The following is a 115,343-nucleotide window of genomic DNA, read 5'->3' on the forward strand; positions in this document are numbered from 1 at the left end:
GGCTGTTAACCAAAATAGTGGTCGGTGAAGAGGGATTCGATGGGACTTGCCGTCAAGCCCCCGACCCTCTGGTCCGCTTTTCATCAAAAGATGGATGCGCTACCAACCTGCACTATTCACACCGCTTACTGAATTAACAGAGGTGGATGTCTACCAAAATAAGTGGTCGGTGAAGAGGGATTCGAACCCCCGACCCTCTGGTCCCAAACCAGATGCGCTACCAAGCTGCGCTATTCACCGATCGTTTTGTGTTTCTTCGGAATACTTTCCGAGGGTCACCCTCTGGTCCGCTATTCCCAAGAGCCGGATGCGCCACAAACTTCGCTATTCACCGACAATGCCCGCTGCGCTGTGCGCTGCGGAGGTGGCTTATATTACTCATCCTCAGCGTAGACTCAAGTGTTTTATCACGTTTTTCATGCGTTACGGACTGATCGCTTAAAGGATCACCAAATACGGACAAATTGCGACCTTGGACACAGTTGATTTATCACGTTGCGATAACACGCCGTTCACTTGATCTGGATCATCGATGAATCCTTCACCAGTTGGCAACCTAGTATTAACTTTCATAGACATAGGAATCACAAAAATGGACTTCTGGTTAGACCTACTTTTCGGAAACGCAATTGGCCTCTCCTCAATGATCGTCATTTTTGTTGCTGTTGGCATGATCATGTTCATGGGTGGTTTCTTTGTATATAAAGCGCTTCAAGCACCAGGAACACAGTAAGTTACCCTCTCTTTTGAAGTTATTACGCCAGAGTCTTCTACCTGCTCTGGCTTTTTTTATTTCTCCCCACCTTTGTGCCATTTTCCGCCATCAGGTTTTTCTGATTTTATGTTCTACGAGACCTAATCAAAAATTCCAATTATACTGCAGCAATGCTTCACCAATCCGTAACGGCTATGAACGGTAATAATGAGTCCGATATTTTTCGGGAAATGATGGCTGATGTCTCTCCTATCGACCACGATACGGTCGAAAGAACCAGCCACCCACACAAACCTTCTGACGCACAGTTGGCCCGTCAACTTGCCGCTCAGAAGCTGTCTGATGGCGATCCGCAGTACCTATCCCTTGATTACGCTAAGATGCTTAAGCCCGATGATGTCGTTGCTTATAAACGTGCAGGTGTTCAAGATGGCGTGTTCAGAAAGCTTCGTCTCGGTAAGTACGACATCCAAGCTCGTCTAGATCTGCACAAATTCACGCTAAAAGATGCGCGTGAAGAAATTCTAAAGTTCTTAAAGCAATGCCAAAGAATGGACATTCGTACTGTGATCATCGTGCATGGGAAAGGCGAGCGATCAACCCCACAAGCGCAGATGAAAAGCTATGTCTGTCAGTGGCTTGAGCAGATCAGTGATGTTCAGTGTTTCCACTCAGCATTGCGCCATCAAGGCGGTGCAGGTGCGGTTTATGTGCTGATTAAAAAGAGTCAGGAAAAGAAACTCGAAACACGCGAACGACATCTCCATCGTCGCGGTTAATGGGTTTTGCATTCAACAACGCATAAAAAAAGGAGCGACTTTCGCTCCTTTTCTCTTTCATTCCATCGCTACTCTCGCACTGTATTCACGCGCGCACGGTATTCACACCGCTTATTGCATAAATACCACACGTGCAGCCAGCCCGATCAACACCAATCCACAAAGCCTATCGATCAACAATGCATTGTTTTTGAGCTTGTCTAGCATGCGGCTAGATGAAAGCACAAGAGCCACTATCGTGTACCACAAGCCATCAATCACAAATGGGGTTGCGACGATGATCGAGCGGCTGAGAGTATCAGTGCCAATCGACACAAATTGACTGAACAAGGCGAGAAAAAACAGCGCAAGCTTTGGATTAAGAACCGAGATCATTGCCCCGTCTCTTGCTGCTTCAAGCAAGGTGGTTTTTTCGCCTTTCTCCAATTTAGCGGCAACCCCACCCTTTGCTCGTAACGACTTGACCCCAAGCCATGCAAGATAAGCAGCTCCCGCATACGTGATAAAGGAAAATAAGGTAGGAGACTCTTTGAGCACAACGGCAAGCCCTAACAAAGTCAGCACCGCATAAAACCCCACGCCTAACGCATGCGCCCAAGCAGCAACGATTCCGTGTAAGCGACCACCAGCAAGACTATGACGAACCATAACCACTAAACTAGGCCCGGGAGACATAGCGCCTAACATGCACACCAACACTAAACTCAGCCACACCGATACACTCACTGTGCATTCTCCTTAATACCCATCACGTCGTTCAACCTACCAACTTGTTCTTGCGTCAATTCAATCATGCAACTGAGATACCCTTGACCACTTCCAGACCCTGATGCATAGCTGGCTTCCACCATTTTACATTGCGCCTCTCGCCACACGTTAAAACGAGTCACCATAAATTCCGCAGATTTAACGGCGCTTGATATTGATGAAATTTCATCCAACTTGGTAAAATGTGCGTTCAATAACGTCACGGTTTTATCCAATTGCTTTTGAGCCAGTTGCCAATGATTATCAAGACATGCTGTCACTTGAACATGATTCTCACTGGTTTTATGGCACGTCATAATAACGGAATCAGATGGCTGTGCCGTGGATGAAAAAGGTAAACACGCCAGCATGAATAAAGGCAGCCTATTAACCATCACTTCCCCTCTTTTCCGATAGCCGCCATTTTTCCTTGTGTTAACGCCAGTAAATTCGATGGCGATAATTCAATTTCTAGCCCGCGTCGACCTGCACTCACGTAAATTGTGTCGAATTGCTGCGCACTCGTATCCAATAACGTTGGAAGCTTTTTTTTCTGCCCTAGAGGGCTGATACCACCCACCACATAACCCGTGGTTTTTTCTGCTATCTCTGGATTGGCCATTTCTGCTTTTTTTGCTCCTGCTGCTTTGGCGGCTGCTTTGAGGTCAAGCTGACCCGCAACGGGAACAATGGCGACGCCTAATTTCTTTGGATCACCATTCATGGCAAATAACAGTGTTTTAAACACGCGAGCAGGGTCTTGCCCTAGTACAGAAGCCGCTTCAAGTCCGAAGTGAGTGTTGCTCGGATCATGCTCATAACTATGAACATTAAATGGAATACCTGATTTTTCAGCAAGGGTGATAGCCGGTGTCATACTCATTTCTCTCAAGCATGGCTATGCAGCGTCATATATTGGGGGAGACGGCAAAGCCTTATCAATATCGTGTTGATAATGACATAAAAAAAGGCACTGTCACCAGTGCCTTTTGATTTAGCGCGTGCTTGTTCTAGCGAAGGTTTTCGCTACAACTCACATGTCTTTAGTTATAAACAATATCGCCATTTGGCTCATACTTGTTCACATCAATCGGTGAGTTCTTCTCAAGGAAGTCTTTCAGCACTTCTGCATCAACAAAACCGGTATTGACGTTGCCAGGGTGGTCAGCGATTTTTGGATAGCCGTCACCGCCGGCGGCGTTATAGCTTGGCACAGTGAAACGGTACATCTTGCTAGAATCAAGTGGCTCACCACCAATGACGACATCGCTGACGCCTTCAGGCGTCACTGTCATAGCAATACCGTAAAACTGTGCGTAAGCGCCAGAATCTACAGGCTTCGTTGCTACCACATTCAAGTAATCAAGCACTTCAGCACCGGTCATGTCGGTGTAAGTCAGCATGTTCGCAAACGGCTGCACAGTCAGAACATCTTTATACGTTACGTCACCCGCTTCGATGGAATCACGTACGCCACCCGAGTTCATTACCGCAAAATCCGCCTTCGCACGTTCTTTGTGCGCAGCAGCGATCATGCGGCCAAGGTTAGTTTGTTGGAAACGAACCACGTTGCGATCGCCTTCCAGCTTGCCGTTAGTCTCAGCAATCTTAACGCTTAGCTTATCCTGACCTTTCTCTTGGTAAGGTTTCAGGAAGTCGTAAATCTCTTTATCTTTTGGAATTTCACTTTGGATAAAGACGCGTTTCTTCTCTCCGTTAACTTTGATTTTCTTCTTCAAGTTAACAGGGATAAGGTCATAAGAAACTAGGTTCAATTCGCCGTTACGGAATTCGAAATCCGCCTTACCGACGTATTTACCCCACTCATGCGCCTGAACAATCCAAGTGCCATTTTGGCTATCTGGCTTACACTCATCGCCCGGCTTGAACGATTTGCTGTACATGTTTGGACCTTCCATGCACACAGGTTCTTGTGAGTGACCACCCACAATCATGTCCAGTGAGCCATTATCGAGGTAACGAGCCAACGCCACATCACCCGGCGCATTCACACCGCGGTTACCATCTTCATAGTGACCCATGTGAGTCGTTGCAATGATGATGTCAGGCTTTTCGGTGGCTTCAAGCTCCGCAATCAGCTTCTTCGCTTCTGCTTTCGGGTCACGGAAATCCAACTCACCGATAAACTCTGGGTTACCGATTTTCGCGGTGTCTTCGGTGGTTAAGCCAATAACAGCAATACGTAGACCGTTCTTTTCGAAAATCTCATACGCTTGGTATTTACGCTCGCCAGTGGCTTTGTCGTAGATGTTCGCCGACAGCATAGGGAAATCAGCCCATTGCATTTGCTTTTCTAGCACGTCTAGCGAGTTATCAAATTCGTGGTTGCCCAGTGCCATTGCGTCATAACCAATCATGGTCATGCCTTTGAAATCTGGTTCTGCATCAAGCAAATCTGACTCTGGAACACCGGTGTTGATATCGCCACCAGAAAGAAGAAGTACAGATGAGCCTTGCGCTTCAGCTTCAGTACGCAGGTTATCGATCAGGGTTTTACGCGCCGCCATACCATATTCGCCATGGCGGTTATGCCAGAAACGACCATGGTTGTCGTTAGTGTGAAGAATGGTGACGTTATAGGTGGTATCTGGTTGCCAACCCGGTACAACTTCCGTTGTTTCTGTGGTGGTTGAACAGCCAGCCAGAGAGGCCAGCAGTGCAGCGCTAATTGCTGCCTTGAGAGAAAGGCGATCCTTCATGGGTGTTACCTATATTTATTGAGAACGAGGAAGTTGGCGCTAAGTCCAGCTTCTATGATGATTGAATTAGACTTTTTTCATCTTCACGAAACAGTCTAAATATATCCATCCACCATCACATTCTTCTTTCAATAAACTGCCGCCCAGATCACTGAAAAACACCCCATTGGTAGACATCTTGTACCGATAATGGGGTGTTTTAGGCGGTTATTTCACCGAGTGTTGCCCCTGCGATCTCGCAATCGCAAACGCTGCGGCTATCGCAAGAAGGAAGCAGTAATATGACTGGCCCACCACTGACAACGGTGACAATTCGAAAATAGAGCCCAGCAGCAGTGCTTGTGCACCGTAAGGCAATACGCCTTGAACGACACAAGAGAAAATATCCAACAAGCTGGCACTACGCTTGGGTGCAACATCATGCTGTGTTGACAGTTCTTTAGCCACGCCACCTGCCACAATGATGGCGACCGTATTGTTTGCCGTGCAAAGGTTGGTCAAGCTGACAAGCAATGCAATACCTGCTTCGCTGGCACGTGGAGACCCTTTTTCCGCCGCTTTGTCTGCTCGCGACATGATCAGCTTGCTGAGTTTTTCGGTGACAAAAGCAAGGCCACCCTGCTGGCGCATTAGCTCGGCCAAACCACCAATGAGTAACGACAACAGGAATATTTCCTGCATGTTGCCGAAACCTGCGTATATGTCCTGACTAAAGGTCATCACGCTGTAGCCTTCCGTTTGTGCCAAACCCACAATACCCGCGAATACGATGCCAATCGTCAGTACCACGAACACATTAACGCCATAAACCGCCAACGCCAAAATCGTCAGATACGGTAATACCGCCAACCAATCAATGCTGCCCGACACTGGTGCTTGGGTGACTTCATTAGCAAAGAAGAAGATAACCAATGCCACCATGGCTGCAGGAACCGCAATTTTCACGTTCTCGCGGAATTTATCTTTCATCTGACACCCTTGCGAGCGGGTCGCGGCAATGGTGGTATCAGAAATGATCGAAAGGTTGTCGCCAAACATAGCGCCACTCAACACCACACCCGCCATCAAGGCTGCATCCATACCTGTGCTGTCGGCGATACCGAGTGCCACAGGCGCTACCGCAGCAATGGTGCCCATTGACGTACCCATCGATGTCGCGATAAATGCCGAAATCAAAAACAGGCCCGGCAAAATGAAGCTTGAAGGGAGTACCGCTAGGCCAAGGTTAACCGTTGCATCCACGCCGCCCGTCGCTTTAGCGACTGCAGAGAAAGCACCAGCCAAGAGATAAATCAGACACATTGCCGTGATATCACGGTGTGATACGCCTTCAATGAACTGGCCAATCGCAGTGTTTAACTTATCTTTGCTCATCAATACCGCCAGCATAATTGCTGGTAGTACGGCAATTGGCGCTGGAAGTTGGTAAAAAGCGAATTCGATATTTTGGGTAGAAAAGTATACGCCAGTGCCAATAAACAGGCACAAGAACAGTCCGAGTGGCAACAATGCCAACGCTGAAGGAGTAATGTCTGATTGCTTCTGTGTCATGTCAGGTTGCATATTTTTTGTGAGATTGAACGCAGAGTAAAAGGAAACGTCCACTCCGTCAACAAATAGACGTCTAAACGTCTAAGCATTTGTATTTTCCCTTCATCCGCTCGGTCCCGCCAGTAGTGTTTTTATCGATACATTAACAATTCATCTTTATTTGAAACAAAATCAAATAATCACTTCTTTCACCTAAAGCATATCCCCTGCCAGTCGATACAGTATTCCATACCGACAATAAGAAGATTGAAAGGCCATTTGCCTTTTACTTGATTTCCCGATCGCGCTGCAAGGAACAAAACAAGATGACACTTACGCTCAAGCAAAAACTCACAGGCACCTGCCTCATAGCCGTGGTTGCTATGGCAACCATACTGTCAATATTGGCGGGTAATCAGCTATCGACTCAAACGCAACAAAGCCTTGAGTATCGTGTTAAAAGCATGTCAGAAGTGGCTAAAGTCGGATTTTCTGACTGGCTCGATGCGCACGCTACAGCCATGCAGGGCTATGTTCAAACCATGCCACATGGTGATGAGGTCAACGCGTTAGAAATGCTGCAAGTATCGGGTAAATTCGCAATGACCTTCTACGCGAAAACCGATGGCACACTGGCGCTATCGAACGGCGCAAGTGTAGACATTGACCCTCGCCAACGCCCTTGGTTTATTAAAGCGATCAAAGAAAACAAAACGATCAGCACCGAACCTTATCGTGATGCACTTACTGGCGAAACCATGGTAACCATTGCGATGCCAACTTACGTTAATGGCGAGCTTGATGGTGTGCTAGGCGGCGATATAAGTCTTCGCAAAGTGGTCAACGATTTGTCTCAATTCCATTTCGGAAAGAATGCATTTGGTATGTTGTTTAGCGATCAAGGGACGCTCATTGCACATAAGAACCCATCGTTGAACGGACAACCTGTTACCCAATACAACTCTGCACTTAACCTTCCAACGGTACGCCAAGCATTCCAAGACAGTGACCTCGTATTCTCTTCACTCAATGGCAGCGAAAAAGCCTACTTCTTTACTCAGTTACCGTCCGCGAAGTGGTTTATTGGTATTGAGTTAGACATGGACACTGAACTGGCAGCGCATGATAGCGCGGTAGCAACACTCATTATGACGAGTCTTGCCGTTGCATTAGTGGTGCTCGCTCTGTCGGTATGGCTGGTCAATGTGTTGTTCCGAGACCTAAGCCGAGTGGCTGATGCAATGGCTGAAATTGCCAGTGGTGATGCCGACTTAACACAGCGTTTGACCCCTCACAGTAACGATGAAGTTGGCCAACTTGCCCTCAACTTCAATACATTTGTGGCCAACATGCACAACATGGTTTCTCAGCTAAAAAGCGTGGGTGAAGCATTGTCGGAACAAGCCAATCATGCCGCTGATCAAGCGGGTGTCCGCAGTGCGCGCATTCGCACCCAGCAAGATGAGATCAATATGGTCGCCACGGCAATCAACCAGATGGTGGCAGCAACACAAGAAATCGCGGGTAGCGCTGAAAATACGGCCAAGCTTTCGCAAGATGCCGTTGGTTCATCAGAATCTGGTGCTTCTCAGGTGGAACAAAGCCAACAATCAATCGGCAATTTATCCGTCGAAGTTGAATCTGCGACCTCTGTGATTGCAGAGCTTCAATCTCACACGCAAAGTATCAACTCTATCTTGTCGACCATTCAGGACATTGCTGAGCAAACCAATTTGCTGGCGCTGAATGCTGCCATTGAAGCAGCACGAGCGGGTGAGCAAGGGCGAGGCTTTGCTGTTGTAGCAGATGAAGTTCGTGTACTGAGCCAGCGCACACATGATTCAACGCGTGAAATTCAATCCACCATTGAAACGCTACAAAACACCACGCGATCAGCGGTCACTATTATGGAAGGCAGCCGTCATCTCGCGACCACCAGCGTGGAAGATGCAAACAATGCAACTGATAGCTTGTCGCAAATCACTGCGTCGGTTTCTACCATCAGTGACATGGCGACACAAATCGCCTCAGCAGCAGAAGAGCAGTCACTTGTTACGCTAGAAATCACGCGCAATACTGAAGCGGTGCGCAATGCGTCTGATGAACTGGCGCAAGAAGCCAACGATGCATCACAGCAAGCCAGTGAGCTCTCGCACCTATCTAAACAGCTAAATACTGAGATCTCTCGCTTCCAGCTCTAAGACCTGCTAGAAATCGGTTAGATAACAAAAAGCCGGCATCAGCCGGCTTTTTCATTTCTTCGTTTCACCTTATTATTGCTAACAAAGCTAATTGCTAACAAGGCGTCACCGTTTTGCTTAGCGAATATCTAAATCATCAAAGCTTTTCACCAGATCATCCAGCGCTTTCATTTGCTTCAAGAACGGCTCTAGCTTGTCTAACGGCAATGCAGATGGACCATCACAACGTGCGTTATCTGGGTCTGGGTGCGCTTCAATGAATAGGCCTGCGATCTTGGTACCTAAACCTGCACGCGCCAAATCAACCGTTTGTGAACGACGACCGCCAGATGCTGCGCCTAGTGGATCACGGCACTGGAGAGAGTGGGTCACGTCAAAGATGATTGGGCTACCGTTACTCGCCTTCTTCATCACATCGAAGCCAAGCATATCAACAACCAAGTTGTCGTAACCCATGCATGAACCACGCTCACACAGGATGATCTGGTCGTTGCCACATTCAGCAAATTTGTCGACGATGTTACCCACTTGGCCCGGACTCATGAACTGAGGTTTTTTCACGTTGATAACCGAATTGGTTTTTGCAAACGCTTCAACCAAGTCAGTTTGGCGAGCAAGGAATGCTGGCAATTGGATAACATCAACCACTTCAGAAACAGGCTGTGCTTGCCAGATTTCATGCACGTCAGTGATCAATTTGACGCCAAAGGTATCTTTCAATTCTTGGAAGATTTTCATGCCTTCATCGAGGCCTGGACCACGGTAAGAATGCACCGATGAACGGTTAGCTTTATCGAACGATGCTTTAAATACGTAAGGGATACCCAGCTTTTGGGTCACTTCCGCATAATGCTCACAGATCTGCATTGCCAGATCGCGAGACTCTAAAACATTCATTCCGGCAAAAAGAACAAATGGCTTATCGTTAGCAACTTGAATATCGCCAATCTGAACTGTTTTTTGTGCTGTCATGCTACATTCCTGATTAATGGAAAATAGGGGCTTCTGCCGTCAATACTTTGACCTGCAGTTTCAATAACTCAGCGGCCGGATCATGGGGGCACTGAGCGATAAAGTATTCGTAGTCTTCCGCGGCGACCCAGTCACATTTTAACTGCTGGAAGATATAGCCGCGGTCTCGAATTTCGTAAGGGTCGTCAGGGCTGAAGGTTAACGCCAGCTCACTGCAGCGCAATGCCATCGAGTAGTTCTCTTCACGAAGCAATGCACTTTTGATCACGGCAAGCCAGCGACCAATCAGTGTCGGATTGTCACTGCCTTCAAGGTGCTCAGGCAAAAGTTGAGCGGTTGAGCCTTCTTTGCCTACCAGCCAACCGCGCAGTATACGCGGTGACAAGAACTCACCATCGAATGGGTTGATATACTGCGGCTCACGGTCAAACCAGTCAACTTTCAAAATCAACTGCGTCGGGAAGCCCACAGGCTCTAGCGGCAAATCTAAGCGGTCCGCAAAGAACAGGAAAATCGCCCCTAAACTCACAGGGATCCCTTTACGACGCTTAAGCACTTTCTCTACGAACGTATTATCGGAAGAGAAATATTGTTCGAAGTCGCCTTTGAAACCCCAGTCTTTGTAGAACAAACGAATCAAGCCTTCAAGACGAAGCTCATCGTTGGTTTCACTCGCCAACAAATGCTCGGCATCTTTGGCTAATTGCTCAAGTTCTGCTCTCACCCAATGCATGGATGTTGCAGGGTCAACAGCGGCATTCAGCGCCAGTGCGCCTTCAACCATTGTTAAAGCATCTAGTTCCTGATCTGTAAACGCGATCATTATTACCCCAACAGCTGCGGTGTTTTGCTGATAGCTAAGTTAGCGGCAGCAAAGACCCAACCTAAAGCGCCAAAGAAGGCAAACAATCTAAATAGTGTGCCTTGGCTGTAGTGAAGAGCCACATAGCCCAACGCGATATACGCTAGCACACAGGTCAGTTTTTCAGTCATCCACACCGCACTTGGCGTGAATGGAATAAAGCCAGTGATCACGATAAGCGCGACACCTGTTGCCAACAAACCTGTATCAATAATGTGAGGAACAACTTTCACCCATTTCTTTTGCAACATTTTGCTGCCCATCATGAGCCAGACAAAACGCAGGATGAATAGACTGACGCTCAAGGCGATGAACAAAAAATGGGAGTGCTTCAATGCAGCGTACATAATCCGTAATTCTCTTTTCGTTATTGATAGTGGTTTATCGATAAGTTGCCCTATCGATAATGTGTTGAGTTATGTAAGGGCAGCATCTGTAGTCAACGCTGACTACGCGATACGGCCTAAGGTCACACGATCGAGGCCAGCATAATCTTGCACGGTTTCTACGTCGCAAAATTCTGCGCCTAAAAACAGCGCTCTCACTGCTTCCCCTTGATCGTAACCATGTTCAATCATTAGCCAACCATCTTGTGCGAGATAGCGCGGGCTGTGTTGGCATATATGGCGAATATCCGCCAAGCCGTGATCGTCGGCAATCAATGCCGTTTTTGGCTCAAAACGAACATCACCTTGAGCAAGGTGAGGATCCTCTGGGTCAATATATGGCGGATTGCTGACAATCATGGTAAATGCTTGCGTTGGCACAGTGTCAAACCAACTGCTTTGCAGAAACTGGGCATTACTGATGCCATTTTCTTGCTGATTACGCTGAGCCAATGCGACCGCTTCTGGACGCAAATCAACACCGGTAACCTGAAGGTCATGACGCTCACTCGCAATCGACAGTGCAATGGCACCCGTTCCGGTTCCTAAGTCCAGAACGCTGCCTTCACCTTTCGGCAAACGCTCAAGCGCTAGCTCGACCAAACGTTCAGTATCAGGACGAGGGATCAAGGTGCTCGGCTCTACGTTTAGTCGCAGCGACCAAAAATCACGATAACCAATGATATACGCAACTGGCTCACCCAGCTGTCGACGCGCTATCAACTCATTGAACGCAGCAATTTCTTCGTCAGACAATAATTTATCTGACCACGTATACAAATAACTGCTTGGTTTATCGAGTACGTGGCACAGCAACACCGAGGCATCAATCCTCGGTGACGGACTTTGGTGTTCGGCAAGTAAATGCGCTGCTTCTCGCAGCACATTTTCAATGGTGGTTGGCATTAGTGTTGATCTGCCAACGCTGCCAGTTGGTCCGCTTGGAACTCTTGCATGATTGGATCAACCAAACAGCCCAAATCCCCTTCCATCACGTCATCCAAACGGTAAACCGTTAACGTAATACGGTGGTCTGATACACGGCCTTGCGGGTAGTTGTAGGTACGAATACGGTCAGAACGATCACCAGAACCCAACAGGTTGCGGCGTGTGCTTGCTTGCTCAGCAGCGCGTTTTTCTTCTTCCGCTTTAATCAATCGCGCAGCCAGCACTGACATCGCCTTGGCTTTGTTCTTATGCTGCGAACGCTCATCCTGACATTCCACCACAGTACCGGTTGGTAAGTGGGTAATACGAATAGCAGAATCGGTGGTGTTGACGTGCTGACCACCGGCACCTGATGAACGGAAGGTATCGATCTTCAAATCAGACGGATTGATGTCTGGGATTTCCGCTTCTGGGATCTCTGGCAAAATAGCAACGGTACACGCTGAAGTGTGAACACGGCCTTGAGATTCAGTCGCTGGTACACGTTGAACACGGTGACCGCCAGACTCAAACTTCAGGACACCGTAAGCGCCGTCACCAGAGACTCTAGCAACCATCTCTTTGTAACCGCCCTGCTCAGAGTTGTTGGCATTGATCACTTCTACACGCCAGCCTTTAGATTCTGCAAATCGGCTGTACATACGGAATAAGTCACCCGCAAAAATACCCGCTTCATCACCACCAGCACCGGCGCGAATTTCAACGAAACAGTTACGCTCGTCATTCGGATCTTTAGGGATAAGTAGCACTTGAAGCTCGTCAGTTAGGCGCTCCATTTCCACTTTGGCCGCTTTCACTTCTTCTTGGGCCATTTCACGCATTTCAGCGTCGTCTTCTTGTGCCATTTCTAGCGCTGCATCCAGATCGTCAGCAGCTTGCTTATATTGACCAAAGCACTGCGTGACCTCTTCTAGCTGGCTGTATTCTTTTGATAGCGAACGGAATCTGTCTTGATCTCCGATAATGCCAGGATCACCCAGTAAGTGTTGTACTTCTTCATAACGCTCAGCGAGCGATTCTAATTTGGCGAGAATTGATGGTTTCATAGTAAGTTTTACAACTATTTCAGGGGATCCAAACCTAAGCTCTGACGCAGCGTCTCGAGTGTACGCTCATCGCCATTTCTGGCAGCTTCCTGCATGGCCTGAGTCGGCGCATGGATCAATTTATTGGTCAGTTTATTGCTCAGCTCAGCCAGCACTTTTTGTGGGTCAGCCCCGCTAGCCAGTGCTTGTAAGCTTTTGTTGAGCAATTCATTTTTTAGTGCTTCTGAATCCGCACGGTATTGTTTAATGCTGTCCACGGCATCGCGTGAACGCATCCAGGTCATAAACCCATGGCTTTCTTCATCAACGATCGCTTCCGCTTGAACCGCAGCAGCTTTGCGCTGCTCCATGTTGCGTTCCACAATCGATTGTAAATCGTCAACCGTATACAAATAGGCGTCATTTAGATCGCCCACTTCTTCTTCGATATCTCTTGGTACCGCAATGTCGATCAGCAGCATGGGCTGATGACGGCGTGCTTTCAAGGCTTTTTCGACCATGCCTTTACCAATAATGGGCAACGGCGCGGCAGTCGAGCTGATCACAATGTCGGCTTTATGCATGTGATCGGGAATTTCTTCCAAGGATATAACTTGCGCGCCAAAAGCGTCTTCAAACGGTTTCGCCCGCTCTCTGGTTCGGTTGGCAACAATAATATTTTTGCAATCGTGCTCATACAGATGCTTGGCAACCAGTTCGATGGTTTCGCCCGCGCCAACCAATAATGCTGTCGATGTTTCTAATGATTCAAAGATCTGACGCGCCAAAGAGCATGCCGCGAATGCGACTGAAACAGCATTGCCACCAATATCCGTTTCCGTACGAACACGCTTTGCTACGGTAAACGTCTTGTGAAACAAACGCTCCAGCGGCCCGTTAATCGCATCAAACTCGACTGATTCGGCATAGGCTTGTTTGACTTGGCCAAGGATCTGAGGCTCACCCAACACTAAGGAGTCTAATCCACTCGCCACACGCATTAGGTGTTGCGCTGCAGCTTGATCGTGGTGGGTATATAAGCAAGAAAGCAGAGCTTCGCTATCAAGATGATGAAAATCACGAAGCCAATCCACCACGACGCCAGGGCTTGGCTGCTCTAACTCACAATAGATCTCAGTTCGGTTACAGGTAGACACAATCACTCCACTCTGCACAACCTGCTTTTCTTTCAGCTGGTGAAGTGCATCACGAAGTTGTTGCGGAGAAAAAGAGACCTTCTCACGCAAATCGACCGTAGCGGTCTTATGATTTATTCCGAGAACTAGCAAGCTCATTAAGCAGGGTTACCGACAGCACCAAGTGAAATCCGAGCCGTGGATTTTACGTTATGGGCTCGTCGAATAAAAGATAACATTAGTTTCCTCATCTCGCTAACAACCAGAAGTGTGACTATTTCACACCCAAATCAGTTTTTTCGTCCATTTTTTCAACAGGTAATCGACATTTAATTTTCAACGACCTTGGCACAGATAACTTTTCAAATCATGGATAACTATATTTTGATAGCCTGTCGCGGATAAGCCACTGATGATTGCAAAGAATTATCTGTATAATCGATGGCGACTGCCAAATACACGGAGTTTCACTATGTCTCGTTCCATAAGGTTTACACTAACCTTTCTGCTGGGCTTTCTGGCGCTATCAGGCTGTACGTCGATCCCTGCGCCAACCACTGAGTGGGATAACCATCAAGCCGCGCTCGAAGACATCAATAACTTTACCGCGAAGGGCAAAGTCGCCTTTATCAGTCCAGAACAGCGTGTTTCTGCCAATTTCCTTTGGAAACAGCAAGACGATGAGTTATCACTAAGACTCACCAATTTTCTCGGTACGACATTACTTACTTTAGATACCACACCCAACATGGCGGTATTAGTTGATGGTGAAGGCCAACGTTATGTCGACCGAAATGCATCAACACTGTTGCGTAACTTGACGGGCGTGGCATTGCCTGTCGACGAGATGACGCAATGGATCAAAGGCTTGCCTACAGAAAAGAACGATATCACCTTGGGAGGGGATAATCGTTTAGCGTTTCTCAGCGAAAATAACGCTGACACCAATCAACCCGGGTGGCAAGTCGAATACAGTGCGTATGACGCCAGCACAGGCAGCTTGCTTCCATCAAAAATTAAAATGAATCAGAACACTCAAAAAGTAAATTTAGTGATTTCAGAATGGATCTACCCGCAATGACTTTACCCACGAGTAACTGGCCGTCTCCCGCCAAGCTAAATCTTTTTCTGTACATCACTGGACAGCGTGAGAACGGCTACCACGATTTACAAACTTTGTTTCAATTTCTCGATTTTGGTGACACGCTCCAGATCACGCCCAATGATTCAGGCAAAATCACCTTATCGCCAGACATCGATGGCGTCACCGTCGAAGAAAACCTGATTTACCGAGCCGCTATCGCGCTTCAGTCGGCATCAGGATCAACACTCGGTGCGCACATACACGTTGAAAAGATTTTACCCATGGGCGGTGGTCTTGGTGGTGGTTCGTCGAATGCAGCCACTACGCTTGTTGCCCTCAACCACCTTTGGAATACCGAATTATCAACTGATGAATTAACACAGTTGGGGCTGGCATTAGGTGCCGACGTTCCCGTGTTTGTTCGTGGCGTCACAGCCTTCGCAGAAGGGGTAGGCGAAGTGCTTACGCCAGCCTATGCTGAAGAAAAATGGTATCTGGTCGCAAAACCCGATGTTAGTATCGCCACAGCAAAAATATTTAGTCATCCTAACCTGACGCGAAATACGCCAAAACGCGCATTAAATGCGCTATTAGCGGGAAATTACGAAAACGATTGCGAAAAGATAGTCAGAGAGTTGTTTCCAAAGGTTGATAAGGCTATTTCGTGGCTGCTAGAATACGCGCCGTCAAGACTGACTGGAACAGGTGCCTGTATTTTCGCGGAGTTCGAAAATGAGGATGACGCCCGTTTAACATTAAACAATTTGCCCGACTGGCTCACTGGTTTTGTAGCTCGTGGTGTGAACACCTCACCGCTCTTAACCACGCTAAAAGCGCAGAAACAATGAGACAGACAACACTCAATGGATACAACCCCGAGGTTTTCCACCGTGCCTGATATGAAGCTGTTTGCTGGTAATGCAACGCCTGTACTCGCCCAACGCATTGCGAATCGCCTATATATGTCACTAGGTGACGCTACCGTTAGCCGTTTTTCTGACGGCGAAGTGTGTGTACAGATCAATGAAAACGTACGGGGTAGCGACGTATTCGTTATCCAGTCAACGTGTGCACCAACCAATGACAACCTGATGGAATTGGTTGTAATGATCGATGCACTGCGTCGCGCATCTGCTGGCCGAATCACTGCAGTTATTCCTTACTTTGGTTACGCTCGCCAAGACCGCCGTGTGCGTTCAGCGCGTGTACCTATCACCGCGAAAGTTATTGCAGACTTCTTGTCTAACGTTGGTGTTGACCGCGTTTTGACTGTTGACCTGCACGCAGAGCAGATTCAAGGCTTCTTCGATGTACCTGTAGATAACATCTTCGGTACACCTGTGTTGCTAGAAGATATGCTGGCGAAGAAACTGGAAGATCCTGTCGTTGTTTCTCCAGACATCGGTGGCGTTGTACGTGCTCGTGCAACCGCTAAACTGCTGGACGACACTGATATCGCAATCATCGACAAGCGCCGCCCACGTGCAAACGTGTCTCAGGTTATGCACCTGATTGGTGACGTCGAAGGTCGTGACTGCATCATTGTTGATGACATGATTGATACCGGTGGTACTCTGTGTAAAGCAGCAGAAGCACTGAAAAACCGTGGCGCTAAGCGTGTATTCGCATACGCAACCCACGCAGTATTCTCTGGCAATGCACCACAAAACATCAAAGAATCAGTGATTGACGAAGTGATCGTTACTGACTCAATTCCGCTAAGCGCGGAAATGCAAGCAACCGGTAAAGTGTCTCAACTGACCCTGTCTGGCATGCTAGCTGAAGCGATTCGTCGCATCAGCAACGAAGAATCAATCTCAGCAATGTTCGATTCTTAATCGACACCTTGTGAGAGAAAACGCCTCGCTCTTGCGGGGCGTTTTGTTTTGTGCAGCACACTGGTGAGCGAACTCTTTGCGGCATCATTTTGAGGTCGCTCACGTATAGTGTTAGGATATGCCGCCTTTGGCGTTGGTCCTATGACCAAATCTGTTATTCAGCGCCTAACCAATGACAACAATAACAACGAGAATCTCACCGTGAGCGACCAAATTCGTCTTTTAGTGGGTCTGGCGAATCCTGGACCAGAATACGCAAAAACCCGTCACAATGCGGGGGCTTGGGTCGTTGAAGAGTTGGCACGTATTCATAACGTGTCGCTAAAGGAAGACAAAAAATATTTTGGTTTGACGGCAAGAATCAGTGTGGGTGGTGAAGATCTTCGTTTGTTGATCCCGACCACATTCATGAATCTATCCGGCAAATCTGTGGCTGCATTGGCGAACTTCTTCCAAATTAAACCGGAAGAAATCATGGTGGCTCACGATGAGCTCGACTTGCCGCCAGGTGTTGCCAAGTTCAAGAAAGGTGGTGGTCACGGTGGACACAATGGTCTGCGTGACATCATCAGCAAGATGGGCAACAACAAAGAGTTTTATCGTCTTCGCATCGGGATCGGACACCCTGGTCACAAAGACAAAGTAGCGGGTTTTGTATTAACAAAAGCCCCTGCGAACGAACAAAGTCAAATCGAGCAAGCCGCCGATGAAGCTGTACGCTGCATCGACATTCTGCTGAAAGATGATTTGGCCAAGGCGCAGAACCGCCTTCATACATTCAAGGCGCAATAATATTTTTAACGAAAGGTTACCATCTCATGGGTTTTAAATGCGGTATCGTTGGCCTGCCAAACGTAGGTAAATCAACACTGTTCAACGCTCTGACAAAAGCCGGTATCGAAGCGGCAAACTTCCCGTTCTGTACTATCGAGCCAAACACGGGTGTGGTACCTGTGCCTGATTTGCGTCTGGATGCGCTTGCGAAAATCGTTAACCCACAACGCATTTTGCCAACCACGATGGAATTCGTAGATATCGCTGGCTTGGTTGCTGGTGCGTCTAAAGGTGAAGGTCTAGGTAACAAATTCCTAGCAAACATCCGTGAAACCGATGCAATCGGCCACGTGGTTCGTTGTTTCGAGAACGACAATATCATCCACGTTGCGGGTAAAGTAGACCCTGCTGACGATATCGATGTTATCAACACCGAGCTTGCGCTATCTGATCTTGAAGCATGTGAACGTGCTATTCAACGTCAGGCGAAGAAAGCGAAAGGCGGCGATCGCGACGCGAAAATCGAAATCGCTGTACTTGAAAAGCTGCTTCCTGTTTTGGAAGAGGGCAACATGTTGCGTTCAGTAGCACTGACCAAAGAAGAAAAAGCAGCGGTTGATTACCTGAACTTCTTGACCATGAAGCCAACCATGTACATCGCGAACGTGAACGATGACGGTTTCGAAAACAACCCTTACCTTGACATTGTTAACGCAATCGCTGAGAAAGAAGGCGCAACCGTTGTTGCTGTTTGTGCTGAAATCGAAGGCGAACTTTCTGAGCTAGAAGCAGACGAAGCAGCCGTATTCCTTGAGGAAATGGGCCTAGAAGAACCTGGTCTTAACCGCGTAATTCGTGCGGGCTACGATCTTCTAACACTGCAAACTTACTTCACCGCTGGCGTGAAAGAAGTCCGTGCTTGGACAATCCCTGTCGGCGCAACCGCGCCACAAGCAGCGGGTAAAATCCACACTGACTTTGAAAAAGGCTTCATCCGCGCTGAAATCATTGGTTACGATGACTTCATCACCAACAATGGCGAAGCTGGCGCGAAAGTGGCGGGGAAATGGCGTTTGGAAGGCAAAGAGTACATTGTTAAAGACGGCGATGTTATTCACTTCCGCTTTAACGTTTAATTCCAATCGTTAACTCGATTTGAAAAGCTGGCTTTTGCCAGCTTTTTTCGTTTTAGATCTCCCTAGTTTCGCCATTTGCAGCCCAACTGAATAAGAAAACACCTCCTCCTGCTCAAAATCACAGCGAAGTCACCGATATGATAAAAAAAGCATGGAAAAAAGGTTGACGACAACCAAGGTTCTTCGCATAATGCGCCCCGCACTCAGGGCATGACCCTGAACGAAAAAGATGGCTACGTAGCTCAGTTGGTTAGAGCACATCACTCATAATGATGGGGTCACAGGTTCGAATCCCGTCGTAGCCACCATTCTTTTTCAACGTGCAACGCTTTCTTTAGAAAGCAACAATATGCGGAAGTGGCGAAATTGGTAGACGCACCAGATTTAGGTTCTGGCGCCGCAAGGTGTGAGAGTTCAAGTCTCTCCTTCCGCACCATATTGAAGACATCATGCTTGATAGCGTGATAGTCATTGGGATATCGCCAAGCGGTAAGGCAGCGGCTTTTGATGCCGCCATTCCCTGGTTCGAATCCAGGTATCCCAGCCATATTTTGGCATGGCTACGTAGCTCAGTTGGTTAGAGCACATCACTCATAATGATGGGGTCACAGGTTCGAATCCCGTCGTAGCCACCATTTGATTCGAAAGCCTTTGGCTTTCAAACAGACTGACACTGCCACGTGTTATAAAGCGCTAGCTTTAGTCTGAAAGATTTGCGGAAGTGGCGAAATTGGTAGACGCACCAGATTTAGGTTCTGGCGCCGCAAGGTGTGAGAGTTCAAGTCTCTCCTTCCGCACCATATATCTTGTTTCTCTTATCGTTTAACGACGAAGAGAAGGTTTCAGACAAGACTAAAAAACTGAAACAACTAGGATTGCGGAAGTGGCGAAATTGGTAGACGCACCAGATTTAGGTTCTGGCGCCGCAAGGTGTGAGAGTTCAAGTCTCTCCTTCCGCACCAATCCTCTTGCTCTTTATGCCTGCCTTCTGGCAGAATAAGGAAATCAGGCAAGTAAAAACTCTGATAACAATGCGGAAGTGGCGAAATTGGTAGACGCACCAGATTTAGGTTCTGGCGCCGCAAGGTGTGAGAGTTCAAGTCTCTCCTTCCGCACCATATTTAAAGAGTCATGCTTAATTGCGTGAGTTCTGTTGGGGTATCGCCAAGCGGTAAGGCAGCGGCTTTTGATGCCGCCATTCCCTGGTTCGAATCCAGGTACCCCAGCCACAACATTTAAAAGCTCACCCTCGGGTGGGCTTTTTTTGTTTCTACTCCGCTGATTCTCTCCTGCTCCCATTTCCCCACTACGTCTATGTGGTTGAATTGGTCTTTAATCCCTGTAGGCTTATTCTCATAGTAGTTGATCGAATCATCTTCGATCTCACGTGCAGCCATATGTACGACAGGGACGCAGCCAGAATGAACACACCTAACAACAAAGTCGATAACCCTATCCAGCATCAAGTTTATCTCTCTTTACCTGACGGCCTTTACAGTGAAGTGCCTCCCGTTCGCGTCGAGCAACCTAGCCTGCTTGCACTCAATCATGATTTGCTCGCGCACTACGGCCTATCCCCTGAGTGGTTCGAAAGCGCCGATGGCATTCACTTTCTTACTGGGAATCATGATTATGCCTCGCAGCACCCTATCGCGATGGGATACGCTGGCCATCAGTTTGGGCATTACTCGCCACAACTGGGTGATGGGCGAGCGCATATGCTGGGTCAGCTAAAAACCGGTGATGGCCAGTTTATCGATGTGCAATTAAAAGGATCTGGTCGCACCCCCTATTCGCGTGGCGGTGATGGACGAGCCACACTCGGCGCGGTGATCAGGGAATATTTGATTAGCGAGGCCATGGCGGGATTGAAGATCCCCACAACGCGAACCCTCGCCATGATGTCGACGGGCGATAGCGTGATGCGAGACTACCAGATGGTACCCGGTGCCATTCAGGTGCGTACAGCCACCAGCCATATTCGTGTTGGGTCTTTTCAATATGCCTATGCCAAGTTAGGCAAAAGCGGCGTTCAAGCGTTAGCAGACTTTCTTATCACCCAGCACTATCCCGATGTTGACGTTGATGGACGCGATAGCTGTGACAACGAAAACAAATATGTCGCTTTGTTTGAGGCCATTTGTGTTCGTCAGGCTAACTTGATTGCACAGTGGATGTTAGTGGGCTTTATTCACGGCGTGATGAACACAGACAACATGTCGCTCGTCGGAGAAAGTATCGACTTCGGCCCCTGTGCGTTTATGGACGAATTTAAGGCCAACAAAGTATTTAGCTCGATTGACCGAGAAAGCCGCTACGCATGGGATCAGCAAGCCAACATTGGCTATTGGAACTTGCAGCGCCTCGCTGAGACTTTCTTGCCCTTGTTTGATGATAAGTTTGATGAAGACTCAGACAACGCCATAGAAATGGCTCAGGCGCCGCTCTCAGCCTATATAACTGTATTCCAACAAGCGTTTCAAGATGGGTTAAAACAAAAACTCGGTGTGACAGCATCAACGCAAGATGCAGATGACTTCATAAACGAAGCACTGCCAACGGTCGCGGCCGAAAGCATGGACTTCACTCAGTTCTTTGATGCGCTTACGCGTGTTGCTCAAGGCGATGAAGATGACACACCGCTGCTCTCGCTGTTTTCAAACCAAGAAAAAGGCGAACAGTGGATAGCACGTTGGCACTCATTGAGAGACTCATCGTCAGAGAGCGTTAAGGCCATGCGCGCCGCAAACCCCGCTCTTATCGCAAGAAACCACCAAGTAGAACAAGCGATTGAAGATGCGATGGAACGTGACGACTTTGCACTGTTCAATCGTTTGAGCCAGGCTTTGAAGAACCCTTATAGCGTCAGCGATGATAATCGCGATTTACAAGCGGCTCCCATGCCTGAACAACGAGTATTGCGAACCTTCTGTGGAACCTAAGAGTCAATTAGGTCAAACACTGAATACAAAAATGGGGCTTTCAAGCCCCATTTTTCATTCGATTTCAGTCGTCTCATGACAAAAGCTATAGCCCCATGGCGTACTTCAACACTTGGGTTTTAATCGGTCCGCTATTTTCAGCCAACTTTAAGCCGACATTGCGAAGGAACTTCAACGGCGCAATCTCATTACTAAATCCGCCATAAAACACGTCCATTCCCGCCTGCATGATCAAGTTGTCAGGTTTACGCTTTCGCTCGTAGGCCGCTAAAACATCGTCACTGATCCATTCAACACCCGCATCCGCGACAACGTCTAGCAGAGCATCAACGTCTTTAAAGCCAAGATTCACGCCTTGCCCAGCTAGTGGGTTGATCGTGTGCGCAGCATCGCCAAGGATCACCACGCCATTACGCGAATAGGATTGCGCGTGACGACGGGTTAACGGAAAGGCGCCAGACTGAACAACGTCAATGTCACCCAACTCTTTAGGAAAATGCGTCAGTACCTCTTGCTTCAAAGCCTCTGGCGACATGGCACACAGCTGTTTAATGCGTGTCGGGCTGTCATACCAAACCAAGGAGCCTTGATGCCCAGATAACGGTAAGAAAGAGCGCGGGCCATCAGGCGTAAACCACTGCCAAGTGATATCTTGCTGCGGTAATGCTGTCTTCACGTTGATGAGCATACAATGCTGGCGATAATCCCACGCCGTGACACCAATGTTGGCATAGTCGCGCACTCGGGAATTGGCACCGTCAGCACCCACTAACCAACGACCATGCAGCACATCCCCATTTTCCAACGTGACAGCGTGACCATTATCATCTGCTTGCATCGAGACAATATTGGCAGGACACAGCATCTCGAGATTATCCTGCGCTTCACACGCTTGCCAAAGCGCGAGTTGAAGAATGCGGTTTTCAACAATAAAACCAAGTTCGGATAAATCCATCTCTTGCGCATTGAAGCGGATACGGCATTCAGGGTGCTCCCATGTTTCAAGACGACGATAAGGGCACAGGCGCATAGCCAGTACGGCATCCCACACTTTGAGCGCTTTCAACAAAGAAACTGATGCAGGTGAAATCGCAGATACGCGCAAATCCATCGGCTGTTCAGGCGAAAATGATTGAGGCGCAATACGCTCAATCATCGCAACACGTTTTCCTTGTTTCGCGAGGCCCAGCGCAGTGGCAGCCCCTACCATACCGCCGCCCACGACGATAATATCGAATTGTTTCATAACAGATTCTCTTTAAGTCCTTGCGGCATTTTACCTGTCATGCCACCAATTGCGACAGCCTCTTGGCGATAGCCTCATTAAATCCTGCAAAAAAATTGGGGAGAACGTGATCTGGTCACAGTTTAGCTAAAGCAGTACAATACGCCCCCTATGCCCAAAACACGTTGAGATACTCACGGGTTGGCGACAAACTGGACAATGCTTTTCGGCTGAGGTTGCAGTTATAACATAGCGTTACCACACATCACCTTTCAGCCGAAACACGTAAAACATTACTATGAGCAATAAGTTACATGGCTAAAAAACTTTTGATCAAAACCTGGGGCTGCCAGATGAATGAATACGATTCGTCTAAGATGGCGGATCTGCTCAATGCAGCTGGTGGCTACGAGCTAACCGAAGAGCCTGAAGAAGCGGATGTATTGCTTCTTAACACCTGTTCTATTCGCGAAAAAGCTCAGGAGAAGGTGTTCCACCAACTGGGACGCTGGAAAAACTTGAAAGATCAGAAGCCAGACCTTGTGATTGGTGTTGGTGGCTGTGTCGCGACTCAAGAAGGCGATCACATTCGTGAACGTGCGCCGTATGTGGATGTCATTTTTGGCCCACAAACACTGCACCGCCTGCCTCAAATGATTAATCAATCACGTGAAGACCACGGCCCAGTGATGGACATCTCTTTCCCAGAAATTGAGAAGTTCGATAACTTGCCAGAGCCACGTGCTGAAGGCCCAACCGCATTTGTCTCCATCATGGAAGGCTGCTCGAAATACTGCACCTTCTGCGTCGTGCCATATACGCGCGGTGAAGAAGTTAGCCGTCCGTTGGATGATGTGCTTTACGAAATCGCACAACTTGCCGAGCAAGGCGTACGTGAAGTCAACCTGCTGGGTCAAAACGTAAACGCATACCGCGGCGAAATGCATGATGGCGAGATCTGCACGTTTGCTGAGTTGCTACGTTACGTGGCAGCGATTGACGGTATCGACCGTATTCGCTACACCACCAGCCACCCGATTGAGTTCACTGATGACATCATCGATGTTTACAGTGATACGCCAGAGCTTGTTAGCCACTTGCATTTGCCAGTTCAAAGCGGTTCAGATCGTATTCTGACCATGATGAAGCGTCCGCACACGGCTATCGAATACAAATCGAAAATCCGCAAACTGCGTCAGGTACGCCCTGATATCGCCATGAGTTCTGACTTCATTGTCGGCTTCCCTGGCGAAACAGATGCGGATTTCCAAGCGACAATGAAACTGATCCGTGACATCAATTTCGACATGAGCTTCAGCTTTGTGTATTCACCGCGCCCGGGTACACCAGCGGCAGACATGCCCGATGACACCCCAGAGCAAGTGAAGAAAGATCGTCTGTCAGAGCTTCAGCAACAGATCAACGCACAAACCATGATCTTTGCGCGTCAAATGCTAGAAACTGAGCAGCGTATTCTTGTTGAAGGCCCATCACGTAAGAGCTTGATGGAATTGCGCGGTCGCACCGAAAATAACCGTGTGGTTAACTTTGCAGGCTCCATGGATTTGATTGGTCAGTTCGTTGACGTCAAAATCACTGACGTGCACGCGAACTCACTACGTGGCGAACTGGTTCGCACAGAGAAAGAAATGAACCTTCGCATCGCAGTGTCGCCTGCCGAAATGATCGCAAAAACACGCAAAGAAGATGATCTTGGCGTAGGCGTGTATACTCCGTAATAGCACGGAGGCCATATTGCCTTACCAAGCCCGTTAGCGAACGGGAGCATTCATACGTTACCGGTGCACAGAACACGCACCGGTAATATTTCCGAGGACAGGTTTGCGAGGACAGTATTGAACAAGATAATCACCTTAGAAGTATCACTGGAACCAGCTGATAACTCACGCCTAGCCAGCCTATGCGGCCCTTTCGATGACAACATCAAACAACTCGAACGCCGTTTGGGAGTGGAAATCAACCACCGAAGCCACCTCTTCTCTGTCGTGGGTAAACCACACACCGCCACTGCGGCGATAGAGATTCTCAAAACACTCTACGTTGAAACTGCGCCGGTCAAAAATCAGTATCCCGATATCGATCCTGAAGATATTCACTTAGCCATTAAAGAAAGTGGTGTGCTCGAGCAAGCTGTCGAGTCGTCGATTCCTTATGGCAAAGAAATCCACATCAAAACCAAAAAAGGTGTCATCAAACCGCGTACACCCAACCAAGCGCAATATATTGCGAACATGGTGACGCATGACATTACCTTTGGTATTGGCCCCGCAGGTACAGGTAAAACGTATCTTGCTGTCGCCGCTGCGGTTGACGCACTTGAGCGACAAGAGATTCGCCGAATTTTGCTAACACGCCCTGCGGTTGAAGCAGGCGAAAAACTGGGTTTCTTACCGGGTGACTTGAGCCAAAAAGTCGACCCGTATTTACGCCCACTTTACGATGCCCTGTTTGAAATGCTGGGTTTCGAGCGTGTTGAAAAACTCATCGAACGTAACGTCATTGAAGTCGCGCCACTTGCCTATATGCGTGGACGCACACTCAATGATGCATTCATCATTTTGGATGAAAGCCAAAACACCACTGTCGAGCAGATGAAAATGTTCCTGACCCGTATCGGATTTAACAGCCGAGCGGTGATCACCGGTGATGTTACGCAAATCGATTTACCGCGAAACGCAAAATCTGGCCTTCGTCATGCCATTGAAGTGTTAGCGGATGTAAATGAAATTAGCTTTAACTTCTTCCAAGCAGACGACGTTGTTCGCCACCCTGTGGTTGCACGTATTGTCCTTGCTTATGAAGCATGGGAAGCAGAAGACGCCAAAGCACGTAAACATGCCGAAGAGCGTCGTCGCCTCGAGCGTGAAGCAGCCCTTGCTGCGGTGCAGCCATCAGAAGAGAACCATCAGTAAAATGCAGTATTTCGTCGATCTTCAAATCGCGACACAAAACACCGACAACCTGCCAAGCGAAGAGCAGCTTCAACTCTGGTTTGAGCAAGCAGTAAAATCATTTTGCGCACAAGCAGAAGCGACCATCCGTATCGTGGATGAATTTGAAAGCCAAAGCCTGAACCGTGATTATCGCGGCAAGGACAAGCCGACAAATGTATTGTCGTTTCCGTTTGAGGCGCCGCCTGGTGTAGAGTTAGATCTGCTAGGTGACTTGATTATTTGTCGACAAGTCGTCGAAAAAGAAGCCGAAGAACAGAATAAAGAACTATTCGCCCACTGGGCACACATGGTTGTACATGGCAGTCTCCATCTGCTAGGTTATGACCATATTGATGATGAAGAAGCAGAAGAAATGGAATCTCTCGAGATTTCTATCATGAATGCATTAGGGTATGAAAACCCGTATGCCGCAGACTTCATCTAAATTAACGTTGTAAATATTGAGACAATGAACGAAGACAACTCACAAAGCTCTGAAGGTCCGAGTAGAAAGACCTTCTTCGAACGTTTAGGACAGATCTTTCAGGGTGAACCTAAAGACCGTCAGGAACTGGTAGATGTATTCCGTGATTCGGAACAGAACGATCTGATCGATCACGATACACGGGATATGCTCGAAGGCGTTATGCAGATTTCTGAAATGCGCATTCGAGACATCATGATTCCGCGTTCGCAGATGGTAACCATCGAACGCTCACAACCTCTCGAACAAATCATCACCGTTATCAACGACGCCCAGCACTCTCGCTATCCGGTGATCAGTGATGACAAAGACCATGTTGAAGGCATTCTGCTAGCAAAAGACTTGCTACGCTACCTGATGGCCAACAGCGAACCGTTTAACATTGATGAAGTGATCCGCCCTGCTGTGGTAGTGCCGGAAAGCAAACGTGTTGACCGATTGCTGAAAGAGTTTCAGGAAGAACGCTATCACATGGCGATCGTTGTCGATGAATTCGGCGGCGTATCAGGCGTGGTGACAATCGAAGATATTCTCGAAGAAATCGTTGGCGATATTGAAGACGAATACGACGATGAAGAAGAGCAGGAAATCCGCCAGCTCAGCAAGCACACCTTTGCGGTGAAAGCGCTGACAACACTGGAAGATTTTAACGAGAAATTTGGTTCTCAGTTCAATGATGACGATATCGATACTATCGGTGGATTGGTCATGACCAGCTTTGGTCACCTACCAACCCGCGGCGAAGAAGTAGACATTGAAAACTTCCATTTCAAAGTCACCGCAGCCGACAGTCGACGTGTTATCCAATTGCAGGTTACTATTCCAGATACTACTGCAGAGGAAACGGCATAATCGTCAAATGCTAAATATTAAAACTTTAAAGCGGCCCCAAGTATTCATGCGGATCTTCGGGGCCGCTTTTTCTGGTGCGCTCGCCACATTGGCTTTTGCCCCCTATTCTATCTGGCCAGCCATGCTGGTCTCTTTGTTCGCCCTTCTTTTACTCATCCACGAGCAATCTCCCAAACGCGCCGCGTTAATCGGTTTCAGTTGGGGTCTAGGCCAATTTGGTACCGGCGTTGGTTGGGTGTATGTCGTCATTGAGAAATTTGGTGGATTACCCACCGCCATTGGCTTACTCCTAATTGGTCTGCTTGTGATGTATTTGGCGTTCTATCCTGCGCTATTTGCATTCATTCTAAGACGCGTTCAACTGCCCCTGGCGTTATCTTACTTACTGTTCGCGCCATCCCTTTGGCTAGTGATCGACTGGTTCCGAGGTTGGTTCCTCACTGGGTTTCCTTGGCTATGGCCGGGCTACAGCCAGATCGAAGGCCCACTGTCAGGTTTCGCCCCCTTAATTGGTGTGCAAGGTATCACCCTCGCGCTGCTGATTATTTCGGGTTCCATCGCACTTGCTGCCATTACGCGTAAGTTATCGGCATTGACTCCAGCCTTAGTGGCCGCCATTGTTGCCACCGTGTCAGGCTATGTACCTTGGGTGCAAGAAACAGGAGAAAGTGTTGATGTTGCTATGGTGCAAGGCAATGTCCCTCAGGAGCTAAAATGGCTACCTAGCCAACGTTGGCCGACACTTCTGAGCTATCAAGATATGACGCGCCAGAACTGGGATGCGGACATTGTGATATGGCCAGAAGCCGCGATTCCAGCACTCGAGCGTGATGTGCCGGATTTCCTTGCGCGTCTCGATGCCGCCGCCATAAACAATAACACCGCGATCATTACTGGTGTGCTGGATCAAAACGATGACGGCCAATTCTATAACAACGTGATCACCCTCGGTGACAACGGCATGCAGGGATACAATTACCCTGCGCAAGAAAGCTACAGCAAACACCACTTACTCGTGTTCGGGGAGTTTGTGCCGTTTGCGGACATTCTGCGCCCATTAGCGCCGCTGTTTAATTTACCAATGTCTTCGTTCAGTCGCGGTGATTACACGCAGCCTAACATTGGCGCTAAAGGTCACCAGCTTGCTCCAGCGATTTGCTACGAAATTGCGTTTAGCGATCAAGTGCGAAAAAGTCTAACGCCTGAATCTGATTTTATTCTCACGCTATCTAACGATACGTGGTTTGGCACATCCATCGGGCCACACCAGCATCTTGAAATCGCACGTATGCGAGCGCTTGAGAATGGCAAACCTGTGCTTCGTTCGACCAATACCGGCCTCACGGCGGCCATTGGTTACCAAGGTGACCTGATTGCTCAAGTTCCGCAATTTGAAACCGTGGTTCTACGCGCAGACGTGCCCACGACTCGCGGACAAACGCCGTATACGCAATTCGGTGATTGGCCGTTGTATATCTGGATTGTGTTGTCTGGGGCGGCGTTATTTTGGCTTACGCGCGGTCAAACCACTTCGCAAGCTAAAGACGATCAGTCGCAATAATAAGAGCGAACATTCGCTCTCTCGCTAGGTCATAAATAAGGCTAAGGATTTTCCTTAGCCTTATTTTTTTCGATACCTTTTTCCATATATCAATGGATCAAAGTATCGATGTATCAATGTATCAAAGCTCGATGTATAAAAGCTTCGATAACCTTAGGGAGATCTTCATGCGCGCCTTGTTTCGACGACTTTTACTGATCCCATTACTTATCTCGGCGCTTTTTGTCGCGCCTGCTTCAGCAGAACCAGACGCAGAACTGTTTGCTGACACCCGAGCGGCGCTGGCGAACTTTCATCGCTTTGATGAAGTAAAACCCTTTTTCGATAAAGCCTATGGATATGCGGTGTTTCCTTCGGTGGGCAAAGGCGGATTCTGGATTGGCGGAGCCTACGGCAATGGTTTGGTTTACCAAGGCAACCAAACACTGGCGCAAGCAGAATTGATTCAAGTCTCGATAGGGTTAACCTTCGGTGGGCAAGCGTTCAGTGAAATACTGTTTTTTGAAGACAAACACACTTTCGATAGTTTTATGTCGGGAAGCTTTGAGCTTGGCGCTCAAGCATCCGCCACCGCGCTGACGGAAGGCGCTGCAGCGCACGTAGGAACAACGGGTACATCTGCCAGCGCTGGAAACGCCCAATCCAAAGCGTATTACATCAATGGCACAGCCATTTTCACCCAAGCCAAGGGTGGTTTAATGGTAGAAGCCGCGCTCGCAGGGCAGAAGTTTAATATTGAGCGTTTTTAGTGAATAAGCGCGGTCCTAGACGGATTTTTGGTAAATCCAAGAGGCCGTCAAGCTTTTCGACCTTCCTAGGATCTAGGGCCTGCTTTTCCTCTATACCCTGCTCTAGACCTACGCCGGATAAGCCTTACGACTAAACTGCGAGTTACCGCACTTAGTGCAAGGGATCAACACACCGACATGGCTATGTTCGGTCTGATTCCCGCAAGTCTCACAAACCAAAATGCCAAGCCCAACAACTTCTCCCGCAGAGTAGACTCCGTGGTGTTGAATGTCTTTTAACACCTCATGCCATTCCAGCTGGGTTTTATCCGTTATTTCAGCCAGTTGCTCCCAAAGCGTATTGGCAATGAGGCTTTTGAACAGCTCACCATCATCAGCGCGGCCTTCAGACTCGTTATATTGTTCACTGAACGCTTGAACATCGCGTTTGAAGTACGCTTCAATCAAGGCCAATTCGTCCTTGGTCATGTCTGATGCGGCATCGAAATACCGTTCAGACAATTCCAGCCAGCGTTTTAGCTCTTCAGGGCTGTGTTTTAAAGCGTCACTAATCCGCTGAGCGAGTAACTTATACTCCGTTTTTTGCTCTGTCATAGGTCACCTCTGCATTCAACTGTTGTTGCGCCATCTACCTTTGGTTATTCTATGTCGATTATTTTGGTTCATTTCAAACCTATCTCACAAATTCCCGGATGTCATCGATGCAAGAACAATACCGTCCTCAGGACATAGAGCCTAAAGTTCAGGCTGATTGGGACAACAAAAAAACCTTCGTGGTTCAAGAAGACCCGAACAAGGAAAAGTTCTACTGCCTATCCATGTTCCCGTACCCAAGCGGCCGACTGCACATGGGTCACGTGCGTAACTACACCATCGGTGATGTGATCTCTCGCTACCAACGCCTACAAGGCAAAAATGTTATGCAGCCAATCGGCTGGGATGCATTTGGTCTGCCTGCAGAAAATGCGGCTGTGAAAAACAAAACAGCACCTGCACCTTGGACGTACGAGAATATTGAGTATATGAAGAACCAGCTAAAATTGCTGGGCTTCGGTTACGATTGGGATCGCGAATTCGCGACCTGTACCCCTGAATACTACCGCTGGGAACAAGAATTCTTCACCAAGCTTTACGAAAAAGGCTTGGTATACAAGAAGACTTCTTCCGTTAACTGGTGTCCGAACGACCAAACCGTTCTTGCGAACGAACAGGTTGAAGACGGCTGCTGCTGGCGTTGTGACACCCCAGTAGAGCAAAAAGAAATTCCACAGTGGTTCATTAAAATCACTGCCTACGCGCAAGAGTTACTTGACGACCTAGACACCCTAGAAGGTTGGCCTGACATGGTGAAAACCATGCAGCGCAACTGGATCGGTCGTTCAGAAGGCGTTGAGTTGTCATTCAAAGTGGCTGGCAACCCAGATCTAGAAGTTTACACCACACGTCCTGACACCCTAATGGGTGTGACTTACGTGGGCATTGCTGCGGGTCACCCTCTTGCTGCACAAGCTGCAGAGACGAATCCTGCACTTGCAGCGTTTATCGATGAATGCCGTAACACCAAGGTTGCTGAAGCTGAGCTTGCGACCATGGAGAAAAAAGGCATGGATACTGGCCTGAAGGCTATCCATCCTCTAAACGGCCGTGAAGTGCCTGTGTACGTTGCTAACTTCGTACTGATGCATTACGGAACAGGTGCTGTAATGGCCGTTCCTGGTCACGACCAGCGCGATTTTGAATTCGCGACCAAGTACGGTCTGGACATCGCGCCAGTGATCTTGGCAGAAGACGGTAACGCACCGGATATTTCTGAAGCAGCACACACTGAAAAAGGTGTTCTGTTCAACTCTGGCGAATTCGACGGTTTGGCGTTCGAAGAAGCATTTGACGCAATTGCGTCAAAACTTGAGTCAGAAGGCAAAGGCCACAAGACGGTTAACTTCCGTCTGCGTGACTGGGGCGTTTCTCGTCAACGTTACTGGGGTTCTCCAATCCCAATGGTGACCACTGAAGATGGCCAAGTACACCCAGTACCTGCTGACCAACTGCCAGTGATCTTGCCAGAAGACGTTGTGATGGACGGCGTGACCAGTCCAATCAAAGCAGACAAAACGTGGGCAGAAACGACGTTCAACGGTCAACCAGCACTGCGTGAAACCGACACCTTCGACACCTTCATGGAGTCTTCTTGGTACTACGCGCGTTACTGTTCACCAAAAGCTGACCAAATGCTGGATTCAGATGCAGCTAACTACTGGTTGCCTGTTGACCAATACGTTGGCGGTATCGAGCACGCGGTAATGCACCTGTTGTACTCTCGCTTCTTCCACAAGCTACTGCGTGACGCAGGCATGGTTGAAAGTGACGAGCCGTTCAAGCAACTACTTTGCCAAGGCATGGTTTTGGCAGACGCGTATTACTACAACAACGAGAAAGGCGCGAAAGTGTGGGTTTCTCCAACGGAAGTAACCGTTGAGCGTGACGAAAAAGGTCGCATCACCAGCGCTGTTGATACCGAAGGCAACAACCTTGTTCACTCAGGCATGACCAAAATGTCTAAGTCGAAAAACAACGGTATCGACCCGCAAGAGATGGTTGATAAGTACGGTGCAGACACCGTTCGCTTGTTCATGATGTTCGCTTCACCGGCTGACATGACTCTTGAATGGCAAGAATCAGGCGTAGAAGGTGCTAACCGCTTCCTGAAACGTATCTGGAAATTGGTGTTCGACCACACGTCAAAAGGCGCAGTAGCAACACTGGATGCATCTTCACTGAATGCAGATCAGAAAACGCTACGCCGTGAAGTACACAAGACCATTGCTAAAGTGAGCGATGATATTGGCCGTCGTCAAACTTTCAACACCGCTATCGCAGCCGTGATGGAACTGATGAACCGTCTGTCAAAAGCACCACAAGAGACTGACACTGACCGCGCTATTCTTGATGAAGCGTTGAAAGCCGTTGTTGTGATGCTCTACCCAATCACTCCACACATCAGCAACGAGTTGTGGACAGCACTGGGCGAAACTGACGCAGACCACGCTGCGTGGCCTGAAGCAGACAACGACGCCATGGTCGAAGATGAAAAACTGATCATCGTTCAGGTTAACGGCAAGCTTCGTGCAAAAATCACTGTTGCAGCTGATGCAGCAAAAGATGACGTTGAAGCCATGGCGCAAAACGACGAGCACGTTGTGAAGTTCACTGAAGGGAAAACCGTTCGTAAAGTGATCTACGTACCGGGCAAACTGGTTAACATCGTTGCGAACTGATCGCATTGTTAACCCCCTTGATAAATAAAACAGGGAGAATTCGGTGACATCGATTTTTCGCTCTCTCCGAACCCTGCTTGTCGTGGTGGCCGCTCTGGCCACCGCGTCTTGCGGATTCCAGCTCCGCGGCAGCTACAACCTGCCCGAGGAGATCCAACAGCTTTCTATCACGAGTTTTGACCAATATGGCAAACTGACCCGTGAAATGAAGTCACAAGTTCGTCTCTACGACATTGACCTCGTCCAGCCTGCTGAAAACATCTCAAACCTTCGTTTGAATGGCGAAAGCTATGGCGAAAGCACACTGTCCCTTTACCAAAACAGCCGTGTGGCGGAGAAGCAATTTGCTTACACCGTCAGCTATTCGGTGACAGTGCCGGGCAAAGGTAACTATGGTTTCTCCACATCACTGAGCCGCACCTACCTTGATAACCCACTGACCGCACTAGCGAAATCTGTGGAAGAAGAGATGTTGGCACAAGAGATGCGTGTTGAGGCAACCAAGCAAATCATGCGACAGCTTGCGCGATTGAATGCCCACATCGAAGCCTTTGAACGCAAAGAAGCCGAAGAAAAAGCATTGCGTGAGCTTTACCAGGGTGTCGATGACACAACGCCAACATTGACCATTGAAACCCGTTTCGATGGCAAAGAAGAAGAGCCACGCGGCAAACCGCTCTCCAGTTATAACCTTGATGGCGAAGACGTCGAATGAGGGTCTACCCAGAACAACTGACACAGCGCCTTTCCCAAGGCTTGTGTCAGACTTACTTGCTGTTTGGCAACGAGCCACTCCTTAAGCAAGAAGCGCAACAGAGCATCATCACAGAAGCCGCCAAACAAGGCTTTGATGAAAAGTACCGCTTTAGCGTAGATAACCAGCTCAACTGGCAAGACATCTATGACACCTGCCAAGCACTCAGCCTATTTGCGAGTCGTCAGGTCATCATTCTCACCCTGCCTGAAAATGCGCTAACGGCGGCACAAGCGAATGCGCTGAAAGAACTTGCTCCAATGCTCCATCAAGATCTTGTTCTTATTCTCGAAGGCCCTCGCCTCAACAAGAAACAAGAATCGGCCAAGTGGTTCACCTTATTTCAAAGTAACGGCCTCTACGTGCCAAGCAATACACCAGACGCAAGACAGCTTCCTCGTTTTGTTGAAAATCGTTGTCATGCACTCGGCCTAAAGCCCGACCATGAGTCAGTGTTATTGCTTGCTCAATGGCATGAGGGCAACCTTCTCGCGCTGTCGCAAAGCTTGATGAAGCTGCAATTGCTCTACCCCGATGGCGAACTCACCTTGCCACGATTGCAAGATGCGCTGTCGAGAAATAACCATTACACGCCTTTTCAACTCACCGATGCGTTGATAGAAGGGAAAGCAAAACGTGCCGTGCGCATTGTGCGTCAACTCGAAGCCGAAGGCGTTGAGATCACGATACTGCTGCGTGTGATTCAAAAAGAACTAATACAACTTTACAAAATGCAGGAATATGGCGCGTCAGGCATGACGCTAAACAAGATCTTTGACCACTACCGTGTATGGCAAGCCCGTCGCGCACCGCTTACCTCTGCGTTGCACCGTTTGACGCTGCCTAAATTGATGGGTCTTGTACAAAGCCTTGCTGAGATCGAAATCATGGTCAAAACCGATTTTGACAGCCAGCCATGGCCAGCCTTATCTGCTTTTTGTCTCGATATGTGTGGCCACCCAGTTGAACTTCAGCCCCTTGGCTGACTCGCTCGCCTTGCCACCGTATTCTAATCCCAACAGCCAGTGTTATAATTTTATTTCACTGGCAACTTGTCACCATTAAGGGGAAAACATTGCTTCCTGAACAACTTCAACATTTCGTTGTCGATAAAGCCGATGATATGAAAGCCGCAGACATCGTCACTCTCGATGTTCGAGACAAAAGCAGCATCACAGATTTCATGGTGCTATGCACCGGTAACTCCAAACGTCATGTTTCATCTATTGCCGCACACGTCGCTGACGAAGCACTTGCTGCCAACGTGCGTTCATTAGGCATGGAAGGACAGACTGAAGGTGAATGGGTCGTTCTCGATCTTGGCGATGTCATGCTGCATATCATGCAAGATGAACAACGTGAGTTGTACCAGCTAGAAAAGCTGTGGAATTGATTCGATGAAATTACAACTGATCGCGGTTGGCACAAAGATGCCGAAATGGGTTGAAGAAGGCTACAAAGAATATAGCCGTCGCTTCCCTAAAGATATGCCACTGGAACTGGTTGAAATCACTGCAGGTAAACGCGGAAAGAATGCGGACATCGCACGCATACTGCAAAAAGAAGGTGAAGCCATGCTGGCTGCCGTTCCAAAGGGAAACCGCATCGTGACTTTGGACATCCCAGGTAAGCGCTGGGACACCGAACAACTGGCAGAACAACTTGAAAGTTGGAAGCTAGACGCTCGCGACGTGTCCATCTTGATTGGTGGCCCAGAAGGTCTTTCTCCTGCATGTAAAGCCGCTGCGGATCAAAGTTGGTCACTCTCTCCTTTGACGCTTCCTCACCCGCTGGTTAGGGTTGTAATGGCAGAAAGTTTATATCGCGCCTGGAGCATTACGGCGAACCACCCTTACCACCGAGAATAATTCATGAGATACAAGCGTAGCCCCATACGCGATCATCAGGCCGAATCTTCTTTATTCTTCCGCCGAGCCGTCGTGGCTTTCGGCGGCATTGTCGTTTTAGTCGGCCTTCTTCTGGCTAACCTGTATACCATTCAGGTTAGCGACCATGATGATTACATTACTCGTTCTAACGACAATCGCATCAAAGTCGTGCCGGTTGCGCCCAATCGCGGCCTAATTTACGACAGAACCGGAAAAATCTTAGCGGAAAACCGCCCTGTTTATGCGCTGGAAATCACGCCAGAGCAAGTCAAAGACATTCCGGGAACCATTACACGTTTACAATCACTGATTGAAATTTCTGATAGAAACATCGCCAACTTTGAGCGTGATAAAAAACGTACTCGACGTTTCAATTCTGTGGCACTGAAAAATCAGCTTTCTGAAGAAGAAGTCGCGGTATTTTCGGCCAATCAGCACAAATTCCCCGGCGTTGAAATTAAAGGCTACCTCAAACGTTACTACCCTTATGGTGATGCGCTGACGCACGTCATGGGTTACGTTGCCAAAATCAACGACAAAGACCTCGCACGCCTCGAACGCGAAGAACGAAGCTCCAATTACAAAGCCACTCGCGATATCGGTAAGCTGGGTATTGAACGTTACTACGAAGAAACGCTTCATGGCACCGCAGGCTACCAAGAAGTCGAAGTGAACAGCCGTGGTCGTATCATTCGAACGCTAAAATACGTACCACCAGAGCCGGGGAAAGATCTCGTGCTCAATTTGGATGTCGACTTGCAGCTCTATATTCGCGGGATAATGGGCGAACGCCGCGGTGCCGTGGTTGTGCTAGATCCAAAAGATTCATCGGTGCTAGCCATGGTGTCATCCCCAAGTTATGACCCGAATTTGTTCGTACATGGTATTTCAGGCCCAGCCTATCGCGGGCTACTGAATGACAAAAACCGTCCACTGGTGAACCGAGCCACCCTCGGCATTTATCCACCAGCCTCCACCATCAAACCGTTTATCGCCGTTGCGGCACTCGAAGAGAAAGTGGTGACCACGAAAACCACCCGAAACGATCCGGGCTATTGGCACTTACCTAACTCCACTTCCCGTCCATTTCGTGATTGGCTAGCTTGGGGGCACGGTCGAGTGAACATCGTGCAGTCTATCGAGGAATCGGTGGATACATTCTTCTACCAAATCGCTTACGATTTGGGGATCGATAAGCTTTCCACGTGGATGAGTAAGTTTGGCTTTGGTGACTACACCGGCATCGATATTCATGAAGAAAGTAAGGCCAACATGCCGACGCGAGAGTGGAAGATGTCACGCTATCGCCAACCTTGGTACAAAGGCGACACGATTCCCGTCGGTATCGGCCAAGGTTACTGGACTGCCACACCGATGCAGATCGCAAAGGCCACGACAGTATTGGTCAACAGAGGAGAAGTCCACCCTCCTCACCTACTGATGCGCACAGAATCAGAAGGCATTGAAGAACTCGCCCCGATTGAACCGTACCCACCTATCGAAAATGTTGACGATAAGTACTGGGATGCAGCGCTTGAAGGCATGCGGTTGGTTAACCATGGTAAGAAAGGCACCGCGCGACGTGCATTCACCAAGGCCCCATATATGACAGGCGGAAAGTCAGGTACTGCACAAGTATTTGGCCTTGCTGAAGACGAAGAGTACAACGCAGACGAACTTGCAGAACACCTTCGCGACCATGCCTTGTATACGGGTTTTGCGCCATTTGACGATCCGCAGGTCGTTGTCTCTATGGTATTAGAAAATGCAGGCGGTGGTTCAACCAACGGTGCGCCAATTGCCCGAAGAATATTTGACCATATGTTGCTCGAAAAAGAGAAAGACGACGAGGAACGCGTTCAATGAGTATGTTTGCATCCGCAGGTCAAAAGAAGACCATTTTTGAACGACTGCACCTAGACGCACCTTTGCTATTTGGCATTATCGCGTTAATGGGATTTGGCCTTCTCGTCATTTGGAGTGCCAGCGGCCAAAACGTTGCCATGATGGAGCGTCAAGTTTTCCGTATGCTGCTCGCACTCGGCGTCATGTTTGTATTGGCGCAGTTTTCCCCGCGCCACTACGAGTTCTGGGCGCCCTATATGTATGTCACTGGCATCATCATGCTGATTGCCGTGCTATTGGTCGGTGAAACGGCCAAAGGGGCACAACGTTGGTTGGATTTAGGGTTCTTAACCTTTCAACCGTCGGAATTGATCAAGCTTGCCGTGCCGCTGATGGTGGCGCGATTTATTGGCAAAGAGCCACTACCACCGCGATTCATCAATCTGATCATTGGTTTGGTCATGGTGTTCGTACCGACCATCCTGATTGCCAAGCAACCGGACTTGGGTACGTCGATTCTGATCGCTGCATCGGGCATTTTCGTGCTGTTTTTATCCGGTATTCGCTGGCGCATTATCTTCGCCGCAGCCGGACTTGTTGCCGCTTTCATTCCGATCCTCTGGTTCTTCTTGATGCGTGAATATCAGCGCATCCGCGTTCGTACGCTGTTTGACCCAGAATCCGATCCGCTTGGCGCGGGCTATCACATCATTCAATCAAAGATAGCCATTGGTTCCGGCGGAATGACAGGTAAAGGTTGGTTGCTCGGCACACAATCTCAACTCGAGTTTCTTCCCGAACGACACACGGATTTCATCTTTGCGGTGATTGCCGAAGAGTGGGGGTTGATTGGCGTAGCATGTTTACTCTCGCTCTACCTCTTCATCATCGGCCGTGGCCTTATGTTGGCGAGTCGCGCACAAACCGCATTCGGGCGCATGATGGCTGGCAGTATTGTGCTAAGTTTCTTTGTCTATGTGTTCGTTAACATCGGCATGGTGAGCGGCATATTACCCGTTGTTGGTGTACCTCTGCCATTGGTCAGTTATGGCGGAACATCCATGGTGACTCTCATGGCAGGTTTCGGGATCCTAATGTCTATTCACACTCACAGAAAAATGCTTTCGAAGGCTTTGTAATGAAAAAACTTTTCGTCGTTCTTGCGATCATGCTGTCAGGCTGCGCCACTAAAAATGATGAGCGATACAGCATCGCGCAAGACACCGCACCAGAAGCAACACCAACGCTGGCGCATATCGAAGATGCGGAGCCGCGCTACGAGCCCTATAGCCGAGCGGGAAACAAAGACTACACCGTGTTAGGTCAAAGCTACGAAGTCATCCAAGACACGGAAGCCTTCACCACCCAAGAAGGTATTGCCTCATGGTATGGCAAGAAATTTCATGGACACAAAACATCTAATGGCGAGATCTACGACATGTACTCCATGTCAGCGGCACATAAAACGCTACCCTTGCCTAGCTACGTTGAAGTAGAAAACACCGCGAATGGCAAAAAAGCGATTGTGCGCGTGAATGACCGTGGTCCTTTTCACGAAGGTCGCATTATCGACCTGAGTTACGCTGCTGCCTCAAAACTTGACGTCTTGGCAACGGGCACTGCACCTGTCAAAGTGACATTGCTAAAGGTTGATAAGCCGAAAGATGATGAAGAGTGGCAAGGGGCAAGATTGAACCACTACTTTGTTCAGCTGGTCGCCACGTCGGATCAAGTGAAGGCACAGCAAGCAGCAGCGAATTTCAGCAAACAGTTCGAACTTCCTGCTGACATACTCCGAGCAGGAGATGTATATCGTGTGCGCCTTGGCCCGTTTTATGACTACGACCAAACACAAAATGCTGCAATGCTTGCGCGAGAACATCAAATTAATGAGGCGTTTATCGTTGTTGAGCCAATTTTGACTGAACCGACTTTGAAATAGAGTGTCATTAATTAGTAAGTTGTTGTAACCCCATCTGACACTTATCTGGGCTATCTGATATAGTGTCGGCTGCTTTTGACTAGAGAAATATTCAAGTAAGTACTTATATCTATGAAAAAATCACCTTCTTTGTTGCGCTCTTTAGTCTTGTTGACTGCCGTATCCACCTCCGCTGCTGCTATTGCAGCGCCATCTGTCGTACCTGATGCGCCTCAAATCGCAGCAAAAGGCTATGTATTGATGGACTATAACTCGGGCAAAGTTTTGGCCGAGAACAATGCCTACGAACGTTTAAACCCTGCCAGCCTAACCAAAATGATGACCAGCTATGTCATCGGTCAGGAAGTAGAACGTGGCAACATCAGCCTCGAAGATGAGGTTGTTATCAGTAAAAATGCATGGGCGAAAAACTTCCCAGGCAGTTCGAAGATGTTTATTGAAGTGGGCACGACAGTCTCTGTTGCCGACTTGAACCGCGGTATTATTATTCAATCAGGGAACGATGCGTGTGTTGCAATGGCTGAACACGTCGCGGGCTCTGAAGATTCCTTTGTCGATCTGATGAATGGCTGGGCGAAAACCCTAGGTATGAAAGATACCAACTACGCCAACTCTCACGGTTTGGATGACGACGAGTTGTACTCAACGCCTTTCGACCTAGCGCTGCTAAGCCAAGCATTGATTCGTGATGTGCCGGAAGAGTACCGTATCTACGAAGAGAAATCGTTCACCTACAACGGCATTACCCAATACAACCGTAACGGTCTGCTTTGGGACAAGAGCATGAACGTTGATGGCATCAAAACGGGTCACACCGACAAAGCCGGATACAACCTAGTTAGCTCTGCGACTGAAGGCAAAATGCGTCTCATCGCTGTTGTAATGGGTACCAACAGTGCCAACGCACGTAAAGCTGAAAGCAAGAAGCTTCTAAACTACGGATTCCGTTTCTTCGAAACGGTTGCTCCACATAAAGCTGACGAAACATTCGTGACGGAAAAAGTCTGGATGGGCGACACTGACCAAGTGGCGCTAGGCGTAAGCGAAGACACCTATGTCACCTTACCGCGCGGCAAAGCGAAAAACCTAGAAGCAAGCTTCGTGCTCGAGCAAACGTTGGAAGCACCGATTGCTAAAGGCGACGTTGTCGGCAAACTGTTCTATCAAGTTGATGGTGAAGACATCGCTGAATACCCACTGGTTGCGTTGAACGACGTACAAGAAGGTGGTTTGTTCAGTCGCTTGGTTGACTACATCATCATGTTCTTCAAGAGCTTGTTCTAAGTTCAATCAACAAGAACACCAACAATTTTAAAAGGCAGCCATTGGCTGCCTTTTTATTTTGATTGTTCGTCCCCATATAAAAAGAAATTCTGGGGTTTTGCATCATCTTGTTTTCTGCTAACAGGACGATTACTATGCTCCCCAGTTCACAAACCGTGATCATAAGCACAAAAGATAGACGCCCAGAGAGAGCATTTGGCGTCCAGCCTGGAGTAAATAATGCAAGAGCAACCAAAACTAAAAGACCTGCTGGAGTTCCCATGTAAGTTCACTTACAAAGTCATGGGCTACGCCAAACCAGAACTTACAGATCTGGTTTTGGAAGTTATCCAGCGTCACGCGCCGGGTGATTACACCCCAAGCGTAAAGCCAAGCGGTAAAGGCACATACAACGCGGTATCTGTCTCGATCACAGCCACTTCAATCGAACAAGTTGAAATCCTGTATAAAGAACTGGGTGATATCGACATCGTTCGTATGGTTCTGTAATCAAAGCACCTTCGCACAGAATACCCTTACATTAAGACGGCTGTTAATTCAGCCGTCTGTCATTATAATGGCGTAACTGATACGTTCGGTGCCACGTTCTCTCAACCCATATCTAGCCAAGCAGGTGTACTTTGCAGCAAAACCGCCTCATTATCAGACAACTTGGGTTGCAGCCATACGAACCTATCTTGCATGCTATGCATACGTTCACTGACGAACGCGACGCTGATACATGCGACGAAATTTGGTTGGTTGAGCATGAGCCTGTGTTTACACAAGGCCAAGCGGGCAAAGCAGAACATTTATTGGCAACGGGTGATATTCCCGTTGTACAAAGCGACCGTGGTGGGCAAGTGACGTACCATGGTCCCGGTCAGCAAGTGGCATACATACTGATTGACCTAAAACGAAACAAAATGGGTGTGCGCGAGCTAGTCACTCATATCGAGAACATCGTTATCGATACGCTGGCTCACTTTGACATTGAATCAAACGCACGTCCTGATGCGCCAGGCGTCTACGTGAAAGAGAACAAAATTTGCTCGCTGGGTCTTCGTATCCGCCGAGGATGTTCTTTCCACGGTCTCGCGCTTAACGTAAACATGGATCTCTCACCATTCCTGCGTATCAACCCTTGCGGTTATGCTGGCATGGCGATGACGCAAACTGTCGATCTTGGTGGCCCAGCCTCTTTGGCTGAGCTAAACCCAGTGTTAGTAGATAAACTGACTTCGCACCTCGGTTACGATCAGGTCGAGTCCCTAACAGAAAGCAATCAATTATGAGCAAACCGATCCAGATGGAACGCGGCGTGAAATACCGCGATGCAGACAAAATGGCGCTCATCCCGGTCAAGAACATGCCGACCGAGAAAAAAGAGATGCTGCGCAAGCCTGAGTGGATGAAAATCAAACTTCCGGCTGACAGTAAGCGTATTAAAGAGATTAAGTCTGCGCTGCGTAAAAATAATCTGCACTCGGTGTGTGAAGAAGCCTCTTGCCCTAACTTGGCAGAGTGTTTCAACCACGGCACCGCGACATTCATGATTCTGGGTGCGATTTGTACCCGTCGTTGCCCGTTCTGCGATGTGGCACATGGTCGTCCTAACGCAGCAGATGACAACGAGCCAGCGAAACTGGCGAAAACCATCAGTGACATGAAGCTGAAGTACGTGGTGGTGACCTCTGTTGACCGCGACGATTTGCGTGACGGTGGTGCAAAACATTTTGCTGACTGTACCCGCGAAATTCGTGCCCTGAACCCAGAAATCCGTATCGAAACCTTGGTTCCTGATTTCCGTGGCCGTATGGACACTGCGTTGGAATTGCTAAAAGACAATCCACCTGACGTATTCAACCACAACCTTGAAACGGCGCCGCGTCTGTACCGCAAAGCGCGTCCCGGTGCGAATTACAAATGGTCGCTAGAGCTTTTGAAGAAATTTGGTGAAATGCACCCGAACGTGCCGACCAAATCTGGCGTCATGATGGGTCTTGGCGAAACCAAAGAGGAAATCGTTCAAGTCCTGAAAGATTTGCGCGAGCACGGCGTGACTATGCTGACCTTGGGTCAATACCTAGCGCCAAGCCGTCACCACTTGCCAGTTGAGCGTTACGTGCCACCTGAAGAGTTCGACGAGCTACGTGACATCGCGTTGGAGCTCGGCTTCACTCACGCAGCATGTGGTCCGTTTGTTCGTTCTTCTTACCACGCAGACCTGCAAGCGCAGGGCGTGGAAATCAAATAAGACGCACACAACCAATAGACATCCAAAACGCCGAGCACTGCTCGGCGTTTTTGTTTCTGCCACTACCGATTTTTTATACGGATTTCGGATTTCCAAAATGGAAACACCGCCTTCTCATCATATCAATAGTGGAAAAACTCACTCACACCGTAAAATAAACCCAAATTAAAGTAGGGTCTTTTCCATGAACAATAACCTATCTGAACTGCAGCAACGTTTTTACGACATCATCAACAACCCAAGCCTTTCACCAAAGCAAAAGAACCAGTTTCTTGCGCTAGCAGCGGAAGCAAGCCTGCCTTACCTGTCGATCACAGACAGCATCGAGCAAGCGATGAAAGACGGTGTGATTTGTGACATGTTCGAAGGCCATGCGCCTTTCAAGCCACGTTACGTGCTACCAGATTACGCGAAGTTCTTGTCGCAAGGTTCTGAGTACCTAGAACTTGCGCCAGCGGAAAACCTTGATGATGCGCTGAACATGCTGAACATCATCTACCACCACGTACCATCAGTGACCAACATCCCTGTATATGTTGGCCAACTTGATGACGTATTGATGCCGTATGTGGGCACGCTGACGGAAGAAGAGATCTACGAAAAGATCAAACTCTTCTGGATCATGCTTGACCGCACCCTGCCTGATGCCTTCATGCATGCGAACATCGGCCCTGCTGACAACATCATCTGCCGCACTATCCTGCGCGTTGATGCTGAACTGAAACAAATCGCGCCAAACCTTACGTTCATGTATGACCCTGCGGTCACGCCAGACGATTTGCTTCGCCACGCCACCAGCAACATCTGTGAATGCAGCAAGCCACACATTGCTAACTACCCAATGCACGCTGGTGCTTACGGTGACAAGCGCTTCGGTATTGTGAGCTGCTACAACTCGCTGCCACTGGCTGGCGGTTCAAACACCCTCGTGCGTATGAACCTAAAAGAAGCCGCAAGCAAAGCGACAAACAGCGACGATTTCATCAACCATGTTCTGCCGACCTACAGCAAACTGATGGTTGAACTGATGGACGTTCGCAGCACTTACCTGCATGAATCGTCAAACTTCTTCACCAACTTCCTTGCAACTGAAGGTCTGATCGAAGAAAGCCGCTTTGCGCCAATGTTCGGCATCTACGGCATGGCGGAAGCCGTGAATACGTTGTTTGGAAAAGATGGCAAGCAAGGCAAGTACGGTCACGACATCAGCGCGAACGAATTGGGCCATGTAATCTCTGCAAAACTGGCGGCGTTGGTTGATGAAAACCCAGTGAAGTATGGCTACAACGGTAAAGCGCTATTGCACGCACAAGGCGGTATCAGCCTAGATTTGGACGCAACGCCGGGCGTGCGTATTCCTTACGGCACTGAACCAGACCCAGTGACTTACGTGCATGCAACTGCGGGCCACCACAAGCACTACACCTCGGGCATCAGCGACATTTTGACCATTGATGAGACGGTAAAATCAAACCCAGAAGCGATGTTCAACCTTTGTAAAGGCGCAATCAATTCAGGCTATCGTGAATTCACAGCAAACGTGGCGTCTAACGATTTGGTTCGTGTCACGGGTTATATGATCAAGCTGTCTGATATCGCGAAGTTTGACGACGAAGGTTCTCGCAAGAACACCACGTGGTTAGGTGCAGAAGCATCGAAAAACACAGGTATTCTGAACCGTGCACCTCGCGTCGTGAGCTTTGAATCAACGCCGGTTTACAAATAACAGTTTCAACATAGAAAACGTCCGTTTATAACGAACAAAGCGAGACCAAGAGAATGTCAGTCAAACCAACGCAAAACCAAGCACTGGTCAGTCGTATTCTGACATTCTCTTGTGTTGATGGGCCGGGTAACCGTTTGGTGGTGTTTTTGCAGGGTTGCAATTTCGATTGCATCACGTGCCATAACCCTCACACGATCAACCACTGCACACATTGCGGTGATTGTGTGGAAAGCTGCCCAAGTGATGCCTTGTCCATTGATACTAAAGAGAGCGGTCAACAACGCGTTGTTTGGCATGCTGATAAGTGTACGCACTGCGATCTTTGCATTGACGTCTGCCCTGACAAATCAAACCCAAAAATCGTCAGCTACAGCGTCGATGAAATGCTCACACTCATTCGCCAGCACCATTTTTTCCTCAATGGCATTACGATTTCAGGTGGTGAAGCAACACTGCAACTGCCGTTTATTATCTCGCTGTTCAAAGCGGTGAAATCCGACCCTGAACTTGCACACCTTACCTGCTATATCGACAGTAACGGTTCGCTATCACGCGCGGGCTGGGAGCGTGTTTCCCCCTACCTTGATGGTGCCATGATCGATCTAAAAGCCTGGCAATCAGAAACCCATTTGTGGCTCGTCGGTCGAGATAAACATCGCGTCATCGACACCATTGATTACTTGGCGGCGCAGAACAAATTGCACGAAGTGCGTTTGCTGCACATTCCGGGGAAAAGTGATTTAGACACCGAAGTCGATGCCGTGGGCGATTACCTCAACACCCTGCCTGAAGACGTAAAGATTCGCCTCAACGCGTTTCAACATCACGGTGTGATAGGTGAGGCGCTGACGTGGGAGAAATGCAGTGAAAGCGAGATGACCCGCTTCCACGATTTGCTGTTTTCGAAAATCAATCGCCCGATGCAATTGCCGACCATTTATACCTAGGCACAACGCCTAATCATCCAAGCTGAGCTAACCCTCGAGGCTAGGTATTTTCCGTGCCGCTAACCAGTTGGTCATGAAGCCAACGACATGCCGGATTGTTCAAACTCACGGTATTCCACACCAAGCTGTAAGCCACTTGCCCGTAATCGAACGGTAACGCTTTAGCCACCAGCCCTTTTCCTTGCAACGCGGTTTCAGCCCAACGCTTCGAACACGTAAACAGATACGGCGAATGCTGACACATCAAGGCCGCTGAGCCAAAATCCGCCACCATGGTCGCAATGTTTCTCGCACCATGACGCTGCGTGAGTGTCTGCTCAAAGTAAGGTTCTGCCAAGTCTTTGTCGATCACGCGAATATGACGATAGCTTAGGTACTTTTCAATCGTCAGATCCTCGTTCGCGAGCGGGTGATGATGATTCATCAAACAGACCATTTCGTCGCTCAAAATCGCCTTCCAAACCAAGTTCTTGCTGTGTGTCGGTGGCTGGCTGATATCGTGAGGCAGCAGCAGAAAGTCTATCTTCCCGCTCAGTAACGCCTCAAAACTGAACTGTTCTTTGGTAGAAATCACCAACTGAGCATGGTCGCTCAATTGCTGAGAAATGTGCCCTATCTGAGGGGCGAAAAGCTCAAAGGTGCTTTCACGCATCGACAAGGAAAGTGTGCCTGTGAAAGTCTCCGGCGCAAACTCGCCTTGTTGGAAAATACCATTGATGTTCGACAGCACATTGTGAATTGCTGGCCCGATGCTCAACGCATATTGCGTGGGTGCAAGTTGATTGCCCGTGCGGAAGAACAGCTCATCGTTCAATTGCGTTTTAAGCTGCGCCAACGCCTTGCTCACGCTCGATGGCGTGACACACAAAATATTGGCTGTCGCCGTAACGCTGTGCGTCATCAAAAGCACGTGCATCACGGTTAAGTGCTTAACGCTAATGCGGGAAAGTGTCGCGTAATCCATCGAAGGCCATCATCATTCAAACATTCACGGCATAGCGTAGCCTTAAACCTTCTCTGGAGGTAGAGATATACCTAAGTAACTTGGGTATATAAAAGCGCCAGACACAAAAAAGGCGCTGAATCAGCGCCTTTTCATCGAAAATCTGCTTCCCAAACTATGGGCGAGACAGATAATCTGCTTTACCTACCCATTTGTAGGTTGTCAGCTCCTCTAAGCCCATAGGGCCGCGAGCATGAAGCTTCTGGGTAGACACAGCAACTTCTGCGCCTAAACCGAACTGAGCGCCGTCTGTGAAGCGTGTAGAGGCATTCACGTACACGGCTGCAGAGCCTGCACCATTGATGAAGGCTTCAGTCGCCATCAAATCATTAGTTAAGATCGCATCCGAGTGGCTCGCATTGTGTTCACGCATGTGCTGAAGCGCGCCGTAAACATCTGAAACCAATGCCACGCCTAGTGTGTAGCTCAGCCATTCCGTATCGAAATCACCTTCGCCCGCTTCGTGCAGATCCGCCACACCGTTCAGCAATGGCAGCGCCGCTTTCTCAGCAACAATCTTCAACTGGTTGTCGTTAAGCAGTGGCGTTAGCTTTTCAAACAATGCCGCAGCAATGTCTTCATTTACCAGCAGGGTATCCAACGCGTTACACGCTGATGGACGCTGCGCTTTCGCGTTGATGATCAAATCTAAAGCGCGATCGAGATCCGCCGTTTTATCAACATACATATGGCTGATGCCAAAGCCGCCAATGATCACAGGGATGGTGCTGTTTTCTTTACACATTTTGTGCAAGCCCGCACCACCGCGAGGAATGATCATGTCCACGTAATCGTCGAGGCGAAGCAATTCACCCACCAATTCGCGATCCGGCTTTTCAATGTACTGAACAGACGAAGCAGGCAGGTTGGCTTTTTCAAGCGCGGTTTGAATCACCTTCACCAATTCCACATTTGAGTGGAAGGTTTCACGGCCACCGCGAAGAATGCTCGCATTACCGGTTTTCAGGCACAAAGACGCGATATCAATCGTCACGTTAGGTCGTGCTTCGTAAATCACACCGATAACGCCAATGGGCTCGCGACGACGGCTCAACGTCATGCCGTTTTCCAGCACTTTACAATCCATTTCGCTGCCGACGGGGTCAGACAGAGAAATAACATTGCGCACGTCAGCGGCAATGCCCGCTAAACGAGATTCGTTGAGTAATAGACGATCAAGCATGGCATCGGGCAATCCTGCCTCTCTGCCTGCATCAATGTCTTTTGCGTTCGCAGCTAAAATTGCCGCTGCGTTCGCCTCGAGTTCATCAGCGATCACTGCCAGCGCGTAGTTCTTTTGCGCTGTTGGTGCCGTTGCCAATGCATATGCAGCATCTTTCGCCGCACGTCCCATGCTCTGTAAACTGGTGGTTTGCAGACTCATTTTCGCCTCTATTGCTTCGTCCTTTTCGACTGCGGAACACCCCGCAATCGGATTAATCGGTTACGACCAGATCATCGCAATGAATCGCGACAGGTCCATGTGCATAACCCAGAATATCTTGAATGTCTTGGCTGTGTCGACCCGCGATCGCACTCAAGTCTTTACTTGAATAACGACAGATACCGCGAGCAAGCTGCTTGCCATGCTGATCGCACACACGTGCAACCGCGCCGCGATCAAACGCGCCTTTCACTGACACGATGCCTTTTGATAGCAAGCTACTGTGTCGCTCTACAACGGCAGAAGCAGCGCCTGCATCAATAATGATGTCGCCTGCTGGCGGAGGGCCAGCCAGAATCCAGCGTTTACGGCTTTCTAGTGGTGACTCAAGCGGCAGGAATCGCGTGCCCGCAGGTTGACCATTCACCACGTTTTGAATCACTTCAGGGCGACTGCCCGCAGCAATGGTCACTTCAATACCCGCGCGACGTGCAACGTCAGCGGCTTGCAACTTGGTTGCCATGCCGCCGGTACCCAACCCACTCACACTGCCACCAGCAAGCTGATGCAGGGTTTCATCGATGGTGTGCACTTCACGAATCAGTTCAGCATCCGGGTTTGAACGCGGATCCGCGGTAAATAAGCCCGGCTGATCGGTCAAAAGCAGTAATTTGTCTGCTTCGGCTAGGATTGCCACCAACGCAGAAAGGTTATCGTTATCACCCACTTTGATTTCAGCGGTCGCCACAGCATCGTTTTCGTTCACAACGGGAACAATGTTGTTGTCGAGCAGGGCTTGCAGCATATCGCGGGCATTCAAGTAACGCTCGCGGTCATCAAGATCAGCACGGGTTAACAGCATCTGCCCGATGTTGATGCCATAAATGCCAAACAGGCTTTCCCACTCTTGGATCAAACGGCTTTGACCGACTGCCGCCAACATTTGTTTGTTGGCAATCGTATTGGGTAGATTGGGGTGATTGAGGTGCTGTCTTCCCGCGGCGATAGCGCCTGAGGTAACGACAATGACTTGATGACCCTGCTGCATAAGCTTGGCGCATTGGCGCACCAACTCAACAAGGTGAGCGCGATCGATTTTGGTTGAGCCGCCAGTGAGTACACTGGTTCCCAATTTTACAACGACAGTCTGGCGATCTTGTTTATCGCCAGATTCAGAAATCAAAGATGAAACGTTTTCTTGGCCTGACATGACATTGACAACATAAAAGCGAATATGCCCTTCTTTTATCAATCCCAGACCAAGATAACAAGTAATTATACCCAAGCAACTTGAAAATACTGGAATTCAGTTGGTTGGGTATAAGTCAGCAGTCGTGCGGCAAGTGGTAAATCGAAAGCGTTATGCAGCTGTACCTAACTTAGGTTTTTTTAGTGATGGCAATGCAGTGATTTCTAATGCTAGATCGCCTTCAATAAATCCTGCTATCTTTTGATAGAAAGTATCAAGAGACGCTTTCACTTCTTTTACACACTTATTCGGTACATTCTCTTCTAGCCATTCACCTTCGGTATTGAACTTTCCGAACGTATAAGCGTATTCAAAACCACCTTTTTTGGGTGTTAGCTTCATCCACCAGCCCCAAAATTCGCGACTTTCAGGCGGTTTCTTTGCATTTACACACGCAGAAAGGCAATCAAAGAAGTACCCGTCTTCTGAGCATTTTTTTTGTCTCAAGTAAGGACCGAGTTGAGCAAACTTCGTCAACAACCTCCCGTGAGATATATTTTTCGTTTCTTCAGTCATAGCAAGCTCCCTTAAGACGAACGTCGATCTCATTATTATCAGTAGAATATTTGCGTAAACGCAGCGATAGCGACTTGGCCATTCCTTACACTGCGTCATGCTTGTTCACGCATGGGAAAACGCGTTAACAGCAAACACCCATTTATATAACATGCATCTGGTTAAAATTCGTCCTTACAGGGAGCGCTTTCTTTAATATGTCTTCATCCCAAGACAGTTTAAAAGATCTCGATCACAGTGTTTTGGTAAACCATTCGACTGCTTCAAGCATAATTCTGTGATATCCGTCATGAATAGGTTTGTTCGGCAGCGTTTTCGCTTTGCCTCCATAGCTGTATAGCGCAGCTAGTTGATTATCAGAATCTGGGCACACTGGATCGCCTTCTAGACCAATGGCTAGGATAGGTACCTTCGTCTTCCTTCCATTAAGTAGCCCTTGATGTCTTAGTGACAGCGCTTGCAGCTGGGTCAAAAGCGTCGATGATGCTTGATTCTTACCCATGCGAGACGCGATCGTATCTAAGTGCATAGGCGGGATATTATTGCGGCGATTCACATCGGTCAGCATGGCATGAAGAATGCCACCCACTGACACGCAGGACTTCACACGATTTTGCTCAACGAAAGCCATTCTTACCGCAGCATTCGCACCAAAGCGGACACCAAAACAACCGACGCGATGATGATCAACCCAAGGAACGGATTCGAGTTCATGGAGCATGGCTTGGTGCAGACGGCTACTGTCTTCTGTGAGATTCCAGTGACTGCTTCTGCCGACTGAAGGCATGTCCAGCGTCAGCATGGCAATGTTGGCGGGTGCGAAATAAGTTTCAAACAGGTGCCACAGATCCGTTTGCAACCCGTCCATTCCTCCGCTAACAATCACCGTCGGCAACGGTTCATTGGTATGTGGGAGATACAGAAACCCTTCCAGCGATCTGCCATCGACTTTTGCGACTACGCTTTTGACTTTCATTGGCGATGTTTCCATCGCGGCGTGAAACGCCTTGTTGGCCAATATTTCGGTTTGCTGGGAAAGAGGATCCCCTTTCAAATGCGGATAACCAGCAATACTGAAGCAGGCAGAAGCGCGTCGCCAATTGTCAGTCGCACCGGACTTATCGGCCTGCTCGTCTTTCTCTAGCGCCAGCTTTTGATATTTCATGCCGCTTTGGGTCCACTCGTAGGACCAATTCCCCTGACGATAGCCAACTACCGTATCAAGCAGTTTTTCGTTGCTTCTATCATTGTCAGAGGCAGCAATTCTCGCCAAGGTTTCATCCATGACGATGGGATCAACGCCTTGCCAAATCCATTGAGGGCGGCGTAACACACGGTACCAACTGTTATCACTTTGGCCATCTAACACATTTTCAATGTCTTTAGGTGGCTGATTAGCTGTGCCGACAATGGTCGATGTTTCTTTGGCGTGTTTGGTGGGTTTGAAGAGTTTGACTGATAAGTTCTCTGACTCTGTCTCTCTCACGGCATCTCTCCGGCGCATTTATTTCAACGAGTTCTAGTGTAAACGAAGCAAATAAGAAAACCATGCTCTCTCAAAGCTATGCAACATCTGTTCACTCATTCACTGATGTAAGGCATAAAAAAAGCCCCTTTCGGGGCTTTCAATCGATAATATTTTTCTTAGCGCTTCGCCACAGGCTCAACGAACGTCACTGCCATATCCCAAGGCTGTTCAATCCAGCAGTCTTGAGCAATATCAACAACGTAATCATCAACAAGATGTTTTCCAGCTGGTTTTGCACACACGGTGACAAATTTTGCTTTCGGGTACATTTCACGGATCATTTCCGCAGTACCGCCAGTATCAACCAAATCGTCAACAACAATGAAACCTTCACCGTCGCCATCAGCTTTCTTCAATACTTTCATATCACGCTGATGGTCATGGTCGTAGCTTGAGATACAAACAGTATCAACATGACGAATACCCAACTCACGAGCCAAAATAGCAGCAGGTACTAGACCACCGCGGCTCACCGCAATAATGCCAGCCCACTGTTCAGCAGGTAATAATTTTTCAGCCAATTGGCGGGTATACATTTGCATGTTGTCCCACGTGATAACAAACTTGTTGCTCATTTTAAAAAACCTCAGTGGCGACGGTCGCCATTTAACTCACAGATTCAATTGCGGCGTATTGTGTCTTACATAACAAATTTCAGCAAGAACAGCGCAGCTAGAACCCAAATACTAATAGGTACGTCACGTCCCTTACCACTAAATGCTTTGATTGCGCAGTAAGAGATAAAGCCCAAACCAATGCCATGGGCAATGGAATAGGTCAATGGCATCAGCAAGCAGACCACAACAACTGGTGCCGCTTCAGTTAGGTCACGCCAATTTACGCTGACCAGACCTGACATCATCAAAATCGCAACGTAGAACAGCGCGCCTGCAGTTGCATAAGCCGGAACCATGCCAGCCAGCGGTGCGAAGAACAATGCCAGCAAGAACATGCCACCAACAACAACCGCGGTCAGACCGGTACGGCCTCCAGCGGCAACGCCTGACACACTTTCAATGTATGACGTGGTGTTTGATGTACCCAGAACCGCACCCACAGTGGTTGCAGTACTGTCCGCCAATAGCGCACGGTTCAAACGAGGCAGTTTGCCATCTTTGTCCATCAATTCCGCTTTTTGCGCCACACCCACCAAGGTGCCTGCAGTATCAAACAGATCGACAAACAAGAAAGCGAAAACAACAGAAATCATAGCAACATCAAATGCGCCAGATAAATCCATCTGCATAAAGGTCGGAGCAAGGCTTGGCGGCGCTGACATAAGGCCAGCGTATTCCACATTGCCTGTGACGACCGCAATCGCAGTAACAATAAGGATGGCGATCATCACCGCGCCTTTGATACCGCGGTTAACCAAACCAATGGTCAGGAAGAAACCCAGTGCAGCCATAGCAGGGGCAAAAGAAGACAAATCACCCATTGATACCAGTGTTGCTGGATGCGCAACCACTATGCCGGAGTTTTGCAGCGCAATCAGCGCCAAAAACATACCAATACCTGCAGAGATACCCGTTCGAAGAGAAAGTGGGATGGAGTGAATGATCAACTCTCGAACTTTAAATAGGCTCAGAGCGATAAAGCACAGGCCCGACAGGAATACCGCACCCAACGCAACTTGCCATGAGTAACCCATCTGGAAAACGACGGTATAAGTAAAGAAAGCATTAAGGCCCATACCTGGCGCTTGTGCGACCGGGTAATTGGCGACCAATCCCATTACAAAACAACCGATGGCCGCAGCCAAACAGGTGGCAACAAACACAGCACCGCGATCCATGCCTGTTTCAGACAAAATCGCAGGGTTAACAAAGATGATGTAAGCCATTGTCAGAAAGGTGGTAACCCCTGCAATAACTTCGGTGCGTATATCAGTACCTTGCTCTTTTAATTTAAAAAGACGCTCAAGCATGGCTTTCGTTCCTTGGAAAGTATGTGTCTGAAAATATTACGCAAACGTTTGGCTAAACGTTTGCGTCTGAATTTGACGCGAATATTACTCGCCACTTCACAAAATTTCCAGTGTGAATTACATCACTTACTGGTCGATCGGTGGCAGATTAAACGACTTCTCGTCTTCCTGACGACATTGCCTGTTTAAGACTCAAATTCTAGAGTGATTTATTGATTAATAAACGAACAGCGGCCAAAGCTGTGATCAACGTTGTCTGCTTCATCAATAGACTGAGAGGCACTGCAAGAGACGGAAATCGAGATAAAAAAAACGCCACTAGATAGTGGCGCCAGATCAAAAATCAAATTCCAAATCGGAACGAAAATATCTGTTAGAGCGGGGTAATGTATGTATCAAGCAAGAATTTCAATTACTTGCTTTTGTATCCGAACGTCGCCGGATAACGAAAATTGGCGGTGTATACGGAACCACGGTTCCAGTATTGGCTAGCAGAACTGCCTTTCATCAGTTGTACCTCAAAATAATTCGATAGGAATAAATGCAGCTTTAATAAAGCTCGGTTCCGTGGAGACGAATGATTTCGGGTTTATCCATAAACAAATGAAGCGCACAGCTATGTCTTTGGGCTCACTGCCCATCCAGAAGACGGTGAGATAATAGCCTATACGTTATTTTATTACAAACAAAAAAGAGATCTAAATCACATTAATGCTTGATGTCGCATTTTTATGTAATTAAATTACACAAATAGTGCTGAGTAATTGCACAGAGATAAAGACATACGCATGGCAACGAAAGTGCTATCGCATGCATTGCCTCTTGAATAGCCCACTCACGGACTCCGTTTCAGTTACACCGTATGTGCAGTCATGAATAGTGCAAAACACGGAGTCACAGCTCAAGATGTGGGCTATTAGGCCTATCTGCAGCGATATGCTTTTAACAAGGCATACTTTTCCGTTACAAATTCTGTTAGGTTAATTGCTTGCAGCACTGCTGCCTTTTTCATTCCATGTTTTTCTGGAGATAGCCTGTGTCAGAAATTAGTCAATTGTCGCCACAACCTGTGTGGCAGTTTTTCGACAAAATTTGCTCTATTCCTCATCCTTCAAAGCACGAAGATCAACTCGCTCAGTTCATTGTTGACTGGGCAACGACTGAGGGACTGTCGGTTAAACGCGACGACATAGGCAATGTCATCATCAAAAAGCCTGCCACCTCAGGCATGGAAAACCGCAAAGGTGTCGTACTACAAGCACACATCGATATGGTGCCGCAAAAGAACGAAAACACTGATCATGATTTCGCTGTCGATCCTATCCGTCCTTATATCGATGGCGAATGGGTGACTGCCGATGGCACCACGCTAGGTGCTGACAACGGCATGGGAATGGCAACTTGTCTTGCTGTACTTGCCGCGAGTAATATCGAACATGGCCCGCTTGAAGTCCTATTAACGATCGACGAAGAAGCGGGTATGACGGGTGCTTTTGGCCTAAAAGAAGGCTGGCTAGACGGCGAGATCTTGCTAAACACCGATTCCGAGCAAGAAGGTGAAATCTACATGGGTTGTGCGGGCGGTGTAGACACTGCCATCGACTTCAAGCTAGAGCGAGAAGATCTCGGTGAAGGCTATGTCGGTAAAACCCTTCAAATCAAAGGCCTAAAAGGCGGACACTCAGGTGTTGATATTCACACTGGTCGCGCTAATGCCAACAAACTGCTCGGACGCTTTCTTGCTGGGCACGCAAAAGAATTAGGTCTGCGTCTTCTATCTATTCGCGGTGGTACGCTTCGCAACGCCATTCCACGTGAAGCCTTTGCTAACTTGGCCGTGCCTGCTGAGAACGTGGATAAGCTTGTTACATTGTTCTCGCATTTTGAAGCCTTGCTCCAACAAGAGTTAGGCGCGGTGGAAACGTCGATTGCTCTGGCAGTGCTAGATCTTAACATTGAAGAACAAGCACTGACGTCAAACGTGCAAGACCGCATTATTGCGACCATCAACGCTTGCCCTAATGGCGTGATCCGCATGAGCGATGATATCAAGGGGGTGGTTGAAACCTCATTGAACCTAGGTGTCATAACTACCGAAGACAATACAATGACACTGCTATGTTTGATTCGCTCATTAGATGACAGCGGCCGAAGCTACGTAGAAAGCATGCTGCGCTCTTTAAGCACATTGGCCGGTGCAGAAGTCACATTCTCGGGAGCATACCCTGGCTGGAAACCCAACCCAGATTCCGAAATCATGCATGTCTTCCGCGACACCTACAAAGACATCTACGGACGTACGCCTGATATCATGGTCATTCACGCTGGCTTGGAGTGTGGTTTGTTCAAAGAACCTTATCCAAACATGGACATGATCTCTTTCGGTCCGACGATTAAGTTCCCTCACTCACCTGATGAGAAAGTGAACATCGCGACTGTTGGCCTATTCTGGGAACAGATGATTGCGATGCTAAAAGCGATACCTGTTAAAGCTTAATGTGATAACACCAATCGCAACAAAGGGCGCGAATATCGCGCCTTTTTGCATTTTTAACAGTGCGTTTTACCAATCAAAACTCAGTTGTGTTGCCTTACTACTATCAATGGTTAACAACCCGACAGTAAGGCCTATCAGCCGAATGCCACGTCCATTTTTCCGTGACAAGGCTTCAATCATCAACTCAGGAAATGCATCTTCATCGTAGCGCCACTGCTTATGCTCAACCGTGGTTTGTTGAAAGTCTGAAAATTTCAGCTTAACGCCCTGACGAGCGATCAGTAAATCAGGGCAAACACGTTTCAACCGTGTTTCCATTTCCTCATAGAGCGACTTCATCACGTCCAAACACTCTTCTTCGGTTTGAATGTCTTCAGGTAACGTACGTTCCACCCCAACCGACTTACGCACACGATCGGTTTCAACGTCACGCTCATCAATGCCTTGGCAGCGATTCCACAAAGCATGTCCAAACTTACCAAACCGCTGCAGCAACATGTTTCGATCGTACTGCTGTACGTCCTCCCCCTTGAATAGCCCGAGCTCATGCAGTTTCGACAAAGTCACTTTTCCCACTCCCGGAATCTTCTCTAACGGCAGAGCTTTTACAAAAGCATCAACTTCAGGAGGAGTTACAACATACAAGCCATCGGGCTTGTTGAGATCCGAGGCTACCTTGGCGACAAACTTAACCGGCGCAACCCCCGCAGACGCAGTTAATCCCAATTCATTTTTTATCGACTGGCGGATATCTTCCGCAATTAGGGTAGCTGAACCTTTAAAAAGTAAGCATTCACTAACATCAAGATAGGCTTCATCAAGAGATAGCGGTTCTATCTTGTCAGTGTATCGGGCAAAAATGGCGCGTATCTGGACAGAGACGGCCTTATATTTGCTCATGTCACCTCGCACAACCGTCAAGTTGGAGCAGAGTTTAAGTGCATGGGCAGTGGCCATCGCGGATCGCACACCATATTGGCGAGCCATGTAATTGCAGGTAGAAATAACGCCGCGGCGCTTTTCAGAGCCACCAATCGCTAGCGGAATATTACGCAGTTCTGGGTTATCCCGCATCTCCACTGCTGCATAAAAACAATCCATGTCTACGTGGATAATTTTTCTCATGTCATACTTAAATGTGCCTGTATCACTGTTTATAAAAACAGTATTTACATACCAAGTCAATCACCCTGCGTATTCTTGTATCTCGGCTATTATTAACATTTGACTGATAAACCATTCAATAGACACATTGATGAGACATGAGAAGGAAAATACCCTCATGAAAAATAACCTCAAAGTGCTTGTTGTCGATGATAGCCCTACATTTCAAAGTTACGTTTCAGCACTGCTCGTCGATGCTGGTTTTGAACCCGTGGTTTTTGGTACGCTCGCCGAAACCATGGCGTATTTAGAATCAGAGCCTCCTCTCATTTGCTCTGTGCTTGATTACTGTCTGCCCGATGCGCCTAAAGGCGAAGTGATGGACAGCGTGCTACAAGCTGGATATCGCGCCATTGTATTAACGGGTAATGCCGATAAGAATCTCAGGGAAGAGTTGCTGAAAAAAGGGATTGTCGATTACATCCTTAAAGACAGTGCAGTGTCATTAGCATTTTTGGTGCCTTTGCTGAATCGTTTGGTTCAAAACACCAATAAAACCGCATTGGTCGTCGATGACTCCCGCGTCATTACGCAATATCTAACTTAATTATTAGAACGTCAGTATTTGAATGTAGTAACAGCGTCTAATGGCCTAGAAGCACTCGAAGTCATGGAAAACACTTGGGACGTGAATCTCGTTATCACCGATAACGATATGCCTTTAATGAACGGTTTGGAGCTCACTCAGCATTTAAGATTAAATAAAACCCGTGATGAACTCGCTATCATAGGATTGTCAGCATCTAACAACCCCGATCTCATTCCTCAGTTCTTAAAAGCCGGCGCCAATGATTACCTTAACAAGCCTTTTAATCAGGAAGAGCTATATTGTCGCATTCACACAGTGCTCGATATGCAAGACGCCAGCGAACAGCTCTATTTTTTAGCTAACCGAGATGACCTTACGGGATTGTGGAATCGCAGATACTTCTTCAATTTTGCCGACGAAAACCCAGCGCCATTTAAAAGCATCGCCATGATTGATGTTGACCATTTCAAAATGATTAACGAGAAATTTGGGCATGACGGCGGCGACTATGCGTTAAAGTCCATTGGGCAAATGCTTAACACTGCGTTCTCTTCTGCATTGCCAGCAAGATTTGGTGGTGAAGAGTTTGTGGTGCTTTGCACTGGTAACGTTGATGTATTCAATGCCGAACTGGAGGCATTCCGAGGCCAGTTGGAAAATACCATGATGAGTTACCAGGGCCAGACCATACGACTCACTACCAGCATCGGAGTGGCAAGCGGAGAGCAGTCGTTGCCTCACTTGCTTAAGACTGCCGATGACAAGCTATACGCAGCAAAAGACAATGGTAGGAACAACATCGTCTATTAAAAAACCGCCTTTCGGCGGTTTCCTTTAAATGATTTGGTTCTTCTTCCACTCTTCGGCGCGAGCAGCGCGTGCTTCGCGCTTTTGCCTCGCATCACAAGGCTCTGGACAATCACATTCTTTCTCAATGCCAACCGAACCCAATCCACCGCAGCTGCCGCTGATGGTTTTACGTTGAACAATGTAGCCGATCGCCATGCCAGCAATCACTAGCAGGAAAACCGAAAACGTTATCAGATACTCAGACATTATAATGACCCTTAACGTGTTAGATATTTTGTAAACGCATCCGATGCGACTTCTGTAAAACCATTATCGGTCTTTACAATAAAAAATGCTGGGATATTTTCGCGGTTCGCCAAAGCTAACGCACGATCAGGTCCCATCACCATAAATGCCGTTGATAGACCATCAGCGGTCATGGATGACTTATCCAGAACGGTCACAGACACCAAGCGGTGATTAATCGGCTTAGCCGTCTTTGGATCGATGGTGTGCGAATAACGCACCCCATTCTCTTCAAAATAGTTACGGTAATCACCTGATGTGGCAACCGCCATATCACCAGGCGCAATAATTTCTTGAATGGACTGCTGCTCTTCACTCGGCTTCTCAATGGCAATTCGCCACGGATGACCTTCTCCATTCACGCCTTTAAGCTGAAGTTCACCACCAATTTCAACCAAGTAGTTTTGCGCGCCAAGTTGTGCCAAATAGTTAGCGACCACATCAACCCCAAAACCTTTAGCAATAGACGATAAATCGACATAAAGATCAGCATTCGTCTTGGTGAGTGAACTATCCGTCGCACTCAAAAACTCGATACCGGTCATTTTTCTGCGTTCGGCGATCAATTCATCACTAGGAACTCGATCTGGGCGCCCCTCAGGACCAAAGCCCCATAAGTTAACTAGAGGTCCCACAGTCACGTCAAGCGCACCGTCAGACAACTGATTTAAGCGGATGGCTTCGTTCACCACTTTCGCAGTATCCGCCGAAACCGTGAATGCTTCGCTGTCGTTCTGGTTATTGAAACGACTCAGCTCAGAGTCTTTTCGGTACGTGGACATTTGGTCGTTAACAAGTTCAAGGCGCTTATCGATTTCAGCCTGAACATCAACGGTGCTTGGCATATCGCCTTCAGGTAAATACTTAACGGAATAGTAAGTACCCATGGTCGACCCCGTAAGGTGGACCTGCTTAGGCGCTTGGTCACATCCGGCCAAGAGAAAAAGGCTGCTAACAATAAGACCGAGAGACAACAGGAATTTTTTCATTACTTCATCCAGTTGGTTGAAATGGAGATACAGGAACAGCACCAATAAGATGAGCGAGCCTGTTTAATACGAATCGCAGTATGCATTTACAGTGAGATGACCATGCAATAGCGGAGAAATACCCACTGTGATTAGTATCGATGGATTGTTGACGATGTAGATGCAAAATGGCTGACCCAAAGGCCAGCCATTTGTCTTTTCGACTCAAAGGTGATTAGCCGCCGAAGTCATCCAGAAGGATGTTTTCGTCTTCTACACCAAGGTCTTTCAGCATGCCGATAACTGCCGCATTCATCATTGGAGGACCACACATGTAGAACTCACAATCTTCTGGGGCATCGTGGTCTTTAAGATAGTTCTCAAACAACACGTTATGGATAAAGCCAGTATAGCCTTCCCAGTTATCTTCTGGCAGAGGATCTGACAGAGCGCAATGCCACTGGAAGTTAGGGTTCTCTGCTTGAAGACCGTCAAAGTCTTCTACATAGAACATCTCACGCTTAGAACGTGCACCATACCAGAAAGACATCTTACGGCTAGATTTCAATCGCTTAAGCTGATCGAAGATATGCGAACGCATTGGAGCCATACCGGCACCACCACCTACGAATACCATTTCAGCATCAGTATCTTTCGCGAAGAACTCACCAAACGGACCAGAAATCGTACACTTATCGCCTTCTTTCAAAGACCAAATGTATGAAGACATGATACCAGGCGCAACATTTGGATTATTTGGTGGCGGCGTAGCGATACGCACGTTCAACATGATAATGCCAAATTCTTCTGGATAGTTCGCCATTGAGTATGCGCGAATGGTTTCTTCGTTAACCTTAGACTCGTAACGGAATAGGTTAAACTTGTCCCAATCTTCGCGGTACTCTTCTGGTACATCGTAGTCTGCATATTTAACATGGTGAGCCGGTGCTTCGATTTGGATGTAACCACCCGCACGGAAAGGCACTGATTCGCCATCAGGAATTTGCAGTTTAAGCTCTTTGATGAAGGTTGCTTTGTTATCATTAGAGATAACTTCACAAGCCCATTTTTTCACACCAAAGATTTCTTCTGGCAGCTCGATATCCATGTCAGTTTTCATTGCAACCTGACACGCTAGACGCTCGCCTTCACGCGCTTCACCTTTGCTGATGTGATCAAGTTCAGTCGGCAGAATATCACCGCCACCGTCTTTGATCTTAACGCGGCACTGACCACAAGAGCCACCGCCACCACAAGCAGAAGAAACGAATACACCAGCACCAGCAAGTGCACTTAGCAGCTTGCCACCTGGTTGAGTGGTGATCGCCAAATTGGGATCGCCATTTACAGAGATGATGATGTCACCTGAAGGTACCAGTTTGGATTTGGCGAACAAAATCACCAATACCAATACCAGCACGATAAGAGTAAACATCACTACACCAAGAATAATGTCCATTGACTAATCCTTATATCGCGGTTTACCCGACTTACAGTTGAACACCAGAGAAAGACATAAAGCCCAATGCCATCAAGCCTACAGAGATAAAGGTAATACCCAAACCACGCAGTGCAGGAGGAACATCAGAATACTTCATCTTTTCACGAATACCTGCCAGCGCAACAATCGCCAACATCCAGCCCACACCTGAGCCGAAACCGTACACCACAGACTCCATGAAGTTGTAGTCACGTTGAACCATGAAAGATACGCCACCAAAGATCGCACAGTTAACTGTGATCAATGGAAGGAAGATACCTAGTGCGTTGTAAAGTGGCGGGAAAAAGCGGTCTAGGACCATTTCCAGAATCTGAACCAATGCAGCGATAACACCAATGAAGGTGATAAAGTTTAGGAAGCTCAGATCAATGCCTGGTGCCAATGCGCCATCTTTCAAAATCAGGTTGTACACCAGATTGTTGACAGGAACAGCAATGGTCAATACAACAATAACCGCGACACCTAGGCCAAATGATGTTTTAACTTTCTTAGATACTGCCAAGAAAGTACACATGCCTAGGAAGAATGAAAGCGCCATGTTCTCGATGAAAATCGAACGAACCATAAGGCTAATGTAATGTTCCATTACGTCCTTACTCCTTCGCTTCTACTTGTTCAGGTTTGAACGTACGTACAATCCAGATCAGGAAGCCGATCAGGAAGAACGCTGATGGAGCTAGCAACATCATGCCGTTCGGCTGGTACCAACCACCTTCTGAAGTCAAAGGTAGGATGGAAACACCAAACAACTTGCCAGAACCCAACAGTTCACGGAAGAAACCAACAGTGATCAATACGAAGCCGTAGCCCAAACCGTTACCGATACCGTCAATGAATGATGGCAGGGGCGCAGACTTCATTGCATACGCTTCTGCACGACCCATAACGATACAGTTGGTAATGATCAGGCCAACGAATACAGACAACTGTTTAGAGATGTCGTAAACGTATGCTTTCAAGATCTGGTCAACCACGATAACTAGCGATGCAATGATCGCCATCTGCACGATAATACGAACAGAGTTAGGAATATGGTGACGAATAGCCGAAACGAACAAGTTTGAAAACGCGGTAACGAAAGTTACTGCGAGTGTCATTACAAATGCTGTTTCAAGCTTGGTGGTGACTGCTAGCGCAGAACAAACACCTAGAACCTGAAGGGCGATCGGGTTGTTGCTAAGGATCGGTGCCCATAGGTTCTCTTTCAGTTCTTTAGTATCAGCCATTGTTCAGCTCTCCCTCTTGAACCTTCTTAAGGAATGCGCCAAAGCCATTGTCACCCAGCCAGAAGTCGAAAGTATTCTGAACACCGTTTGAAGTCAGTGTTGCACCAGAAAGACCATCGATACCGTGGATGTCACCCGGTTGTGCGCCACCTTTTACCATGCGAATCGCAGGCTGACCTTTGTCGTCAAACAGCAACTTGCCTTCGAATTGTGAACGCCAGCGTGGGTTTTCAACTTCACCGCCAAGCCCTGGTGTTTCGCCTTGTTGGTAGTAAGCAATACCACCTACAGTGTTGCCATCAGTTTCAACAGCAACAAACGCGTACATCATGGACCAAAGACCGTTACCGTGCATTGGCAGGATGACTTCATCAGTCTGACCTTGATCATTCTTAACCAAGTAAACCTTAGCCAAATTCGCACGACGACCAATCTTGCCGAAATCTTCCTCAGCAGCAAGTTTCACTGACTGAGAAGGATCAGACGCAGCGACGCGTTGGTCGTAAGCTGCAGCTTCTTCAACCGTTCCTGTGAAGTCGCCAGTCGATAAATCAACAAGACGAGGTTCAATGAACTTGTCAAAAGCGCCCTGAACGTCACCATTTGCATCAATGCCTGCAACAGACAAGATGTTGCGCTGAACGTCAAGAACTGCGTTTTTCTGCTGTAGAGGACGCAGAGACACTGCCGCAAAAGAAACCACAACTGAACAAACAAGGCTCAGTGCGATAACTACGGTCAGCGTTTTTTTAATGCTATCGTTATTGCTTGACACGAGCCAGTCTCCGTTTGATGTTGCCCTGGATTACCAGGTTGTCGAACAGCGGTGCAAACAGGTTCGCAAACAGGATAGCCAGCATCATACCCTCAGGGTAAGCTGGGTTAACCACACGAATCATCACTGCCATCGCACCAATCAGGATGCCATACGACCATTTAGCTTTGTTGGTGAATGACGCTGAAACTGGGTCGGTTGCCATGAACATCATACCGAAGGCAAAGCCACCCAGTACCAAGTGCCAGTGCCAAGGCATGCTGAACATTGGGTTGGTATCAGAACCAATGATGTTAAATAGCGTTGCCGTTGCAACCAAACCAATAAAGGTACCCAAAATGATGCGCCATGATGCAATACGCATCGCGACAATCATTGCGCCACCGATAAAGATTGCCAGCGTTGACACTTCACCGATAGAACCAGGAATGTGACCAATGAAAGCGTCCATCCAAGTGATCGCGTTACCAGAAACGGTATTAACTAGCGCGCCTTCGCCGCCTGCAGCCCACTGGCTCAGTGCAGTTGCACCTGAGAAACCATCTGCCGCAGTCCACACCAAATCACCAGAGATTTGAGCAGGGTATGCGAAGAAAAGGAATGCACGACCAGCAAGTGCTGGGTTCAAGAAGTTACGGCCTGTACCACCAAAGATTTCTTTCGCAACAACAACACCGAAGGTAATACCTAGTGCTGCCTGCCAAAGAGGAAGCGTTGGTGGAACGATTAACGCAAACAGAATTGAAGTAACAAAGAAGCCTTCGTTAACTTCATGCTTACGCACCATACAGAAAAGGACTTCCCAGAAACCACCAACAATGAACACGGTAGCGTAAATTGGTAGGAAGTAAGTTGCGCCAAGCAGCATCTTGCTTGCCCAACCCGCCTCTGGTGCCAGCGAACCACCTAACATTTCTGTTAGCCAGTAGTGCCAGTTGCCACCCACAATCGACGCAAGCTGCTCAGCACCGTACATAGAGTTCAGTGCCATAATGGCCTGGTCACCCGCGTTGTACATGCCGAAGAACATTGCTGGGAATACCGCCAGCCACACCATGATCATGATGCGCTTAAGATCGATACTGTCACGAACGTGAGCACCACGCTTAGTGACAAGTCCAGGCGTATAGAGAACAGTGGCTACTGCTTCGTAAAGCGCAAACCATTTCTCATGCTTGCCGCCTGGTTCAAAATGCGGTTCGATATCTTCAAGAAATTTTTTCAGACCCATGATTACCCTTCCTTCTCAATTTGATCAAGGCACTCGCGTAGCATCGGGCCAAAATCGTATTTGCCAGGGCAAACAAACGTACACAAAGCAAGGTCTTCAGGATCCAGCTCAAGTGCACCTAGCTGAGCCATACTGTCCAGATCACCTGCACAAATATCGCGAAGCAAAAGCGTTGGCTCAATGTCCAGTGGCATAACACGCTCGTAGTTACCGATTGGTACCATTGAACGCTCACTACCGTTAGTGGTAGTGGTCATGTTGAACAGCTGGCCTTTAAAGAACTGACTCAGGTACGCACGCGTCACTGAGAACTTGTTCTTGCCTGGAGTGATCCAGCCAAGCAGTTCCTTTTCACGACCTTCACGTAACGCACTTACTTGTAAGTGGAAACGACCAAGATAACCGTGAACACCGCCAGCTTGTGTACCACTTAGTACGGAACCAGAAATGAGACGGATTTCTCCAGGCATCAATTCGCTGTTAGTCAGCTGGTTGATTGAAGCACCAATTTGAGTACGGATAAGACGTGGGTTATTGACCACAGGACCCGCAAGAGCAATAACGCGGTCTGTGAAAAGTTCGCCTTCAAGGAAAAGCTTACCGAACGCAATAACGTCTTGGTAATTCAAATGCCAAACCTGCGCTTCAGCACCAACAGGGCGAAGGAAGTGAATATGGGTACCAACCAGACCAGCTGGGTGAGGACCATTAAACACTTGCTCTTCTACATTGGACTGAGAGCTACGTGGCAGGCTTGATTCGCCTTTACACACGTATACTTTGCCATCAGTTAAACGCGAAACAACGTCCAAACCAGCTACAAACGCTGCTTGCTGTTCATTAATGATCAGCTCAGGGTTTGCCGCTAGAGGATTGGTATCCATCGCGGTAACGAAAATAGCTTTAGGTTTTGCATCAACCTGTGGGTTTTTGCTAAATGGGCGGGTACGAAGCGCTGTCCACAAACCTGAATCCACCAATTGGTCTACAACCAATTGACGATCTAGGCCCGCGATTTCAGAGGCTTCATATTTGTTGAAAGTGACTTGCTCGTTGCCTTCAATTTCGATGACAACTGACTGAAGAACACGTTTCGCACCGCGGTTAATTTCAACCACTGTGCCCGCTGCAGGTGCAGTAAATTTAACGCCTGAATTCTTTTTGTCTTCAAAAAGAACCTGACCTTTCTTCACTACATCCCCAACACGAACATGCATGGTTGGACGCATGCCAACGTACTCTTCGCCTAGCAAGGCGACTTTTGTGATGGCTGGGCCATCATTTATCACCTGAGCAGGAACCCCTGAAACTGGGATATCCAAGCCCTTTTTTATTGTAATCATACGCACTTGCACTACATTAACGGGAAAAAAAAATCTGTTATTGCGCAGTTAATACACGACTTTCCACTGTCTGGCTGAACGATATTCAATCATAGCCTTCGCAACTTCCTCATCACCAACTCGCAACATTTTGACTTACGGAGTCAGTTTTCAAGCGGTGGATTCTATCATCAACCAAAGATGCTATTCCACGGCAATCACCGTGATGCACCCTGTATTTTCGGCAACTGAGCAAAGTATCGCCAATTCAGGTCAATAAGTATGAGCGGGTGCACAAAATAGCCTGCAAAGCCCATGTGTAAAAATTGTTACAAAATCAACATAAGCGTCTATAGCCCACCTTAATTTTGATTTTCTTAATACACCAAAATCTTTAACAATCCACTGGAAATCATTTTTTATCAGACTCACAACAAAAAACGTTTTGTGAGTCGATATGTATCTATCAAATTACTTACCGCGCAATAAAAGGGCCATTATTTTCAACAGCCCGTCTCAATTATTTTGTATCTAACAACGACCCGCCACGACAAGCTGGCGACGCCGGAGAATGACCATTCAGATCATTCCACTCACTCTCAGTATATGTATGAATTGCCAAAGCATGGATATCATTTTGTAATTCATCCGCCAGCGTCTGATTTACCGCACGGTGCCTAGTGATCAATCGCTGCCCTTCGAAGTCCGCACTCACAACCGTTACTTTAAAGTGACTTTCTGATCCAGTCGGCACGTTGTGCATATGGCTTTCGTTGAGTACTTCTAAAAAGATAGGTGAAAACGTGGTGTTCAGTTTCTGTTCGATTTTTTGTTGAACAATCATGTGTCCCTCTTTAATCATTGCTTTTTTCCTACAATGTCATCTTCGATTGCCGCAAGACAATTGCAGTATTCCTGTCTTCTGCGACAATATACATCATTATCACTAGCGCTTCGCTGACACCTCCCATGAAAACCACATTACAAATTGCAGACATAGCATTGGAACTGCGCCGATATCCCTTGCAAAAGAACGAAACATTGCAAGCTTGGGATGCTGCCGATGAATATCTCATCGAGTGCATCGAAGAGAAAGAGCTGGAACCGGGCGCACATATTCTGTTTATGAATGACGGATTCGGTGCACTGAGTTGCTGGGCCTCATTGAAAGGCTTTCAAGTCACGACGATCAATGATTCTTGGTTGTCACAGCAGAGCATTGAGCAAAATCTCAAGGCCAATGACTTGGGCCATGTTGCGATGCTGTCATCGCTAGATACCCTGCCATCAGATATCGACGTCGTTGTCATGAAGCTACCAAAGAACAATCGCCTTTTAGTATGGCAGCTTCAGCAAGTTTCTCAGCTCAGCAGCAAAGGCATCTCCATTGTTGCTGGAGCAAAAGTAAAAGACGTGCATACCTCAACACTCAAACTGTTTGAAAAGCACTTGGGCGCAACGCTGACCTCGTTAGCCAAGAAGAAATCGCGACTGATTTTCTGTGAAAAAGAAAAGCAAATTGACGCATTACCGGCCGCGACAACATCATTTGATGTGCCCGACTATCAGCTCACACTCGCTAACCACGCGAATGTGTTCTCCTCAGAGAGCCTTGATATCGCCGCCTATTTGATGCTTCAACATATGCCGCAGGATGAAAAAATTAAACACATCATTGATTTAGGTTGTGGTAACGGCGTGTTAGCAATACAGGCCGCGAAACTAAACCCTCAAGCTAAAATCACCGCTGTGGACGAGAGTCATATGGCGATTGCATCTGCCACGATGAATTTGGCAAATCACGGTATTGACCCGTCAAGAACACATTGTATGGTGAATAACTGCCTTGATGGCTTTACGCCAGACAGTGCTGATGTTGTGATGTGTAACCCCCCGTTCCATCAATTACAAGCCGTAACAGATCACATCGCATGGCAAATGTTTTGTGACGCTCAGCGGGTTCTTGAGCCGAAGGGGCGAATTGTGGTTATTGGCAATCGACACCTCGGCTATCATACTAAATTGAAACGTCTTTTTGGCAATGCTCAAGTCATTGCTTCTAACCGTAAGTTTGTTATTGTCGAAGCTTATAAATAGCCAGACTTTAAAGGGATACGTTAACTCATGAAAAAACTTCTGCTCGTTTCCGGACTCGTGCTTGGTTTGAGTGCTTGTTCAGCGCCTCAAGAACCTCAGCTGACCATTGCACCTCAGCCTGTCATTTCTTCAGTGCCTGTCGCTCAAAATAAAGCACTGGTTATTGAAAGCCGTGATTTGCGTACCGCTCAATTTGTCGCTGTGGTTGATAATGGCCGTAAAAACGTTCAACCCATCCAATCAACATCCAATGTCCGTATCGTCTTAGAAGATGCGCTGACTCGCCAATTGAACTCTCAAGGCTTTCGTGTCGTTGCTGATAGCGAAGGGAAATTGCGCATTGACGTGTTAGATGCCCTCGTCAAAGTGGAACATTCTGTGTTTTCACATGACATGACAACCAATGTGCAAATTCAATTGGTCGCCGAAAACAGCGAAAACAAGTTTGTTAAACGTTACACGGGCAAATCAACGTCTGAAGGTGCAACCAGCGCGTCTGTAGAAGACATGGAAATCGCGTTGAACAGCTTGCTAGAAGCAGTGCTACAAGACATCGCACGTGATGCGCAATTGATGACCTTCATGAACGAGAACTTCTAATGCATGGCTTGATTAAAACTGCTGTTATTGCAGCAACATTGATGGTGGCTGCTCCTGCCTTGGCTGCGACAAATCCGATTGTCGAAGTAGAAACGAGCGTTGGTGACTTCAAACTGGAACTGTATCCAGACAAAGCACCGAAGTCCGTCGAGAATTTTCTTCGTTATGTCGAAGATGGTAGCTACGTGGACACTCAGTTTCACCGTGTGATTAAGGGTTTTGTGGTTCAAGGTGGCGGTTACGACGCCTCTTTTAATGCTCGTCCAAGCACGTATGGCGAAGTCGTTAATGAATCTAAAAATGGCCTTGGAAACGAGCGTGGAACCATTGCCATGGCGCGTAAGTCTTCGCCTGATTCGGCAACGCGTCAGTTCTACATTAACTTGCAGAACAACAGTAACTTAAACGGTTCTTCCTATAAGTTTGGCTACACGGTTTTTGGTAAAGTGATCGAGGGCTTTAACGTCATCGAAAAGATGGCCAACACGAAGACAGTCACAATTCCACAAAGCGGCATGCGTGATGTACCACAGCAACCTATACTTATTGAGAATATTATCATCAGTAAGTAGCAGGTAAAGGGAATGCTAAAACTCGTTGCGGATAATCCCGATCCCGAAGTCAATGAAGCTATCGCCGGTCAGCATATCAAGACACATGCGCCGGCGTTTGCGTCTGAAGTCATCCGCTTTGTCTTGAGGCAAGCACCTTACGAAGAACTCAGACAGTGTTGCCAACAACAGTTTGTTGATTGGTGGAAATTGTCCATGCCAAGTGGCTCTCCCAACGATACCTATGAATCTGTCTATTGGTATCTTATCTATTTGATTGAATCACGACGTGAAGATGAATTACGGGGCAATCGCTTTGCCAACAGACGGGTGAAAGAGTGTGCTTGTTATTTGATGAATAAGGAAAAAATTCCTGAATACGCACGTGGTATTCGCCCTTGAAGCACGGTAGCATGACATTACGTATGTTACTTACAAGGACGTCGATACATGTCCCCCGCACCGTCTTACTCGTGGCGAGAAACGCTTCACAGTTACCTTGATCGCAGGCTTTTTTGGGTTTTTCTTCTTGGCTGTGCCAGTGGATTTCCTTGGCTACTCATCGGCTCAAACATGTCGGGTTGGCTAAAGGATGCAGGCCTAACAAGAACAGCGATTGGTCTATTCGGTTCCATTTTTGTCGTTTATGCTATCAACTGGATGTGGGCTCCACTCATTGATCGCGTTAAACTTCCCTACCTTTACAATCGATTAGGTCAACGTCGCAGTTGGATTGTTCTCATGCAATTCATCATGCTGATATGCACTTTGTTCATCGCCAATACTGATCCCTCTTTTAACTTGTGGCTCACATCAGTACTCGCCCTGACGATTGCATTGGCATCATCCACGCAAGATATCGCCATCGATGCATTCCGTATCGACAGCTTCAACGAACAAGAAAAGTCAAAAATGCCACAAGCTGCCGCCATGGCAGTGATTGGATGGTGGACAGGCTACAGTCTTCCTGGCTATTTCGCGTTTATCAATGCCGATAGCATTGGTTGGAATGGTGTCTACTACGGGATGGCTGCATTCATTGGTCTACTTATCGTGTTTACGCTATTTGTGGGTGAACCCGATTCACAACGCGAAAAATTACAAGCCGAAGCAGAAGCGCGCTACTCAAAGCGTCTTAAACACGGTGAGAGTCGAGTTCTGGTTTGGTTATCCGTGACGTTGGTTGAACCGTTTGCTGAGTTCTTCAGAAGAAACGGCGTGAAAGTCGCCTTAACTCTCCTTTTGTTCGTTTTCTTGTTCAAGATTGGTGAAGCCTTCCTCGGCAGAATGTCGATCGTCTTTTACAAAGAAATTGGCTTTAGCAATGAAGACATTGGTCACTACTCCAAACTCATTGGCTGGGGTGCCACCGTGATCTTTACCCTCATTGGTAGTGCTATAAATGTCAGATTTGGCGTGGTCAAAGGTCTACTGATTGGCGGCATCGCCATGGCGGCCAGCAACCTGATGTTTGCGATCATGGCGCAAGTTGGCCCGAATGAGGATCTCTTCCTTGCCACGGTGATCGTCGACAACTTCACCAGTGCATTTGCCACCATCGCGTTTGTTTCCTTCCTGACCTTCCTGACTGGACGCGCATTTTCTGCCACGCAGTACGCTCTGCTGGCATCTTTGGGTAACTTAGGCCGCACGACACTTTCCTCTTTCAGTGGGGCAACGGTCGATTGGATTGAAGGCTTCGAGTGGTTGAACCATATCGAATGGCTGAATCCATGGTCATTCTTCTTTATCCTCACCACCATCATGGTAATACCTAGCCTTGCCATGATTGTGGGGCTAAGACATCACTTCAAAGCGCTCTCCGACAAGCAGGAAGCTGCTTAAACCTGTTTAACCCGCGACACATGTCGCGGGTTATTTCGATAAATCTGTTGATTCCTTTGTCCGTGTCATCTTTTGAAACACTTATCTCGAATGCAATCCATTGCAACGAGATCTAAGTCACAAATGGCAAACGTTTGCTATTTCATTGCATTTTCTTTTTTGAACTTTCCCCTAGAATGGCGCTCGCAACGGCAGAGGTCTAACCACAATGGTGTCTTTGCCACTCAATCTTGATGATGTAAAGAGAACTTAAGATGCGTAAATCAGTAGTAGCACTTGCCATTCTAGCGTCAGCAGCAGCTGTACCAGCACAAGCTGAATACCTATACGGTTTCGGTAATGTTTACACCGACTACCTAACTTGGACTAACGGCACTCAAGGTTACGGCGATCGCCTTGATGTTAGTGAAGGTCGTGATGATCATGTGACTATCGGTGCTGAAGGTGGCGCAGGCTTCACTTGGGGTGAAATCTACGGCTTCTACGAGTTTGAAAAAGTTGACCGCGCATCTTCAGAACGTAGCCAAGCTGCTAAATTCTCAATGCATTACAAAGTTGCTGGCAACGTAACTGCATACGGTCAAATCTATGACTACTCTGAAAACGGCGCAGGCGTTGGCATGAGTGAGCAAAACCGTGTACTAGGTCTTGGTTTTGTTGGTCTAGCTGGTGAGAATTACTGGTTCAAACCATGGGTTGGCGTACACGACCTAACTTCAGGCAATGGTGACGCTTCAGGTTTGAACGGCGGTATGTTGGGTTGGACCGCTGGTTACAACTTCGAAATCGCTGGTCAACCATTCATGGTTACTAACTGGAACGAAGTTGAGTTTGCGCGTAACGACGCTTACGAAGTAGCTCAAAATGGTTCAACTGGTCTTAACGGTGGTGTGAGCATTTGGTATGACATCACTGACACTATTTACACTGGTCTGACTTACCGTTACTTTGCTAATAAGCTTGGTGTAGATGGTTACGGCGACGCGGCAATCTTCCGCATCGGTATGCACCTGTAATCCAAAGCATTTTAAGAAGCACCTTCGGGTGCTTTTTTTATATTTGAAATTCGGACTCTCTGCGAAGCATGATATTCTTGTCCTATTGCTTCATAGAGTGAGTTTAAAATGCGATTTACCCTTGTCGGCGCCGGAGCAGTTGGCACTTTATGGGCGTTGAAGCTGCACCAAGCAGGGCACAATGTTCATCTATGGACTCGCTCTAACAAAGATGTCATTCAATGCAGATTGGATGATCATTCCCCAGCGACATTTACTGCCAATCAAGCTTTCTTATTGAATGAATCCGACTGCATTCTGGTTTGTGTCAAAGCCTTCCAAGTTGATGCGGCGCTAAACAGCGTGCTGCCCCATCTACATCCCGACACTCCCGTTATTCTCATGCACAACGGCATGGGAACCGCCAGCCAAGCACTTACAAAACTTGCAGACACCCCGTTATTGTTGGCGACAACGTCGCAAGCTAGCTTACGGCTATCAGAAAGCACGATTCGACACACTGGTGTAGGTGAAACACGCATAGGCGGTGTTAATCCAAGCGGAAAACAATGTGATTTCATGGCGGAGGTTCTCAACCATGCGCTCGCCCCTTGCTCGTGGGAGAGCAACATTGAAGGCGCTTTGTGGCAAAAGCTCGCGATAAACTGCATGATCAACCCATTGACAGCAGTCCATCAAATTCCTAATGGCGATCTCACTCAGCCAGTGTTTAGGGATAAGCTCAGTAAGATTGCCCGCGAAGTTGCCAACGTGATGCAAGCGGAGGGCATTGATACAAACAGCGATATCTTATTGAAAAGCGCCCTATCCGTTGCCGAGGCAACGGCATCAAATTACTCTTCAATGAACCGTGACATATACTTTAAGCGCCCTTCTGAGATAGACGCAATTACGGGATATTTGATTCATTGTGCAACGCGTCATGGAATTGCTGCGTCGGAAAATCAGGCGCTATACAACGCAATAAGAAATTTGGAGTCATCCTATGACAACCCCTAGTGTATTAGTGTGCCTTGCCCATGGCACAGAAGAAATTGAAGCAGTGGCAGTCATTGACGTCATGGTGCGAGCAGGCTTTAACGTGACCACAGCCAGTGCGGCTGAGAATGGAGAGCTGACCCTGACCTGCTCTCGCGGTGTCAAACTGGTTGCCGACGCGCCTCTGGTTAAAGTGGCTGACGAAGAATACGACTGCATCGTCTTACCCGGTGGCGTTGAAGGTGCGACAAGTTTGGGAGAGAGCGCTTTAGTGTTGGAGATGCTTCGTCAGCAGCAATGTGACCAGAAATGGGTCGCCGCCATTTGCGCCGCACCTGCGCTGGTACTGGAGAAAAATAGCCTATTCCCTGACGCACACAAAGCCTGTCACCCTGCGTTTATCCATCAGATCAACGAGGAAAAACGCAACGCCAAGCGTGTATTCACCGACCATGACCACAAGCTAATCACCAGCCAAGGTCCTGGTACTGCTCTCGAATTTGCTGTTGAAATTGTATTGGTGCTGGCAGGAAAAGAAAAAGCCAAGGAAGTCACCGATCCCATGGTGATGATCCCGAGCCTTCACTACGACAAGAAGTTTGCGTAGCGACGTTTCACCAAAGAGTGAGGCGCATAAAAAAACCGACCATGGGTCGGTTTTTTTCATTCTGTTGCTTACGTCGCGAAGCCTTTAAGGTCGCAGAAAACTATCGTCGTTGGGGTTTACGGACGATATACCTTCACATTAGCAAAGCCGTTTTCTTGCAAGTACAACGCTTGCAGACGACTCATGACGCCACGATCGCAATACAGTAGGTAGGTTTTACTTTGATCTAGGTCGCCGAACTTGGTTGCCAGTTTGAAGAACGGAATATGAACCACTTCCACGCCGTCGATCTCAAGCGGGCTATTGTCTTCTTCTTCCGGGCTACGAATATCCAACACCACTGCGTCTTGGGCAATTTCATCCACCAGTTCAACATCTGGCGCTTTCTCTTTGCTTTGCTTTTCGATCTCACGAATATCGATAGTACGCGCTTCACGCACGACTTGGTCGAGGATCTCGAAGTTAAACTTGGCTTCTTCGATCTCTAGCTTTTCTTTCTCAGCCTTAATCGTTGGCTTGCGAGAAATCACGCCGCAGTATTCCGGCATCGTTTTAGCGAAATCTTCAGTACCAATCTGACGCGCCATACCGATGATGTCTTCTTTGTCCCAGTTAATCAAAGGACGAAGGATCAGAGTGTCTGTCGAATTATCAATGTGACGAAGGTTGGTTAACGTTTGGCTAGAGACTTGGCCCAATGCCTCGCCCGTTACCAACGCTTGAATACCATTGCGCTCAGCCATCATTGATGCAGCACGCATGAACATACGCTTCAAGATCACGCCCATTTGACCATCTTCAACCTTTTCCAAGATCTCAGCGACAACTGGTTCAAAATCGATAGAAACAAATTTCACTTTTGCCGAAGAACCGAACTTCTCCCACAAGTAATAAGCTGTTTGTTGAACACCAATCTCGTGAGATGCACCACCCAGATTGAAAAAGCAGTAATGCACTTTACTGCCACGCTTGATGTGCAAGTAGCTTGAAACACCCGAGTCAAAGCCACCAGAAATCAAGCTCAACACATCTTCTTGTGTGCCAAGAGGGAAGCCACCCAAACCTTTAAAGCGCTCACGCACTACGTTGACGTTTTCTTTGTCCACTTCAAGGTGAACCGTGATGTCTGGGTTCTTCAATTGAACGCGTGCAGATTCAACGTCTTGGTTCAAACCACCACCAACGTAACGCTCAACTTCGATTGACGTGAACGGATGGTTGCCGCGACGTTTCGCACGCACACAGAAAGACTTACCTTCCAGTTGGTGACTTACCGTAGCCGCAACAATCTCATAAATATTGTGCAGATCAGTAAACTCGGTTTGCTCAACTTCAAGCACATGGTGAATACCAGGCGTGCTCGTTAGCGCCGTTAGCGTAAGCTCACGTTGAGAAGCATCTTTTAGCGAAACCTCGATATGGTCGCGACGGTTAAATACCGCCATAGCAACTGACTTCCGCTTAAGAACATTTCGGATGTTACCTTCCAGAATTTTCGTGAAGCGCTTCCGTACAGATTCACTTTTGACCATCACCTCAGGGTGAATTTTTACGATAAATTTCATAACAGGTTTCGCTACAGCTTCGTTAAAGGCGCGGATTATACATCAAGCATAACGTATTCGAAATAACCCACTCAAAACGACAAAGGCAGTGCTTTCGCACTGCCTTATGATTCATTAACGCTAAGACCTAGTTTTCTTGTATCGGCTCAATGGGCGATTCCGCAGAAATGGCGTCAGATTCCCTAGGCTTACCCTGCATTACCGCAATTTCAACGCGACGGTTTTTCGAGCGATTCTCAGGGGTGTCGTTCGGTAAGCGCGGTGTAGTTCCTGCCATCCCTTCTACTCGCATTCGCATCGGATCAAAGCCACTGACCTTTTCCATTTCCTGTGCAACAGATACGGCTCGTTGCGCGGACAAGTCCCAATTTGATCGATACAGCTCTGAATCCAAAGGAGTATCGTCAGTGTGGCCTGATACACGAATGATACCCGGTACGTCTTTCACCAGTTCTGCAATTTGTCGAACCAGTGGCCTGAACTTAGGTTGTAAGAACGCTGAACCTGCTGGAAACGCCCCGTTTTCGCGGATACGAATGATCAATTGCTGTCCGAGGTTCTCAACTTCGACCGCCCCTTCTTCAACCTCACGTTCCAGTGCTTGAACGACCATTTGCGCAGTACTCGACATTTGCTCAGTGTCTTGCTCTTGTTCCTGCATAGACGCTTCAGATGCGGTCGAGCCACCCTCAAGTTTTGCAGATTCACGTTGTGAACCGCCCGCCCTGTCTGACTCACCGTCTTGGAAATCCAACGTGCGCTGAGTCATATCGATGGTTTGTTGCATGATCACTTCAATCGGTGTCGGCTCTGGGCGACCAGGGCGAAACTCCTGAGCAATAACACTCGTGCCTTTCGGGATGTCTTTCACTTCAAGTAAGTTTTGCACACCAAATGCAAACTTCATTGAGCCCGCGATCTGTTTGAACTTCAGTACATCCATTTCCGAAAAAGAAAGGAGAAGTACGAAAAAGCACATCAAAAGAGACATCAAGTCGGCGAACGTACCCATCCAAACCGGGAGACCGGGGGGGGGACATTTGCATTCTTCTTCCATTCCAGACTCCTTATGCGTCTACATCAACGGCGCGTTTTTTCTCGTTGAGGTAGTTTTTCAGGTAGCCATCGATAACACGTGGGTTTTGCCCATCTTGTATTGCCAACAGGCCGTCCATTATCAGGCGTCGGTTCATCTTTTCTTGGTCTTTACGAAGGCGAAGTTTGGCCGCGATGGGAATCGCGATCATGTTCGCGAGCATCGCACCATATAGTGTGGTCAAAAGTGCAACCGCCATCGCAGGACCGATCGCCTTCGGGTCATCCATGTTTGAAAGCATGGCAACCAGACCGATCAATGTACCGATCATCCCCATCGCGGGGGCCACATCGGCAAGTGCACTGTAGAATTGTGCGCCGCTGTCATGGCGCTCATCGGTCATGATGATGTCTTTTTGAAGGGTCATTTTAACCACTTCCGCATCATGACCATCCACCAGCATGTCGACGCCTTTCTTCATAAAGGAGTTGGTCACTTCCATTTCTTCAAGTGCCAGGAATCCCCCTTTACGTGCGGCGTCGGCCATTTCTACGATTTTAGCAATCAGATCTTCAGGGTCATCGGCTTTAAACATGAAAGCTTTACCCGCGATCTTAAATGCACCAAAGAACTGGCCCATGGTGTAGTTCATCAATACAACAAAAAGACTGCCGCCAAATACGATGAGCGTAGAGGGAACATCTACGAACATACTGATGGTACCACCAAGCAACATCGCCATAACGATGAATGCGAAGGCGCCCAAAATGCCTATGAGTGTCGCCAGATCCACGGAGCGCTCCCCTTAATTGTCGTAAACGGTGTGTGTAAAAGAGTATGAGTGACGCTATTCACTGACCAAGTTATCGGCAGCAATGCAAATTGGTTTAGCGTGTATTAATGATTTTATACCCAAGTCGTCTCAAGGTGCAGATTTCGTTCGCAACTTTAAGCTCATTGTTCAATATTGAGCAAAAATTAGCGAAAATCGAATGTAAATTCCCCTTCGCGCTAGACCGTTTACGTACTGGAGACTAAAACGCCCTTGAAATCCTCCTCAAATACACAGAATTTCGCTCCAGCGTTTGACCCGTTTCTGGCGCTGAGTTAACTTCTCCGCCATTCCCTTTTATCTAGGATTATCATGGCTGCTAAGAAACCCGAAAACATGACCTTTGAGGAAACCCTCAAGGAACTAGATACCATCGTGAACGGACTTGAGAATGGTGAGTTGCCACTGGATGTTGCACTCAAACAATTTGAACGCGGCATTTCACTTGCTCGCCAAGGGCAAAAAACACTGACTGATGCAGAGCAACGTGTAGAAATCCTTTTGGCGCAAGACGACAACGCGCCGTTAGAGACCTTTGAAGACGCACGCGATGAATAACAGCAGTTTGAAAAATACGTTGGTGCACTATCAACAACGTAATAATGAACAGTTAGGACAATGGATTGATCGACTCGGTAACGCGGATCAACCGCTGATCCAAGCAATGAAATACGGCACCTTGATGGGTGGAAAACGTGTTCGTCCTTATCTGACCTATGTCACAGGCCAGTTATTTGGCGTTAGCGATGATGCGTTAGACACGCCTGCAGCGGCAGTTGAATGCATTCATGCTTATTCTCTTATCCATGATGATCTCCCCGCCATGGACGACGACAGCCTGCGCCGCGGGCAACCGACTTGCCACATCGCATTCGATGAAGCCAGCGCGATTCTCGCAGGGGATGCGTTGCAAACTTTGGCATTCAGCATTTTGGCAGAAGGCTCCCTCTCTCAAGAAGGCGATGCCTATCGTATTCATATGGTGAGAGAACTGGCAACAGCATCCGGTGCGATGGGGATGTGCCTCGGCCAAGCGCTTGATTTGGGCGCTGAAGGCAAATGTGTTGATTTAACCACATTAGAAACTATTCATCGCAACAAAACCGGTGCTCTGATACGCTGTGCGGTCAGGTTGGGCGCTTACGCTGCTGGCGAGAAAGGCGTCGCCTATCTTACACAACTCGATACATTTTCAAATGCCATCGGCCTTGCCTTTCAAGTGCAAGATGACATTCTTGACATCATCAGCGACACTGAAACACTTGGTAAGCCTCAGGGGTCCGATTTAGCTGCAGATAAAAGTACATATCCAGCATTGCTGGGTTTAGAAGGCGCGCAAGAAAAAGCGTCTCTTCTGTACCAAGAAGCATTACTCGCTTTGCAAGCTATCCCCTACAATACTGAGCAATTGGAGCTGTTCGCCCGATACATTGTCGAGCGAAATAACTAAAAGCAATGACGTTGCGCCAAAACGAATTTATGACTCTCGATATCGCAAAATACCCAACGCTTGCGCTGGCAAATACTCCGGATGAACTGCGGTCACTACCGCGTGATATCCTGCCTATGCTATGTGACGAGCTACGAACTTATCTCTTGAATTCTGTTAGCCATTCGAGCGGACACTTTGCGTCTGGCTTAGGCACAGTAGAACTCACCGTGGCACTGCACTTTGTCTACAACACGCCATTTGATCATTTGATTTGGGATGTTGGCCACCAAGCCTACCCACACAAAATCCTAACGGGTCGAAGAGAAAAAATGCCAACCATTCGCCAAAAAGGCGGGTTGCATCCTTTCCCTTGGCGCGAAGAAAGTGAATACGACGTGTTATCCGTCGGACACAGTTCTACGTCAATCAGTGCTGCACTCGGTCTCGCTATCGCGGCGGCGAAAGAAGGCCAAGAGCGCAAAGTGGTGAGCGTTATCGGTGACGGCGCGATTACCGCAGGCATGGCGTTTGAAGCCATGAACCATGCCGGTGATGTCCACCCAGACATGTTGGTTGTGCTCAATGACAATGAAATGTCGATTTCTGAAAATGTCGGCGCACTCAACAACCACTTAGCACAATTGCTATCTGGTAACTTCTATACCTCTATCCGTGAAGGCGGCAAAAAGGTACTTTCTGGTGCGCCACCGATCAAAGAATTGGTGCGTCGTGCAGAAGAACACCTTAAGGGCATGGTAGTCCCAGGCACCTTGTTCGAAGAGCTCGGGTTTAACTACATCGGCCCTGTTGATGGTCACGATGTGGAAGAATTGGTCAAAACACTGAAAAACATGCGTGGACTTAAAGGCCCGCAGTTCCTTCACGTGATGACCAAAAAAGGCAAAGGCTACGAACCCGCGGAGAAAGATCCGATCGGTTATCACGCCGTGCCAAAATTCAACCCAGCAGAAAATACACTCCCTAAAGCCAAAGCATCAGGGCCGACATTCTCTAAGATTTTCGGTGATTGGCTGTGCGACATGGCAGCGGAAGATGAAAAGCTGCTCGCCATTACCCCAGCAATGCGAGAAGGCTCGGGCATGGTTCGCTTCTCGAAAGAGTATCCCGATCGTTACTTTGACGTCGCCATTGCCGAACAGCACGCGGTGACGCTGGGCACAGGCATGGCCATCGGGGGTTATCACCCCGTTGTGGCAATTTATTCGACGTTTTTGCAACGCGGCTACGATCAATTAATTCACGATGTTGCCACCATGAATCTTCCCGTCATGTTTGCAATCGATCGTGGTGGTTTAGTCGGTGCTGATGGACAAACGCACCAAGGCGCGTTTGATCTTAGCTTTATGCGCTGCATCCCGAACATGGTGATCATGGCACCAAGCGATGAAAATGAATGTCGCCAAATGCTGTACACGGGTCATAAACACAATGGCCCTAGTGCTGTCCGTTACCCGCGTGGCACTGGCTGTGGTGCAACGGTAGAAACCGAGATGACGGCTCTCCCTATCGGTAAAGGAATGCTTCGCCGCCAAGGTGAGAAAGTGGCGATATTGAGCTTCGGTACCATGTTACCTGCAGCGCTGGAAGCGGCAGAAAATCTCAATGCAACCGTGGCAGACATGCGCTTTGTGAAGCCATTGGATGAAGCAATGCTCGACGATCTTGCCTCGACACACGATGTGCTTGTGACCATCGAAGAAAATGCCATTGCTGGCGGTGCTGGCTCAGGGGTTATCGAGTATTTGATGAAGTCTCGCCAACTCAAGCCTGTTCTTCAGATTGGCTTGCCAGACAAGTTTATCCATCAAGGAACCCAACAAGAGCTTCACACTGAACTCGAATTAGATGCACAAGGTATCGAAGCGCAAATTCGTCGCTATTTGGGCTAAACAGGTTTAAGTGAAACACTTCCCCTAAAACGGCGCTAAGGCGCCGTTTTCTATTTAACGCTTTCGAAATAAACACGTCAGTAAATCCCTGTTTACCTCAGCAAAATCTCACAATCAATACTATCCTTAACTATCAAAAATAACTTTTCTATCAGCGCATTATGATAAAGGATGTCATCATGCTTATGGCACTCACTAAGCGCTTTTCGCCAACAGCCAGTTCGAGCACTCTTCTCACCCTGTTGAGCAGGGCAAAACAATGAACGGAGCGCAGCAGACACGCAGTAAACGTTCCCTGTTCTCACAGTTGGCTATCGCCGTCTCTATCACTGTTATCGCCGTATTTTCCGCATCGTCCCTATTGATATACCACAATCAACGCGATGAACTCATTGCGTTGCAAACGGATAGTGCCAGCAAAGTCTCATCTCAATTGAGTTCATCCATTTCCACTTTGATGTACTCCCGATCGATTGATCAATACGATAAGCTTGCTCTCGAGGCTGTGAACGAAAATCAACATCACGCCGTGGTCGTTTACGATTTCAAATTGGGAGGGTTAACTGACCAGTCTCCCCATATCACCGGTTATATCCATGACGAGAATCACCGCAATTACAGAAAGATAAAAAACGAAGACCTTCATGTCATTGAATCGGCATACTTCCAAGCTCCCTCTCCCGTTAGGTCAGAGTTAGGTGAAGTCCTAGGTCGTGTTGTGGTTTTTTTTGACGATAACGATATCAACGAACAACTCCAGGAAAAGCTCGTCCATACGTTGTCTACCAGCCTTGCCATGGCACTTTTTCTCATCACAATTCTTCTCTACTTGGTTAAGCGTCTTTTCATCACCCCACTCACGACAATCTCTCGTGCCTTTGCTAATCAAGATACCAACGGAATACCTAATACCTTACTTCCCGATTTCAATACGAAAGAACTCTCGTCTTTCAGCCATAGCGTCAACAACATGCTTTCTATGATTCGCCAATCTCACCAATCGATCTGGCTTGAACATTCACGCTTATTGAACGTGATTGAGGGCACACGCACAGGGACATGGGAATGGAACATAGAAACAGGAAAAATCACCTATGACGGCGCATGGCAAGACATTATTGGTTGGAGTAATGAAGTACTCAATGGTGAGCCTAATCAGGATTGGAAAGCCTTTATTCACTCAGAAGACAGAGCGTTATCAGACAAGCTTCTCCAGCAATTATTCGAGAAAGAGATCAACTATTACGATTGTGAACTTCGGCTGAAAAGCTTTTCAGGCGAATGGATTCACGTATTAGGCAGAGCCAATGTTGTCGAGTGGGATGAACACGAGCACCCACTCACCATATTGGGGACGCTGCAAAATATCACCGCACACAAGAAAGCTGAGGAAAGTCTTAAACTTGCCGCGAAAGTGTTCACCCACTCTCAAGAAGGCATCATCATCACTGACAGACAATCCAATATCATAGATGTAAATCAGTCATTTACTCGCATAACTGGCTACTCGATTGAAGAGGTGAGAGGGAAGAAGCCAAGCATCTTGCATTCCGGTCACCAAGATGCAGATTTTTATCAGGCACTTTGGAAGACACTGGAAAAAAATGGACACTGGAGCGGCGAAATATGGAACCGTAAGAAAAGTGGAGAGATATATCCAGAGCTGTTAACCATCAGTTGTGTCCGTGATGCCGACAGAATGCCCGTTAATTATGTGGCTGTGTTTTCTGACATTACGTCTTACAAGGAACACGAACGTAAGCTTGAGAAAATCGCACATTTTGACACGCTGACAAAATTGCCAAATCGCTTTTTATTGGCCGACCGACTAAAAAATGCCATGAAACATGCCAAGCGTCAGGGCGATCATGTTGCGGTCATCTTTCTTGACCTCGATGGGTTCAAACCCATCAACGACATCCATGGACATAAGGTTGGCGACATCTTGTTACAAGAATTGGCTAAGCGAATGCAGCTCGTTATCCGAGAAAGTGACACCATCGCCAGAATAGGAGGCGACGAATTTGTTGCAGTATTAACTGGGCTTCATTCACCTGAAGATTGTCACCCTCTCCTCCCCCGCTTACTGAAGGCGACATCCGATCCAGTGAGCGCAAATGGGCATTATGTTCAAGTGTCGGCGAGTTTAGGGATCACGATTTACCCACAAGCAGAGGAAGTGAATGCAGACAAACTGATTCGTCAGGCTGATCACGCCATGTATCAAGCAAAACTAGAAGGGAAACACCGCTACCATTTCTTCGACGCTGAACTTGAACGAACGCTAAAACGTCAAAATGAATACATTCGCTTAATCAGCACTGCACTGTTCAAAAATGAGTTTTTCTTGGTTTATCAGCCCAAGGTCAACTTCCGTACCGGCGACATTATCGGATTAGAGGCATTGATTCGCTGGCAACACCCTAAGCGTGGGAAGCTGATGCCGATTGATTTTATTCCCAGCATAGAAAACCATCGCTTGATCGTTGAAATGGGAAACTGGGTACTCGAGGCTGCCTTGAAACAACTGAGCGATTGGAAGCAAAAAGGCTTAGTCACCCAAGTCAGTGTCAACATTGCGCCACTCCAACTCCTACAACCTGACTTTATCAGTCACCTTGAGTCGCTTCTCGCTCGCTACCCTCATATTGCGCCAAGCCAACTCCAATTAGAAATTCTAGAAACCAGTGCACTAGAAGACGTAGAAAGCGTGTCGCGAATCATTACTTACTGCCAATCCATTGGTGTCTCTTTCGCAATCGATGACTTCGGCACAGGTTATGCGTCGTTGACATACCTAAAACAACTGCCGGCACAAACCCTTAAAATTGACCAAAGTTTCATTGGTGACATGCTTAACGATTCAGACAACTTAGCCATATTAGAAGGGGTTATTACGCTGGCCAATACATTCAAACGCTCTGTTCTGGCTGAGGGGGTGGAGAGCATAGAACAAATCCAGCTATTGCTTTGGCTCGGATGCGAGTATGGACAAGGATACGGTATTTCAAAGCCGTTGCTTGCAGATAAGGTACTGACATGGATGACCCAGTGGCAACCCGATCCAAGTTGGTTACTTAGCCCAGAAATAAAAGATGAGCAGTATCCGCTGATCGATTCCGTCATAGACAACCGCGCACGAGCCCAGCGCTTGAAGTCCTATCTCGCTGACAGAAAAAACAGCGAATAAGGCATAAAAAAACGGCAATCGTGCCGTTTCTTCATGTCAGAATGTTGGCTTGATCTTGACTACCACCAGCCCAAATAGGCATGGCCGCACCAAAGCACCAACATAGACATAATACCGGCAACAATATCATCAAGCATAATGCCTAACCCGCCGTGTACCTGTTTGTCTAACCAGCTAATAGGCCAAGGCTTAACCATGTCAAAGAATCGGAAAATAACAAAACCCGCTAACACAGTCTGCCAATCCGTCACGGGCACCAACAACATGGTGATCCAAAAGCCGACAAACTCATCCCATACGATGCTGCCGTGATCATGGACTCCCATATCTTGCGATGTACGACCACAAAGGTAGATACCAACTGCGCTACCAATAACGATTGCAACCGGAAGCAAAGTTGTTGATAGGGAAACAATTAACAGATAAAACGGAATCGCTGCCAACGTGCCCATGGTGCCCGGAATAATAGGAGAAAGCCCAGAGCCAAAGCCTGTCGCTAAAAGGTGTACCGGATTCGCCAAGCGAATTTTACTGATAGGGTTATTCATTTACTTCAACTACCTTACGACGAAAAATGGTCCCAGCCTGAGAGTGACCAATCGACTTCTTTATCTTCCCACCGCACACTGAGCCCTTCACCATGTCGAATTTGTCCAATGCATGTAACTGGTGTGTTTGTATGCGCTAAAGCCGCATCTAACGCGCCACGGTGACTTTCTGGCACAGTGAAGCAAAGCTCGTATTCTTCACCACTGCATAATGCCAGTTTTGCTGCCGCTTCTCGACTTCCCGCATACTGTAACAGCTCATCAGATAACGGTAATTCATTTGCATTCACCACCGCAGAGACATTGCTTGCCTTGAGTATGTGCTTGAGGTCGGCAATCAAACCATCAGAAATATCTAACGCAGAGGACGCTAGGCCGCGCAGTGCTTGCCCCGCTAATACGCGAGGTGTCGAATAGTAGTGACGATTTAGCAGCGTATTTTCGATGTCATTCGAGGGGGTATCTCCACGAAGAATCACATCCAGACCCGCCGCACTGTCACCGAGGTTTCCCGTAACATACAGCCAATCTCCTGCCATAGCGCCATGACGACAAATCGCTTTGCCTGCAGGAATAAAGCCTTGAAGCGTGATCGTAATGCTAAGAGGGCCTTTGGTTGTGTCGCCACCAATCAACTGAACATGATAGTACTCAGACAGCTTATAGAAGCCGTCACAGAACCCTTTCAACCACGTTTCATCGACCGAAGGCAGTGTCAGCGCCAAAGAGCACCATGCAGGTATGGCTCCCATCGCGGCGAGATCACTAAGATTAGAAGCCAACGCTTTATGGGCCACTTTTACGGGGTCGGCATCAGGGAGAAAATGATTACCCGCCACCAAGGTGTCTGTCGTCACGACCAGTTGGCTATTGTCCGGTATAGTGATCACTGCAGCATCATCACCAATGCCGAGCACCACATCCTTTCTTCCGACGGGTTGCGCCTTAAAGTAACGGTTAATTAAATCGAATTCGTTACCAGCCATCTTTTCATTCCATGCAAGCGAGGATAAGAAAAAGGCCAGCGAGGCTGGCCTTTGGAATTACTTAATGATTATTTCTTTCGCAGGGTTGGTACTGCTTTATCCAGCACCCCGTTCACGAATTTGTGGCTGTCTTCAGCGCCAAAACGCTTCGCCAACTCAATAGCTTCGTTGATAACCACTTTATAAGGAACATCTTGACGCTTGCACAGTTCATACATAGCAAGACGTAGCAAAGCATGCTCCATCTCATCCAAATCTTGGATTGGACGAGACAAGTATGGACGCATTTTGCTGTCCATTTCTTGGTAGTTCAACACCACGCCTGAAAACAGATCACGGAAGTATTCAACGTCCGTATCTGGTTGACGAAGACGCGGCTCATCAGCCTGGTGTTCTTCTTCTTCGTAGTTATCTGCCGCTAGAAACTGTGCTTCAATATCAGCAACGTTGCCTTTGGTCAATTGCCAAGAATAGATGGCTTGTAGTGCAAAATGACGCGCATTGCGTCGTGCGGCTGGTTTCACGATAACCCCCGTTAGGATTCGATTTGGGACAGGACATTTACCATTTCAAGCGCGCTTAGTGCAGCCTCTGCCCCTTTATTACCAGCCTTGGTACCCGCGCGTTCGATGGCTTGTTCGATGGTATCTACGGTCAGCACGCCGAAAGCCACTGGAGTATCAAACTCTAGTGCTACTTGTGCCAAACCTTTGTTGCATTCTCCGGCCACATAGTCAAAGTGTGGCGTACCGCCGCGGATCACTGATCCAAGAGCGATGATTGCGTCATAACGACCGCTTTTTGCAACACGTTGTGCAACCAATGGAAGCTCGTAAGCACCAGGGCAACGTACTACAGTGATATTTTCTTCGCTAACTTGGCCCTGACGCTTCAGCGCATCAATAGCACCGTCCAGCAGACTTTCGTTAATGAAGCTGTTGAAACGAGATATAACGATAGCAACTTGAGCATTTGGTGCTGCGAATGCACCTTCGATTACCTTCATGGGCCTTCCTGTGACTGTTTTATCCGGATTTAGAAACCGCGGGATTCTATCACACTTTTCTGTAAAGCATCCAGCGCTTATCCCTCATGACTCTTGCCCTGCATAGGGAAGAAATCTTTTCGATTTAACGAAAAAGCACAGCAATTGCTGTGCTTTTTCAACAAGACTTTTGGCGAATGGCCTTTCATCTTAGTCGCAAACGTATTCCACAACCTTCAAGCCGAAGCCTGACAACGCGTGATAACGCTTATTCGGCGAGGATAACAAGCGCATTTCCGTCACGCCTAAATCTGCCAAGATCTGCGAACCAACACCGACACGTCGACTGGTGCCTTGCCATTTGGCTGATGCGGGCTGGTCACCATTGTCTTGCGCTTCAAACGTTTTAACACGATGAATAATGGTGTCTGACGATTCTTCTTTACCCAAAATCACCAATACGCCACCATCTGCATTGATGCGTTTCATCGCACCTGTCAGAGACCAACTGCGCTCTGCAGAGCGATCCGAATGCAGAAGATCCGTAAAGGTATCTTGAAGATGCACACGCACTAGCGTTGGCTGATTAGACACTTCGCCTTTTTGCAACGCGTAGTGAACTTGGTTATCAATGGTATCTCGGTAGGTGATCAGGTCAAATTCACCGTGCTCAGTCGGCAATTTACATTTCGCCACACGCTCGATGGTGGTTTCATGGTTGTTTCGGTACTCGATAAGATCGGCAATCGTACCTAATTTGATACCATGCTTCTCACCAAACACTTCGAGATCAGGGCGACGTGCCATAGTGCCGTCTTCGTTAAGAATTTCGACGATAACCGCGGACGGAGAGCAACCGCCCAAACGCGCCAAATCACATCCTGCTTCCGTGTGCCCAGCTCGTGTTAACACGCCACCATCTTGCGCCATTAGCGGGAAGATGTGCCCAGGCTGCACCAAGTCTGCCGCTACCGCGTTTGGCGCAACCGCTGCTTCGACCGTACGAGCACGATCTGCTGCTGAAATACCGGTTGTTACGCCTGTCGCCGCTTCAATCGACACTGTAAATGCAGTAGAGAATTGTGCATTGTTGTCGCTCACCATTAAGGGTAACCCAAGGCGCTGGCAATGGTCTTTGGTCATGGTTAAACAAATCAAACCGCGGCCATACATCGCCATGAAATTGATGGCTTCGGGAGAGACTTTTTCAGCGGCGATAATAAGATCACCTTCATTCTCTCGATCCTCATCATCCATCAAGATGACCATTTTTCCCTGACGAATATCGTCAATGATTTCTGCAGCGCTACTGATCGGCATTGTTCTATCCCTGTCACTGTCAGTGCTCATCGGCACGGTATATGTTATTTGCTGATAGCGTCACGAGCTATCGTCGTGATGGCTATCTAAGAAAACCTGATTCTGCTAATTTCGCCATGGTTAATCCACCCGCACCAGATTGCTGTGCGGCGCGGTCGCCCATCATTAAACGCTCTAAATAACGAGCAATCACATCCACTTCAAGATTTACTTGCTGACCGACATTTAAGGTTTCAATGGTGGTTTCAAGTGCGGTGTGAGGAACGATGGTCAATTTGAAGCGATTACCATCAATGTCATTAATGGTCAGGCTGATACCATCGATGGTCACTGAGCCTTTTTCAGCCAGGTACTTTGCCAGACTTGCTGGCGCTTCCAGCCAAAACTCAATCGCACGCCCTGATTCATGACGTGACACAACGGTCGCTAAACCGTCGACATGGCCTGAGACCATGTGTCCACCGAATCGCGTGGTCGGTAGCATGGCTTTTTCGAGATTCACTGCTTGCCCAGATTGATAGGTTGCAAATGCAGTGCGCTGAAGCGTTTCCACGGATAAATCAGCCACATAACCATTACCCGTCAACGACACCACGGTAAGACACACTCCGTTAGTCGCGATACTGTCACCCAATTTCACATCGGATAAGTCAAGGTCACCGCTTTCAATGGTTAGGGAAATGTCTTTGCCTTTTGGCGTGATTTTCCCAATGCGACCGACTGCTTCAATAATTCCTGTAAACATATAATTCTTTACTGCTTTTTCATACGAAGGCGCACGTCGTTACCAATTTGGCGAACGTCCGTTAATTCAAAAGATGGCACTTGCTCCATGGCAGTGAAACCGCCCAGATTCGCGAGTGCACGAGCATCTTGTCCCATCAGTTTAGGGGCTTGATACACAATAAGCTCATCAACCAGATCCGCATTCAATAAACTGCCTGCAAGTGTCGCACCCGCTTCAACCCAAATATGGTTAACGCCTTTGGATGCCAGCGCTCGCATCGTCTCGGACAAATCTAGCCCATTGTCCTGACGATTCACCTGAATCACTTCAACGTCATCACTCAAAAACACGGTTTGGGCATTGGCTGTGACTAACATCACTTCGCCATCGAGCGAAAACAGCTGCGCGTCTGCTTTGACTTTGGCATCAGTATCTAAGATCACGCGTATAGGTTGGCGAAGCGTTTTGATGTCGTAGTCAGCTTGAGCATCTCGAGGGAGTTGTTCCCAGCGTACGTTGAGCGACGGGTTATCATCTAACACTGTCTGACTGGTCGAGAGTACGGCTCCAGACATAGCACGGAAAGCTTGAACATCAGCGCGTGCTTCGGGTCCGGTGATCCATTGGCTTTGACCATTTGCTAACGCAGTGCGCCCATCAAGGCTTGCAGCGAGCTTAAGCTGCACATAAGGCATACCAGTTTTCATCATCTTAATGAACCCCGGATTCAGCGCTTCTGCTTGCGGTTGTAGCAGTCCAACATCCACCTGAATACCCGCATCACGTAAACGTTGTATGCCGCGACCTGCCACGTTAGGGTTAGGGTCGACCATGGCACATACTACGCGGCCAACACCTGCAGCAATCAAGGCATCAGCACAGGGCGGCGTTCGGCCAAAATGGGAGCAAGGTTCAAGTGTGACATAAGCTGTCGCGCCATTGGATTTTTCACCAGCCGCGCGCAATGCAAAGACTTCGGCGTGAGGTTCACCCGCGCGAAAATGAAAGCCGTCACCGACAATGTCATCACCTTGAGTGATAACACAGCCGACATTGGGGTTAGGTGCTGTGGTATAGATGCCGCGTATTGCCAAATCAATGGCACGCGACATCATGTCTGTATCAAATTGAGAAAACATGTCACCGCTTACTTTTCTAAACGCGCAATTTCTTCGCCAAAGTCTCTGATGTCTTCAAAGCTGTGATAAACAGATGCAAAGCGAATGTACGCCACTTTATCGAGTTCTTTCAGCGCATCCATGACCAAGTTACCCACCATGGTAGACGAGACTTCTCGCTCACCAGTGGCTCGTATGGTGGATTTGATGGTATTGATGGATTTTTCGATATCGTCAGTGCTAACTGGACGCTTCTCCAAAGCTCGCTGAATACCACCGCGCAATTTGTCTTCATCAAACGGTTCTCTATTACCGTTTGTTTTGATGATCCGCGGCATCACCAACTCTGCAGTTTCAAACGTGGTATATCGTTCGCTACACGCCAAACACTGGCGACGACGACGCACTTGATGACCGTCTGCAACCAAACGTGAATCAATGACTTTGGTGTCATTCGCACCACAAAATGGACAGTGCATGTCGCCTCCTTAAACAATTGGAAGACAGTGTAACCGATTTAAGCGCAAGGGTAAGCGGTGTTGAGAGTATTTCGATTACAAAAAAAGCACCCGAAGGTGCTTTTTCTCTATTAATCCATCACGAAATGGATAAATAGCGCGTTACGCGTAAACAGGAAGGCGCTTACAGATTTCTAGCACTTTCGCTTTGGTTGCTGCGATTACTTGCTCATCATTGATGCTATCAAGTACATCACACATCCAGTTCGCTAGCTCTTTCGCGTCATCTTGGGTAAAACCACGACGAGTAATTGCAGGAGAACCAACACGAATACCAGACGTCACAAACGGGCTACGTGGGTCATTTGGCACACTGTTTTTGTTCACAGTGATGTTTGCTGCACCCAATGCTGCGTCTGCTTCTTTACCCGTGATGTCTTTGTCGATCAGATCAACCAAGAACAGGTGGTTTTCAGTGCTGTTAGAGACGATTTTGTAACCGCGCTCTTGGAACTGAGCAACCATAGCTTTTGCGTTATCAACTACGCGCTGCTGATATGCTTTGAACTCAGGCTCCATCGCTTCTTTGAATGCGACCGCTTTTGCTGCGATAACATGCATCAAAGGACCACCTTGACCACCAGGGAATACCGCTGAGTTCAGCTTCTTGTACATGTCTTCGCCAGCGTTTGAAAGAATCAAACCACCGCGTGGACCTGCCAATGTTTTGTGCGTCGTTGTCGTGACTACGTGCGCATGTGGGATTGGCGTTGGGTAAACGTCAGCTGCAATCAAACCCGCTACGTGTGCCATATCAACAAACAGGTAAGCGCCCGCTTTGTCAGCGATTTCGCGCATACGAGCCCAATCAACGATTTGCGAGTAAGCAGAAAAACCACCGATAATCATCTTTGGTTTGTGCTCAAGCGCTAGCGCTTCCATTTCGTCGTAATTGATTTGGCCAGCTTCGTCGATACCGTAAGGAATCACGTTGTAGTGCTTACCAGAGAAGTTAACTGGTGAACCGTGAGTCAAGTGACCACCGTGCGCCAAGCTCATGCCCAAAACGGTATCGCCTGGGTTTAACAACGCCATGTAAACCGCGCTGTTCGCTTGAGAACCAGAGTGTGGTTGCACGTTAGCGTATTCTGCGCCAAACAACTCACAAGCACGGTCAATCGCCAGTGCTTCGGCTTTGTCTACATACTCACAACCGCCGTAATAACGCTTGCCCGGGTAACCTTCAGCGTATTTGTTGGTTAGCTGGGAACCCTGCGCTTCCATAACACGAGGACTGGTGTAGTTTTCTGACGCGATGAGCTCAATGTGCTCTTCCTGACGTGCTGTTTCTTCTTGGATCGCGGTAAATAGTTCCGGATCGTAATCAGCAATATTCATGTCACGCTTTAGCATCTGTATCTCCTGACTCAGACAATTCCCAATGTAACCAAGTTGACCAAATGACTCGTTAAAATCAAACCATCAGGACAACCTGGTTGTAACCTCAGAATGGGTTAAATGTTGTCAATTCGATCACGCCAGTATCCATGCAGACGCAAACGTTTTCGTCATGACTATCCTACCGCTGCGATTCTACAAAATTTGTTGCGCAACAGGTAGTAGCAATCACATTTTTTTTATCCCAGTAAACATGGTCATTTTTCATTCTTGCCATGAATTGAATTCATTTTGACCAAAACGAGTGAGTGTAAACCCTTGATGTTTACACTGCGTAACCGAGCGCTGACACCCACGTAACACTAAGTTTCCTCTCACTCTTTTCTACTTTTTGCATAATCATTAAGATGCCCTGAATTTTGATTTCACTGGCATGTCGCTGCGCCATTTTCTCCTTGATTCACGACATGCTCTTCGCCGTTTCCTAGGGAGTAAACACCTTGATCCATGCGCCAAAACACAACACCACTGAAGATTTGATCGCCATTCTGTCTGGCACATTTCTCGTTGCTCAGGGGGTGTACTTTCTTCAACAAGCGGGATTGCTCACGGGCGGTACAACAGGCCTCGCTTTGCTCGTCACGCAGTTTGTCGACCTCTCATTCGGTACGCTCTACTTTTTGTTCAATATCCCTTTTTACCTGATGGGTTGGAAACGTTTCGGAAAAGAATTCGCGCTACGCAGTGTGTTTGCAGGTGGCATGGTCTCGCTCATCGTCGACCATATTGCGCATGTCTTTACCATTGAATGGCTGTCGCCGATTTACTGCGGTCTGATTGGCGGATTATTGATGGGCGTGGGTATGCTGATGATCTTCCGTCACAACGCCAGCTTAGGTGGCTTCAATGTGCTGGCGCTGATCTGTCAGGACAAGTTCGGCGTGAGGGCGGGCAATGTCCAAATGGCAATTGATATCTCCATCTTGCTCGCATCATTCTTTTTTGTGTCACCGTGGCTATTGGCGTGTTCGGTGCTGGGTGCATTTGTGTTGAATTTGGTGCTCACGATGAATCACAGACCAGATCGTTATGTGGTGTGTTACTAAAGATTTGTTAGCAAAATTAATAAATAATCAAATTGGTAAAACAACAAAGCCTCCCGATGGGAGGCTTTTGTATTCAAATCAGGTCGATTAAATCGCTTCTTCGTCTTCTTCACCGGTACGGATGCGTACAACGCGCTCAATTTCCGTTACGAAGATTTTGCCGTCGCCGATTTTGCCGGTTTGCGCCGTTTCAACAATGGTTTCTACACAGCGGTCAGCCGCATCGTCGGAAACAACGATTTCCAACTTCACTTTCGGCAAGAAGTCGACCATGTACTCAGCACCACGATACAGTTCAGTGTGGCCTTTCTGACGACCAAAACCTTTTACTTCTGAAACCGTCATACCTGTGATGCCAACTTCCGCTAGCGCTTCACGCACATCATCAAGTTTGAACGGCTTAATAATCGCTTCAATTTTTTTCATTTAGCATTCCCTTTAAATTCCCGCTTTAAGTTTTATCAAAGCGTTAGCGTCAATGTTTTCATTGTAACTCGACCCTGCCTGCTTCGCTTAGTTTCCGTGAAGTTTCCGCGAGGTTTTTACGAAAAATGAGCAGGTTAAATCAGTGATTTTTTCCATTGCGTGGTTTTTGCATCGTCGCAAGCAAACGGGGATTCGTAACCGGAATGTGCCAATAGGGCTTGCATCGGTTTACGTCCGATCACGGCTCCACAATCCACTTTCAGTTCATGAGTCACTGTTGCGGCATAGGCTTCCAATGCATTAAGCAGTGTTTTACCTATCCCCTGAAGACGAGAATCTTGGTCCACTTCAAGCAATGTAATGGTCGCATCATTGACCATAATGCCGTTATGGCGCTTTTCATGCTTCAACACGGCCACCGCAACGGGCTCACCGTCTTTCTCGGCCACCAGCACGGGCAATTCATGATCACTTGACGCATCTGTCAACACAGATAAAGAAGGAAAACGGGCTTGAAGGGTTTCTGGAATCTGCCCTGTTGGGATAAGCGTTAAGCTAATTGCACTGTCCATTTGCATCTCTCCATACATTCTATACCCAAACAAACCGCTTCATTCGGTCGCTCGAATACAACCGCGTTACTTTACCCTCTCGTCATTACCGCATGCAATGAGATAAAAAAGCCGCTACCCGAAGGTAGCGGCTTGTGTCACAAGTTTGGCAATCCTCGCGATATGGCGACCATTAACCTAGCGTTACACGCGCATTGCGGAACATGCGCATCCATGGGCTATCTTCACCCCAGCTGTCTGGGTGCCATGAGTTAGCAACAGTGCGGAACACTCGCTCAGGGTGAGGCATCATGATGGTCACGCGACCGTCTGTGGTCGTAAGGCCTGTGATGCCATTTGGAGAGCCATTCGGGTTAGATGGGTAGGCTTCCGTCACCTTGCCGAAGTTATCCAAGTAACGCAGTGCGACTGTGCCTGATTGCTCAATCGCAGCAAGATGCTCAGCATTGCGTACTTCCATACGGCCTTCACCGTGAGAAACCGCGATAGGCATACGAGAACCCGCCATGCCACCAAGGAACAGGGATGGGTTTTCTTGGACTTCTACCAAGCTGAAACGCGCTTCAAAACGCTCAGATTCGTTGCGCACGAAACGTGGCCACAAATCAGCGCCTGGGATCAGGTCATGAAGGTTTGACAGCATCTGACAACCGTTACACACACCTAGCGCAAATGAATCGCCACGGTGGAAGAAACGTTCGAACTGATCACGTGCCATGTTGTTAAACAAGATGGATTTCGCCCAACCTTCGCCAGCGCCCAATACGTCACCGTAAGAGAAGCCGCCACACGCCACAAGACCATTGAAACCTTCCAACGTCACGTTGCCGCTCAGAACGTCACTCATGTGAACGTCTTTCGCGTCAAAGCCAGCGCGGTCAAATGCCGCTGCCATTTCAACATGTGAGTTAACGCCTTGCTCGCGCAAAATCGCCATTTGAGGACGCGCACCCGTTGCGATGAACGGTGCAGCCACATCTTCTTGAACGTCGAACGACAATGCTGCGCTCAAGCCTGGGTCAGTGACATCTTTCTTCGCCGCAAACTCTTGGTCTGCACAGCTTGGGTTGTCACGCATTGCTTGCATTTTATGGGTCGTTTCCGCCCAGATGGTGCGAAGTTCAGTGCGGTTTTGTTCCAGCACCAAATCATCACCATTCCAAATGCGAACTGTATCTTCGTCGCTCAGCGTACCAATCACATGGGTGCACGCTTCTAAGCCATGCGCTGCCAAGGTCGATTGAACCGCATCCAAATCTTCGGTACGAACTTGAACAACCGCACCTAACTCTTCGTTGAATAGAGCTGCAATCTCGTCATCACACTCACCTGTTGCAGACAAAGTATTGATGTCCACTTCAAGGCCAACGTGACCGGCAAACGCCATTTCTGCCAAGGTGACATAAAGGCCACCGTCACCACGGTCGTGGTAAGCCAGCAGCTTCTCGTCACGTACCAAGGTTTGCATGGCATTGAAGAAGCCTTTCAGCAACTCAGGGCTATCAACATCCGCAGGCTTGTCACCCAATTGCTTGTAAACCTGTGCCAGTGCGGTTGCACCTAGACGGTTTTGGCCTTGACCTAGGTCGACCAATAACAACGCGCTCTCGCCTTTATCAGTGCGAAGCTGTGGCGTGACGGTTTTACGTACGTCTTCAACACGGCCAAATGCCGTGATCACCAAAGAAAGTGGTGAGGTATTTTCTTTCTGCTCGCCGTCTTGCTCCCAACGGGTTTTCATCGACATGGAGTCTTTGCCCACGGGAATCGTCAAATCAAGCGCTGGACACAACTCTTCACCGATCGCTTTCACGGCTTCGTAAAGACCCGCATCTTCGCCCGGGTGACCCGCTGCAGCCATCCAGTTTGCTGAAAGGTTGATGCGTTTCAGGTCGCCAATGTCAGAACATGCGATGTTCGTCAGTGACTCAGCCACAGCCAAACGGGCAGACGCAGCGAAATCAAGCAAAGCAACTGGCGTACGCTCACCCATCGACATGGCTTCGCCGTGGTAGGTGTCATAGCTCGCAGCCGTTACCGCACAGTTCGCCACAGGTACCTGCCATGGGCCAACCATTTGGTCGCGTGCAACTAGGCCCGTTACCGTGCGGTCACCGATGGTGATAAGGAAAGTTTTCTCAGCCACAGAAGGCAGACGCAACACGCGAAGTGATGCATCTTCCACAGAAATGGCGCTGCGATCGATCGCCTTGCCTTCCACTTTCTGTGTTTGCACGTCGCGGTGCATTTTTGGTGGCTTGCCAAGCAACACGTCTAGCGGCATGTCGATTGGCGTATTGTCAAAGTGCTCATCTTCTAGAGTTAAATGACGCTCTTCCGTCGCTTCACCCACCACAGCGTAGGGTGCGCGTTCGCGTTTACAGATCGCATCAAACACGGCCATGTTTTCTGGCGCAACGGCCATCACATAACGTTCTTGAGATTCGTTACACCAAATTTCTAGCGGGCTCATGCCCGGCTCGTCGTTCGGTACATCGCGTAGCTGGAATTTACCGCCACGCTCACCATCATCAACCAATTCTGGCAATGCGTTAGAAATACCGCCCGCGCCCACATCGTGGATAAAGGCGATAGGGTTACTTTCACCCAACTGCCAACAACGGTCGATCACTTCCTGACAGCGACGCTCCATTTCTGGGTTTTCACGCTGTACTGATGCGAAATCAAGATCTTCTGCTGACTGACCAGATGCCATTGACGAGGCTGCGCCGCCACCAAGGCCGATGTTCATTGCAGGGCCGCCAAGCACTATAAGCTTCGCGCCAACCGGAATTTCTTTCTTCTGTACATGTTGCTCGCGAATGTTACCCATGCCGCCAGCAATCATGATTGGTTTGTGGTAACCACGAACTTCTTCACCGTTGTGTGAAGTGACTTTTTCTTCGTAGGTACGGAAGTAACCTAACAGGTTAGGGCGACCAAATTCGTTGTTAAATGCCGCGCCGCCCAGAGGGCCTTCTAGCATGATGTCCAGCGCATTCACGATACGGTCAGGTTTGCCGAAATCGGTTTCCCAAGGCTGTTCAAAGCCTGGGATACGAAGGTTAGATACTGTAAAACCAACCAAACCTGCTTTTGGCTTACCACCAATACCGGTTGCGCCTTCATCGCGGATTTCACCGCCAGAACCTGTAGATGCACCCGGCCACGGAGAAATCGCCGTTGGGTGGTTGTGTGTTTCGACTTTCATCAGGATGTGTGCCGCTTCCTGATGGTAGTTATATTGGCGAGACTCAGGGTTAGGAAAGAAGCGCCCCACCTCAGAACCCTTCATCACAGCGGCGTTGTCTTTGTACGCTGACAACACGTTTTCGCTGTTGTGCTCGAAAGTGTTTTTGATCATTTTGAACAGGCTCTTGTCCTGATCAACACCATCGATCGTCCAATCCGCGTTGAAGATCTTGTGACGGCAGTGCTCTGAGTTCGCCTGAGCAAACATCATCAATTCGATGTCGTTCGGGTTGCGACCCAGTTTGATGAAGCTTTCCACCAAGTAATCAATTTCATCGTCTGCAAGCGCAAGGCCCAGTTCCACATTGGCAGTAACCAATGCGTCGCGACCACCACCCAGCACATCAACGGCTTTCACGGGTGCAGGCGTTGCTTCAATGAACAGCGCAGATGCATCTGCCATATCTGCAAACACCACTTCCATCATGCGGTCGTGAAGTAGCCCAACAAGTGTGCTTGTTTGTGCTTCGGTCAGTGCTGCAGACAGCTCAACGTAGTACGCCGTGCCGCGCTCAAGACGCTTGATTTGGTTTAATCCGCAATTGTGCGCAATATCGGTCGCTTTAGAGGACCAAGGAGAAATGGTGCCGGGACGTGGCGTAACAAGAATCAGGGTTCCTGTTGGTGCATGTTCAGCGATTGTTGGTCCATAAGTTAGAAGGCGAGCCAACTTTTGTTGTTCATCTTCACTCAATGGCGCGCTGATATCAGCGAAATGGGTATACTCTGCATAGAGGCCAGTAACAGGCAAATCATTCGCCTGACAGCTTTCTAAAAGTTTATTGACTCGAAAATCGGACAGAGCGGGGGAACCACGCAAAATTTCCATGTGCGTACGTCTCTCGGTTAGCGGTGGATTAAAGTGACATTGACCTAACCCCATGATTCATCTTGCTAACATTCATGGAAAAGCTACGTCGATACCACTTTTGAGCCTCTAACAAGGTCTTCGAGGCGGTATTATAGGGTAAAAAGGTGAGCGACGTAACACCTGACGCAACCGTTTGCGTAACTTTTTTTCACCGCCGATGTCTGTCACTATTGCGCATCGAAATCAAGGTGACCCATCCAGCTGAACTTTATGCCGGGTGCCACCTTTGATATAACAGTCGGTAATCAACTAAGAATGAGCATAACTTTTTGAACGCAAACGCTATAAAACGATTCTATCAACTCCTTGTTGGCACTCTGCTCGTGCTCTTTCTGTCCGGTTGCGAATGGACATACGACGACAGAACGGAACTAGAGAAAATTCGTGATCGCGGCGTATTGCGAGTCGGCACTCTGAACAACCAGCTTTCTTACTATATCGGTCCCGATGGGCCGACAGGTCTAGATTTTGAGTTGTCCTCTCAGTTTGCACAAAGCCTTGGTGTAAAACTCGAAATGCAGCCTGCCTACACACTGTCGGGTTTATTTCCTGCTTTAGAACGCGGTGATGTCGATGTCATTGCAGCAGGCCTTACCATTACCAAATCGCGCCTAGACCGCTTTCGTCCCGGTCCTTCCTATTACTATGTCAGCCAACAGTTGGTATACAAAAAGGGCCATTGGCGTCCACGAAATTTGTCTGAGCTAAATAAAGATGGCGCTCGCGTTGCCGTCGTGGAAGATTCCAGCCACTCCCTCACACTTCAATCTATTCAACGTGAATACCCAGACATGATTTGGGAAAGTGAGAAAGACACCGACGACGATGAACTGCTAAAACAAGTGGCAGATGGCCAGCTTGATTTCACAATTGCAGACTCTGTGGATATTGCATTAATCCAGCGTATTCACCCAGAAATCACGGTGGCCTTAGAGCTTACCGAAGACGAACCTGTCGCGTGGTTTATGAAGAAATCACAAGATGACAGCGTTTACGCACTGATGATTGAGTTTTTTGGCAAGAAAACGCAAAGCGGTGAATTGGCAGCGTTAGAAGAAAAATATTTTGGCCATGTCGACAGCTTTGATTACGTCGATACCCGCGCATTTTTACGCGCAATCGACAGCAAGTTGCCACAGTGGGAACCCCTATTTAAGAAGTATGCCGATCAGTTTGATTGGCGCTTGTTAGCTGCGCTCTCTTACCAAGAATCGCATTGGAACCCGAAAGCGGTTTCGCCAACAGGTGTTCGCGGCATGATGATGTTAACTCTGCCCACAGCAAAGTCAGTCGGCGTTAAAAATCGTCTTGATCCTGAGCAGAGCATTCGCGGTGGCGCTGAATACCTGCACAAAATGCTGCTTCGTGTGCCAGACAGTGTGAATGAAAATGAAAAGATTTGGTATGCGCTAGCGTCATACAACATCGGGTTTGGTCACATGATGGACGCACGTCGTTTAACCAAATCACAAGGCGGAAATCCTGATTCTTGGGCCGATGTTAAACAGCGCTTACCGCTGCTTGCCAAGCGCCAATACCATACTCAAACGCGCTATGGATATGCACGAGGCTATGAAGCGTTGAGCTATGTAGAAAACATCCGCCGCTACTATCAAAGCATCGTAGGCTACGAGCAAGATCAAGCCCAAGCCATTGCCGCTGAGCAAGCCGATGATCTCGAAGGGCTGCAAACCATTAATGTTGAAATGGTTGACGAGGAAAGCGAAGGTCAATCAGATGCTGAGGACACAGAAAACCAAACTGACGAATCTGTATCCGCTGATGAAGCATCAACGGCTAAATCTTAATATTGCATTCAATTCGCCTGACTATAGAGCAAGCCATTGGCAACGGGTTATTCAGTATAAACCTTGATACAACGTCGACAGAGAATCTGTCATAGAGTGTTCACAATGGCGGGTTATAACATTAGTGTCAGACACAAAAAACGCAGCAATGGCTGCGTTTTTCTTAAAAAGGAACTGAATGTATGTTTGCTAGTAAACGTAAAACGCAGTCTAACTTTGCACGTAATTCAAGCTCTGCATCAAACCGCCGCAAGCGCATGCGCAACGTTAACCTCAAAAAGGTACTTTGGCGTCAACGTACTTTTGCGATTCGCGAGTTCGCGATGATGGACGAGAGTTTTTAATTTTTCGCCTTGGGCTCTGACGTGTCCGAGTCGTCAAGCTGTGACACTTTACGCGCATCACGTTCCGCTTTTTTCTCGGCTCGACGTCGACGAAAGAAAGCCTGAAGTTGCGCTCGACACTCCTCTTCCATCACCCCACCTTGATACGCAACGTGATGGTTCACTCCCTCATAACTCAACAGGTTCATCACACTACCCGCCGCACCCGTCTTATAATCCGGCGCGCCATAAATCACTTTACCAATACGGCTATGTACCATCGCACTCGCGCACATCGGGCAAGGCTCTAGCGTGACATACAAAACCGCATCTAGTAATCGATAGTTTTGCAACACCAGACCAGCCTGACGCAAAGCCATCATCTCTGCGTGTGCCGTGGCATCATGTTGACCGATAAGACGGTTCCAACCTTCGCCAATCACTTCACCATTGAGAACCACAACGGCTCCCACTGGTACTTCACCATTTGCTTCAGCGCGACCGGCTAATACCATCGCATGCTGCATAAATTGCTTATCGAGTTCGTCTTGAATCACTGTGTTATCTGCCTGAAGATGTTGCAGTGTGCAGTATATCACTCTGTGCTGGCGTTGACGCCGCCCCATTTGACAATCCATCCGCCAAATAATCCACCAGCATTTTCACTCGCATAGGTTGCAATCGGCGATGCGGAAACAACGCCCATATCCCCTCTTCCAACTCTTGGTAAGCTGTTAGTACACGCACCAATTCTCCCGAATCTAGCGCTTCATGGAGATAGTAATCAGGCAGTTGCACTAAGCCCAATCCACGCGAGGCCGCATCAACCAGCCCGACCCCGCTGTTACAGCGCAAGTTGCCTTTCACGCGCACCGTGCGATCTTTTCCGCTCTCGCGAAAGCGCCAGTAATCATGCTGCCCGCGTAAACAATTAAACTGGGGAAGTTCTGACAATGTATGGGGCGTACCAAACTTAGACAAATACTGAGGGGCACCACAGACAATCAACTTACGTGTCGCCAGTCGCTTGCACACCATCGAAGAGTCGGTCAGTCGGCCTAATCGCAATGCGAAATCACACCCTGAATCAATAAGATCCAGTGGCGTATTGGTCAAATCAACATCGACTTGGATCTCTGGGTGCAACGCCATAAAATCGAGAATCAATGGCATCACCACTTTCTCGCCATACGTCACGGGTGCTGTCAGTTTGATATGTCCATTGGGCGTTTTTTGAAGCTGTGTAACGGCACTTTCCGCTTCTTTCAGCGCATCAGCCAGCATGCGACAGTGTTGGTAATAAACATCCCCTTCTTCGGTGGTTGATACACGGCGAGTGGTTCGAAAGAACAAGCGGGTGTTGAGACGATCTTCCAGCATCGCAACCTGTCGGCTGACATGTGCCGTTGATATACCAAGTCGCTTAGCTGCCTTGGTGAAGCTTGCTGTTTCCACCACAGCCACAAATTCAGAAACGCCCTGCCAATCCGCCATTGTTACACACCAGTAAAAGTTAATTGCTAATATTATGGATTATCAACCTATGAGAAACAATTAGACTAGGTCATGAAAATCGGGTTGTCACAGAATTGGACACATACTCGTATCAAAAATCATCTAGTGTTAGTCAGTAGGACTAACCATATGTACAGAGGAAAAGGTCATGGCGGAACAGTTTATTAAATCGCGCGCAGCAATTGCTTGGGAAGCGGGCAAACCACTTAGCATTGAAGAAGTGGATGTCATGCTGCCTAAAGCGGGCGAAGTATTAGTGCGTATTGTTGCGACAGGCGTCTGTCACACTGATGCATTTACTCTGTCAGGTGACGATCCAGAAGGCATTTTCCCCGCCATTCTTGGCCACGAAGGTGGCGGTATCGTTGAACAAATCGGCGAAGGCGTCACCAGCGTACAAGTCGGCGATCACGTTATTCCACTGTACACACCAGAATGTGGCGAATGTAAGTTCTGTCTGTCAGGTAAAACCAACCTTTGTCAAAAGATTCGTGAAACCCAAGGTAAAGGTTTAATGCCTGACGGCACCACTCGCTTCTACAAAGATGGCCAACCGATTTACCACTACATGGGTTGTTCGACGTTTTCTGAGTACACCGTCTTGCCAGAAATTTCACTCGCGAAAGTTAACAAAGACGCCCCACTGGAAGAAGTCTGCTTGTTAGGTTGTGGCGTGACAACGGGCATGGGCGCTGTAATGAACACCGCGAAAGTGCAGAAAGGCGACACCGTTGCTGTCTTCGGTCTTGGTGGTATTGGTTTGTCCGCAATCATTGGCGCGGCCATGGCAGGTGCGAGCCGTATCATTGGTATCGATCTTAACGAAAGCAAATTTGAACTCGCCACCAAACTGGGCGCGACCGATTGCATCAACCCAAGCAAGTTCGACAAGCCTATCCAAGATGTGATCGTAGAAATGACTGACGGCGGCGTCGACTTCTCATTCGAGTGCATCGGTAACGTTAACGTGATGCGTTCAGCGCTTGAGTGCTGCCACAAAGGCTGGGGCGAATCCGTGATCATTGGTGTTGCTGGTGCTGGCCAAGAAATCTCTACCCGTCCATTCCAGTTAGTTACTGGTCGCGTATGGCGTGGTTCTGCATTCGGTGGCGTTAAAGGCCGCTCAGAGCTACCTGAAATTGTTGAGCGCTACCTTGCTGGTGAGTTCAAGCTTGATGACTTCATTACACATACCATGGGCTTGGACGGCGTTAACGAAGCGTTTGACCTAATGCACGAAGGTAAGAGCATTCGTTCTGTCATTCACTTCGACAAGTAATTCAGCGAACACCGCGCTTTGCCACTCACGCAAAGCGCGGTTTGAATGGAGCCGATCATGAGTCTTGAAAATACCAGTAGCAACCGCAGTTTCGGCGGGTGGCACAAGCAGTACACCCATACCTCAAGAACATTGCATTGCAACATGCGTTTCGCTATCTATCTGCCGCCACAGGCTTCGGAATCAAACAAAGTTCCCGTCCTATATTGGTTATCAGGCTTAACCTGTACCGACGAAAACTTCATGCAAAAAGCGGGAGCTCTGCAACTCGCGGCAGAGCTTGGAATTGCCATTGTTGCGCCAGATACTAGCCCTCGCGGTGACAACATCCCCGATGATCCTGATGGTGCCTACGATTTCGGCGTCGGCGCTGGCTTTTATCTGAATGCCACCGAAGCGCCTTGGAACCGTTACTACTATATGTACGACTATGTCGTCAAAGAGTTGCCAGCGGTCATTGAAGGTCACTTCCCTGTCAGTGATGTGAAGGCAATTTCGGGTCACAGCATGGGTGGGCATGGCGCTCTGACTATTGCGCTGAAAAACAGCGATGCTTACCGTTCGGTCTCGGCATTTAGCCCGATCGTCAACCCGTCAGTTGTGCCTTGGGGACAGAAAGCCTTCTCTAATTACTTGGGAGAGGATACGTCTACATGGCTGGAATACGACGCATGTGCTTTGATCAAAAATGCCGAAACGCACTTGCCCATGCTGATTGACCAAGGGGATGGTGATCAGTTTTTACACGATCAGCTCAAGCCTGAAAATCTTGTGCTGGCTGCAGAAAAAGCGGGTTACCCCATCGAACTGCGTATGCAAGAGGGCTACGACCATAGCTATTACTTCATCGCTAGCTTCATTGACGACCATCTTCGCTTTCATGCTCAGCATCTTAAAGATTAAATCTTTAAACTTTTCGACCAGAAAACAAAAAACCGGCTAAAGCCGGTTTTTTTAGTTTTTGACGGGAATTCTTAGAAACCCAATGGGATGTTGAAGGTGAAAAACATAATCAACATGGCGCTCCATACCGTCAAGAAAGCTGCCGAGTATGGCACCATCATCGCAATCACATCACCAAATGTTAGCTCTGGCTTGTATTTACGCATGAAGGCCAAAATCACGCCCGCATAGGTCATCATCGGCGTAATAATGTTGGTGGACGAGTCAGCCACGCGGTATGCCGCTGACACCAAGTCAGGCGTCATGTTTGGGTTAACCTGGTACAACATAGGAATGAAGATAGGTCCCAATAGCATCCATTTCGACGTCAATCCTCCCACGAACAAGTTAATCAGTGCAGTGGTGATGATAAAGCCAATGATCAACAGAACTGGGAATTGCTCTAGCCCCATAGACATCAAACCCGTAGCACCAAGATAGGTGATGTAAACGCCTAGACCTGAGTAGCTTAATACGGCCAAGAAGTTGTGACTGAAGAACGTCAGCACTAACACATAACCGAAGGTATTCATCTGCTTAACCATGGCGTTAACCACGTCTTGCAACGATTTGAATTTACCCGTGCTGTAACCAAAGCAAACACCCGTTACCGCAAAGACCATCGCAATCAACAAGATCACGTTGTTCATGTAAGGCGTAACGGTACGTCCAGCTTCGTTGGTGTAAGGTGCCAAAGGACCCATTGCCAACGCAACAATTGCCGCCAATGATGCAAGCAGACCAAGACCTGCCATGCGCAGACCTTTTTGCTCAACTTCACTCACGCTAAAGTCACTCTGATCGAGGTCGTCAGGCAGCACATAGTCCATTTTTTCAAGGCGAGGTGCGACAAAGCGTTTTGTTACCCATGCACCAAGAAAAGCCAGCATGAAGGTAGATGCGAAGATGAAGAAATAGTGCATGGTGGCAGGGTTTAGTGCTTCACCTGCAGCCGTTTCAAACGGGACGTTTTGAGACTCTGCGAAAACACGCGCATTCAAACCAATGATGACATCGACTGGCGTTGCAGGGATCAAGTTCGCACTAAAGCCAGCAGAAACACCGGCAAACGCGGCTGCCATACCAATTAGTGGGTTTTTCCCTACGCCGGCGTAAAGCATACCTGCCAATGGGATCAGTACCAGATAGCCTGCATCGGTCGCGATAGAACTCATAATACCGAGGAAAACTAGCAGCATTGGCAGCCATTTTTCATTCAACTTCAAGCCAATACGTTTGATCAGCGCGCTCAATAGGCCTGAGTTCTCGGCAATTCCGACACCCAGCATCACCACCAGAATGACGCCTAGTACGCCATGGCCGAATGAAAGCCAGTTTTCTAATATCGCGTTATCAAACATCCAGCGTACATTTTCGGCCGCCAGCATGCTTTTTACTGTGTGCTCAACCGGAGAACCATCTGCTCCCGTTGTTTGAAATTCCATTCCACCGATAACACCCGTAATGGCCAATGCAGCCACAAGAAGGAACATAAAAATGATGACGGGATCGGGGATTTTCTTACCAATGCGTTCAATAAACGCAATTGCACCGTTAGCTTGCGGTGCTGCTTTTGAAGCGTGACTCATGTCGTACCACCTTATCGCTGAGCTTATACTTAATTTTCGCCTCGAACTTAGCAGATGACTCTTTTAGAGTAAAACTCCAACCAGCGACATTAATTAGCATTTAATGCCAATTATTGAATGTTTGTAGATATCAAAAAACACCCAAATCCAATGCTGCAGATTATCGTGTGATCATTTAACACCCACGCAGAACATACATCTTTTATACAAAAAACCACAAAATTATTAATGTATAGGTTTATGTTTTGCATTTGTTGTAAACATGTAGCACACAAGGTGGGTAATACAGACTCTGACTGGCATAAAGCGTAGAGATGGGGAAAAGAATTAAAAAAAAGCCCCGCTCAATGGCGGGGCTTTCGATTCCATGAAGCGCGCCTCGTAAAGACGCGTTCATACGAATAGTGCTTACATCGTGTAAGTGTATGGTGCTTGGATACCTAGTGGAATACCCAGTGCCCAGTAAGCCAGTAGGAATAAGCTCCAACCCACTAGCATAGCGATTGAGTAAGGCATCATCATCGATGCCAAGGTACCAATACCCGTGGTCTTCACGTAACGCTGACAGTAAACGACAACCAATGGGAAGAACACCATCAACGGAGAAATGATGTTAGAAACAGAGTCACCAACACGATAGCCCGCTTGAGACAGCTCAGGAGAAATACCCAACGCCATCAGCATAGGAACAAGAATTGGACCAATCAATGCCCACTTCGCTGAAGCCGAACCAATCAATAGGTTCACACACGCCGTCAGCAAAATCATACCCACGATGGTCAACTGACCTGGCATGTTCAAGGCTTTAAGAAGTTCAGCGCCTTCCAATGCCAGCAATGTACCGATGTTTGATAGGCTAAATGCCGCAAGGAACTGAGCACAGAAGAACGACATGACCAAGTAGCTACCCATGGTAGACATGGTCTGGCTCATTGCCACAATGATGTCACCCTGCTTCTTGAAGGTTCCCGCAACGCGACCATATACCACGCCCGGAATCACGAACAGGATAAAGATCAGCGGCACGATAGATTTCATCAACGGTGCAGAGAACGCGGTCAATTCACCTTCAGGCGAACGCAGAGCAGACGTTTCAGGAATCAACGCAAAGATAAGCAACGCGATACCAGCAAGCATTGAAAGGCTTGCACGGTTAAACGCCTTACTCTCAATTGCAGAGAAACTACCAAGATCTGGTGCTTTTTCTGCATCTTCGTCGATAGGCAATTTACTTAGGCGTGGCTCAATGATTTTTTCAGTCACATACCAACCAATTGCCACGATCAGAATCGAAGACAAACCGGTGAAGTAGATGTTCGCTAGCGGGTTAACCACATAGTCTTTGTCTAGCACTTGTGCTGCAGACTGTGTGAAACCAGCAAGCAATGGGTCGATACCCGCAGGCACGAAGTTAGCCGAGAAACCGCCAGATACGCCAGCAAACGCTGCCGCAATACCCACCAATGGGTGACGACCCGCAGCGTGGAAGATAATACCACCCAACGGAATAACCAGAACATAGCCTGCATCAGCTGCAGTATGCGACACGATAGCCACTAAGATAAGTGCTGGCGTCAGCAATTTCTTAGGCGTTACGTTGAGCATTTTCTTCAGGCCAGTGGTGATAAACCCTGACGCGTCTGCCACGCCCACACCTAGCATCGCAACAAGCACGATACCCATAGGGGCAAAGCTAGTGAATGTGGTAACCATATTGGCAAGGAAGTTTGCCAATGCAGTGCCCGTTAGAAGGTTGTTAATTTCGACGGCCTGGCCAGAGATTGGGTGTATCAGGCCAAAATCAACCTGAGAAAGAACGGCAGACAGACCCCATACGATTAACAATCCGTAGAAGAACAGTAATGCTGGATCAGGGATTTTGTTCCCTGCTTTCTCAATCCCGTTGAGAAACTTGTCCATTGCGCTCTTTGGCGCGTCTGGAATGTTGTCCATAGCATGGTTACTCATGTAAAGCTCCATGGTTAATTGTGTGTGTGTTTGCTTCGCCTTTTCTGAATCCTTAGATCCGAAAGACGTCATAATTATTCAACAGCATAAAATACATACTTATTTCTTATTTGGTAGCCACAAATATCAATTAAACTCACAAAAAAAGAATATTGATTCAATATGCACACAACAAATAAACACATTGGAAACAGTGTTAATCCCGTGCCGCAACAATTCCAAAGAAAACGTTACGTCGAGAAGAAAGCATGAGTATTGGGCAAGTAAACAGAAGTAAGCGTCACGGTATTGAGAGGGAGTAGAAACTAAAACGGAGTTGCATAGTGAAAAACAAAAAAAGGCACGCTATGCGTGCCTAATCTTGATTCGATCTAAGGGATTATTCCCACTCAATCGTCGCAGGTGGTTTGCCTGAAATATCGTAAACCACGCGGCTGATGCCATCGACTTCGTTGATGATGCGGTTAGACACCTTACCCAAGAAATCATATGGCAGGTGTGCCCAATGTGCGGTCATGAAATCGATCGTTTCAACAGCACGTAGTGACACAACCCAATCGTATTTACGACCATCGCCCATAACGCCTACAGAGCGCACAGGAAGGAATACGGTGAAGGCTTGAGATACTTTGTTGTATAGATCCGCTTTGTGCAGCTCTTCAATGAAGATTGCGTCAGCACGACGCAGCAAATCACAGTATTCTTTCTTCACTTCGCCAAGTACTCGAACACCTAGGCCAGGGCCTGGGAACGGGTGACGGTAAAGCATGTTGTAAGGCAGACCCAATTCTAGACCAATCTTACGCACTTCATCTTTGAACAGCTCTTTCAGCGGCTCAACCAATCCCATTTCCATATCGTCTGGCAAGCCGCCAACGTTGTGGTGAGATTTGATAACGTGCGCTTTACCCGTTTTAGATGCAGCAGATTCAATCACGTCTGGGTAGATTGTGCCTTGTGCCAGCCATTTCGCATTTTTCAATTTCTTCGATTCTTCATCGAAGACATCAACAAACACGTGACCAATTTTCTTACGTTTCGCTTCTGGGTCAGCAATGCCTTCCAGTGCAGATAGGAAACGGTCTTCCGCTTTTACGTGAACAATGTTCAGGCCGAAGTGATCACCAAACATGTCCATCACTTGCTCGCCTTCGTTCAAACGAAGCAGGCCGTTATCAACAAACACACAAGTCAGCTTGTCACCGATTGCACGGTGAATCAGCATGGCAACCACAGATGAATCTACGCCACCAGATAAGCCAAGGATAACTTCGTCGTCACCCACTTGCTCCTTGATTGTCTCAATCGCATTTTCGATGATCGACGCTGATGTCCACAGCTTCTCACAGCCACAGATGTCCATCACAAAACGCTCAAGCATGCGGTGACCTTGGCGAGTGTGCGTCACTTCTGGGTGGAATTGAACGCCGTAGAAACGTTTTTCTTCGTTAGCCATTGCCGCATATGGACAAGTGTCAGTTGAAGCGACTTTGACGAAGTCAGATGGGATTTCGACTACTTTGTCACCGTGGCTCATCCACACATCCAGCATACCTAAGCCCTCTTCATTTAGAGAGTCTTCTATGCCTTTGAATAGGCTGCCAGGTTGGTCAATGGTTACTTTCGCATAACCAAACTCACGCTCAGTTGAACCCGAAACTTTACCACCAAGCTGCTCTGACATGGTTTGCATGCCATAGCACACACCAAGTACAGGTACGCCCGCGTTGAATACATACTCAGGTGCGCGTGGAGAACCCGCTTCCGTCACGCTTTCTGGACCGCCAGAAAGAATGATGCCGTTCGGGTTAAAGTCACGGATATCCTGCTCATCAACATCCCAGCCCCATAGTTCACAGTAAACTCCGATTTCACGGATACGGCGAGCGATAAGCTGAGTGTACTGAGAGCCAAAGTCGAGGATCAGAATACGTTGGTCATGGATGTCTTTAGTCATTTTGTGCAGTCTTATCGTTACCACCAGCTAAGCTCTATCGCTTGGGAAGCCCCATACCATATGGGTTCTCTTTCCTACGCTGTGGTTGTGGGTTATGAAAACGAGGCGAGTTTACTCGCCTCTTATCAGTGCTTCAAGAAAAAAAGCAAACGTTTACGTCAGGGTTTCTTTGTGAAAATTTAGCCGCGACGGTAGTTTGGTGCTTCTTTGGTGATCTGTACGTCATGCACATGAGATTCCGCCATGCCCGCGCCAGAAATAACAACAAATTCAGCCTTGGTACGCATTGCTTCGATCGACGCAGAACCAGTCAGACCCATGCTTGAACGCAGACCACCCATTTGCTGGTGAACAATCTCTTTCAAGTGACCTTTGTATGCAATACGACCTTCAATACCTTCAGGAACAAGCTTGTCTGCCGCATTGTCCGATTGGAAGTAGCGATCTGAAGAACCTTGGGACATTGCGCCCAGTGAGCCCATGCCACGGTAAGATTTGTATGAACGTCCGTTATATAGGATCACTTCACCCGGCGCTTCTTCTGTACCCGCGAACATTGAGCCCACCATGACACATGATGCGCCCGCTGCGATGGCTTTACAGATATCACCAGAGAAGCGGATACCGCCATCAGCAATAACAGGAATGCCGTATTGATTTGCCACTTCAACTGCGTCAGCAATGGCTGTAATTTGAGGAACACCCACACCCGTAACAATACGTGTTGTACAGATAGAGCCTGGGCCAATACCCACTTTAACTGCACTCACACCCGCTTCAATCAGTGCTTTCGCACCCGCACCCGTTGCGACGTTGCCACCGATGATATCGAGGTCAGGGTATGCTTCGCGTGTTTCGCGAATACGGTTTAATACACCTTCAGAATGACCGTGTGAAGAGTCAATAAGTAGAACGTCCACGCCAGCTTCAACCAGTGCTTTTACGCGCTCTTCATTACCTGCGCCAGCACCTACTGCCGCACCTACGCGAAGACGGCCTTGCTCGTCTTTACACGCGTTTGGTTTGGTTTCTGCTTTGTGGAAGTCTTTTGCAGTGATCATCCCAGTCAGTTGAAAATCATCATTCACAACCAGAACTTTCTCAACGCGCGCTTGGTGCATTTTTTCTTGCACTTCTTCGCGACATGCGCCTTCTTTGACACAAGCCAGACGATCTTTAGGCGTCATAACAGCAGAGACTTTCTTGGATAGGTCAATGACAAAACGAACATCACGACCAGTAATGATACCAACAAGCTCGTTACTCTCGGTAACGACAGGGAAACCTGCAAAACCATGCTTTTTGGTGAGTTCAACAACATCTGCGATTGTCGCATCTGGATGAACAGTGACAGGGTGGGAGACAACGCCAGCTTCAAAGATCTTCACTTGGTGAACCATCTCTGCTTGCTGTTCAATTGACATATTTTTATGGATGAAGCCAATGCCGCCTTCCTGAGCTAGGGCGATAGCCAAACGCGCTTCAGTCACTGTGTCCATAGACGCAGATATCATTGGGATGTTCAACGAAATAGTTTTCGTCAGTTGAGTGCGTAAGTCGGCAGTGTTTGGAAGAACTGTGGAATGTGCTGGAACCAGCAATACATCATCGAAAGTTAGGGCTTCTTTAGCTATTCGTAACATTGCAATATCTCACGCCAAAATTAAATACGGGGGGACTAAATATTGCCGCCGCATTATACTGATGACGCAAACGTTTGGCTATAGATTTTCACGAAAACGTTTGGCTTTCATTTTTTGGCTCAGTACCATGACGCAATCCCTCTGATATTTAAGGTCAATTGGCGATGACAAGCCCGAATCAAAACATATATACCGTTTCTCGTTTGAATGCCGAAGTGCGTCTTCTGCTTGAGAACGAAATGGGCATCGTCTGGCTGGTTGGCGAAATATCAAATTTGACGGTGCCCGTCTCCGGCCACTGGTATTTCACGCTTAAAGACAGCCGCGCGCAGGTTAAGTGCGCGATGTTTAAAGGGAATAATCGTCGCGTCACCTTTAAGCCAGCCAACGGCAATCAAGTGCTGGTGCGTGCACGTTTATCCCTTTACGAACCGCGCGGTGATTACCAGATCATCGTTGAAAGCATGCAACCAGAAGGTGATGGCATGCTTCAACAGCAGTTTGATCAACTGAAAATGAATCTCGCGGCGGAAGGTTTATTCGCCGCAAGTAATAAACAGCCCCTTCCTGAGCAACCCAAGCGTGTGGGCATTATTACCTCCAAAACTGGCGCTGCGCTTCACGACATCCTGCATGTTTTAAAACGTCGTGACCCAAGCCTGCCTGTCGTGATTTACCCAACGCAGGTACAAGGAAAGGATGCGGCGATTCAGATTGCGCAGGCTATAGGGAGAGCAAACAGCCGAGACGAATGTGATGTTCTAATTGTGGGCCGTGGCGGCGGTTCTTTAGAAGATTTGTGGTGCTTTAACGAAGAAATTGTCGCGAGAACCATTGCAGCCAGTTCGATTCCTATCGTCAGTGCCGTTGGCCATGAAGTGGACGTGACCATCGCCGATTTTGTGGCGGATGTGCGTGCCCCTACCCCTTCGGCGGCAGCCGAACTCGTCAGCCGAGATACCTCTGTACGGGCTCAACAGTATTCACAACGTGCCGATAGGCTGAAACATGTATTGAGTCGTCACCTATCTCGCAGTCAGGAGCGCCTCACGCGCTTACAACACCGTTTGGCTATGCATCACCCTCAAGCAAGGCTTCAACAGCAAGCACAGCAGTTTGACGAGCTTGAGCGACGTCTTTATCAATCGATGCGCACCCAACTCCAGACACAAGCCCAACGATTGGACAGAGCAAGCCAGCGTTTGGATCGTTTTTCCCCGGCGAACCAATTACCCGGACTGAATGCGCAACTCGGCTATACCGAGCAACGTTTGATTGAATCAATGCGTCAGCAATTGCGCCAGCAGCAGCATAAGTTGGCGCTGCAAATGGAAACCTTAGACGCCGTTAGCCCTCTGGCAACGTTGGCTCGCGGCTATTCGATCACGCGGGGAAGCAACAACGAGGTAATTCGCACTCAGGACGATGTAAAGTCGGGCGATCGGATCACCACGGTATTATCGAGCGGCGAGATCCAATCCACCGTGATCTAAGATCACGCAAACGCTTTATGAAACGGTGTCATTGCGACACCGTTTTTTTTGCCTCAAATACAATGGTCGCACTTGAGCGCGACTTTAACTCATTACACTGATTACAAAAATAATTGGTGGCACCACATGCTTGAAGCTTTTCTAGCTGCGCATCGCAAGTTTGACAATACCCCTGTTTTATAAAGACTTTATCGCAAGGATCACAGTGATAACTCCCCTGTTCCCACCTCATTGATTCATTACAATCAGGGCAGTTGTTTTCCATATCTATTTCCTCCCAATGGTTCATGTCGCACTTTAACTGTCCAACATTTTGTCTCTCATCAATAAGCGCTATTCTAACTAAAATCGAAGATCAAACAGAACAGCCTCACGCTGGATCCTATCAAGATCGTCAGATCTCAGCGTTTATGGGATCCGATCAGCGATCTACCCTCAAAAGAATATTTATCAATACAACTCCCGAAAGCATAAGTTACATGTTCTGCATTTGGATTTTAAGCGGAATAAAATTCTTATGTTTGGTTATTTTTCGTCAATTAACAACATTTAGTAAAAGCAAGGTGGTTTAGTGACCGAGCAAAAATACACCGAATGCTCCTAGAACGATATTTCCCGCTTACAACCAAACAGTTATGTGACGAAGATCTATTTTTTAGTGAAATTCTCGCAACAGATCTGTCACGAATACCTTTCAATGGTCACTAATTTACGCGTTTACACCCAATGAGTTCTGTCATATTAGGGGTTTAGCGACCGAAGAATGCAAAACATGTATAAATTACATAAGTTGTCATTCAATCTTCATCTTTCCGGCTAGATTACGGACATAAAAAAACCGACCACTAGGGTCGGCTCTTTGCTTCTCACAGTATGATTACTTCTTACCGCGATGTTTAACCATATCCATCAAACGCTTACGTTGACGAGATTGGGAAATAGTTAGGTTTTCTTTCTTGCCTTCAAATGGGTTTTCGCTGCTTTGGAACTGAATGCGAATAGGTGTACCCATGATTTTCAGCGATTTGCGGTAATAGTTCATCAAGTAGCGCTTGTACGAATCAGGCAAATCTTTGACTTGGTTACCGTGAATCACGAAGATCGGTGGGTTGTAACCCCCTGCGTGCGCATATTTCAATTTCACACGACGACCGCGAATCATTGGTGGCTGGTGATCGTCTTGTGCCATGTTCATGATGCGTGTCAGCATTGCCGTTGAAATACGCTTTGTGGCGGATTCATACGCTTCTTGAATAGACTCAAACAAGTGACCAACACCTGTACCATGTAATGCCGAGATAAAGTGAATACGCGCGAAGTCTACGAAACCTAAGCGACGGTCCAGCTCAGACTTAACGCGGTCTTTCACGTCTTTATCCAAACCATCCCACTTGTTCACTGCAATCACAATTGAACGACCAGCATTCATAGCAAAGCCCAATAGGCTCAAATCTTGGTCTGAGATATTTTCACGCGCATCAATGACCAGCAACACGACGTTCGAGTCTTCGATCGCTTTCAGTGTTTGGATAACAGAGAACTTTTCAACTTTCTCGTTAACACGTTTACGACGACGAACACCTGCAGTATCGATAATGACGTATTCGCGACCATCACGTTCCATAGGAATGTAGATAGAATCACGGGTTGTTCCCGGCATATCGTAAACCACCACGCGATCTTCACCGAGAATACGGTTAGTCAGTGTTGATTTACCCACGTTAGGACGGCCAATAATACCGAATTTTATCGGCAGATTTTGCAGACGCTGAAGCGCGGTTTCTGCATCTTCTTCCGTTAATTCTTTGTCTTCTTCTTCGTACTCTTCTTCGCCAGTGAGATCAACCAAGCCTTCTTCGGCTTCTTTCTCAGCCAATGCTTCTGCATATGGCCTCAAAGCACGATCCATGAGACCTAATACGCCACGGCCATGTGCAGCAGCGATTTGGAACATATGCTCCATGCCCAGCTGCCAGAATTCAGCACTGGCTGCATCAGCATCGATGCCATCAACTTTATTTACGACAAGGAAAGTCGTTTTTTCACGCGAACGCAGATGTTGGGCAATCGCTTCATCAGAAACGGTCAAACCAGCACGGCCATCTACCATGAATAGAACAACGTCAGCTTCTTCAATCGCCGCCAGTGATTGCTCAGCCATTTTGGTTTCCACACCTTCCTCGGTACCGTCGATACCACCAGTGTCTACCACAATGAACTCATGCTCACCCAGCACGGCTTTTCCGTATTTACGATCCCTGGTCAAACCCGGAAAATCGGCTACCAGCGCATCGCGCGTCCTTGTCAGCCGGTTAAAGAGTGTCGACTTCCCCACATTTGGACGCCCAACAAGGGCTACTACAGGAATCATACTGACCTCTTAAAATCTCTTACTTATTAATAACAGCGGCTCCTGAACCTTAGGGTTCAGGAGCCGAATAATTCATAAACGCTTGATGTTACTGCGTTTGCTTTTTACTGATTTTCCCGTCACGGGTTATCACGATGTACGCATCATCCGCTTTCACTGGTGCAACGGCAATACCGCTATCATCCAGTTGCTGCTGTGCGACAAACTCACCCGTTGTCGGATCAAGCCAATGCAAATAGCCTTCCGCATCGCCCATCACAACATAGCCAGAAATGGCCACAGGCGCTGTCAGCTGACGGTATTCAAGATCGCGATTCTGCCATAGCTCAGTGCCACTACGCGCATCTACGGCAACAACATGATCTTTGTCGGTAACGAGGAACAAATAGCTACCCACGACCAAGAAATCTGTTGTCGAACTGTAAGTGCGTTTCCAAGCAGGACGTCCTGAACGCAAATCGATAGCGACAAGTTGACCATTGTAACCCACTGCGTAGAGCAAAGATCCAGAAATCACTGGCGTGGCATCAACGTCGACTAGACGATCAATTTCCGTTGCCCCTTTAGGGCTCGCAACAGTTTGCTGCCAAATGATGTTACCGTTCTCTATGAAAGCAGCACCCAGACGACCGTTTGCCATTCCCCAGAACACACCGCCTGAAATAGCTACTGGTGAGCTATCACCTCGCAATGTCAGGTTTGGCACATCACTTGAAATACGCCAGCGCTCTTCACCACTTTCAGCATCGAACGCCGCTAATTCGCCACGACTGGTATTTACCACAATCAGGCTTACATCTGCCAGTGGTTTCGATAAGATCTCGCCACCCGCATTAGTACGCCAAACCACTTCACCGGTTTCTTCATCCAACGCGATGAGGTCACCGGTTTCAGTGCCGATATACAATTTACTGTATGACGCAGTAATACCGCCAGAGAGTAACGCTGGCGTTTCTTCGCCTAGGTTAACCATCCAAAGCGTTTTACCTGATTCGGCATCTATCGCTTTGACTTCACCAGCGCGATCCGCGGCAAACACTTTTCCATACTCATAAGCAGGCGTGAGATCGCTGTAATAGCCACCTACACCGTCACCAACTTGCGAAGTCCAAAGTGATTGAGGAGTGAACTCACTACTTACGACAGGCACAGGCGCCATGACGATGGAGTCTTCTTCACTCGCACAACCCATTAGCAGCGTGCCTAACAAAGCCGCTGCACTTACACGTTTCCATCCCGTGCGCATCATACTCAACCCTTATTGCGGCAAGTTGTCCAATTTCATTTGAACAACAGGGTTAGACGCGGCTGCAATTGATGCTGCATAAGCTAAACGTGCAGCGGCGGTATCGCCTTTACGCAGTTGGATATCACCACGAAGTTCTTCAACTTGTGGCTTCCAGCTTTCTGCAGTCACGCTATCAAGTTCTTTTAGCGCAGCGTCAGCGTTACCTTGTTGCGCTTCAATACGCGCAAGACGCAGTGTCGCCGTCGCTTTCAACGAATCGTCTTTAGACGCTTGCACTGAGCGCAATTGCTCAGCGGCTTTGGCAAGATCACCCGCTTCTACGAATGTCTTCGCCAGCTGCAGCTCGA

At 48.0% G+C, this 115,343-nt stretch carries 104 protein-coding genes, 10 tRNA genes and 1 pseudogene (1 of these 115 running past the window's edge); 58 read left to right on the plus strand and 57 right to left on the minus strand.

The features are described 5' to 3' along the window. Positions 1-18 precede the first annotated feature (18 nt). Both Q365_RS26705 and Q365_RS0112235 read right to left on the minus strand, forming a co-directional pair. A tRNA-OTHER gene (locus tag Q365_RS26705) sits at positions 19-124 on the minus strand. Between the two features lie 39 nt (positions 125-163). Then, positions 164-240 (minus strand) — tRNA-Pro (locus tag Q365_RS0112235). A 352-nt stretch (positions 241-592) separates the two neighbouring features. Here Q365_RS0112235 and Q365_RS26470 point away from each other — a divergent pair. Further along, positions 593-733 carry a DUF3149 domain-containing protein gene (locus Q365_RS26470; RefSeq protein WP_028023614.1) on the plus strand — a complete coding sequence of 47 codons (141 nt, stop codon included), beginning with the start codon at positions 593-595 and terminating at the stop codon, positions 731-733. A gap of 176 nt (positions 734-909) precedes the next feature. After that, the gene (gene smrA, locus Q365_RS0112245; protein WP_081796253.1) at positions 910-1,494 is read left to right on the plus strand and encodes a DNA endonuclease SmrA; all 585 of its coding nucleotides are present in this window, start codon (positions 910-912) and stop codon (positions 1,492-1,494) included. A 111-nt stretch (positions 1,495-1,605) separates the two neighbouring features. On the opposite strand, the gene Q365_RS0112250 is transcribed toward smrA, so the two are convergent. The 5 genes from Q365_RS0112250 to Q365_RS0112270 form a co-directional block, all read right to left on the minus strand. Further along, the gene (locus Q365_RS0112250) at positions 1,606-2,220 is read right to left on the minus strand and encodes a LysE family translocator (protein WP_028023616.1); all 615 of its coding nucleotides are present in this window, start codon (positions 2,218-2,220) and stop codon (positions 1,606-1,608) included. After that, a complete protein-coding gene (locus Q365_RS0112255) occupies positions 2,217-2,636 on the minus strand; it encodes a lysozyme inhibitor LprI family protein (RefSeq protein ID WP_245621549.1) in 420 nt (139 codons plus the stop codon). Before Q365_RS0112255 ends, Q365_RS0112250 begins: the two co-directional genes overlap by 4 nt. Beyond that, positions 2,636-3,118: a Cys-tRNA(Pro) deacylase gene (gene ybaK / locus Q365_RS0112260; RefSeq protein WP_028023618.1), complete on the minus strand. Its 483-nt coding sequence runs from the start codon at positions 3,116-3,118 to the stop codon at positions 2,636-2,638. Before ybaK ends, Q365_RS0112255 begins: the two co-directional genes overlap by 1 nt. Before the next feature lie 166 nt (positions 3,119-3,284). Further along, the gene (gene ushA, locus Q365_RS0112265) at positions 3,285-4,961 is read right to left on the minus strand and encodes a bifunctional UDP-sugar hydrolase/5'-nucleotidase UshA (protein ID WP_028023619.1); all 1,677 of its coding nucleotides are present in this window, start codon (positions 4,959-4,961) and stop codon (positions 3,285-3,287) included. A 207-nt stretch (positions 4,962-5,168) separates the two neighbouring features. Beyond that, positions 5,169-6,512: a Na+/H+ antiporter NhaC family protein gene (locus tag Q365_RS0112270; protein WP_028023620.1), complete on the minus strand. Its 1,344-nt coding sequence runs from the start codon at positions 6,510-6,512 to the stop codon at positions 5,169-5,171. Positions 6,513-6,817: 305 nt separating this feature from the next. Between Q365_RS0112270 and Q365_RS0112275 the strand changes: the two genes are divergently transcribed. After that, a complete protein-coding gene (locus tag Q365_RS0112275; protein ID WP_028023621.1) occupies positions 6,818-8,692 on the plus strand; it encodes a methyl-accepting chemotaxis protein in 1,875 nt (624 codons plus the stop codon). A gap of 117 nt (positions 8,693-8,809) precedes the next feature. Here the strand turns inward: Q365_RS0112275 and kdsA are convergent, their stop codons facing one another. The 6 genes from kdsA to hemA all read right to left on the minus strand — a co-directional run bounded on the left by kdsA (position 8,810) and on the right by hemA (position 14,180). Beyond that, the gene (gene kdsA / locus Q365_RS0112280; RefSeq protein ID WP_028023622.1) at positions 8,810-9,664 is read right to left on the minus strand and encodes a 3-deoxy-8-phosphooctulonate synthase; all 855 of its coding nucleotides are present in this window, start codon (positions 9,662-9,664) and stop codon (positions 8,810-8,812) included. A gap of 13 nt (positions 9,665-9,677) precedes the next feature. Continuing rightward, positions 9,678-10,487 (minus strand): SirB1 family protein, encoded by an 810-nt coding sequence (locus tag Q365_RS0112285; protein ID WP_028023623.1) that lies wholly within the window; start codon positions 10,485-10,487, stop codon positions 9,678-9,680. Positions 10,488-10,489: 2 nt separating this feature from the next. After that, on the minus strand, positions 10,490-10,873 hold the full coding sequence (locus Q365_RS0112290) for a SirB2 family protein (protein WP_028023624.1): 384 nt from the start codon (positions 10,871-10,873) through the stop codon (positions 10,490-10,492). Between the two features lie 102 nt (positions 10,874-10,975). Beyond that, positions 10,976-11,818 carry a peptide chain release factor N(5)-glutamine methyltransferase gene (gene prmC / locus Q365_RS0112295; protein WP_028023625.1) on the minus strand — a complete coding sequence of 281 codons (843 nt, stop codon included), beginning with the start codon at positions 11,816-11,818 and terminating at the stop codon, positions 10,976-10,978. After that, entirely contained in the window at positions 11,818-12,906 is a 1,089-nt protein-coding gene (prfA, locus tag Q365_RS0112300; RefSeq protein ID WP_028023626.1) for a peptide chain release factor 1, read from the minus strand. Before prfA ends, prmC begins: the two co-directional genes overlap by 1 nt. Positions 12,907-12,920: 14 nt before the next feature. Beyond that, the gene (hemA, locus tag Q365_RS0112305) at positions 12,921-14,180 is read right to left on the minus strand and encodes a glutamyl-tRNA reductase (protein ID WP_028023627.1); all 1,260 of its coding nucleotides are present in this window, start codon (positions 14,178-14,180) and stop codon (positions 12,921-12,923) included. A gap of 313 nt (positions 14,181-14,493) precedes the next feature. Between hemA and lolB the strand changes: the two genes are divergently transcribed. The 14 genes from lolB (at position 14,494) to Q365_RS0112380 (ending at position 21,795) form a co-directional block, all read left to right on the plus strand. Further along, positions 14,494-15,102 carry a lipoprotein insertase outer membrane protein LolB gene (gene lolB / locus Q365_RS0112310; protein WP_028023628.1) on the plus strand — a complete coding sequence of 203 codons (609 nt, stop codon included), beginning with the start codon at positions 14,494-14,496 and terminating at the stop codon, positions 15,100-15,102. After that, a complete protein-coding gene (gene ispE / locus Q365_RS0112315; RefSeq protein WP_035024943.1) occupies positions 15,099-15,953 on the plus strand; it encodes a 4-(cytidine 5'-diphospho)-2-C-methyl-D-erythritol kinase in 855 nt (284 codons plus the stop codon). The genes lolB and ispE overlap by 4 nt, the downstream gene beginning before the upstream one ends. Before the next feature lie 42 nt (positions 15,954-15,995). After that, a complete protein-coding gene (locus Q365_RS0112320) occupies positions 15,996-16,943 on the plus strand; it encodes a ribose-phosphate pyrophosphokinase (protein ID WP_002542407.1) in 948 nt (315 codons plus the stop codon). Positions 16,944-17,144: 201 nt separating this feature from the next. Next, positions 17,145-17,735: an aminoacyl-tRNA hydrolase gene (gene pth / locus Q365_RS0112325; protein WP_028023630.1), complete on the plus strand. Its 591-nt coding sequence runs from the start codon at positions 17,145-17,147 to the stop codon at positions 17,733-17,735. 26 nt (positions 17,736-17,761) lie between these two features. Next, positions 17,762-18,853 (plus strand): redox-regulated ATPase YchF, encoded by a 1,092-nt coding sequence (gene ychF, locus Q365_RS0112330; protein WP_028023631.1) that lies wholly within the window; start codon positions 17,762-17,764, stop codon positions 18,851-18,853. Between the two features lie 231 nt (positions 18,854-19,084). Next, positions 19,085-19,161 (plus strand) — tRNA-Met (locus Q365_RS0112335). Positions 19,162-19,204: 43 nt separating this feature from the next. Continuing rightward, positions 19,205-19,289: transfer RNA gene (locus Q365_RS0112340), tRNA-Leu, on the plus strand. A gap of 36 nt (positions 19,290-19,325) precedes the next feature. Next, positions 19,326-19,400, plus strand: a tRNA-Gln gene (locus Q365_RS0112345). Between the two features lie 11 nt (positions 19,401-19,411). Beyond that, positions 19,412-19,488, plus strand: a tRNA-Met gene (locus tag Q365_RS0112350). Positions 19,489-19,568: 80 nt separating this feature from the next. Then, positions 19,569-19,653 (plus strand) — tRNA-Leu (locus Q365_RS0112355). Positions 19,654-19,730: 77 nt separating this feature from the next. Continuing rightward, positions 19,731-19,815 (plus strand) — tRNA-Leu (locus tag Q365_RS0112360). 71 nt (positions 19,816-19,886) lie between these two features. Beyond that, a tRNA-Leu gene (locus Q365_RS0112365) sits at positions 19,887-19,971 on the plus strand. A gap of 36 nt (positions 19,972-20,007) precedes the next feature. Next, a tRNA-Gln gene (locus Q365_RS0112370) sits at positions 20,008-20,082 on the plus strand. A 192-nt stretch (positions 20,083-20,274) separates the two neighbouring features. Next, on the plus strand, positions 20,275-21,795 hold the full coding sequence (locus Q365_RS0112380) for a protein adenylyltransferase SelO (RefSeq protein ID WP_028023632.1): 1,521 nt from the start codon (positions 20,275-20,277) through the stop codon (positions 21,793-21,795). A gap of 85 nt (positions 21,796-21,880) precedes the next feature. On the opposite strand, the gene Q365_RS0112385 is transcribed toward Q365_RS0112380, so the two are convergent. Then, positions 21,881-23,041 carry a 2-octaprenyl-3-methyl-6-methoxy-1,4-benzoquinol hydroxylase gene (locus Q365_RS0112385; protein ID WP_028023633.1) on the minus strand — a complete coding sequence of 387 codons (1,161 nt, stop codon included), beginning with the start codon at positions 23,039-23,041 and terminating at the stop codon, positions 21,881-21,883. A gap of 293 nt (positions 23,042-23,334) precedes the next feature. On the opposite strand from Q365_RS0112385, the gene miaB reads away from it, so the two are divergent. From miaB to Q365_RS0112415, 6 genes are all read left to right on the plus strand, one after another. Continuing rightward, the gene (gene miaB, locus Q365_RS0112390) at positions 23,335-24,759 is read left to right on the plus strand and encodes a tRNA (N6-isopentenyl adenosine(37)-C2)-methylthiotransferase MiaB (RefSeq protein ID WP_028023634.1); all 1,425 of its coding nucleotides are present in this window, start codon (positions 23,335-23,337) and stop codon (positions 24,757-24,759) included. Positions 24,760-24,876: 117 nt separating this feature from the next. After that, positions 24,877-25,953, plus strand: coding sequence for a PhoH family protein (locus Q365_RS0112395; protein ID WP_028023635.1), 1,077 nt, complete (start codon positions 24,877-24,879; stop codon positions 25,951-25,953). Position 25,954: 1 nt separating this feature from the next. Next, positions 25,955-26,419, plus strand: coding sequence for an rRNA maturation RNase YbeY (gene ybeY, locus Q365_RS0112400; protein WP_028023636.1), 465 nt, complete (start codon positions 25,955-25,957; stop codon positions 26,417-26,419). A gap of 24 nt (positions 26,420-26,443) precedes the next feature. Further along, a complete protein-coding gene (corC, locus tag Q365_RS0112405; RefSeq protein WP_028023637.1) occupies positions 26,444-27,310 on the plus strand; it encodes a CNNM family magnesium/cobalt transport protein CorC in 867 nt (288 codons plus the stop codon). 7 nt (positions 27,311-27,317) lie between these two features. Next, positions 27,318-28,871 (plus strand): apolipoprotein N-acyltransferase, encoded by a 1,554-nt coding sequence (gene lnt / locus Q365_RS0112410; RefSeq protein WP_035024946.1) that lies wholly within the window; start codon positions 27,318-27,320, stop codon positions 28,869-28,871. Positions 28,872-29,038: 167 nt separating this feature from the next. Further along, positions 29,039-29,620, plus strand: coding sequence for a lipid-binding SYLF domain-containing protein (locus Q365_RS0112415; protein WP_028023639.1), 582 nt, complete (start codon positions 29,039-29,041; stop codon positions 29,618-29,620). Positions 29,621-29,728: 108 nt separating this feature from the next. Here Q365_RS0112415 and Q365_RS0112420 read toward each other — a convergent pair whose 3' ends face one another. Next, entirely contained in the window at positions 29,729-30,214 is a 486-nt protein-coding gene (locus tag Q365_RS0112420; RefSeq protein WP_028023640.1) for a zinc ribbon-containing protein, read from the minus strand. A 107-nt stretch (positions 30,215-30,321) separates the two neighbouring features. On the opposite strand from Q365_RS0112420, the gene leuS reads away from it, so the two are divergent. From leuS to Q365_RS0112490, 14 genes are all read left to right on the plus strand, one after another. Then, positions 30,322-32,895 (plus strand): leucine--tRNA ligase, encoded by a 2,574-nt coding sequence (leuS, locus tag Q365_RS0112425; RefSeq protein ID WP_028023641.1) that lies wholly within the window; start codon positions 30,322-30,324, stop codon positions 32,893-32,895. A 43-nt stretch (positions 32,896-32,938) separates the two neighbouring features. Further along, positions 32,939-33,610, plus strand: coding sequence for an LPS-assembly lipoprotein LptE (locus Q365_RS0112430; RefSeq protein ID WP_028023642.1), 672 nt, complete (start codon positions 32,939-32,941; stop codon positions 33,608-33,610). Beyond that, positions 33,607-34,635, plus strand: coding sequence for a DNA polymerase III subunit delta (gene holA, locus Q365_RS0112435; RefSeq protein WP_028023643.1), 1,029 nt, complete (start codon positions 33,607-33,609; stop codon positions 34,633-34,635). The genes Q365_RS0112430 and holA overlap by 4 nt, the downstream gene beginning before the upstream one ends. A gap of 89 nt (positions 34,636-34,724) precedes the next feature. Next, positions 34,725-35,042 (plus strand): ribosome silencing factor, encoded by a 318-nt coding sequence (rsfS, locus tag Q365_RS0112440; protein ID WP_028023644.1) that lies wholly within the window; start codon positions 34,725-34,727, stop codon positions 35,040-35,042. Between the two features lie 4 nt (positions 35,043-35,046). Then, positions 35,047-35,517 carry a 23S rRNA (pseudouridine(1915)-N(3))-methyltransferase RlmH gene (gene rlmH / locus Q365_RS0112445; protein WP_028023645.1) on the plus strand — a complete coding sequence of 157 codons (471 nt, stop codon included), beginning with the start codon at positions 35,047-35,049 and terminating at the stop codon, positions 35,515-35,517. Positions 35,518-35,520: 3 nt separating this feature from the next. Further along, positions 35,521-37,404 carry a penicillin-binding protein 2 gene (gene mrdA, locus Q365_RS0112450; RefSeq protein ID WP_028023646.1) on the plus strand — a complete coding sequence of 628 codons (1,884 nt, stop codon included), beginning with the start codon at positions 35,521-35,523 and terminating at the stop codon, positions 37,402-37,404. Then, positions 37,401-38,522 carry a rod shape-determining protein RodA gene (gene rodA / locus Q365_RS0112455; RefSeq protein ID WP_028023647.1) on the plus strand — a complete coding sequence of 374 codons (1,122 nt, stop codon included), beginning with the start codon at positions 37,401-37,403 and terminating at the stop codon, positions 38,520-38,522. Before mrdA ends, rodA begins: the two co-directional genes overlap by 4 nt. Beyond that, a complete protein-coding gene (locus tag Q365_RS0112460) occupies positions 38,522-39,325 on the plus strand; it encodes a septal ring lytic transglycosylase RlpA family protein (protein ID WP_028023648.1) in 804 nt (267 codons plus the stop codon). Before rodA ends, Q365_RS0112460 begins: the two co-directional genes overlap by 1 nt. Positions 39,326-39,436: 111 nt before the next feature. Then, on the plus strand, positions 39,437-40,609 hold the full coding sequence (locus Q365_RS0112465) for a serine hydrolase (protein ID WP_028023649.1): 1,173 nt from the start codon (positions 39,437-39,439) through the stop codon (positions 40,607-40,609). Positions 40,610-40,828: 219 nt separating this feature from the next. Further along, on the plus strand, positions 40,829-41,098 hold the full coding sequence (gene ybeD / locus Q365_RS0112470) for a DUF493 family protein YbeD (RefSeq protein WP_028023650.1): 270 nt from the start codon (positions 40,829-40,831) through the stop codon (positions 41,096-41,098). Between the two features lie 131 nt (positions 41,099-41,229). Continuing rightward, complete coding sequence (gene lipB, locus Q365_RS0112475) at positions 41,230-41,883, plus strand: lipoyl(octanoyl) transferase LipB (protein WP_028023651.1); 654 nt, start codon at positions 41,230-41,232, stop codon at positions 41,881-41,883. Continuing rightward, the gene (gene lipA / locus Q365_RS0112480; protein WP_028023652.1) at positions 41,880-42,845 is read left to right on the plus strand and encodes a lipoyl synthase; all 966 of its coding nucleotides are present in this window, start codon (positions 41,880-41,882) and stop codon (positions 42,843-42,845) included. The genes lipB and lipA overlap by 4 nt, the downstream gene beginning before the upstream one ends. Before the next feature lie 184 nt (positions 42,846-43,029). Beyond that, positions 43,030-44,571, plus strand: coding sequence for a YjjI family glycine radical enzyme (locus Q365_RS0112485; RefSeq protein ID WP_028023653.1), 1,542 nt, complete (start codon positions 43,030-43,032; stop codon positions 44,569-44,571). Positions 44,572-44,624: 53 nt separating this feature from the next. Next, positions 44,625-45,518: a YjjW family glycine radical enzyme activase gene (locus tag Q365_RS0112490; protein ID WP_028023654.1), complete on the plus strand. Its 894-nt coding sequence runs from the start codon at positions 44,625-44,627 to the stop codon at positions 45,516-45,518. 40 nt (positions 45,519-45,558) lie between these two features. Here the strand turns inward: Q365_RS0112490 and Q365_RS0112495 are convergent, their stop codons facing one another. From Q365_RS0112495 to Q365_RS0112525, 7 genes are all read right to left on the minus strand, one after another. Continuing rightward, entirely contained in the window at positions 45,559-46,482 is a 924-nt protein-coding gene (locus Q365_RS0112495) for a LysR family transcriptional regulator (RefSeq protein WP_028023655.1), read from the minus strand. A 154-nt stretch (positions 46,483-46,636) separates the two neighbouring features. Further along, the gene (locus tag Q365_RS0112500) at positions 46,637-47,905 is read right to left on the minus strand and encodes a glutamate-5-semialdehyde dehydrogenase (RefSeq protein WP_051563789.1); all 1,269 of its coding nucleotides are present in this window, start codon (positions 47,903-47,905) and stop codon (positions 46,637-46,639) included. Between the two features lie 52 nt (positions 47,906-47,957). Next, positions 47,958-49,115, minus strand: coding sequence for a glutamate 5-kinase (gene proB / locus Q365_RS0112505; RefSeq protein WP_035024952.1), 1,158 nt, complete (start codon positions 49,113-49,115; stop codon positions 47,958-47,960). A 150-nt stretch (positions 49,116-49,265) separates the two neighbouring features. Then, a complete protein-coding gene (gene crl, locus Q365_RS0112510) occupies positions 49,266-49,670 on the minus strand; it encodes a sigma factor-binding protein Crl (RefSeq protein ID WP_028023658.1) in 405 nt (134 codons plus the stop codon). 232 nt (positions 49,671-49,902) lie between these two features. Beyond that, complete coding sequence (gene frsA / locus Q365_RS0112515) at positions 49,903-51,156, minus strand: esterase FrsA (protein ID WP_028023659.1); 1,254 nt, start codon at positions 51,154-51,156, stop codon at positions 49,903-49,905. Positions 51,157-51,314: 158 nt separating this feature from the next. Next, entirely contained in the window at positions 51,315-51,773 is a 459-nt protein-coding gene (gene gpt / locus Q365_RS0112520) for a xanthine phosphoribosyltransferase (protein WP_028023660.1), read from the minus strand. 65 nt (positions 51,774-51,838) lie between these two features. Continuing rightward, the gene (locus tag Q365_RS0112525; protein WP_028023661.1) at positions 51,839-53,125 is read right to left on the minus strand and encodes an NCS2 family permease; all 1,287 of its coding nucleotides are present in this window, start codon (positions 53,123-53,125) and stop codon (positions 51,839-51,841) included. A gap of 1,036 nt (positions 53,126-54,161) precedes the next feature. Here Q365_RS0112525 and Q365_RS0112530 point away from each other — a divergent pair. After that, positions 54,162-55,622: an aminoacyl-histidine dipeptidase gene (locus Q365_RS0112530; protein WP_028023662.1), complete on the plus strand. Its 1,461-nt coding sequence runs from the start codon at positions 54,162-54,164 to the stop codon at positions 55,620-55,622. A gap of 66 nt (positions 55,623-55,688) precedes the next feature. Here the strand turns inward: Q365_RS0112530 and dinB are convergent, their stop codons facing one another. Further along, positions 55,689-56,747, minus strand: a complete 1,059-nt coding sequence (gene dinB / locus Q365_RS0112535; RefSeq protein WP_028023663.1) for a DNA polymerase IV — start codon at positions 56,745-56,747, stop codon at positions 55,689-55,691. A gap of 157 nt (positions 56,748-56,904) precedes the next feature. Between dinB and Q365_RS26135 the strand changes: the two genes are divergently transcribed. Together Q365_RS26135 and Q365_RS27440 are read left to right on the plus strand one after the other, a co-directional pair. Next, entirely contained in the window at positions 56,905-57,333 is a 429-nt protein-coding gene (locus Q365_RS26135) for a response regulator (protein ID WP_051563790.1), read from the plus strand. Between the two features lie 15 nt (positions 57,334-57,348). Continuing rightward, a pseudogene (locus Q365_RS27440) lies at positions 57,349-58,125 on the plus strand (GGDEF domain-containing response regulator); the annotation flags it as partial. 24 nt (positions 58,126-58,149) lie between these two features. Here Q365_RS27440 and nqrM read toward each other — a convergent pair. The 9 genes from nqrM to bolA all read right to left on the minus strand — a co-directional run bounded on the left by nqrM (position 58,150) and on the right by bolA (position 66,277). After that, positions 58,150-58,371: a (Na+)-NQR maturation NqrM gene (gene nqrM / locus Q365_RS0112545; RefSeq protein WP_028023664.1), complete on the minus strand. Its 222-nt coding sequence runs from the start codon at positions 58,369-58,371 to the stop codon at positions 58,150-58,152. 11 nt (positions 58,372-58,382) lie between these two features. Further along, entirely contained in the window at positions 58,383-59,399 is a 1,017-nt protein-coding gene (locus tag Q365_RS0112550; RefSeq protein WP_028023665.1) for an FAD:protein FMN transferase, read from the minus strand. Between the two features lie 214 nt (positions 59,400-59,613). Continuing rightward, positions 59,614-60,837, minus strand: coding sequence for an NADH:ubiquinone reductase (Na(+)-transporting) subunit F (gene nqrF / locus Q365_RS0112555; RefSeq protein WP_028023666.1), 1,224 nt, complete (start codon positions 60,835-60,837; stop codon positions 59,614-59,616). 31 nt (positions 60,838-60,868) lie between these two features. Beyond that, positions 60,869-61,465: an NADH:ubiquinone reductase (Na(+)-transporting) subunit E gene (gene nqrE, locus Q365_RS0112560; protein ID WP_028023667.1), complete on the minus strand. Its 597-nt coding sequence runs from the start codon at positions 61,463-61,465 to the stop codon at positions 60,869-60,871. A gap of 7 nt (positions 61,466-61,472) precedes the next feature. Beyond that, a complete protein-coding gene (locus Q365_RS0112565; RefSeq protein WP_028023668.1) occupies positions 61,473-62,105 on the minus strand; it encodes an NADH:ubiquinone reductase (Na(+)-transporting) subunit D in 633 nt (210 codons plus the stop codon). Continuing rightward, a complete protein-coding gene (locus tag Q365_RS0112570) occupies positions 62,098-62,880 on the minus strand; it encodes a Na(+)-translocating NADH-quinone reductase subunit C (protein WP_028023669.1) in 783 nt (260 codons plus the stop codon). Before Q365_RS0112570 ends, Q365_RS0112565 begins: the two co-directional genes overlap by 8 nt. Continuing rightward, positions 62,867-64,111, minus strand: a complete 1,245-nt coding sequence (locus Q365_RS0112575; protein ID WP_028023670.1) for an NADH:ubiquinone reductase (Na(+)-transporting) subunit B — start codon at positions 64,109-64,111, stop codon at positions 62,867-62,869. Before Q365_RS0112575 ends, Q365_RS0112570 begins: the two co-directional genes overlap by 14 nt. Before the next feature lie 2 nt (positions 64,112-64,113). Then, positions 64,114-65,454, minus strand: coding sequence for a Na(+)-translocating NADH-quinone reductase subunit A (locus Q365_RS0112580; RefSeq protein ID WP_028023671.1), 1,341 nt, complete (start codon positions 65,452-65,454; stop codon positions 64,114-64,116). A 499-nt stretch (positions 65,455-65,953) separates the two neighbouring features. Continuing rightward, positions 65,954-66,277, minus strand: a complete 324-nt coding sequence (gene bolA / locus Q365_RS0112585) for a transcriptional regulator BolA (protein WP_028023672.1) — start codon at positions 66,275-66,277, stop codon at positions 65,954-65,956. A gap of 125 nt (positions 66,278-66,402) precedes the next feature. Between bolA and Q365_RS0112595 the strand changes: the two genes are divergently transcribed. The 8 genes from Q365_RS0112595 to Q365_RS0112630 all read left to right on the plus strand — a co-directional run bounded on the left by Q365_RS0112595 (position 66,403) and on the right by Q365_RS0112630 (position 73,127). Beyond that, positions 66,403-67,530 carry a methyltransferase gene (locus Q365_RS0112595; RefSeq protein ID WP_028023673.1) on the plus strand — a complete coding sequence of 376 codons (1,128 nt, stop codon included), beginning with the start codon at positions 66,403-66,405 and terminating at the stop codon, positions 67,528-67,530. Positions 67,531-67,557: 27 nt separating this feature from the next. Next, a complete protein-coding gene (locus tag Q365_RS0112600; protein ID WP_028023674.1) occupies positions 67,558-68,130 on the plus strand; it encodes a YajG family lipoprotein in 573 nt (190 codons plus the stop codon). Continuing rightward, positions 68,130-68,702, plus strand: a complete 573-nt coding sequence (locus Q365_RS0112605) for a peptidylprolyl isomerase (protein WP_028023675.1) — start codon at positions 68,130-68,132, stop codon at positions 68,700-68,702. Before Q365_RS0112600 ends, Q365_RS0112605 begins: the two co-directional genes overlap by 1 nt. Before the next feature lie 12 nt (positions 68,703-68,714). After that, positions 68,715-69,083, plus strand: a complete 369-nt coding sequence (locus Q365_RS0112610) for a hypothetical protein (protein ID WP_028023676.1) — start codon at positions 68,715-68,717, stop codon at positions 69,081-69,083. A 48-nt stretch (positions 69,084-69,131) separates the two neighbouring features. Further along, on the plus strand, positions 69,132-70,526 hold the full coding sequence (locus Q365_RS0112615; RefSeq protein WP_028023677.1) for an AmpG family muropeptide MFS transporter: 1,395 nt from the start codon (positions 69,132-69,134) through the stop codon (positions 70,524-70,526). 254 nt (positions 70,527-70,780) lie between these two features. After that, positions 70,781-71,542 carry an outer membrane protein OmpK gene (locus tag Q365_RS0112620; RefSeq protein ID WP_028023678.1) on the plus strand — a complete coding sequence of 254 codons (762 nt, stop codon included), beginning with the start codon at positions 70,781-70,783 and terminating at the stop codon, positions 71,540-71,542. A 108-nt stretch (positions 71,543-71,650) separates the two neighbouring features. Beyond that, positions 71,651-72,541: a 2-dehydropantoate 2-reductase gene (panE, locus tag Q365_RS0112625; RefSeq protein WP_028023679.1), complete on the plus strand. Its 891-nt coding sequence runs from the start codon at positions 71,651-71,653 to the stop codon at positions 72,539-72,541. Beyond that, entirely contained in the window at positions 72,528-73,127 is a 600-nt protein-coding gene (locus Q365_RS0112630) for a DJ-1 family glyoxalase III (RefSeq protein WP_028023680.1), read from the plus strand. The genes panE and Q365_RS0112630 overlap by 14 nt, the downstream gene beginning before the upstream one ends. A gap of 116 nt (positions 73,128-73,243) precedes the next feature. Here the strand turns inward: Q365_RS0112630 and thiI are convergent, their stop codons facing one another. From thiI to pomA, 3 genes are all read right to left on the minus strand, one after another. Further along, positions 73,244-74,692, minus strand: coding sequence for a tRNA uracil 4-sulfurtransferase ThiI (thiI, locus tag Q365_RS0112635; RefSeq protein WP_028023681.1), 1,449 nt, complete (start codon positions 74,690-74,692; stop codon positions 73,244-73,246). Positions 74,693-74,819: 127 nt separating this feature from the next. Next, complete coding sequence (locus Q365_RS0112640; protein WP_028023682.1) at positions 74,820-75,749, minus strand: flagellar motor protein MotB; 930 nt, start codon at positions 75,747-75,749, stop codon at positions 74,820-74,822. A 10-nt stretch (positions 75,750-75,759) separates the two neighbouring features. Next, positions 75,760-76,521 (minus strand): flagellar motor protein PomA, encoded by a 762-nt coding sequence (gene pomA, locus Q365_RS0112645; protein WP_028023683.1) that lies wholly within the window; start codon positions 76,519-76,521, stop codon positions 75,760-75,762. A 351-nt stretch (positions 76,522-76,872) separates the two neighbouring features. Between pomA and xseB the strand changes: the two genes are divergently transcribed. The 4 genes from xseB to Q365_RS0112665 all read left to right on the plus strand — a co-directional run bounded on the left by xseB (position 76,873) and on the right by Q365_RS0112665 (position 83,092). Beyond that, positions 76,873-77,118 (plus strand): exodeoxyribonuclease VII small subunit, encoded by a 246-nt coding sequence (xseB, locus tag Q365_RS0112650; protein ID WP_028023684.1) that lies wholly within the window; start codon positions 76,873-76,875, stop codon positions 77,116-77,118. Continuing rightward, positions 77,111-78,010: a (2E,6E)-farnesyl diphosphate synthase gene (gene ispA / locus Q365_RS0112655; RefSeq protein WP_028023685.1), complete on the plus strand. Its 900-nt coding sequence runs from the start codon at positions 77,111-77,113 to the stop codon at positions 78,008-78,010. Before xseB ends, ispA begins: the two co-directional genes overlap by 8 nt. A gap of 29 nt (positions 78,011-78,039) precedes the next feature. After that, the gene (gene dxs / locus Q365_RS0112660; protein WP_028023686.1) at positions 78,040-79,902 is read left to right on the plus strand and encodes a 1-deoxy-D-xylulose-5-phosphate synthase; all 1,863 of its coding nucleotides are present in this window, start codon (positions 78,040-78,042) and stop codon (positions 79,900-79,902) included. A gap of 259 nt (positions 79,903-80,161) precedes the next feature. Further along, positions 80,162-83,092 carry a sensor domain-containing protein gene (locus tag Q365_RS0112665; RefSeq protein WP_028023687.1) on the plus strand — a complete coding sequence of 977 codons (2,931 nt, stop codon included), beginning with the start codon at positions 80,162-80,164 and terminating at the stop codon, positions 83,090-83,092. A gap of 59 nt (positions 83,093-83,151) precedes the next feature. Here the strand turns inward: Q365_RS0112665 and pgpA are convergent, their stop codons facing one another. From pgpA to glyA, 9 genes are all read right to left on the minus strand, one after another. Then, complete coding sequence (pgpA, locus tag Q365_RS0112670; protein ID WP_028023688.1) at positions 83,152-83,640, minus strand: phosphatidylglycerophosphatase A; 489 nt, start codon at positions 83,638-83,640, stop codon at positions 83,152-83,154. 14 nt (positions 83,641-83,654) lie between these two features. Beyond that, a complete protein-coding gene (thiL, locus tag Q365_RS0112675) occupies positions 83,655-84,626 on the minus strand; it encodes a thiamine-phosphate kinase (RefSeq protein WP_028023689.1) in 972 nt (323 codons plus the stop codon). A gap of 68 nt (positions 84,627-84,694) precedes the next feature. Beyond that, entirely contained in the window at positions 84,695-85,168 is a 474-nt protein-coding gene (gene nusB / locus Q365_RS0112680) for a transcription antitermination factor NusB (RefSeq protein ID WP_371732996.1), read from the minus strand. Then, positions 85,162-85,632: a 6,7-dimethyl-8-ribityllumazine synthase gene (ribH, locus tag Q365_RS0112685; RefSeq protein WP_016959723.1), complete on the minus strand. Its 471-nt coding sequence runs from the start codon at positions 85,630-85,632 to the stop codon at positions 85,162-85,164. The genes nusB and ribH overlap by 7 nt, the downstream gene beginning before the upstream one ends. 189 nt (positions 85,633-85,821) lie before the next feature. After that, on the minus strand, positions 85,822-86,931 hold the full coding sequence (gene ribBA, locus Q365_RS0112690; protein ID WP_028023690.1) for a bifunctional 3,4-dihydroxy-2-butanone-4-phosphate synthase/GTP cyclohydrolase II: 1,110 nt from the start codon (positions 86,929-86,931) through the stop codon (positions 85,822-85,824). Positions 86,932-87,013: 82 nt separating this feature from the next. After that, complete coding sequence (locus Q365_RS0112695; RefSeq protein ID WP_028023691.1) at positions 87,014-87,676, minus strand: riboflavin synthase; 663 nt, start codon at positions 87,674-87,676, stop codon at positions 87,014-87,016. An 8-nt stretch (positions 87,677-87,684) separates the two neighbouring features. After that, positions 87,685-88,797: a bifunctional diaminohydroxyphosphoribosylaminopyrimidine deaminase/5-amino-6-(5-phosphoribosylamino)uracil reductase RibD gene (ribD, locus tag Q365_RS0112700; RefSeq protein ID WP_028023692.1), complete on the minus strand. Its 1,113-nt coding sequence runs from the start codon at positions 88,795-88,797 to the stop codon at positions 87,685-87,687. Positions 88,798-88,805: 8 nt separating this feature from the next. Then, positions 88,806-89,255 (minus strand): transcriptional regulator NrdR, encoded by a 450-nt coding sequence (gene nrdR / locus Q365_RS0112705; RefSeq protein WP_028023693.1) that lies wholly within the window; start codon positions 89,253-89,255, stop codon positions 88,806-88,808. A gap of 141 nt (positions 89,256-89,396) precedes the next feature. Beyond that, positions 89,397-90,647 carry a serine hydroxymethyltransferase gene (gene glyA / locus Q365_RS0112710; protein ID WP_028023694.1) on the minus strand — a complete coding sequence of 417 codons (1,251 nt, stop codon included), beginning with the start codon at positions 90,645-90,647 and terminating at the stop codon, positions 89,397-89,399. 485 nt (positions 90,648-91,132) lie between these two features. On the opposite strand from glyA, the gene Q365_RS0112720 reads away from it, so the two are divergent. Next, entirely contained in the window at positions 91,133-91,738 is a 606-nt protein-coding gene (locus Q365_RS0112720) for a YitT family protein (protein ID WP_028023695.1), read from the plus strand. Between the two features lie 87 nt (positions 91,739-91,825). Here Q365_RS0112720 and glnB read toward each other — a convergent pair whose 3' ends face one another. The 3 genes from glnB to purL form a co-directional block, all read right to left on the minus strand. After that, complete coding sequence (gene glnB / locus Q365_RS0112725) at positions 91,826-92,164, minus strand: nitrogen regulatory protein P-II (protein ID WP_028023696.1); 339 nt, start codon at positions 92,162-92,164, stop codon at positions 91,826-91,828. Positions 92,165-92,298: 134 nt separating this feature from the next. Then, on the minus strand, positions 92,299-92,736 hold the full coding sequence (locus Q365_RS0112730; protein WP_028023697.1) for a GNAT family N-acetyltransferase: 438 nt from the start codon (positions 92,734-92,736) through the stop codon (positions 92,299-92,301). Between the two features lie 172 nt (positions 92,737-92,908). Next, the gene (gene purL / locus Q365_RS0112735; RefSeq protein WP_028023698.1) at positions 92,909-96,817 is read right to left on the minus strand and encodes a phosphoribosylformylglycinamidine synthase; all 3,909 of its coding nucleotides are present in this window, start codon (positions 96,815-96,817) and stop codon (positions 92,909-92,911) included. 311 nt (positions 96,818-97,128) lie between these two features. On the opposite strand from purL, the gene mltF reads away from it, so the two are divergent. Both mltF and Q365_RS26985 read left to right on the plus strand, forming a co-directional pair. Next, on the plus strand, positions 97,129-98,667 hold the full coding sequence (mltF, locus tag Q365_RS0112740; protein WP_028023699.1) for a membrane-bound lytic murein transglycosylase MltF: 1,539 nt from the start codon (positions 97,129-97,131) through the stop codon (positions 98,665-98,667). Between the two features lie 182 nt (positions 98,668-98,849). Next, on the plus strand, positions 98,850-99,011 hold the full coding sequence (locus Q365_RS26985) for a hypothetical protein (RefSeq protein WP_169737851.1): 162 nt from the start codon (positions 98,850-98,852) through the stop codon (positions 99,009-99,011). On the opposite strand, the gene tadA is transcribed toward Q365_RS26985, so the two are convergent. Beyond that, complete coding sequence (gene tadA, locus Q365_RS0112750; RefSeq protein WP_028023700.1) at positions 99,008-99,547, minus strand: tRNA adenosine(34) deaminase TadA; 540 nt, start codon at positions 99,545-99,547, stop codon at positions 99,008-99,010. The two genes, Q365_RS26985 and tadA, sit on opposite strands and share 4 nt — an antisense overlap. Positions 99,548-99,551: 4 nt before the next feature. Continuing rightward, positions 99,552-100,484, minus strand: coding sequence for a LysR family transcriptional regulator (locus tag Q365_RS0112755; protein WP_028023701.1), 933 nt, complete (start codon positions 100,482-100,484; stop codon positions 99,552-99,554). Positions 100,485-100,653: 169 nt separating this feature from the next. On the opposite strand from Q365_RS0112755, the gene Q365_RS0112760 reads away from it, so the two are divergent. Together Q365_RS0112760 and fghA are read left to right on the plus strand one after the other, a co-directional pair. Beyond that, positions 100,654-101,784 carry an S-(hydroxymethyl)glutathione dehydrogenase/class III alcohol dehydrogenase gene (locus Q365_RS0112760; protein ID WP_028023702.1) on the plus strand — a complete coding sequence of 377 codons (1,131 nt, stop codon included), beginning with the start codon at positions 100,654-100,656 and terminating at the stop codon, positions 101,782-101,784. 57 nt (positions 101,785-101,841) lie between these two features. Beyond that, positions 101,842-102,687: an S-formylglutathione hydrolase gene (fghA, locus tag Q365_RS0112765; RefSeq protein WP_028023703.1), complete on the plus strand. Its 846-nt coding sequence runs from the start codon at positions 101,842-101,844 to the stop codon at positions 102,685-102,687. A gap of 71 nt (positions 102,688-102,758) precedes the next feature. On the opposite strand, the gene Q365_RS0112770 is transcribed toward fghA, so the two are convergent. From Q365_RS0112770 to guaB, 4 genes are all read right to left on the minus strand, one after another. Beyond that, positions 102,759-104,315, minus strand: coding sequence for an AbgT family transporter (locus tag Q365_RS0112770; protein ID WP_028023704.1), 1,557 nt, complete (start codon positions 104,313-104,315; stop codon positions 102,759-102,761). A 408-nt stretch (positions 104,316-104,723) separates the two neighbouring features. Next, on the minus strand, positions 104,724-106,283 hold the full coding sequence (locus Q365_RS0112775) for an AbgT family transporter (RefSeq protein WP_028023705.1): 1,560 nt from the start codon (positions 106,281-106,283) through the stop codon (positions 104,724-104,726). 379 nt (positions 106,284-106,662) lie between these two features. Next, positions 106,663-108,240 carry a glutamine-hydrolyzing GMP synthase gene (guaA, locus tag Q365_RS0112780; RefSeq protein ID WP_028023706.1) on the minus strand — a complete coding sequence of 526 codons (1,578 nt, stop codon included), beginning with the start codon at positions 108,238-108,240 and terminating at the stop codon, positions 106,663-106,665. Between the two features lie 179 nt (positions 108,241-108,419). Further along, positions 108,420-109,883, minus strand: coding sequence for an IMP dehydrogenase (guaB, locus tag Q365_RS0112790; RefSeq protein WP_028023708.1), 1,464 nt, complete (start codon positions 109,881-109,883; stop codon positions 108,420-108,422). A 164-nt stretch (positions 109,884-110,047) separates the two neighbouring features. Here guaB and xseA point away from each other — a divergent pair, with 164 nt between their 5' ends. Then, positions 110,048-111,376 (plus strand): exodeoxyribonuclease VII large subunit, encoded by a 1,329-nt coding sequence (gene xseA / locus Q365_RS0112795; protein ID WP_035024961.1) that lies wholly within the window; start codon positions 110,048-110,050, stop codon positions 111,374-111,376. A gap of 28 nt (positions 111,377-111,404) precedes the next feature. Here xseA and Q365_RS26475 read toward each other — a convergent pair whose 3' ends face one another. The 4 genes from Q365_RS26475 to Q365_RS0112810 form a co-directional block, all read right to left on the minus strand. Then, the gene (locus Q365_RS26475; RefSeq protein ID WP_081796245.1) at positions 111,405-111,641 is read right to left on the minus strand and encodes a zinc ribbon domain-containing protein; all 237 of its coding nucleotides are present in this window, start codon (positions 111,639-111,641) and stop codon (positions 111,405-111,407) included. Positions 111,642-112,253: 612 nt separating this feature from the next. Then, on the minus strand, positions 112,254-113,747 hold the full coding sequence (gene der, locus Q365_RS0112800; RefSeq protein WP_028023710.1) for a ribosome biogenesis GTPase Der: 1,494 nt from the start codon (positions 113,745-113,747) through the stop codon (positions 112,254-112,256). Positions 113,748-113,835: 88 nt separating this feature from the next. Continuing rightward, a complete protein-coding gene (gene bamB / locus Q365_RS0112805) occupies positions 113,836-114,996 on the minus strand; it encodes an outer membrane protein assembly factor BamB (RefSeq protein ID WP_028023711.1) in 1,161 nt (386 codons plus the stop codon). Between the two features lie 9 nt (positions 114,997-115,005). Beyond that, positions 115,006-115,343, minus strand: the 3' portion of a protein-coding gene (locus Q365_RS0112810; protein WP_028023712.1) for a YfgM family protein. Its footprint extends 268 nt past the window's final position; the window shows 338 of its 606 coding nt (coding positions 269-606); its start codon lies off the right edge, out of view; its stop codon occupies positions 115,006-115,008.

Origin of the sequence: Enterovibrio calviensis DSM 14347 (assembly GCF_000621165.1) — a bacterium.
GTDB classification, from domain to species: Bacteria; Pseudomonadota; Gammaproteobacteria; order Enterobacterales; family Vibrionaceae; genus Enterovibrio; species Enterovibrio calviensis.

Coding starts and splice junctions, on each gene's coding strand:
- Q365_RS26470 (WP_028023614.1), top strand. CDS start 593: ATGGACTTCTGGTTAGACCTACTTTTCGGAAACGCAATTGGCCTCTCC.
- smrA (WP_081796253.1), top strand. CDS start 910: ATGAACGGTAATAATGAGTCCGATATTTTTCGGGAAATGATGGCTGAT.
- Q365_RS0112255 (WP_245621549.1), bottom strand. CDS start 2,636: ATGGTTAATAGGCTGCCTTTATTCATGCTGGCGTGTTTACCTTTTTCA.
- ybaK (WP_028023618.1), bottom strand. CDS start 3,118: ATGACACCGGCTATCACCCTTGCTGAAAAATCAGGTATTCCATTTAAT.
- ushA (WP_028023619.1), bottom strand. CDS start 4,961: ATGAAGGATCGCCTTTCTCTCAAGGCAGCAATTAGCGCTGCACTGCTG.
- Q365_RS0112270 (WP_028023620.1), bottom strand. CDS start 6,512: ATGACACAGAAGCAATCAGACATTACTCCTTCAGCGTTGGCATTGTTG.
- Q365_RS0112275 (WP_028023621.1), top strand. CDS start 6,818: ATGACACTTACGCTCAAGCAAAAACTCACAGGCACCTGCCTCATAGCC.
- kdsA (WP_028023622.1), bottom strand. CDS start 9,664: ATGACAGCACAAAAAACAGTTCAGATTGGCGATATTCAAGTTGCTAAC.
- Q365_RS0112285 (WP_028023623.1), bottom strand. CDS start 10,487: ATGATCGCGTTTACAGATCAGGAACTAGATGCTTTAACAATGGTTGAA.
- Q365_RS0112290 (WP_028023624.1), bottom strand. CDS start 10,873: ATGTACGCTGCATTGAAGCACTCCCATTTTTTGTTCATCGCCTTGAGC.
- prmC (WP_028023625.1), bottom strand. CDS start 11,818: ATGCCAACCACCATTGAAAATGTGCTGCGAGAAGCAGCGCATTTACTT.
- prfA (WP_028023626.1), bottom strand. CDS start 12,906: ATGAAACCATCAATTCTCGCCAAATTAGAATCGCTCGCTGAGCGTTAT.
- hemA (WP_028023627.1), bottom strand. CDS start 14,180: ATGAGCTTGCTAGTTCTCGGAATAAATCATAAGACCGCTACGGTCGAT.
- lolB (WP_028023628.1), top strand. CDS start 14,494: ATGTCTCGTTCCATAAGGTTTACACTAACCTTTCTGCTGGGCTTTCTG.
- ispE (WP_035024943.1), top strand. CDS start 15,099: ATGACTTTACCCACGAGTAACTGGCCGTCTCCCGCCAAGCTAAATCTT.
- ychF (WP_028023631.1), top strand. CDS start 17,762: ATGGGTTTTAAATGCGGTATCGTTGGCCTGCCAAACGTAGGTAAATCA.
- Q365_RS0112380 (WP_028023632.1), top strand. CDS start 20,275: ATGAACACACCTAACAACAAAGTCGATAACCCTATCCAGCATCAAGTT.
- Q365_RS0112385 (WP_028023633.1), bottom strand. CDS start 23,041: ATGAAACAATTCGATATTATCGTCGTGGGCGGCGGTATGGTAGGGGCT.
- miaB (WP_028023634.1), top strand. CDS start 23,335: ATGGCTAAAAAACTTTTGATCAAAACCTGGGGCTGCCAGATGAATGAA.
- ybeY (WP_028023636.1), top strand. CDS start 25,955: ATGCAGTATTTCGTCGATCTTCAAATCGCGACACAAAACACCGACAAC.
- corC (WP_028023637.1), top strand. CDS start 26,444: ATGAACGAAGACAACTCACAAAGCTCTGAAGGTCCGAGTAGAAAGACC.
- lnt (WP_035024946.1), top strand. CDS start 27,318: ATGCTAAATATTAAAACTTTAAAGCGGCCCCAAGTATTCATGCGGATC.
- Q365_RS0112415 (WP_028023639.1), top strand. CDS start 29,039: ATGCGCGCCTTGTTTCGACGACTTTTACTGATCCCATTACTTATCTCG.
- Q365_RS0112420 (WP_028023640.1), bottom strand. CDS start 30,214: ATGACAGAGCAAAAAACGGAGTATAAGTTACTCGCTCAGCGGATTAGT.
- leuS (WP_028023641.1), top strand. CDS start 30,322: ATGCAAGAACAATACCGTCCTCAGGACATAGAGCCTAAAGTTCAGGCT.
- holA (WP_028023643.1), top strand. CDS start 33,607: ATGAGGGTCTACCCAGAACAACTGACACAGCGCCTTTCCCAAGGCTTG.
- rlmH (WP_028023645.1), top strand. CDS start 35,047: ATGAAATTACAACTGATCGCGGTTGGCACAAAGATGCCGAAATGGGTT.
- mrdA (WP_028023646.1), top strand. CDS start 35,521: ATGAGATACAAGCGTAGCCCCATACGCGATCATCAGGCCGAATCTTCT.
- rodA (WP_028023647.1), top strand. CDS start 37,401: ATGAGTATGTTTGCATCCGCAGGTCAAAAGAAGACCATTTTTGAACGA.
- Q365_RS0112460 (WP_028023648.1), top strand. CDS start 38,522: ATGAAAAAACTTTTCGTCGTTCTTGCGATCATGCTGTCAGGCTGCGCC.
- Q365_RS0112465 (WP_028023649.1), top strand. CDS start 39,437: ATGAAAAAATCACCTTCTTTGTTGCGCTCTTTAGTCTTGTTGACTGCC.
- ybeD (WP_028023650.1), top strand. CDS start 40,829: ATGCAAGAGCAACCAAAACTAAAAGACCTGCTGGAGTTCCCATGTAAG.
- lipA (WP_028023652.1), top strand. CDS start 41,880: ATGAGCAAACCGATCCAGATGGAACGCGGCGTGAAATACCGCGATGCA.
- Q365_RS0112485 (WP_028023653.1), top strand. CDS start 43,030: ATGAACAATAACCTATCTGAACTGCAGCAACGTTTTTACGACATCATC.
- Q365_RS0112490 (WP_028023654.1), top strand. CDS start 44,625: ATGTCAGTCAAACCAACGCAAAACCAAGCACTGGTCAGTCGTATTCTG.
- Q365_RS0112495 (WP_028023655.1), bottom strand. CDS start 46,482: ATGGATTACGCGACACTTTCCCGCATTAGCGTTAAGCACTTAACCGTG.
- Q365_RS0112500 (WP_051563789.1), bottom strand. CDS start 47,905: ATGAGTCTGCAAACCACCAGTTTACAGAGCATGGGACGTGCGGCGAAA.
- proB (WP_035024952.1), bottom strand. CDS start 49,115: ATGTCAGGCCAAGAAAACGTTTCATCTTTGATTTCTGAATCTGGCGAT.
- crl (WP_028023658.1), bottom strand. CDS start 49,670: ATGACTGAAGAAACGAAAAATATATCTCACGGGAGGTTGTTGACGAAG.
- gpt (WP_028023660.1), bottom strand. CDS start 51,773: ATGAGCAACAAGTTTGTTATCACGTGGGACAACATGCAAATGTATACC.
- Q365_RS0112525 (WP_028023661.1), bottom strand. CDS start 53,125: ATGCTTGAGCGTCTTTTTAAATTAAAAGAGCAAGGTACTGATATACGC.
- dinB (WP_028023663.1), bottom strand. CDS start 56,747: ATGAGAAAAATTATCCACGTAGACATGGATTGTTTTTATGCAGCAGTG.
- Q365_RS26135 (WP_051563790.1), top strand. CDS start 56,905: ATGAAAAATAACCTCAAAGTGCTTGTTGTCGATGATAGCCCTACATTT.
- nqrM (WP_028023664.1), bottom strand. CDS start 58,371: ATGTCTGAGTATCTGATAACGTTTTCGGTTTTCCTGCTAGTGATTGCT.
- Q365_RS0112550 (WP_028023665.1), bottom strand. CDS start 59,399: ATGAAAAAATTCCTGTTGTCTCTCGGTCTTATTGTTAGCAGCCTTTTT.
- nqrF (WP_028023666.1), bottom strand. CDS start 60,837: ATGGACATTATTCTTGGTGTAGTGATGTTTACTCTTATCGTGCTGGTA.
- nqrE (WP_028023667.1), bottom strand. CDS start 61,465: ATGGAACATTACATTAGCCTTATGGTTCGTTCGATTTTCATCGAGAAC.
- Q365_RS0112565 (WP_028023668.1), bottom strand. CDS start 62,105: ATGGCTGATACTAAAGAACTGAAAGAGAACCTATGGGCACCGATCCTT.
- Q365_RS0112575 (WP_028023670.1), bottom strand. CDS start 64,111: ATGGGTCTGAAAAAATTTCTTGAAGATATCGAACCGCATTTTGAACCA.
- Q365_RS0112580 (WP_028023671.1), bottom strand. CDS start 65,454: ATGATTACAATAAAAAAGGGCTTGGATATCCCAGTTTCAGGGGTTCCT.
- bolA (WP_028023672.1), bottom strand. CDS start 66,277: ATGATTGTTCAACAAAAAATCGAACAGAAACTGAACACCACGTTTTCA.
- Q365_RS0112595 (WP_028023673.1), top strand. CDS start 66,403: ATGAAAACCACATTACAAATTGCAGACATAGCATTGGAACTGCGCCGA.
- Q365_RS0112600 (WP_028023674.1), top strand. CDS start 67,558: ATGAAAAAACTTCTGCTCGTTTCCGGACTCGTGCTTGGTTTGAGTGCT.
- Q365_RS0112605 (WP_028023675.1), top strand. CDS start 68,130: ATGCATGGCTTGATTAAAACTGCTGTTATTGCAGCAACATTGATGGTG.
- Q365_RS0112610 (WP_028023676.1), top strand. CDS start 68,715: ATGCTAAAACTCGTTGCGGATAATCCCGATCCCGAAGTCAATGAAGCT.
- Q365_RS0112615 (WP_028023677.1), top strand. CDS start 69,132: ATGTCCCCCGCACCGTCTTACTCGTGGCGAGAAACGCTTCACAGTTAC.
- Q365_RS0112620 (WP_028023678.1), top strand. CDS start 70,781: ATGCGTAAATCAGTAGTAGCACTTGCCATTCTAGCGTCAGCAGCAGCT.
- panE (WP_028023679.1), top strand. CDS start 71,651: ATGCGATTTACCCTTGTCGGCGCCGGAGCAGTTGGCACTTTATGGGCG.
- Q365_RS0112630 (WP_028023680.1), top strand. CDS start 72,528: ATGACAACCCCTAGTGTATTAGTGTGCCTTGCCCATGGCACAGAAGAA.
- thiI (WP_028023681.1), bottom strand. CDS start 74,692: ATGAAATTTATCGTAAAAATTCACCCTGAGGTGATGGTCAAAAGTGAA.
- Q365_RS0112640 (WP_028023682.1), bottom strand. CDS start 75,749: ATGGAAGAAGAATGCAAATGTCCCCCCCCCGGTCTCCCGGTTTGGATG.
- xseB (WP_028023684.1), top strand. CDS start 76,873: ATGGCTGCTAAGAAACCCGAAAACATGACCTTTGAGGAAACCCTCAAG.
- ispA (WP_028023685.1), top strand. CDS start 77,111: ATGAATAACAGCAGTTTGAAAAATACGTTGGTGCACTATCAACAACGT.
- dxs (WP_028023686.1), top strand. CDS start 78,040: ATGACTCTCGATATCGCAAAATACCCAACGCTTGCGCTGGCAAATACT.
- Q365_RS0112665 (WP_028023687.1), top strand. CDS start 80,162: ATGAACGGAGCGCAGCAGACACGCAGTAAACGTTCCCTGTTCTCACAG.
- pgpA (WP_028023688.1), bottom strand. CDS start 83,640: ATGAATAACCCTATCAGTAAAATTCGCTTGGCGAATCCGGTACACCTT.
- thiL (WP_028023689.1), bottom strand. CDS start 84,626: ATGGCTGGTAACGAATTCGATTTAATTAACCGTTACTTTAAGGCGCAA.
- ribH (WP_016959723.1), bottom strand. CDS start 85,632: ATGAAGGTAATCGAAGGTGCATTCGCAGCACCAAATGCTCAAGTTGCT.
- ribBA (WP_028023690.1), bottom strand. CDS start 86,931: ATGCCGATCAGTAGCGCTGCAGAAATCATTGACGATATTCGTCAGGGA.
- Q365_RS0112695 (WP_028023691.1), bottom strand. CDS start 87,676: ATGTTTACAGGAATTATTGAAGCAGTCGGTCGCATTGGGAAAATCACG.
- ribD (WP_028023692.1), bottom strand. CDS start 88,797: ATGTTTTCTCAATTTGATACAGACATGATGTCGCGTGCCATTGATTTG.
- nrdR (WP_028023693.1), bottom strand. CDS start 89,255: ATGCACTGTCCATTTTGTGGTGCGAATGACACCAAAGTCATTGATTCA.
- glyA (WP_028023694.1), bottom strand. CDS start 90,647: ATGCTAAAGCGTGACATGAATATTGCTGATTACGATCCGGAACTATTT.
- glnB (WP_028023696.1), bottom strand. CDS start 92,164: ATGAAAAAAATTGAAGCGATTATTAAGCCGTTCAAACTTGATGATGTG.
- Q365_RS0112730 (WP_028023697.1), bottom strand. CDS start 92,736: ATGGACAGTGCAATTAGCTTAACGCTTATCCCAACAGGGCAGATTCCA.
- purL (WP_028023698.1), bottom strand. CDS start 96,817: ATGGAAATTTTGCGTGGTTCCCCCGCTCTGTCCGATTTTCGAGTCAAT.
- Q365_RS26985 (WP_169737851.1), top strand. CDS start 98,850: ATGTTTGCTAGTAAACGTAAAACGCAGTCTAACTTTGCACGTAATTCA.
- Q365_RS0112755 (WP_028023701.1), bottom strand. CDS start 100,484: ATGGCGGATTGGCAGGGCGTTTCTGAATTTGTGGCTGTGGTGGAAACA.
- Q365_RS0112760 (WP_028023702.1), top strand. CDS start 100,654: ATGGCGGAACAGTTTATTAAATCGCGCGCAGCAATTGCTTGGGAAGCG.
- fghA (WP_028023703.1), top strand. CDS start 101,842: ATGAGTCTTGAAAATACCAGTAGCAACCGCAGTTTCGGCGGGTGGCAC.
- Q365_RS0112770 (WP_028023704.1), bottom strand. CDS start 104,315: ATGAGTCACGCTTCAAAAGCAGCACCGCAAGCTAACGGTGCAATTGCG.
- Q365_RS0112775 (WP_028023705.1), bottom strand. CDS start 106,283: ATGAGTAACCATGCTATGGACAACATTCCAGACGCGCCAAAGAGCGCA.
- guaA (WP_028023706.1), bottom strand. CDS start 108,240: ATGACTAAAGACATCCATGACCAACGTATTCTGATCCTCGACTTTGGC.
- guaB (WP_028023708.1), bottom strand. CDS start 109,883: ATGTTACGAATAGCTAAAGAAGCCCTAACTTTCGATGATGTATTGCTG.
- xseA (WP_035024961.1), top strand. CDS start 110,048: ATGACAAGCCCGAATCAAAACATATATACCGTTTCTCGTTTGAATGCC.
- Q365_RS26475 (WP_081796245.1), bottom strand. CDS start 111,641: ATGGAAAACAACTGCCCTGATTGTAATGAATCAATGAGGTGGGAACAG.
- der (WP_028023710.1), bottom strand. CDS start 113,747: ATGATTCCTGTAGTAGCCCTTGTTGGGCGTCCAAATGTGGGGAAGTCG.
- bamB (WP_028023711.1), bottom strand. CDS start 114,996: ATGATGCGCACGGGATGGAAACGTGTAAGTGCAGCGGCTTTGTTAGGC.